General features: G+C 70.6%; 106 protein-coding genes, 1 tRNA gene and 4 pseudogenes (2 of these 111 running past the window's edge). 54 read left to right on the top strand and 57 right to left on the bottom strand.

Annotated elements, in window-relative coordinates; all coding sequences use genetic code 11:
* A protein-coding gene (locus CGL27_RS16345; RefSeq protein ID WP_119987775.1) for a glycoside hydrolase family 3 C-terminal domain-containing protein crosses the window boundary here: on the top strand, positions 1-2,134 show its 3' portion. Its footprint begins 407 nt before the window's first position; 2,134 of the gene's 2,541 nt are visible here — the last part of the coding sequence; its start codon lies off the left edge, out of view; the stop codon is at positions 2,132-2,134.
* A 295-nt stretch (positions 2,135-2,429) separates the two neighbouring features.
* Here the strand turns inward: CGL27_RS16345 and CGL27_RS16340 are convergent, their stop codons facing one another.
* A complete protein-coding gene (locus CGL27_RS16340) occupies positions 2,430-3,428 on the bottom strand; it encodes an SGNH/GDSL hydrolase family protein (RefSeq protein WP_205587706.1) in 999 nt (332 codons plus the stop codon).
* Positions 3,429-3,753: 325 nt separating this feature from the next.
* Here CGL27_RS16340 and CGL27_RS16335 point away from each other — a divergent pair, with 325 nt between their 5' ends.
* On the top strand, positions 3,754-4,248 hold the full coding sequence (locus CGL27_RS16335; RefSeq protein ID WP_078641205.1) for a DUF3145 domain-containing protein: 495 nt from the start codon (positions 3,754-3,756) through the stop codon (positions 4,246-4,248).
* A 60-nt stretch (positions 4,249-4,308) separates the two neighbouring features.
* A complete protein-coding gene (locus CGL27_RS16330; RefSeq protein WP_119987773.1) occupies positions 4,309-5,202 on the top strand; it encodes an NAD(P)-dependent oxidoreductase in 894 nt (297 codons plus the stop codon).
* 102 nt (positions 5,203-5,304) lie between these two features.
* Here the strand turns inward: CGL27_RS16330 and fabF are convergent, their stop codons facing one another.
* The 5 genes from fabF to CGL27_RS16305 all read right to left on the bottom strand — a co-directional run bounded on the left by fabF (position 5,305) and on the right by CGL27_RS16305 (position 10,254).
* Positions 5,305-6,570 carry a beta-ketoacyl-ACP synthase II gene (gene fabF, locus CGL27_RS16325; RefSeq protein WP_078641203.1) on the bottom strand — a complete coding sequence of 422 codons (1,266 nt, stop codon included), beginning with the start codon at positions 6,568-6,570 and terminating at the stop codon, positions 5,305-5,307.
* A 76-nt stretch (positions 6,571-6,646) separates the two neighbouring features.
* Positions 6,647-6,895, bottom strand: coding sequence for an acyl carrier protein (locus CGL27_RS16320; RefSeq protein WP_020871568.1), 249 nt, complete (start codon positions 6,893-6,895; stop codon positions 6,647-6,649).
* Between the two features lie 82 nt (positions 6,896-6,977).
* Positions 6,978-7,988 (bottom strand): ketoacyl-ACP synthase III, encoded by a 1,011-nt coding sequence (locus CGL27_RS16315; protein ID WP_119987770.1) that lies wholly within the window; start codon positions 7,986-7,988, stop codon positions 6,978-6,980.
* Positions 7,985-8,980: an ACP S-malonyltransferase gene (locus CGL27_RS16310; protein WP_119987767.1), complete on the bottom strand. Its 996-nt coding sequence runs from the start codon at positions 8,978-8,980 to the stop codon at positions 7,985-7,987. The genes CGL27_RS16315 and CGL27_RS16310 overlap by 4 nt, the downstream gene beginning before the upstream one ends.
* A gap of 89 nt (positions 8,981-9,069) precedes the next feature.
* Complete coding sequence (locus CGL27_RS16305) at positions 9,070-10,254, bottom strand: helix-turn-helix domain-containing protein (RefSeq protein ID WP_078641200.1); 1,185 nt, start codon at positions 10,252-10,254, stop codon at positions 9,070-9,072.
* Between the two features lie 109 nt (positions 10,255-10,363).
* On the opposite strand from CGL27_RS16305, the gene CGL27_RS16300 reads away from it, so the two are divergent.
* Complete coding sequence (locus tag CGL27_RS16300) at positions 10,364-11,032, top strand: pirin family protein (protein WP_205587925.1); 669 nt, start codon at positions 10,364-10,366, stop codon at positions 11,030-11,032.
* Positions 11,033-11,052: 20 nt separating this feature from the next.
* Here the strand turns inward: CGL27_RS16300 and CGL27_RS16295 are convergent, their stop codons facing one another.
* Positions 11,053-11,868: a serine hydrolase domain-containing protein gene (locus tag CGL27_RS16295; protein ID WP_119987765.1), complete on the bottom strand. Its 816-nt coding sequence runs from the start codon at positions 11,866-11,868 to the stop codon at positions 11,053-11,055.
* A gap of 148 nt (positions 11,869-12,016) precedes the next feature.
* Here CGL27_RS16295 and CGL27_RS16290 point away from each other — a divergent pair, with 148 nt between their 5' ends.
* Together CGL27_RS16290 and CGL27_RS16285 are read left to right on the top strand one after the other, a co-directional pair.
* A complete protein-coding gene (locus CGL27_RS16290; protein ID WP_119987762.1) occupies positions 12,017-12,478 on the top strand; it encodes a MerR family transcriptional regulator in 462 nt (153 codons plus the stop codon).
* Positions 12,475-13,518 carry an aldo/keto reductase gene (locus tag CGL27_RS16285; protein WP_119987759.1) on the top strand — a complete coding sequence of 348 codons (1,044 nt, stop codon included), beginning with the start codon at positions 12,475-12,477 and terminating at the stop codon, positions 13,516-13,518. The genes CGL27_RS16290 and CGL27_RS16285 overlap by 4 nt, the downstream gene beginning before the upstream one ends.
* Here the strand turns inward: CGL27_RS16285 and CGL27_RS50060 are convergent.
* The 7 genes from CGL27_RS50060 to CGL27_RS16255 form a co-directional block, all read right to left on the bottom strand.
* Positions 13,479-13,763, bottom strand: coding sequence for a hypothetical protein (locus CGL27_RS50060; protein ID WP_162952990.1), 285 nt, complete (start codon positions 13,761-13,763; stop codon positions 13,479-13,481). The genes CGL27_RS16285 and CGL27_RS50060 overlap by 40 nt on opposite strands.
* A gap of 32 nt (positions 13,764-13,795) precedes the next feature.
* A complete protein-coding gene (locus tag CGL27_RS16280) occupies positions 13,796-15,007 on the bottom strand; it encodes an alpha/beta hydrolase (protein WP_119987757.1) in 1,212 nt (403 codons plus the stop codon).
* Positions 15,008-15,132: 125 nt separating this feature from the next.
* Complete coding sequence (locus CGL27_RS16275; RefSeq protein ID WP_078641194.1) at positions 15,133-15,810, bottom strand: response regulator transcription factor; 678 nt, start codon at positions 15,808-15,810, stop codon at positions 15,133-15,135.
* Positions 15,807-17,183 carry a sensor histidine kinase gene (locus tag CGL27_RS16270; RefSeq protein ID WP_119987754.1) on the bottom strand — a complete coding sequence of 459 codons (1,377 nt, stop codon included), beginning with the start codon at positions 17,181-17,183 and terminating at the stop codon, positions 15,807-15,809. Before CGL27_RS16270 ends, CGL27_RS16275 begins: the two co-directional genes overlap by 4 nt.
* A complete protein-coding gene (locus CGL27_RS16265) occupies positions 17,184-18,212 on the bottom strand; it encodes a DUF4429 domain-containing protein (RefSeq protein WP_119987751.1) in 1,029 nt (342 codons plus the stop codon).
* An 85-nt stretch (positions 18,213-18,297) separates the two neighbouring features.
* Positions 18,298-19,503 (bottom strand): alpha/beta hydrolase, encoded by a 1,206-nt coding sequence (locus CGL27_RS16260; protein WP_119987748.1) that lies wholly within the window; start codon positions 19,501-19,503, stop codon positions 18,298-18,300.
* 100 nt (positions 19,504-19,603) lie between these two features.
* Positions 19,604-20,269, bottom strand: coding sequence for a TetR family transcriptional regulator (locus CGL27_RS16255; protein WP_119987745.1), 666 nt, complete (start codon positions 20,267-20,269; stop codon positions 19,604-19,606).
* Positions 20,270-20,397: 128 nt separating this feature from the next.
* Between CGL27_RS16255 and CGL27_RS16250 the strand changes: the two genes are divergently transcribed.
* Both CGL27_RS16250 and CGL27_RS16245 read left to right on the top strand, forming a co-directional pair.
* On the top strand, positions 20,398-21,999 hold the full coding sequence (locus CGL27_RS16250; protein ID WP_119987743.1) for an MFS transporter: 1,602 nt from the start codon (positions 20,398-20,400) through the stop codon (positions 21,997-21,999).
* Positions 22,000-22,117: 118 nt separating this feature from the next.
* Positions 22,118-22,516, top strand: coding sequence for a peptidase inhibitor family I36 protein (locus tag CGL27_RS16245; RefSeq protein WP_119987740.1), 399 nt, complete (start codon positions 22,118-22,120; stop codon positions 22,514-22,516).
* Between the two features lie 730 nt (positions 22,517-23,246).
* On the opposite strand, the gene aceE is transcribed toward CGL27_RS16245, so the two are convergent.
* Positions 23,247-25,976, bottom strand: a complete 2,730-nt coding sequence (gene aceE / locus CGL27_RS16240) for a pyruvate dehydrogenase (acetyl-transferring), homodimeric type (RefSeq protein ID WP_119987737.1) — start codon at positions 25,974-25,976, stop codon at positions 23,247-23,249.
* A gap of 473 nt (positions 25,977-26,449) precedes the next feature.
* Between aceE and CGL27_RS16230 the strand changes: the two genes are divergently transcribed.
* The 6 genes from CGL27_RS16230 to CGL27_RS16205 all read left to right on the top strand — a co-directional run bounded on the left by CGL27_RS16230 (position 26,450) and on the right by CGL27_RS16205 (position 31,084).
* Entirely contained in the window at positions 26,450-26,890 is a 441-nt protein-coding gene (locus tag CGL27_RS16230; RefSeq protein ID WP_014060347.1) for a DUF3052 domain-containing protein, read from the top strand.
* Positions 26,891-27,019: 129 nt separating this feature from the next.
* Positions 27,020-27,478, top strand: coding sequence for a peroxiredoxin (locus tag CGL27_RS16225; protein WP_119987734.1), 459 nt, complete (start codon positions 27,020-27,022; stop codon positions 27,476-27,478).
* A 100-nt stretch (positions 27,479-27,578) separates the two neighbouring features.
* Positions 27,579-28,154, top strand: coding sequence for a TerD family protein (locus CGL27_RS16220; RefSeq protein WP_009718272.1), 576 nt, complete (start codon positions 27,579-27,581; stop codon positions 28,152-28,154).
* Positions 28,155-28,336: 182 nt separating this feature from the next.
* Positions 28,337-28,912: a TerD family protein gene (locus CGL27_RS16215; RefSeq protein WP_078641185.1), complete on the top strand. Its 576-nt coding sequence runs from the start codon at positions 28,337-28,339 to the stop codon at positions 28,910-28,912.
* Between the two features lie 52 nt (positions 28,913-28,964).
* Entirely contained in the window at positions 28,965-30,152 is a 1,188-nt protein-coding gene (locus tag CGL27_RS16210; RefSeq protein WP_119987731.1) for a DUF475 domain-containing protein, read from the top strand.
* 203 nt (positions 30,153-30,355) lie between these two features.
* Positions 30,356-31,084: a Tellurium resistance gene (locus CGL27_RS16205; RefSeq protein WP_078647393.1), complete on the top strand. Its 729-nt coding sequence runs from the start codon at positions 30,356-30,358 to the stop codon at positions 31,082-31,084.
* Positions 31,085-31,172: 88 nt separating this feature from the next.
* Here CGL27_RS16205 and CGL27_RS16200 read toward each other — a convergent pair whose 3' ends face one another.
* The gene (locus tag CGL27_RS16200; protein ID WP_119987728.1) at positions 31,173-32,387 is read right to left on the bottom strand and encodes a TerD family protein; all 1,215 of its coding nucleotides are present in this window, start codon (positions 32,385-32,387) and stop codon (positions 31,173-31,175) included.
* A gap of 234 nt (positions 32,388-32,621) precedes the next feature.
* Between CGL27_RS16200 and CGL27_RS16195 the strand changes: the two genes are divergently transcribed.
* The 4 genes from CGL27_RS16195 to CGL27_RS16180 all read left to right on the top strand — a co-directional run bounded on the left by CGL27_RS16195 (position 32,622) and on the right by CGL27_RS16180 (position 38,868).
* Entirely contained in the window at positions 32,622-33,809 is a 1,188-nt protein-coding gene (locus CGL27_RS16195; protein ID WP_119987727.1) for an HpcH/HpaI aldolase/citrate lyase family protein, read from the top strand.
* A 475-nt stretch (positions 33,810-34,284) separates the two neighbouring features.
* On the top strand, positions 34,285-37,212 hold the full coding sequence (locus CGL27_RS16190; protein WP_240450982.1) for a phosphoribosyltransferase: 2,928 nt from the start codon (positions 34,285-34,287) through the stop codon (positions 37,210-37,212).
* Positions 37,209-38,069, top strand: coding sequence for an HAD family hydrolase (locus CGL27_RS16185; protein ID WP_119987721.1), 861 nt, complete (start codon positions 37,209-37,211; stop codon positions 38,067-38,069). Before CGL27_RS16190 ends, CGL27_RS16185 begins: the two co-directional genes overlap by 4 nt.
* A gap of 136 nt (positions 38,070-38,205) precedes the next feature.
* Positions 38,206-38,868: a class I SAM-dependent methyltransferase gene (locus CGL27_RS16180; protein WP_119987719.1), complete on the top strand. Its 663-nt coding sequence runs from the start codon at positions 38,206-38,208 to the stop codon at positions 38,866-38,868.
* A gap of 138 nt (positions 38,869-39,006) precedes the next feature.
* Here the strand turns inward: CGL27_RS16180 and CGL27_RS16175 are convergent, their stop codons facing one another.
* From CGL27_RS16175 to CGL27_RS16165, 3 genes and pseudogenes are all read right to left on the bottom strand, one after another.
* Positions 39,007-39,882, bottom strand: a complete 876-nt coding sequence (locus CGL27_RS16175; protein WP_119987716.1) for a DUF4383 domain-containing protein — start codon at positions 39,880-39,882, stop codon at positions 39,007-39,009.
* Positions 39,883-40,115: 233 nt separating this feature from the next.
* On the bottom strand, positions 40,116-40,346 hold the full coding sequence (locus CGL27_RS16170) for a zinc ribbon domain-containing protein (RefSeq protein WP_078641178.1): 231 nt from the start codon (positions 40,344-40,346) through the stop codon (positions 40,116-40,118).
* 64 nt (positions 40,347-40,410) lie between these two features.
* Positions 40,411-41,708 (bottom strand): annotated as a pseudogene (locus tag CGL27_RS16165) (hypothetical protein).
* 286 nt (positions 41,709-41,994) lie between these two features.
* Between CGL27_RS16165 and CGL27_RS16160 the strand changes: the two are divergent.
* Positions 41,995-42,066, top strand: a tRNA-Val gene (locus CGL27_RS16160).
* A 60-nt stretch (positions 42,067-42,126) separates the two neighbouring features.
* Here CGL27_RS16160 and CGL27_RS16155 read toward each other — a convergent pair.
* From CGL27_RS16155 to CGL27_RS16145, 3 genes are all read right to left on the bottom strand, one after another.
* The gene (locus tag CGL27_RS16155; protein WP_119987713.1) at positions 42,127-42,774 is read right to left on the bottom strand and encodes a hypothetical protein; all 648 of its coding nucleotides are present in this window, start codon (positions 42,772-42,774) and stop codon (positions 42,127-42,129) included.
* Between the two features lie 13 nt (positions 42,775-42,787).
* Positions 42,788-44,257, bottom strand: a complete 1,470-nt coding sequence (locus tag CGL27_RS16150; RefSeq protein WP_119987712.1) for an alpha/beta hydrolase — start codon at positions 44,255-44,257, stop codon at positions 42,788-42,790.
* A gap of 198 nt (positions 44,258-44,455) precedes the next feature.
* Positions 44,456-44,737 carry a hypothetical protein gene (locus tag CGL27_RS16145; protein ID WP_119987709.1) on the bottom strand — a complete coding sequence of 94 codons (282 nt, stop codon included), beginning with the start codon at positions 44,735-44,737 and terminating at the stop codon, positions 44,456-44,458.
* Between the two features lie 189 nt (positions 44,738-44,926).
* On the opposite strand from CGL27_RS16145, the gene CGL27_RS16140 reads away from it, so the two are divergent.
* A complete protein-coding gene (locus CGL27_RS16140; RefSeq protein WP_078641173.1) occupies positions 44,927-46,108 on the top strand; it encodes a histidine kinase in 1,182 nt (393 codons plus the stop codon).
* Complete coding sequence (locus CGL27_RS16135) at positions 46,109-46,786, top strand: response regulator transcription factor (protein WP_119987706.1); 678 nt, start codon at positions 46,109-46,111, stop codon at positions 46,784-46,786.
* A gap of 52 nt (positions 46,787-46,838) precedes the next feature.
* On the opposite strand, the gene CGL27_RS16130 is transcribed toward CGL27_RS16135, so the two are convergent.
* Both CGL27_RS16130 and CGL27_RS50055 read right to left on the bottom strand, forming a co-directional pair.
* Positions 46,839-47,639 carry a hypothetical protein gene (locus tag CGL27_RS16130; RefSeq protein ID WP_119987704.1) on the bottom strand — a complete coding sequence of 267 codons (801 nt, stop codon included), beginning with the start codon at positions 47,637-47,639 and terminating at the stop codon, positions 46,839-46,841.
* 255 nt (positions 47,640-47,894) lie between these two features.
* Positions 47,895-48,023, bottom strand: coding sequence for a lasso RiPP family leader peptide-containing protein (locus tag CGL27_RS50055; RefSeq protein ID WP_161561472.1), 129 nt, complete (start codon positions 48,021-48,023; stop codon positions 47,895-47,897).
* 202 nt (positions 48,024-48,225) lie between these two features.
* Between CGL27_RS50055 and CGL27_RS16120 the strand changes: the two genes are divergently transcribed.
* The 3 genes from CGL27_RS16120 (at position 48,226) to CGL27_RS16110 (ending at position 50,819) form a co-directional block, all read left to right on the top strand.
* Complete coding sequence (locus CGL27_RS16120) at positions 48,226-49,593, top strand: hypothetical protein (RefSeq protein ID WP_119987698.1); 1,368 nt, start codon at positions 48,226-48,228, stop codon at positions 49,591-49,593.
* A 32-nt stretch (positions 49,594-49,625) separates the two neighbouring features.
* Positions 49,626-49,841, top strand: coding sequence for a cold shock domain-containing protein (locus tag CGL27_RS50050; protein ID WP_162952798.1), 216 nt, complete (start codon positions 49,626-49,628; stop codon positions 49,839-49,841).
* Positions 49,842-50,453: 612 nt separating this feature from the next.
* Entirely contained in the window at positions 50,454-50,819 is a 366-nt protein-coding gene (locus CGL27_RS16110) for a VOC family protein (protein WP_240450515.1), read from the top strand.
* 96 nt (positions 50,820-50,915) lie between these two features.
* Here CGL27_RS16110 and CGL27_RS16105 read toward each other — a convergent pair.
* Positions 50,916-52,305 (bottom strand): annotated as a pseudogene (locus CGL27_RS16105) (IS1380 family transposase).
* Between the two features lie 332 nt (positions 52,306-52,637).
* Here CGL27_RS16105 and CGL27_RS16100 point away from each other — a divergent pair.
* From CGL27_RS16100 to CGL27_RS16080, 5 genes and pseudogenes are all read left to right on the top strand, one after another.
* Positions 52,638-53,459 carry an SDR family oxidoreductase gene (locus CGL27_RS16100; protein ID WP_119987691.1) on the top strand — a complete coding sequence of 274 codons (822 nt, stop codon included), beginning with the start codon at positions 52,638-52,640 and terminating at the stop codon, positions 53,457-53,459.
* Positions 53,460-53,500: 41 nt separating this feature from the next.
* On the top strand, positions 53,501-54,385 hold the full coding sequence (locus CGL27_RS16095; protein ID WP_205587924.1) for a helix-turn-helix transcriptional regulator: 885 nt from the start codon (positions 53,501-53,503) through the stop codon (positions 54,383-54,385).
* A gap of 279 nt (positions 54,386-54,664) precedes the next feature.
* A pseudogene (locus CGL27_RS52010) lies at positions 54,665-54,754 on the top strand (VOC family protein); the annotation flags it as partial.
* An 85-nt stretch (positions 54,755-54,839) separates the two neighbouring features.
* Complete coding sequence (locus CGL27_RS16085; RefSeq protein ID WP_119987685.1) at positions 54,840-55,064, top strand: cold-shock protein; 225 nt, start codon at positions 54,840-54,842, stop codon at positions 55,062-55,064.
* 221 nt (positions 55,065-55,285) lie between these two features.
* Complete coding sequence (locus CGL27_RS16080) at positions 55,286-56,257, top strand: SDR family NAD(P)-dependent oxidoreductase (protein ID WP_119987682.1); 972 nt, start codon at positions 55,286-55,288, stop codon at positions 56,255-56,257.
* Between the two features lie 18 nt (positions 56,258-56,275).
* Here CGL27_RS16080 and CGL27_RS16075 read toward each other — a convergent pair whose 3' ends face one another.
* Positions 56,276-56,830: a TetR/AcrR family transcriptional regulator gene (locus CGL27_RS16075; protein WP_078641168.1), complete on the bottom strand. Its 555-nt coding sequence runs from the start codon at positions 56,828-56,830 to the stop codon at positions 56,276-56,278.
* Positions 56,831-56,942: 112 nt separating this feature from the next.
* Here CGL27_RS16075 and CGL27_RS16070 point away from each other — a divergent pair, with 112 nt between their 5' ends.
* Positions 56,943-57,956 (top strand): NADP-dependent oxidoreductase, encoded by a 1,014-nt coding sequence (locus CGL27_RS16070; protein WP_205587705.1) that lies wholly within the window; start codon positions 56,943-56,945, stop codon positions 57,954-57,956.
* A gap of 76 nt (positions 57,957-58,032) precedes the next feature.
* Complete coding sequence (locus CGL27_RS16065) at positions 58,033-58,251, top strand: hypothetical protein (RefSeq protein ID WP_240450514.1); 219 nt, start codon at positions 58,033-58,035, stop codon at positions 58,249-58,251.
* A gap of 23 nt (positions 58,252-58,274) precedes the next feature.
* Here CGL27_RS16065 and CGL27_RS16060 read toward each other — a convergent pair whose 3' ends face one another.
* The gene (locus CGL27_RS16060) at positions 58,275-59,195 is read right to left on the bottom strand and encodes an alpha/beta hydrolase (protein WP_078641166.1); all 921 of its coding nucleotides are present in this window, start codon (positions 59,193-59,195) and stop codon (positions 58,275-58,277) included.
* Between the two features lie 102 nt (positions 59,196-59,297).
* On the opposite strand from CGL27_RS16060, the gene CGL27_RS16055 reads away from it, so the two are divergent.
* Both CGL27_RS16055 and CGL27_RS16050 read left to right on the top strand, forming a co-directional pair.
* Positions 59,298-59,714, top strand: coding sequence for a MarR family transcriptional regulator (locus CGL27_RS16055; RefSeq protein WP_119987675.1), 417 nt, complete (start codon positions 59,298-59,300; stop codon positions 59,712-59,714).
* A 152-nt stretch (positions 59,715-59,866) separates the two neighbouring features.
* Complete coding sequence (locus CGL27_RS16050; RefSeq protein WP_078641164.1) at positions 59,867-60,346, top strand: MarR family winged helix-turn-helix transcriptional regulator; 480 nt, start codon at positions 59,867-59,869, stop codon at positions 60,344-60,346.
* A gap of 66 nt (positions 60,347-60,412) precedes the next feature.
* Here the strand turns inward: CGL27_RS16050 and CGL27_RS16045 are convergent, their stop codons facing one another.
* Entirely contained in the window at positions 60,413-61,063 is a 651-nt protein-coding gene (locus CGL27_RS16045) for an NAD(P)H-dependent oxidoreductase (RefSeq protein ID WP_119987672.1), read from the bottom strand.
* 162 nt (positions 61,064-61,225) lie between these two features.
* Here CGL27_RS16045 and CGL27_RS16040 point away from each other — a divergent pair, with 162 nt between their 5' ends.
* The gene (locus tag CGL27_RS16040) at positions 61,226-61,894 is read left to right on the top strand and encodes a nitroreductase (RefSeq protein ID WP_119987669.1); all 669 of its coding nucleotides are present in this window, start codon (positions 61,226-61,228) and stop codon (positions 61,892-61,894) included.
* Positions 61,895-61,973: 79 nt separating this feature from the next.
* Here the strand turns inward: CGL27_RS16040 and CGL27_RS16035 are convergent, their stop codons facing one another.
* A complete protein-coding gene (locus tag CGL27_RS16035; protein ID WP_078647391.1) occupies positions 61,974-62,450 on the bottom strand; it encodes an Rrf2 family transcriptional regulator in 477 nt (158 codons plus the stop codon).
* Between the two features lie 151 nt (positions 62,451-62,601).
* Between CGL27_RS16035 and CGL27_RS16030 the strand changes: the two genes are divergently transcribed.
* Complete coding sequence (locus CGL27_RS16030) at positions 62,602-63,330, top strand: NAD(P)H-binding protein (RefSeq protein WP_078641161.1); 729 nt, start codon at positions 62,602-62,604, stop codon at positions 63,328-63,330.
* Between the two features lie 197 nt (positions 63,331-63,527).
* Here the strand turns inward: CGL27_RS16030 and CGL27_RS16025 are convergent, their stop codons facing one another.
* The gene (locus tag CGL27_RS16025; RefSeq protein ID WP_119987667.1) at positions 63,528-64,331 is read right to left on the bottom strand and encodes an SDR family NAD(P)-dependent oxidoreductase; all 804 of its coding nucleotides are present in this window, start codon (positions 64,329-64,331) and stop codon (positions 63,528-63,530) included.
* Between the two features lie 129 nt (positions 64,332-64,460).
* On the opposite strand from CGL27_RS16025, the gene CGL27_RS16020 reads away from it, so the two are divergent.
* On the top strand, positions 64,461-65,369 hold the full coding sequence (locus tag CGL27_RS16020; protein WP_078647390.1) for a LysR family transcriptional regulator: 909 nt from the start codon (positions 64,461-64,463) through the stop codon (positions 65,367-65,369).
* Between the two features lie 255 nt (positions 65,370-65,624).
* On the opposite strand, the gene CGL27_RS16015 is transcribed toward CGL27_RS16020, so the two are convergent.
* Positions 65,625-66,431, bottom strand: a complete 807-nt coding sequence (locus tag CGL27_RS16015) for a restriction endonuclease (RefSeq protein WP_346345731.1) — start codon at positions 66,429-66,431, stop codon at positions 65,625-65,627.
* Between the two features lie 251 nt (positions 66,432-66,682).
* Between CGL27_RS16015 and CGL27_RS16010 the strand changes: the two genes are divergently transcribed.
* Together CGL27_RS16010 and CGL27_RS16005 are read left to right on the top strand one after the other, a co-directional pair.
* Complete coding sequence (locus tag CGL27_RS16010; RefSeq protein WP_119987664.1) at positions 66,683-67,345, top strand: ATP-dependent Clp protease proteolytic subunit; 663 nt, start codon at positions 66,683-66,685, stop codon at positions 67,343-67,345.
* A gap of 1 nt (position 67,346) precedes the next feature.
* A complete protein-coding gene (locus CGL27_RS16005) occupies positions 67,347-67,952 on the top strand; it encodes an ATP-dependent Clp protease proteolytic subunit (RefSeq protein ID WP_078641158.1) in 606 nt (201 codons plus the stop codon).
* 63 nt (positions 67,953-68,015) lie between these two features.
* Here the strand turns inward: CGL27_RS16005 and CGL27_RS16000 are convergent, their stop codons facing one another.
* The 3 genes from CGL27_RS16000 to CGL27_RS15990 all read right to left on the bottom strand — a co-directional run bounded on the left by CGL27_RS16000 (position 68,016) and on the right by CGL27_RS15990 (position 70,618).
* On the bottom strand, positions 68,016-68,609 hold the full coding sequence (locus CGL27_RS16000; RefSeq protein ID WP_119987661.1) for a helix-turn-helix transcriptional regulator: 594 nt from the start codon (positions 68,607-68,609) through the stop codon (positions 68,016-68,018).
* 241 nt (positions 68,610-68,850) lie between these two features.
* On the bottom strand, positions 68,851-69,486 hold the full coding sequence (locus tag CGL27_RS15995; RefSeq protein WP_078641156.1) for a histidine phosphatase family protein: 636 nt from the start codon (positions 69,484-69,486) through the stop codon (positions 68,851-68,853).
* A 124-nt stretch (positions 69,487-69,610) separates the two neighbouring features.
* Positions 69,611-70,618: an MASE1 domain-containing protein gene (locus CGL27_RS15990; RefSeq protein ID WP_119987659.1), complete on the bottom strand. Its 1,008-nt coding sequence runs from the start codon at positions 70,616-70,618 to the stop codon at positions 69,611-69,613.
* An 8-nt stretch (positions 70,619-70,626) separates the two neighbouring features.
* Between CGL27_RS15990 and CGL27_RS50045 the strand changes: the two genes are divergently transcribed.
* From CGL27_RS50045 to CGL27_RS15980, 3 genes are all read left to right on the top strand, one after another.
* Entirely contained in the window at positions 70,627-70,839 is a 213-nt protein-coding gene (locus tag CGL27_RS50045; RefSeq protein WP_162952989.1) for a hypothetical protein, read from the top strand.
* Between the two features lie 278 nt (positions 70,840-71,117).
* Positions 71,118-73,262, top strand: coding sequence for an RICIN domain-containing protein (locus CGL27_RS15985; protein WP_119994411.1), 2,145 nt, complete (start codon positions 71,118-71,120; stop codon positions 73,260-73,262).
* 169 nt (positions 73,263-73,431) lie between these two features.
* On the top strand, positions 73,432-74,214 hold the full coding sequence (locus CGL27_RS15980) for an alpha/beta hydrolase (RefSeq protein ID WP_119987656.1): 783 nt from the start codon (positions 73,432-73,434) through the stop codon (positions 74,212-74,214).
* Here the strand turns inward: CGL27_RS15980 and CGL27_RS15975 are convergent.
* The 6 genes from CGL27_RS15975 to CGL27_RS15950 all read right to left on the bottom strand — a co-directional run bounded on the left by CGL27_RS15975 (position 74,198) and on the right by CGL27_RS15950 (position 81,153).
* Positions 74,198-74,896, bottom strand: a complete 699-nt coding sequence (locus CGL27_RS15975) for a lytic transglycosylase domain-containing protein (RefSeq protein WP_078641153.1) — start codon at positions 74,894-74,896, stop codon at positions 74,198-74,200. The genes CGL27_RS15980 and CGL27_RS15975 overlap by 17 nt on opposite strands.
* Before the next feature lie 84 nt (positions 74,897-74,980).
* A complete protein-coding gene (locus tag CGL27_RS15970) occupies positions 74,981-75,670 on the bottom strand; it encodes a VTT domain-containing protein (protein WP_119987653.1) in 690 nt (229 codons plus the stop codon).
* A gap of 217 nt (positions 75,671-75,887) precedes the next feature.
* The gene (locus CGL27_RS15965) at positions 75,888-76,370 is read right to left on the bottom strand and encodes a DoxX family protein (RefSeq protein WP_014060283.1); all 483 of its coding nucleotides are present in this window, start codon (positions 76,368-76,370) and stop codon (positions 75,888-75,890) included.
* A gap of 138 nt (positions 76,371-76,508) precedes the next feature.
* The gene (locus CGL27_RS15960) at positions 76,509-78,482 is read right to left on the bottom strand and encodes an FAD/NAD(P)-binding protein (protein ID WP_119987651.1); all 1,974 of its coding nucleotides are present in this window, start codon (positions 78,480-78,482) and stop codon (positions 76,509-76,511) included.
* Positions 78,483-78,629: 147 nt separating this feature from the next.
* Positions 78,630-80,366, bottom strand: coding sequence for an alkaline phosphatase D family protein (locus CGL27_RS15955; RefSeq protein WP_119987648.1), 1,737 nt, complete (start codon positions 80,364-80,366; stop codon positions 78,630-78,632).
* A gap of 118 nt (positions 80,367-80,484) precedes the next feature.
* Positions 80,485-81,153: an HNH endonuclease family protein gene (locus tag CGL27_RS15950; RefSeq protein ID WP_203348427.1), complete on the bottom strand. Its 669-nt coding sequence runs from the start codon at positions 81,151-81,153 to the stop codon at positions 80,485-80,487.
* A 692-nt stretch (positions 81,154-81,845) separates the two neighbouring features.
* Here CGL27_RS15950 and CGL27_RS52005 point away from each other — a divergent pair.
* Positions 81,846-81,938: pseudogene (locus CGL27_RS52005) on the top strand (ABC transporter permease); the annotation flags it as partial.
* Positions 81,939-82,229: 291 nt separating this feature from the next.
* Positions 82,230-82,811 (top strand): TMEM165/GDT1 family protein, encoded by a 582-nt coding sequence (locus CGL27_RS15945; RefSeq protein WP_078641147.1) that lies wholly within the window; start codon positions 82,230-82,232, stop codon positions 82,809-82,811.
* Between the two features lie 605 nt (positions 82,812-83,416).
* Here CGL27_RS15945 and CGL27_RS15940 read toward each other — a convergent pair.
* Both CGL27_RS15940 and CGL27_RS15935 read right to left on the bottom strand, forming a co-directional pair.
* Positions 83,417-84,067: an HAD-IA family hydrolase gene (locus tag CGL27_RS15940; RefSeq protein WP_119987645.1), complete on the bottom strand. Its 651-nt coding sequence runs from the start codon at positions 84,065-84,067 to the stop codon at positions 83,417-83,419.
* A 154-nt stretch (positions 84,068-84,221) separates the two neighbouring features.
* On the bottom strand, positions 84,222-85,265 hold the full coding sequence (locus tag CGL27_RS15935) for a peptidoglycan-binding domain-containing protein (protein ID WP_119987641.1): 1,044 nt from the start codon (positions 85,263-85,265) through the stop codon (positions 84,222-84,224).
* Between the two features lie 162 nt (positions 85,266-85,427).
* Between CGL27_RS15935 and CGL27_RS15930 the strand changes: the two genes are divergently transcribed.
* Positions 85,428-87,521 (top strand): MDR family MFS transporter, encoded by a 2,094-nt coding sequence (locus CGL27_RS15930; RefSeq protein ID WP_205587704.1) that lies wholly within the window; start codon positions 85,428-85,430, stop codon positions 87,519-87,521.
* A 10-nt stretch (positions 87,522-87,531) separates the two neighbouring features.
* On the opposite strand, the gene CGL27_RS15925 is transcribed toward CGL27_RS15930, so the two are convergent.
* On the bottom strand, positions 87,532-88,107 hold the full coding sequence (locus CGL27_RS15925) for a GNAT family N-acetyltransferase (protein ID WP_119987638.1): 576 nt from the start codon (positions 88,105-88,107) through the stop codon (positions 87,532-87,534).
* 126 nt (positions 88,108-88,233) lie between these two features.
* Here CGL27_RS15925 and CGL27_RS15920 point away from each other — a divergent pair, with 126 nt between their 5' ends.
* The 3 genes from CGL27_RS15920 to CGL27_RS15910 all read left to right on the top strand — a co-directional run bounded on the left by CGL27_RS15920 (position 88,234) and on the right by CGL27_RS15910 (position 90,859).
* Positions 88,234-88,968, top strand: coding sequence for a hypothetical protein (locus CGL27_RS15920; protein ID WP_078641143.1), 735 nt, complete (start codon positions 88,234-88,236; stop codon positions 88,966-88,968).
* Positions 88,965-89,519 (top strand): hypothetical protein, encoded by a 555-nt coding sequence (locus tag CGL27_RS15915; protein ID WP_240450513.1) that lies wholly within the window; start codon positions 88,965-88,967, stop codon positions 89,517-89,519. Before CGL27_RS15920 ends, CGL27_RS15915 begins: the two co-directional genes overlap by 4 nt.
* Before the next feature lie 194 nt (positions 89,520-89,713).
* Positions 89,714-90,859 (top strand): serine hydrolase domain-containing protein, encoded by a 1,146-nt coding sequence (locus tag CGL27_RS15910; RefSeq protein WP_119987633.1) that lies wholly within the window; start codon positions 89,714-89,716, stop codon positions 90,857-90,859.
* A 269-nt stretch (positions 90,860-91,128) separates the two neighbouring features.
* On the opposite strand, the gene CGL27_RS15905 is transcribed toward CGL27_RS15910, so the two are convergent.
* The 6 genes from CGL27_RS15905 to CGL27_RS15880 all read right to left on the bottom strand — a co-directional run bounded on the left by CGL27_RS15905 (position 91,129) and on the right by CGL27_RS15880 (position 97,021).
* On the bottom strand, positions 91,129-92,361 hold the full coding sequence (locus CGL27_RS15905) for an FAD-dependent oxidoreductase (protein ID WP_205587703.1): 1,233 nt from the start codon (positions 92,359-92,361) through the stop codon (positions 91,129-91,131).
* A complete protein-coding gene (locus CGL27_RS15900) occupies positions 92,358-92,555 on the bottom strand; it encodes a ferredoxin (RefSeq protein WP_119987630.1) in 198 nt (65 codons plus the stop codon). Before CGL27_RS15900 ends, CGL27_RS15905 begins: the two co-directional genes overlap by 4 nt.
* 23 nt (positions 92,556-92,578) lie before the next feature.
* Positions 92,579-93,823 carry a cytochrome P450 gene (locus CGL27_RS15895; protein ID WP_119987628.1) on the bottom strand — a complete coding sequence of 415 codons (1,245 nt, stop codon included), beginning with the start codon at positions 93,821-93,823 and terminating at the stop codon, positions 92,579-92,581.
* Positions 93,824-93,945: 122 nt separating this feature from the next.
* A complete protein-coding gene (locus CGL27_RS15890; RefSeq protein ID WP_119987625.1) occupies positions 93,946-94,683 on the bottom strand; it encodes a HAMP domain-containing sensor histidine kinase in 738 nt (245 codons plus the stop codon).
* 2 nt (positions 94,684-94,685) lie between these two features.
* Complete coding sequence (locus CGL27_RS15885) at positions 94,686-95,420, bottom strand: response regulator transcription factor (RefSeq protein WP_119987622.1); 735 nt, start codon at positions 95,418-95,420, stop codon at positions 94,686-94,688.
* Between the two features lie 185 nt (positions 95,421-95,605).
* Positions 95,606-97,021 carry an acyltransferase gene (locus tag CGL27_RS15880; RefSeq protein WP_162952988.1) on the bottom strand — a complete coding sequence of 472 codons (1,416 nt, stop codon included), beginning with the start codon at positions 97,019-97,021 and terminating at the stop codon, positions 95,606-95,608.
* A gap of 471 nt (positions 97,022-97,492) precedes the next feature.
* Between CGL27_RS15880 and CGL27_RS15875 the strand changes: the two genes are divergently transcribed.
* On the top strand, positions 97,493-98,791 hold the full coding sequence (locus CGL27_RS15875; RefSeq protein WP_119987617.1) for a phosphatase PAP2 family protein: 1,299 nt from the start codon (positions 97,493-97,495) through the stop codon (positions 98,789-98,791).
* Between the two features lie 134 nt (positions 98,792-98,925).
* Here CGL27_RS15875 and CGL27_RS15870 read toward each other — a convergent pair whose 3' ends face one another.
* The gene (locus CGL27_RS15870) at positions 98,926-99,411 is read right to left on the bottom strand and encodes a hypothetical protein (protein ID WP_119987614.1); all 486 of its coding nucleotides are present in this window, start codon (positions 99,409-99,411) and stop codon (positions 98,926-98,928) included.
* A gap of 69 nt (positions 99,412-99,480) precedes the next feature.
* Positions 99,481-100,314, bottom strand: coding sequence for a helix-turn-helix transcriptional regulator (locus tag CGL27_RS15865; protein WP_078641133.1), 834 nt, complete (start codon positions 100,312-100,314; stop codon positions 99,481-99,483).
* Positions 100,315-100,431: 117 nt separating this feature from the next.
* Here CGL27_RS15865 and CGL27_RS15860 point away from each other — a divergent pair, with 117 nt between their 5' ends.
* Positions 100,432-101,496, top strand: coding sequence for an aldo/keto reductase (locus tag CGL27_RS15860; RefSeq protein ID WP_119987611.1), 1,065 nt, complete (start codon positions 100,432-100,434; stop codon positions 101,494-101,496).
* Between the two features lie 45 nt (positions 101,497-101,541).
* Here CGL27_RS15860 and CGL27_RS15855 read toward each other — a convergent pair whose 3' ends face one another.
* The 3 genes from CGL27_RS15855 to CGL27_RS15845 all read right to left on the bottom strand — a co-directional run bounded on the left by CGL27_RS15855 (position 101,542) and on the right by CGL27_RS15845 (position 104,101).
* Positions 101,542-102,738, bottom strand: a complete 1,197-nt coding sequence (locus CGL27_RS15855) for a helix-turn-helix transcriptional regulator (RefSeq protein WP_119987608.1) — start codon at positions 102,736-102,738, stop codon at positions 101,542-101,544.
* Positions 102,739-103,315: 577 nt separating this feature from the next.
* Entirely contained in the window at positions 103,316-103,642 is a 327-nt protein-coding gene (locus CGL27_RS15850) for an antibiotic biosynthesis monooxygenase (protein ID WP_078641130.1), read from the bottom strand.
* A gap of 48 nt (positions 103,643-103,690) precedes the next feature.
* Positions 103,691-104,101 carry a DUF2000 domain-containing protein gene (locus tag CGL27_RS15845; protein ID WP_119987605.1) on the bottom strand — a complete coding sequence of 137 codons (411 nt, stop codon included), beginning with the start codon at positions 104,099-104,101 and terminating at the stop codon, positions 103,691-103,693.
* Positions 104,102-104,266: 165 nt separating this feature from the next.
* Here CGL27_RS15845 and CGL27_RS15840 point away from each other — a divergent pair, with 165 nt between their 5' ends.
* The 3 genes from CGL27_RS15840 (at position 104,267) to CGL27_RS15830 (ending at position 108,170) form a co-directional block, all read left to right on the top strand.
* A complete protein-coding gene (locus tag CGL27_RS15840) occupies positions 104,267-105,082 on the top strand; it encodes an AraC family transcriptional regulator (RefSeq protein ID WP_119987603.1) in 816 nt (271 codons plus the stop codon).
* A gap of 272 nt (positions 105,083-105,354) precedes the next feature.
* Entirely contained in the window at positions 105,355-107,439 is a 2,085-nt protein-coding gene (locus tag CGL27_RS15835) for a bifunctional glycosyltransferase 87/phosphatase PAP2 family protein (protein ID WP_119987600.1), read from the top strand.
* Between the two features lie 98 nt (positions 107,440-107,537).
* Positions 107,538-108,170 (top strand): superoxide dismutase family protein, encoded by a 633-nt coding sequence (locus tag CGL27_RS15830; protein WP_119987597.1) that lies wholly within the window; start codon positions 107,538-107,540, stop codon positions 108,168-108,170.
* 43 nt (positions 108,171-108,213) lie between these two features.
* On the opposite strand, the gene CGL27_RS15825 is transcribed toward CGL27_RS15830, so the two are convergent.
* Both CGL27_RS15825 and CGL27_RS15820 read right to left on the bottom strand, forming a co-directional pair.
* A complete protein-coding gene (locus CGL27_RS15825) occupies positions 108,214-108,813 on the bottom strand; it encodes an HD domain-containing protein (protein WP_119994408.1) in 600 nt (199 codons plus the stop codon).
* 58 nt (positions 108,814-108,871) lie between these two features.
* Complete coding sequence (locus tag CGL27_RS15820; RefSeq protein ID WP_119987594.1) at positions 108,872-110,104, bottom strand: cytochrome P450; 1,233 nt, start codon at positions 110,102-110,104, stop codon at positions 108,872-108,874.
* A 262-nt stretch (positions 110,105-110,366) separates the two neighbouring features.
* On the opposite strand from CGL27_RS15820, the gene CGL27_RS15815 reads away from it, so the two are divergent.
* The gene (locus tag CGL27_RS15815; protein WP_119987592.1) at positions 110,367-111,536 is read left to right on the top strand and encodes a steroid 3-ketoacyl-CoA thiolase; all 1,170 of its coding nucleotides are present in this window, start codon (positions 110,367-110,369) and stop codon (positions 111,534-111,536) included.
* 213 nt (positions 111,537-111,749) lie between these two features.
* Positions 111,750-111,950 carry an SCO3870 family protein gene (locus CGL27_RS15805; RefSeq protein ID WP_119987586.1) on the top strand — a complete coding sequence of 67 codons (201 nt, stop codon included), beginning with the start codon at positions 111,750-111,752 and terminating at the stop codon, positions 111,948-111,950.
* A 56-nt stretch (positions 111,951-112,006) separates the two neighbouring features.
* Here the strand turns inward: CGL27_RS15805 and CGL27_RS15800 are convergent, their stop codons facing one another.
* On the bottom strand, positions 112,007-112,159 hold the final stretch of the coding sequence (locus CGL27_RS15800; protein WP_119994407.1) for an ECF transporter S component. The gene runs 702 nt beyond the window's last position; 153 of the gene's 855 nt are visible here — the last part of the coding sequence; its start codon lies off the right edge, out of view — the gene reads right to left on this strand; it ends in the stop codon at positions 112,007-112,009.

Below are 112,159 nucleotides of genomic sequence, written 5' to 3'. Positions count from 1 at the left end.
CGGCACCGGCTATGTGACGGGTGTGCAGGACGGCGGAGTGGGCACCACCGTCAAGCACTTCGTGGCCAACGACGCGGAGACCGAGCGCTTCACCGTCGACAACGAGGTCGGTGCGCGGGCGCTGCGGGAGCTGTATCTCGCGCCTTTCGAAGCCATCGTCAAGAACGCCCGCCCCTGGGGCATCATGGCCGCCTACAACGGGGTCAACGGCTCGACCATGACCGAGCACCGCGAGCTGCAGCAGGGGGTGCTGCGCGAGGAGTGGGGCTTCGACGGCTTCATCGTCTCCGACTGGCTGGCGGCCCGCGACACCGTGCGCGGGCTCAAGGGCGGGCTCGATGTCGCGATGCCCGGCCCGCGGACCGTCTACGGCGAGGCGCTGGCCGCCGCGGTGCGCGACGGCCGGGTGACCGAGGCGGAGCTGGACGAGGCGGTGCGGCGGCTGCTCACCCTGGCGGCCCGGGTCGGCGTCCTGGACGGCGCGGCCCCGGCCGTCGCCCCCGCCGACCGGCCCGGCCCGATCGACGGGGACGCGCTGGCCCGCGAGATCGCCCGGCGGTCCTTCGTGCTGCTGCGGAACGAGGGCGCGGGCGGCCGGGGCGCGGTGCTGCCCCTGACCGCCGGCGCCCCCGGCGGGGTGCGGTCGCTGGCCCTGATCGGTGCGGCGGCGCGCGACGCCCGGGTGCTGGGCGGCGGCTCGGCGGTGGTCTTCCCCGACCATGTGGTCTCACCGCTCGACGGACTGCGGGCCGCCCTGCCGCCGGACGTCCAGTTCAGCTACGCCGTGGGCGCCGACCCCACCGACGAACTCACCCCCGCCGCCCAGGGGTTCGAGCTGCGCGCCGTGGTCCGGGCCGCCGACGGGCGGGTGCTCGGCGAATCCCGGCTGCCCGGCGGACAGGTGCAGTGGATCAGCGACTTCCCCGAGGGCGTGAGCTACGAGGAGCTGCACACCGTCGAGACCGTCGGCACCTTCACCCCGCGCGAAAGCGGTGCGCACTCCTTCGGCACCAGGGGGCTGGGCGGCCTCCGGCTGGTCGTGGACGGAAAGGTGCTCTTCGAGGGGGAGCAGCTCCCGCCGGACGTCGACGACCCCTTCGAGGCGTTCATGGGCTCACCGGTGCCCCGGGGCCAGGTGGAGCTCACGGCGGGCGCACCGGTGGAGGTCAGCCTCACCTGTGCGGTGGCCCGCCCCGAGGAGGCCCTTCTCGACGCCGTCAGCTTCGGCCTGCTGCACCGGGCGCCGGAGCGGGACGCCGAGGAGCTGCTCCAGGAGGCCGTCGCCGCGGCCTCGGCGGCCGAGGTGGCCGTGGTGGTGGTCGCCACCACCGAGAGGGTCGAGAGCGAGGGGTTCGACCGCGGGCATCTGCGGCTGCCGGGCCGTCAGGACGAGCTGGTGCGGCGGGTCGCCGCCACCGGCACCCCCACCGTGGTGGTGGTCAACGCGGGCTCGCCCGTCGAGATGGCCTGGCGGGAGGAGGTCGCCGCGGTGCTGCTGAGCTGGTTCCCGGGCCAGGAGGCGGGCGCCGCGCTCGCCGATGTCCTGCTGGGCACGGAGGAGCCCGGCGGACGGCTGCCCACGACCTGGCCCGAGCGGCTCGAGGACGCCCCGGTCAGCGCGGTGACGCCGAGCGAGGGCCGACTGGTCTACGACGAGGGCGTGTTCATCGGCTACCGCGCGTGGGAGCGGCGGGAGGGGATCGCTCCGGCGTACTGGTTCGGGCATGGCCTCGGATACACCGACTGGGCCTACGAGGCGATGGACTTCACCCCCGTGGAGGGCGATGGCGAGGCGCTGGGCACGGTGACCGTGCGGGTCCGCAACACGGGCGCCAGGGCAGGCCGTGAGGTCGTGCAGCTCTACCTCACCGTGCCGGAGAACGACGTCGAGAACGGCACCCAGGACGATGCCGGGGACCGCCCGGTCCGGAGCCTCGCGGGCTTCGCCTCGGTCACGGCGGGCCCGGGGGAGACGGCGGAGGTGTCCATCCCCCTGCCCCGCCGGGCGGCGGAGATCTGGGACGGGACAAAGGGCGCCTGGCGGCTGATCCCGGGCACCTACACGGCAGAAGCAGGCCGCAGCGTAGCCGACCGCCGCCTATGGGCCCCGGTCCCGGTGCGGACGACGGCCTGAGCCCGCCGGGCGCGTGCCGCCCCTGCGGCCCGGGGGCCGCGTGGGGCGTGCACCCGCCTGCGTCACCCGCCCCGGTGGGGCCACACCACGCCTGGGGCGGTGGGGCCCACCCGTGGTTGATGTGGGTCCGTGCCCCGGCCGCTGGGGCTACCCCTGCCCGGCGTGCGGCGAGGCTGCTCGCGTCCGCCGGCCAGTCCACCTCGCCCGGCCCGGTGGGGCGCCCCCTCACCCGGTCGGGCAGACCGCCCGCGCCCGGCTCCCGGCCCCTGGCCGGGAGCCGGGCTGCGGCTCGGGGTCAGGACGTGGGGGCGGTGATGCGGCGGTAGGCCATTTCGGCGAGTTGCTGCTGGCCTGCCTTGCTGGGGTGGAACCAGTCCCACTTGCTCAGCTGGGACGTGGTGAAGCGGTATTCGTGCACCGCCGGGTCGTACCGGCACAGCACATCGCGCCCACAGACGTCCTTCAGCACCTTGTTGTACTCCGTCACCCGGTCCGCCACCCGCTGCCGGCGGTCGTTGGAGGCGGCGTCCAGGTGCTCGGAGTTCTTCAGCATCGACGGGCAGATGCCCAGCTTCCAGATCTGCCTGCCGAAGACGTTCTTCCGCCCCTCCGACCACAGCCGCTTCAGATCCGGCACGCTGGCCACATACACCTGGGTCTTCGGCAGGTCACGGCGGAGCCGGGTGAGCGCCGAGGTGAAGGTGGAGCGGAACTGCTCGGTGGCGGTCATCTCGTCGACCGAATCCCGGCAGGCGTCATTGGCGCCGATCATCACGGTGATCAGCTTCGGCTTACGGGCCGCGGCCGCCTCGATCTGGCCGGGGAGGTCGGCCACGACCGCGCCGGTCTTGGCGAAGTTCCAGCTGTGGGTGCCCGAGCGGGCGGTGGTGGCGGGCAGCAGCCGCTGGGCGAGGCTCTCCACATCGGTGCCCGTGGACCAGGACACCTCGGGGCAGTCGGAGAGCACCGAACAGGCGTCGAAGCCGCGGGTGATGGAGTCGCCCAGGGAGGCGATCGAGCTCGGCCGCGTGTTCCAGACGATGGTCCGCTTGGCGCCGGGGGTCTTCCCGGCGCGGGTCGGACCGTGCCGGGAAGGGTCGTCCGAGCTGCCGAAGCAGCCCGCCGAGCTCAGCACGGCGGCGGTGGTGAACAGCACCACGCCGGCGCGCCCGGCAGTGCGCCCGGCCGTGCGGCGGCCAGTGCGCGAAGTGGTGCGCGGGGTCGGGCGCACGACCGTACGCGTGGTCGAGGAAGCGGCCGCCGATCGCTTCCGGCGTGTCGCGCTGACCCGCATGGCTGTTCCCCCTCCGGCTGTTGGGTGATATCTATCCGGACCGACGGTACGTCACTCCTCCGGCTGGCTCGCACGGTACGTTTTTCTTGTGTCCGATGGGCGTCGTCCCGGCGACATGGCGCGCTATGCGGTATCAACACATTACGCCCCGTCACATCCTGTCCACTTTCTAGAGAATTCTGCACGATAAATTTCACTGAAGGTGACGTCGAGACTGGTGTGGGAGTGATCACTAGGGCAGAATGTGATCCGATGTCCCGGGCGGGACCGGTACGGGCGCGAGGCCGCTGGGGAAGGCGCACCTCGAACCGCACAGGAGGCACCGGTGACGACACGTGGAGTTCTGTATGTGCACTCCGCTCCGCGCGCGCTGTGCCCGCACGTCGAATGGGCCATCGCGGGCGTCCTCGGCGTGCGTGTCACCCTCGACTGGATCAAGCAACCCGCGGCGAACGGCACCTGGCGGGCCGAGTTCTCCTGGCAGGGTGAGGTCGGCACGGCCTCCAAAATGGCGTCCGCCCTCCGCGGCTGGCATCTGCTGCGGTTCGAGGTGACCGCCGAGCCCTGCGCCACCGCCGAGGGCGAGCGCTACAGCTCCACCCCCGAGCTGGGCATCTTCCACGCCGTCACCGGAATGCACGGCGACATCCTGATCCCCGAGGACCGGCTGCGCGCCGCCCTCGCCCGCTCCATCCGCGGCGAGAGCGACCTGGAGGCGGAGATCGCCAAGCTGCTCGGCAAGCCCTGGGACGACGAGCTGGAGCCGTTCCGCTACGCGGGTGAGGGCGCCCCCGTCCGCTGGCTGCACCAGGTGGTCTGAGCGCCTGACGCGCCGCCACTCCTTTGTCCTGGAGTGCGCTTCAGGTCTTAGCGTGGCGGCATGACCGAACAACTCCCGGCAACGTCCGTCGCGGTCCTCGGCACCGGCATCATGGGCTCCGGCATGGCCCGCAACCTCGCCCGCTCCGGGCTCGACGTCCGTGCGTGGAACCGCACCCGGTCCAAGGCCGAGCCGCTCGGCCAGGACGGCGTACGCGTCACCGACACCCCGGCCGAGGCCGTGGACGGCGCCGATGTCGTCCTGACGATCCTCTACGACGGCGCCGCGGCCCTCGAGACGATGCGGCAGGCCGCCTCCGCGCTGCGCCCCGGGGCCGTATGGGCCCAGGCCACCACGGCGGGGCTGGAGGCGATGGAATCGCTCGCCGCGTTCGCCCGTGAGAAGGATCTCGTCCTCATCGACTCGCCCGTCCTCGGCACCAAGCAGCCCGCGGAGAGCGGACAGCTTCTGGTGCTGGCCGCCGGCCCTCGCCCCGTCCGCCCGGTCGTCCGGCCGGTCTTCGACGCGATCGGCAGCCGTACGGTGTGGGTCGGCGACAGCGCGGAGGGGGCCGCCGCCACCCGGCTCAAGCTGGTGCTCAACAGCTGGGTCCTCAATGTCACCCACGCCACCGCCGAGGCGGCCGCCCTCGCCAAGGGGCTGGGCGTGGACTTTCAGGGTTTCCTGGACGGGGTGGAGGGCGGACCGCTGGACAACGGCTATATGCGGGTCAAATCGGCCCAGCTTTTCCGGGGCGACCTCGCGCCCAGCTTCGCGACCAAGACCGCCGAGAAGGACGCCCGGCTGATCGTGGAGGCCGGGGAGCGCGTCGGAGTGCGGCTGGACCTGGCGGCGGCGGGCCTGGAGCGGTTCCGCCGCGCCATCGAGGCGGGCCACGGCGACGAGGACATGGTGGCCTCGTACTTCGCCAGCTTCGACGGCGAGGCCCCCTGAGGGACGGGCGGCCTGGACACACCGATGGCCCGCCCCCGGCCGGAGCCGGAGGCGGGCCACCCCCACGTATCAGCGCGTCAGCGCGTCAGACCATGCGGCGCGTCAGACCGTGCGGAAGGCCAGCACCACATTGTGGCCGCCGAAGCCGAACGAGTCGTTCAGCGCGACGATCGGGCCGTCGGCCGGAAGCGCCCGCGCCTCGCCGGTCACGACGTCCGCGTCCGCCTCCGGGTCCGGGGAGACGAGGTTGATCGTCGGCGGGGCCAGCCGGTGGTACAGCGCGAGCACGCTGGCCACCGTCTCCACACCGCCCGCGCCACCGAGCAGATGGCCCGTCATGGACTTGGTCGCGGAGACCGCCATATGGTCCACATCGTCGCCGAACACCTTGCGCAGTGCCTTGATCTCCGCCAGGTCGCCCTGCGGGGTCGAGGTCGCGTGCGCGTTGACGTGCGCGACCTCGGCACCGTTGATGCCGGTGTTCTCCACCAGGTTCTGCAGCGCGTTCCCGATGCCATTGCCGGACGGCTCCGGCTGGGTGATGTGGTGGGCGTCGGCCGAGATGCCCTGGCCGATGGCCTGCGCGTACACCCGGGCGCCGCGCGCGGCGGCGTGCTCCGCCGACTCCAGGACGATGGCGCCCGAGCCCTCGCCCATCACGAAGCCGTTGCGGTCGGCGTCGAACGGGCGCGAGGCGCCCTGCGGGTCGTCGTTGTTCTTGGACATCGCCATCATGTTGCCGAAGGCGACCATGGGCAATGGGTGGATGGACGCCTCGGTGCCGCCCGCGACCACCACATCGGCGCGGCCGGTGCGGATCATCTCGATGGCGTAGCCGATGGCCTCGGCGCCGGACGCGCACGCGCTCACCGGGGTGTGCGCGCCCGCGCGGGCGTTGAGGTCGATGCTGACGTTCGCCGCCGGGCTGTTGGGCATCAGCATCGGCACGGTGTGCGGGGAGACCTTGCGGACGCCCTTCTCGCGCAGCACGTCGTACTGGTCGAGCAGGGTGGTCACGCCGCCGATGCCGGAGGCCACGACCACGCCGAGCCGGTCGGGGTCGATCGAGGAGTCCTCGCCCGCCTTGGCGGTGAAGCCCGCGTCCGCCCATGCCTCACGGGCCGCGATCAGCGCGAACTGCGCCGACCGGTCGAGCTTGCGGGCCTGCGGACGCGGAATGACCGTGCCCGGCTCCACCGCGATCTTCGCGGCGATGCGGACCGGCAACTCGGCCGCCCATTCCTCCTCCAGGAGGCGGACGCCGGACCGGCCGGCCAGCAGGGCCTCCCAGGTCGACGGGGCGTCGCCACCCAGCGGCGTCGTGGCACCAACACCGGTGACGACCACGGTGCGATTGGTCGAGTTCACAGGAATTCCTACTCCACGTGTAGAAGGTGCTGGACCTGCCACCGCATGGGCGGCGACGACCGGCCTTGATACGGGCTCAGCCCTGGTGCTTGAGGATGTAGTCGACGGCGTCGCCGACGGTCTTGAGGTTCTTGACGTCGTCGTCCGGGATCTTCACGTCGAAGCGCTCCTCGGCGGCGACGACCACCTCGACCATGGACAGCGAGTCGACGTCCAGGTCGTCGGTGAAGGACTTGTCCAGCAGGACGTCCTCGGTCGGGATACCGGCGATCTCGTTGACGATCTCGGCGAGACCCTCGAGGATCTCTTCCTGAGTGGCGGCCATTGCGGCGCTCCTTCTTCGGTGTGTTGCGGTGGTGGCGCAGCGTCCGACTTCTGCCGAGCTGCGTGGATATGGACTATGGAGCCTAAGGAAGGGTAACGACCGTCGCTGCGTAGACGAGACCCGCTCCGAATCCGATGACGAGCGCGGTGTCGCCGCTCTTCGCCTGCCCCGTCGCCAACAGCCGCTCCATGGCGAGCGGAATGGAGGCGGCCGAGGTGTTGCCGGTGGTCTCCACATCACGGGCGACCGTGACGTGCTCCGGCAGCTTGAGGGTTTTGATCATCGAGTCGATGATCCGCATATTGGCCTGGTGGGGGATGAACGCGTCGAGGTCGTCCGGGGCGACCCCGGCCTCGTCCAGAGCCTGCTGGGCGACCTTCGCCATCTCGTAGACGGCCCAGCGGAAGACCGCCTGGCCCTCCTGACGCAGTGCCGGATAGCGCACATCGGCGGCGTCCTGGTCGCGGTAGACGTCCCAGGGCAGCGTCTGGGTGATGGTGTCGGACTTGTCGCCCTCCGAGCCCCAGACGGTGGGGCCGATCGCGGGCTCCTTGGAGGGGCCGACCACCACGGCGCCGGCGCCGTCGCCGAACAGGAAGGCCGTCGCGCGGTCCTCCAGATCGGTCAGGTCCGAAAGCCGCTCGACCCCGATGACCAGCACATGCTCCGCGGTGCCGTCGGTGATCATGCCCTTGGCGAGGGTCAGCCCGTAGCCGAAGCCGGCACAGCCCGCCGAGATGTCGAACGCGGCCGGCTTGCCGGTGCCCAGCAGATGCGCGATCTCGGTCGCGACCGCCGGGGTCTGCTTGAAGTGCGAGACCGTCGAGACGATCACGGCGCCGATCTGTTCCGGGCTCAGGCCGGCGTCGGCGATGGCCTTGCCGCCCGCCTCCACGGACATGGCGGCGACCGTCTCATCCGGACCGGCCCAGTGCCGGGTGGCGATGCCCGAGCGGGAGCGGATCCACTCGTCGGAGGAGTCGATGTGCTTGAGGATCTCCTCGTTCGGCACCACCCGGGTCGGACGGTAGCCACCGACGCCGAGAATTCGCGCGTACGGGGCGCCCTTACTGGGCTTGATCTTCGCGGTCATGCTTCTCGGAGCTCCTCTTCGGCCGGTGTGGCGACGGCGGGAATGGCGTGCTCCTCGATCAGCGCACGGGCCGCGTCGAGATCGTCCGGAGTCTTCAGCGCCAGGTTGGTGACGCCCGGCAGGGCACGCTTGGCGAGGCCGGTGAGCGTGCCGCCCGGGGCCACCTCGATCAGCGCGGTGACGCCCAGCTCCTGGAAGGTCTCCATGCACAGGTCCCAGCGCACCGGGTTGGACACCTGGGCGACCATTCGCTCGATCACCCCGGCCCCGGACGTCACGACCCCGCCGTCACGGTTGGAGACGTAAGCGGTGCGCGGATCGGCCACCGGAACGCCCGCGACCAGGGCCTCGAGGGCGGCGACCGCCGGGGCCATATGGTCGGTGTGGAACGCGCCGGCCACCTTGAGCGGTACGACGCGGCGCACCCCCTCGGGCTTGTCCTCGGCCAGCGCCGCCAGCTGCTCGGCGGTGCCCGCGGCCACGATCTGCCCGGCGCCGTTGACGTTCGCCGGGGTCAGTCCGTGCTTGTCGAGGTGGGCGACGACATCGTCCTGCTCACCACCCAGTATGGCGGCCATTCCGGTCTCGGTGCGGCTCGCGGCCTCCGCCATGGCGAGCCCGCGCCGGCGGACCAGCACCATGGCCGCCTCGTCGGTGAGGACACCGGCGGCCACGGCCGCGGTGATCTCGCCGACGCTGTGGCCCGCGACCGCGCCGATACGGCTCGGCAGCCCCGCGGGACCGGTCGCGCCCTCGATGCCCTCGCCGAACAGCGCGTGGGCGGAGACCAGACCGGCGGCCACCAGCAGCGGCTGGGCCACCGCGGTATCGCGGATCTCCTCCTCGTCGGCCTTGGTGCCGTAGTGGATGAGGTCCAGCCCGGACACGGCCGACCACCACGTCAGACGTTCGGTGACGCCGGGCAGGTCGAGCCAGGGGGTGAGGAAGCCGGGCTTTTGAGCGCCCTGGCCGGGAGCGACGAGTACGAGCACTCTCACACTCTCTCTTGTGGATGGTCCGACTCGCCCGTGAGGACAAGGACGAAGAACCGTCAGGGGAATTGTGGAGGTCCAACAAACGGTCAGGACAATATGTTCGCGTCGGCGAGACGGCCCAGGATCAGGGCTATGCGCAGAGTAAACGCCGACCTGACGTCGGAAGGTGACCATCCGGTGACGTCCGTCACACGTCGTAGCCGGTAGCGGACGGTGTTCGGGTGAACGAAGAGCATCCGGGCCGCCCCCTCCAGACTGCTCGCCTGTTCGAGGTACACACTCAGTGTCTCGAGCAGTGCCGAACCGGCTTCCTCCAGCGGTCTGTAGATCTCCTCCACCAACTGCTCACGGGCAGCGGGGTCCCCGGCCATCGCGCGCTCGGGCAGCAGATCGTCGGCGATCACCGGACGGGGCGCGTCCGGCCAGGCCGTGCACGCCTTCAGCCCGGCCGCCGCCGCCCCCGCCGAGCGGGTCGCGGCCAGCAGGTCGGAGACCACCGGACCGGCCACCACCGGGCCGGGGGCGTACGGCCCGATCAGTGCCTTCGCCGTCTGCAGCGGATTGTCCGAGCCGCCCGCTACCACCACCAGCCGGTCGCCCAGCACCCCGGTGAGGACCTGCAGCTTGGCGTGGCGGGCGGCCCGGCGGATCGCCTCGACGGTCAGCTCGCTGTCCCCGTCGGGGGCGGTGCCCAGCACCACGCACACATGCTCGGGGGAGTTCCAGCCGAGCGCCGCGGCGCGGGACAGCGCCCCCTCGTCCGCCTCCCCGGACAGCACCGCGTTGACCACCAGCGACTCCAGCCGGGCGTCCCAGGCGCCGCGCGCCTCGGCGGCCTGCGCGTACACCTGGGCGGTGGCGAAGGCGATCTCCCGCGCGTACACCAGCAGCGCCTCGCGCAGCACCGACTCATCGCCCGGGGCCGCCACGTCGTCGATCGCCGACTCCATGACCTCGATGGTCGTGCGGACCATCTCCACGGTCTGCCGCAGCGTGATCGCCCGGGTCAGCTCGCGCGGGGCGGTGCCGAACACATCGGTGCTGATCGCCTGGGGCGCCTCGGGGTGGCGAAACCATTCGGTGAAGGCCGCGATGCCCGCCTGTGCCACCAGCCCGATCCAGGAGCGGTTCTCGGGCGGCATCGCGCGGTACCACGGCAGCTGCTCGTCCATGCGCGCGATGGCGTTGGCGGCGAGTTTCCCGGAGGACTTCTCCAGGCGGCGCAGGGTGGCACTGTGCGGATGCGGGGTGTTCGAGGCTGGTTCAGGCACGAGGACAAGACTGCCTTATCGGGTGGTGAGCGCTGGGGGCGGGAGGCTACGCGGGGGTAGGGGCGGGGCCGGGGCGGACGGGTCGGGGCGCACTACCGTGGACCGGGTGATGTGGATACAGCGGTCCGGTGCACGGTATCCGGGTGGGGAGGGCGCGGGCATCGAGACGCGCCACGCCTTTTCCTTCTCTGGGTACTACGACCCCGGCAACGTGCGGTTCGGGTCCCTCGTCGCCTGCAACGAGGAGCGGCTCGCCCCCGGTGCGGGCTTCGCCGAGCATCCGCACCGCGATCTGGAGATCGTCACCTGGGTCGTCGAGGGCGGGCTCACCCACGAGGACTCCACCGGCGCGCGGACCGTGGTGCGCCCCGGCGATGTGCAGCGGCTCAGCGCCGGAAGCGGAGTGCGTCACACCGAGCGCAACGCGGGCGCGGAACCCCTCACCTTTGTCCAGATGTGGCTGGTGCCGGGCTCGGGTGCCGCGACGGACCCCGGGTACGAGGTGGTGCGCGGCATCGCCGACGGCACCCCGTACGCACTGGAGCGCACCGAGGCGGTGCTGCATGTGCGTCGGCTGGCGGACGGCGAGCGCACCGCGCTGCCGGACGCGCCGTGGGTGTACGTGCACGCGGTGCGCGGCGCGGCGCGGCTCGAGGGGGAGACCCTCGGGCCCGGCGACGCGGCGCGGATCTCCGGGGCGGAGGGTCTGGAGGCGCGCGCCGAGGGCCCCGCCGAGCTGCTGATCTGGGAGATGCACGCGGAGCCGGTCTATGGCTGAGGGGCTTATGGCCGAGGGGTCTATGCGGCCAGCTCGGCCAGGATCGCGTCGGTGAGCGGCGGCCAGACCTCGACCGCCCAGGGGCCGAAGGCCCGGTCGGTCAGGGTGACGCAGGCGGCGCGGGCGTCCGGGTCGACCCACAGGAACGTCCCGGACTGGCCGAAATGCCCGAAGGTGCGGGGCGAGGAGGAGGCGCCGGTCCAGTGCGGCGACTTGCCGTCGCGTATCTCGAAGCCGAGCCCCCAGTCGTTGGGCCGCTGATGGCCGTAGCCGGGCAGCACACCCGTGAGACCCGGGTGGATCACGGAGGTGGCCTCGGCCAGCGTCTCGGCCGCCAGCAGCCGCGGGGCCTGCAGCTCCGCCGCGAAGCGCACCAGGTCGTCCACGGTCGAGACGCCGTCCTTGGCGGGCGAGCCGGTCAGCTCGGTGGCGGTCATGCCGAGCGGCTCCAGCACCGCCTGGCGCAGATACTCCGGGAACGGGATGTCCGTGGCCTTGGCGATGTGATCGCCCAGCACCTCGAACCCGGCGTTGGAGTAGAGCCGGCGGTTGCCGGGCGCGGCGACCGAGCGGTGCTCGTCGAAGGCGAGCCCGGAGGTGTGCGCCAGCAGATGGCGCACCGTGGAGCCCTCGGGCCCGGCCGGTTCGTCCAGCTCCATCGCGCCCTCCTCGACGGCGAGCAGCGCGGCGTAGGCGGCGAGCGGCTTGGTGACCGAGGCGAGGGGGAAACGATGGCCGGTCGGGCCGTACGATCCGGCCAGGGTGCCGTCCGCGCGTACGACGGCCGCCGCCGCCGTCGGGACCGGCCAGTTCTCGATCATCCGCAGGCTCTCCATGTCACAGAGCCTAGTGGCGGGCGCCGCGCGGACTCACGGCACCCAAGGTTCCGCCAAATCTTCGCTTGCTTGGAGTGCACTCCAAGTCAATAGCGTTGAAGACGTCGATGAGGTGTGCGGATCGGCGACCTGCGAGAGGTGAATCGGCATGACCCTGATGGAGAGCGCCCCGGTGAAGGTGCGCACCTGCGCGGGGAGGGGCGGGCACCCCCGGCCCAGCGGGCAGGACCGCTACACGATCAGTGAGGTGGTCGCCCACACCGGGCTGACGGCGCACACCCTGCGCTGGTACGAGCGGATCGGGCTGATGCCGCATGTGGACCGTACGCACACCGGCCAGCGTCGCTTCACCAACCGCGACCTGGACTGGCTCGACCTCGTCGGCAAGCTGCGGCTGACCGGGATGCCGGTCGCGGACATGGTCCGCTACGCCGAGCTGGTGCGCGAGGGCGAGCACACCTTCGCCGAGCGTGAGGAGCTGCTGACCACGCACCGCGCGAATGTGCGGGAGCGGATCGCCGAGCTGCAGAGCACGCTCGAAGTCCTCGACTTCAAGATCGATGTCTACGCTGACGCCCGGCGGGCGTCGGAGAGGTTTGACCCGGTATGAGCAACAGCACCAACGAGACCATCGCGACCGTCGGCCTGGGGGCCGGCGGACCGGAGGTCGGCGTCCAGGGCCTGGGCTGCATGGGCATGAGCTGGGGCTACGGACCGACCCAGGACGAGGCGGAGGCGCGGGCCACGCTGGAGCGGGCCCTGGAGCTGGGCGTCACGCTCTTCGACACCGCCGATGTCTACGGCTTCGGGCGGAACGAGGAGTTCATCTCCCCCTTCGTCCGGGCCCACCGCGACCGGATCACCCTGGCCACCAAGTTCGCCATCGAGCGCGACGAGAGCGATCCGTTCGGCAGCCAGCGAATCCGCAACGACCGCCCGTACATCCGCCAGGCCATCGAGGGCAGTCTGCGCCGGCTGGCGGTCGACCATGTCGATCTGTACTACATGCACCGGCGCAACCCCGAGGTGCCGCTGGAGGAGAGCGTCGGCGCCATGGCCGAGCTGGTGGCCGAGGGGAAGGTCAAGCACCTCGGGCTGAGCGAGGTCACGGCCAAGGAGCTGCGCGCGGCGCACGCGGTGCATCCGATCGCGGCGGTGCAGTCGGAGTGGTCGCTGTTCAGCCGCGATGTGGAGGGCGGCGGAGCGAACAGCGTCGCGGCCACCGCCGCCGAACTTGGCGTCGCCCTCGTCCCGTACTCGCCGCTCGGCCGCGGCTTCCTCACCGGCTCCTTCGTCCAGGCCGAGCAGGAGCTGAGCGAGGGCGACTTCCGCCGCCTGCAGCCCCGCTTCACCGGCGACAACGCGGCCACCAACGCCGCGCTGCTGGAGCCGATCCGCAAGATCGCCGAGGCGCGCGGCGCCACGCTCGCCCAGATCGCGCTGGCCTGGGTGCAGCAGCGGGCCCAGGTCTACGGGCTCGCCGTGGTGCCGATCCCCGGCACCCGCACCCGCGCCCGGATCGAGCAGAACACCGGCGCGACCCGGATCGAGCTGAGCGCGGACGAGCTGGCCGCGCTGGAGCCGATCGCGGGACAGGTGGCGGGCGCCCGCTACGCCGATATGAGCGCGACGAGCGCGGGCCGGGAGTAGCGGGCGGCGTCGGGCCGCGGCGGGGCGGCAGCCGGTGCGCGGTGCTGCCGGTGCGCCGGGCAGCCCCTGGACTTGTGCGGAGCGAAGGGGCGGCGGGCCGGGTGCGGCGTACCGCGCATGGTGCTGCCGGGTGCCGGGTGCCGGGTGCGGCCGGTCAGACGCTCCAGGTAGGCGGCCGGGGCGCGGCGGGGCGCCCGCCGGGAGGCGATGGCGGGCGCCAGGGCGCGACGGGTGGCCGACGGCACCCGGCACCGCCCGGTGCCGGGCGGGACGGCGGTCAGATGAGACCTTGGCGGCAGTCCGGCCCCGTGCCCGGACTGCCGTCGTCCTCCTCCGCGCATCGCACATCGTCGAAGTTCCCGAGCGCGATCCGCGAGAAGTTGCGCAGCGAGTCGGTCCCCGGCGCGAAGTAGCCGGTGTGGCCCTGGGCGCTTTCGGAGGAGACCACCCGGGCGCCGAAGGACGGATCGGTCGGGTCGTCGCCGTGGCCCAGGCCCAGGAAGTCATAGCCGGTCACCCGCCGGATCCAGTCGGTGCGGTCCCGCGCCGCCCAGACCCGGGCCCCGGTGCGCAAGGCCCCGGCGCTGTCCGCGCGCATCCCCGGGCTGCCCAGCACCACCAGGTCGGCGACGCGGGCGCGGTCCATCGCGGAGGCGGCCAGCCCGCAGACCACCGAGCCGTAGCTGTGGCAGAAGACGGCGGGCGGGGCGTCGGCGGTCGCCGCGGTGGTCACGGCGAGCCCCGCGAGGAACCGGTCCAGGCGGGGCGCGCCCGCCTTGGCCAGCCGGCTGGTGGCGGCGTCCGGGCCCAGCCCGACCGGGGTCGTGTAGCCGACCCAGGCGATGACGGCGGTCGGGGTGGCGGGCGCGTCCTTCGCCATCTGCGCCCGCAGCGACCGCGCCATCCCGGCCGGGGCGCCGTACGGATCGCCCGTGCGGTCGAAGGCGTTCAGATCGATGTCCGAGCCCGGCACGATCACGGCCGTGCGCCGGGCCGTCGCCAAGTCCCCGTACACCTCCGCCACTTGGCCGCGCCCGCGCGGATCGAAGGCGAGGATCCGGCGGCCCGGTGCGAGCAGCGCCGCGTACCGCTCGGCGAGCGGGCTCCCGGCGTCGGCCTTCCGCTCCCTGTGCCAGGCGGCCCGGATCGCCCGGGAGTTGGCCTCGTACCGCAGGCTCAGCGGCGCGCCGTCCAGATTGCCCACCACCTCGGCATGCCGGATGACCAGCGCCTTCCGTTGGACGTCGGTGAGCCGGCCGAAGAACCGGGCGATCTCGGCGGGCGAGGTGGTGGCCGGATCGGGCAGTTCGCGCCCGGCCCCGCCCAGCGAATGGTCCGACAGCCATGCGGCGGTGCCGGGCGGCGGGCCGGTGATGGCCTGCTCCTCGTGGGCCACGGTCCAGCCGGCCGTCCCCGCCATGACGGTGATGGTGAGCGCCGCGGTGATCAGGCGTCGCGCGTAGTGCCTGGTGCGTACCGTCTGGGACATGGCCGGGGCTTCCCTCTTCCGTCGGTGACGGAGGAGAAGGTAGGGAGCCGTCGGGTGGCGGTACGTCACCCCCCGGTGCCAAGTGGGATGTCATACCCCAGTAGGGGGTCGCGGCCCGGCCGGGGCTACTGACCCGGTGTCACCAGGCCCGATTCGTAAGCGAAGATCACCGCCTGGGCGCGGTCGCGCAGCCCCAGCTTGGCCAGCACCCGGCCGATATGCGTCTTCACCGTCTGCTCCGCGAGCACCAGCGACTCGGCGATCTCCTGGTTGGACAGGCCCCGCGCGATCAGCTCCAGCACCTCGGTCTCACGCGGCGTCAGCCCGCTGCGCCGCGCGGACGGGCCGTCGCGGCGCGGGGCGGGGCGCTGGCGGGCGAAGTCGGCGATCAGCCGGCGGGTGACGGACGGGGCGAGCAGCGCCTCGCCCGCCGCCACCACCCGCACCGCGGAGATCAGATCGGCCGGTGGGGCGTCCTTGAGCAGAAAGCCGCTGGCCCCGGCGCGCAGCGCCTCGTAGACGTAGTCGTCCACATCGAAGGTGGTGAGCATCAGGACCTTGGGCCGGTGGATGACCCCGCGCGGCGGGTCCAGCAGTTGCCGCGCCGCCTCGAGCCCGTCCATCTCGGGCATCCGGACGTCCATCAGCACCACATCGGGGTGGGCACGACGGCTGACCTCCACGCCCTCCCGCCCGTCGGGCGCCTCGCCGACGACGTCGATATCGCTCTGCGCGGCGAGCAGGGCGGCGAACCCGGCCCGCACCATCGCCTGGTCGTCGACGATGATCACCTTGATGGTCATGAAGGGTCCGTCTCTTCGAGGTCTACCAGAGGGAGCCGGGCCGCCACGCGGAAGCCGCCGTCGGGGAGCGGGCCGGTGTCGAGCATGCCGCCGACGAGCCGTACGCGCTCGACCATGCCGACGAGGCCATGGCCGGTGCCGCTGGTCTCCAGGGGCTTGGTGGGCGCGCTGACCGGCGGGCCGTTGACCACCAGCAGGGTCAGCGCCGAGCGGTCGTCGGCCGCCGAGATGGCCACCCGGGTGGCGGCGCCCGGCGCGTGCCGCACCACATTGGCCAGCGCCTCCTGCACGATGCGGTACGCGGACAGCCCCACGGCCTGCGGCAGCGGTTCGAGCTCGGCCACCTCGTCCGCGATGGTCAGCGTGGTCGGTATGCCGGCCCGTACCGTCGCCTCGACCAGTTGCGGCACCTGCCGCAGCCCCGGCTGCGGCGCCCGCTCACCGCGGGTCTCCTCGCTGCGCAACACGCCCAGCAGCCGCCGCATTTCGGCGAGGGACTCCCGGGCGGTGGCGGCGATGGTGGAGAACTCCCGCTCCGCCTCGGACGGCAGACCGCCGATCCGGTACGGGGCACTGTCGGCCTGCACGGTGATCACGGACATGTGGTGGGCGACCACGTCGTGCAGCTCGCGGGCGATCCGGGTGCGCTCCTCCAGCAGGGTGCGATGGGCCCGTTCGGCCTCGCTGATCGTCTCCTGCTCGGCCAGCCGCCGCTGGGCGTCGCCGCGCTCCCGCAGCGCCCCGGCGACCAGCAGCACCACTCCGCCGAGCACGAACAGCACCACATTGCTGCCGTTGCTCTTGTCCGGGAAGGCCATGCCGAGCGACAGTCCGGCGGTGCCGGTGACCAGCCACACCGCCACCAGGGTGCGGCGCGGTTCGCGCAGCGCCAGGGCGAGCAGCAGGAAGAGATAGCCGATGATGGGGCCCGGCAGCCAGGGCCACACCCGGTTCTCCAGGTGCTCGGCGGTGCCGAGCACCACCAGGGCGCAGACGATGTCGGCGAGGAAGACGATCCACCACGCCTGCAGGGGACGGGTGACGGACAGCAGCAGCGGGGTGCTCTGGACGATGCCGATCAGCGTGGCCACGCCGCCGCCCACCCCGTAGTCGTTGGACAGGACTTGGGCGGAGGTGGGGACGAGGATCGTGGTGAGGATCATCGCCACGCCGTACGGCACCCGGCGCAGCCAGCGCCGGGGCGACCGGGCGAACAGCGGTGTCGCCGGATAGCTGGGGGTGACCAGGGCCCGGGCGAGGGCGCCCGCCTGCCGCCGGGCGGCCTTGGGCAGGCTCTCGTGCGCGGTGGAGGAGGCGGCGGTGGACGCCGGGCCGGCGGCCGCGCCGGCCGGTGCGGAGGAGGGACCGGACACTTACAGCTCCGCCAGCAGCTCGGCCTTCTTCGCGCTGAACTCGTCGTCGGTCAGCAGCCCGGCTGTGTGCAGCTCGCCCAGATGACGGATGCGCTCGGCGATGTCGGCGGGGTCGCGGCGCGGGGCCCCGGCCCGGTTCGAGGACGGGGCGCCCTCGGCCCACGGCACCGGGGAGGAGGCCCGTATCGCCTCCAGGACGGCCGCGGCGAACGGCAGCGACTGGTGGACGAGGCCGTAGCCCATCCCGAACACCACGGCCGCCGGGTCCTGGTCGGGGCGGCCGGCGGGCTCGTCCTCGGCGGAGCGCCGCAGCAGCCGCAGATAGCCGTGGCCACCGCCCTTGGGGGCGGCTTTGCCGGTGCCGTTCCTGGCCGTGCCGTCCTTGGCGGAGGCGCCCTTGGCCGAAGCGCCCTTGGCCGAAGCACCCTTGGCGGAGGCGCCCTTGGCGGAGCCCTCCTTGGGGGCGGTGCCCGCCGAGCCCCGGCTCTCCGGGGACCGCCACTCCACACCGGTCAGCTCGTCGATCCGGAACCGCTGGTCCCCGACCTTCCACTTCTCCGAGGAGGCGCCGGTCCAGAACCAGCGGAAGGAGATCGCCTTGCCGTCGAAGGACGCCTTGCCGTCGTACGCCTTGAAGGACAGCGGCGCCGGGGGCACGGTCACCAGATGCGCCTCGGCGGGGACGTCCGCGTCCGGGCAGAGGGACTCGCGTATCCGCTCGGCGTAGTAGTCCGCGAGCGTCTCCCGCTCGGCGGGCAGCACCAGGCGGTACGGGTCGTACGCCTCCTTGAGCTGGCCGCCCGCGGCGTCCATCAGGGGGTCGGCGCCTGGTCTGGGCACGGCGCGCAGCACCACCGTTCCCCGTTTGCCGACAGCGAGCTCCACTCCGGACAGCGCCTCGAAGGGGATGCGGCGTTCGCCGAGCGCCTGGAGCAGCTTCGGCGTGCGGATCCCCCGTTCGAAGCGGATGAGCATGGAGTCGGTGTCGAACTCCCAGACGGTCTGAAAACCGGCCAGCACATCACCCATGCGGCTCATCGTATGCGGCGGCGGCCCGCCCGTCCCCCTTTGAAGCTACGCGCGTCACTAGAGTTTCCGGTGTTTGCGCCGGGCGTCAGCGTAGCCCCGCGGTGCAGTCGTCGCCGTCGCCGCAGCTCACGGACTGGACAGCGCCGATTCCCACCCGCGCGAAGTTGTCCAGGCTGGTCGTGCCCGGTTCGAAGTATCCGGCGTGTCCATCCGCCCCGTCCGCGGACAGCAGCCGGGCGCCGAAGCCCGAGGAGACCGGGTCCGCGCCATGGCCGAGCCCGCCGACCTCCAGATGCGGAATGTCCCCGATCCAGTCGCCGGAGTCCCGCATCGCCCACACCCGGGCACTGGTCCCCAGGTCGGAGACGTGGTCGGCGCGCATTCCGGGGCTGCCGGCCACCGCGATATCGGTGACCTTGGGCGGCAGATCGCGGGCGGCGACCCCGCACACCACCGAGCCGTAGCTGTGGCACATCAGCGAGACCCGGGAGAGCGCGGGCAGCGCGTCGACCAGCGCGCGCAGCCGCACCGCGCCCTGGGCGGCCAGCTTGCCGGTGGCCGCGTCCATGCCGATCCCGGCGGGGGAGGTGTAGTCGGCCCAGGCGATGACGGCGGTCTTGGTGTCCGGGGCGTCGGCCCGCTCGTTCTCGTAGAGCGCGTGGGCCATCCCGACCGTGGCGGTGTACGGGCGCCCGGACTTCTGGAAGGTCAGGATGTCGGTGTCCACACCCGGCACCACGATCGAGACCCGGTTGGCGTGGGCGAGGTCGCCGAAGACCTCGGCCGCCCGTCCGGCGCCCGACGGATCGAAGGAGAGGATCTGCCGCCCCGCGCCCAGCAGGTCCTGGTAGCGGTTCATCCGGCGGGTCGCGTCCGAGCGGCCCATCGGGGTGAGCCGGGCGTCGTGCATCCGCTTGCGCGCATCGGCGCGCGCCTGGGTCAGGGCGACGCGGTTGGCCCGGAACCGCAGGTCCACCGGCGCGCCGTTGAGATTGCCCACGGCCAGCGGATAGCGCCGCACCAGGCGGTCGGTCTGGGCCTTGGTGAGCGAGTCGAACCAGCGGCCGAGGGCGCGCGGCGAACCGTACGGATCGGGCAGCGCGCGGCCGCCGAGCGATCCGTGGCGCCAGGCGCTGATCGACGCGGAGAGCGCGTCCGGAGCTCCTCTGTGGCTCCGTACGGCCGTCCACCCGGTGGTGGCGAGGAGAACGAACACCACCGCCAGCGCGAGCAGGGCGCGCCAAGCGGTGGAACCGGGGGAGGGGGAGCCGAGCTCCGAGAAGGAAGTCACCGCGGCACACCCTAGGAGAAGCGTGGTGCCAGGTGCCAAATGCCGTGATTCATCTCACGTTTGACAGGGGGAATTCTTGGGAGCTATGTCGGAATTGATGCTATTTATCCCATTGCCCGGCGAGGGTGGGACCCACGTAATCAAGATGGAACGCGGTGAGGTCTCGCAAAGTGACCATGCTGTCCTCCTCGCCCTCGCCCCACAGCTTCCCGGACACCCGGATCACTCCGCTGAACATCGCGACCACCAGCCGCGGCCGCGGGTCGGCGTCGATGTCCAGCCCCTCGCGGCGGGCGATCTCGCTCGCCAGCCGCTCCTCCATCTCGGCGGTGCGGCGCAGATGCACGGCGAGCAGGCTCGGCGTCGACTCGATCACCCGGTACATCCGCATATGCAGCTCGGGCGGCACCATCTGCTCGATCGCGCCCCCGATGCTCCCCCAGGCGTCGAGTACCGCGCTGCGCAGCGCCGCCAGCGGCGCCTCGTCCGCGGGGCGCCCGCACAGGGCGGCGAAGAAGTGGCGCTCGGCCGACTCCTGGCTGGCGAAGGCGACCTCCTCCTTGTTGGCGAAGTACCGGAAGAAGGTGCGCTGGGAGACCTCGACCGCCTCGGCGATCTCGTCGACCGTCGTGTGCTCGTATCCCTGACGGGTGAACAACTCCAGCGCGGAGCGCACCAGGGCGTTCCGCGTCCGCTGCTTCTTGCGCTCGCGCAGCCCGGGCGGTGGTGGCGTCTTCGGGTCCGCCACTGCCTCGTCCGTTGTCACCTATCGGCTCGCTTTCTGTCGGCTCGGGGGCCGCGTTGCGGCTGCTCAGGATACCTGTGACGAAAACGTCAGTTACCGGCGGATGAATCGGTTTGTCAATTGTCAGACGCTGACATTAGTGTCCGGTCATGACCTCTTCGACCACCGTCGCCGGTTCGGCGCCGGAACCTCCCATAACCGACGCCCCCAGGGGGCTTCGGGGTCATCCATGGCTGACGCTCCTCACCGTCGCCCTCGGCGTGACGATGGTCGCCCTCGACGGCACGATCGTCGCCATCGCCAACCCGGCCATCCAGAAGGACCTCGGCGCCTCGCTCGCCGATGTTCAGTGGATCACCAACGGCTATCTGCTGGCCCTCGCCGTCGCGCTGATCACGGCGGGCAAGCTGGGTGACCGCTTCGGCCACCGCCAGACCTTCCTGATCGGCGTCATCGGCTTCGCCATCTCCTCGGCCGCCATCGGCTTCTCCGGCGAGGTATCGCTCGTCGTGGTGTTCCGGGTGCTGCAGGGCCTGTGCGGCGCGCTGCTGATGCCCGCGGCGCTCGGACTGCTGCGCGCCACCTTCCCCGCCGAGAAGCTCAACATGGCGATCGGCATCTGGGGCGCGGTGATCGGCGCCTCCACCGCCGCCGGACCCATCGTCGGCGGACTGCTCGTCGAGCACGTCAACTGGCAGTCGGTCTTCTTCATCAACGCGCCCGTCGGCGTGCTGGCGCTGATCCTCGGCCTGCTGCTGCTGGTCGACCACCGCGCCGAGAAGGCCCCGCGCTCCTTCGACCTCCCTGGCATCGTGCTGCTGTCCGGTGCGATGTTCTGCCTCATCTGGGCGCTGATCAACGCCGCCGACTGGCACTGGACCGATCAGCGCACGCTGCTCTTCCTGGGCCTGTCGGTGGTCTGCTTCGTCGCCTTCGTCTTCTGGGAGAGCCGCACGCGGGAGCCGCTGCTGCCGCTCAGCATGTTCCGTTCGGTGGCGCTGAGCGCGGGCACCGTGCTGATGGTGCTGATGGCCTTCGGCTTCATGGGCGGGCTGTTCTTCGTCACCTTCTATCTGCAGAACGTGCACGGGCTGAGCCCCGTCGACAGCGGACTGCGGCTGCTGCCGCTCACCGCGATGATGATCGTCGCCTCGCCGCTGGCCGGTGCGCTGATCACCAAGTTCGGGCCGCGGATGCCGCTGGTGACCTCCATGGTGATCACCGCCGTCTCGATGTTCGGCCTCTCCCGGCTGGACGTGAACAGCGGCGGCCTCGAGATGTCCATCTGGTTCGCCCTGCTGGGCCTCGGCCTCGGCCCGGTGATGGTCGGCGCCACCGAGGTCATCGTCGGCAACGCCCCAATCCAGCACGCCGGTGTCGCCGGCGGCCTCCAGCAGGCCGCGATGCAGGTCGGCGGCAGCCTCGGTACGGCTGTCCTGGGCGCGGTCATGGCGGGCAGGGTGGACAACACGCTGCCGCAGAAGTGGGCCGACGCCGGATTGCCGCCGATGCCCGAGGGCGCGGAGTCCAAGGCGTCGGACGCCGTCGAGGTCGGCATCGCCCCGGTCGCCAAGGGCACTCCGCCGGAGATCGCGGGGAAGATCACGGCCGTCGCACATGACACCTTCGTGTCAGGGATGGGCCTCGCCTTCACCCTGGCCGCTGTCGTCTCGGTGGTCGCGGCCCTGGTCGCGAGCTTCACCAAGCGCGGCGAGAACGCGGAGGCGGCCGGCGGGAGCGTCCACATCTGACCCCTCGCGGTCAACCCCCTATCAGGGTGGACCTTGATCGACCCCATGGTGGCGAACGGGAGCCGGCGGACAGGCTGGCTCCCGTTCTGTTCTTTCCACACGGGGAGCGAAAGCGTTTATGCGCAAGATCACTACGGCCGCCGCCGTCTCGGCTCTGGCCCTCACCGCCACTCTCGCCGCCACCCTCGCCCCGGCCGCGACGGCCGCGACGGCCCGGGCCGCCGGTGCGCCACCGCGCCTGGGGAACTGCGCCGCCGGTCAGCTCTGCCTGTGGCGGAGCGGCGGCTTCACGGGGGCGCGCCAGACCCATGAACTGGCCGGTGTCGACATCGAAAGCTGTGTCCCCCTGCCGTCCGGCACGACCGCGGCCTCGCTGGCGAACCGGACGGGCCGTCCGGTGACGGCGTATCAGAGCGGCGAGTGCGCCGAGACGGCCGAATTCCGCACCTACCCCACGGGCTCCTGGGCCCCCGAAACCCCGTACCAGGTACGGGCCTTCAAAATCTGGGAACGCTGACCTGGCAGGGGCCCGCACCGGATCCCGGGCCCGGAGCCTGAATGTTCCCCTACCCGCCCCTTCCCGAACCGGGGACTCCGCCCCTGGACCCCCGGGGGCCCTGCGGGCGTGTGCTCACGCGCCTTTCGGACGGTGGGGGGCGGTCCGGCCGCCGTCCGTTGGGGCGGCTGCGATCGGGTGCGGCTCCGCTGCCCCGGGGCCTCGCCTGACGCTGGTGCGGTTGTTGTCCCAGCGCGGCGGCCGGGGGCCGGTCGGGCGACCGTGGTCGGTCCGGGGGCTGGGTGTTCCCCCTACCCGCCCCTTCCCGAACTGGACCCCGGGTGCCGTTCGGGCGTGTGCTCACGCGCCTTTCGGTTTCGGACGGCGGTGGGTGGTCCGGCCGCCGTCCGTGGGGCGGCCACCCCGGTGCGGGCTCCGCCGCCCGCGGGGTCCGGCCGGAGTGCCAGGCCGGGCTCCGGGGGGCGAGGTCCGGGGCGGAGCCGCTGGGTCCGGGGGTGCGGGGCGGAGCCCCTGACCCGGGTGGGGTACGGGCCCCCGCGCTCAACCGCCCTGTCCGCCCGGGCGGAGCCCAGGGCGGACAGGGGCACCGGGGCACACGAAAACGCGGGGGCGGGCTGGGAAACCAGCTCGCCCCCGCGTCGGGGTCACTGCTGTCGCAGACGGGTTGCGCGTGAGGGTCGCTGCCGTCGTGGACGGCTACCGCGTCACGGCTCCCCGCCGTCGCAGACGGCTACGCGTCGCCGCCCGCCGGGCCCGGGTCCGCTGCGGACACGTCCAGGAGCTGGTAGCGGTCGATCGCCTGCTTCAGGGCCGAGCGGTCGATCTTGCCGTCACGGGCCAGCTCCGTCAGCACACCGAGCACGATCGACTCGGCGTCGATGTGGAAGAAGCGCCGCGCGGCGCCACGCGTGTCGGCGAAGCCGAAGCCGTCCGCGCCCAGCGACTGGTACGTGCCGGGCACCCAGCGCGCGATCTGGTCGGGAACCGCACGCATCCAGTCGGAGACGGCCACCTTCGGGCCTTCCGCGTCCGCCAGCTTCCGGGTGACGTACGGGACGCGCTGCTCCTCCTCCGGGTGGAGCAGGTTGTGCTCCTCCGTCTCGACGGCGTCCCGGCGCAGCTCGTTCCAGGACGTGGCCGACCAGACGTCCGCCTTGACGTTCCAGTCCTCGGCCAGGATGCGCTGGGCCTCGATGGCCCACGGCACCGCGACACCGGAGGCGAGGATCTGCGCCGGGATGGCGCCCTTCTCGCCCTGCCGGTAGCGGTAGAGGCCCTTGAGGATGCCCTCGCGGTCCACGTTCTCCGGCTCGGCCGGGTGCTGGATCGGCTCGTTGTAGACGGTGAGGTAGTAGAAGACGTCCTCACTGTTCTCGCCGTACATCCGGCGCAGACCGTCCTGGACGATATGGGCGATCTCGAAGCCGTACGCCGGGTCGTACGCGACGACCGCCGGGTTGGTCGAGGCCAGCAGCTGGGAGTGGCCGTCCGCGTGCTGCAGACCCTCGCCGGTCAGGGTCGTACGACCGGCGGTCGCGCCCAGGACGAATCCGCGCGCCAGCTGGTCGGCCATCTGCCAGAACTGGTCACCGGTGCGCTGGAAGCCGAACATCGAGTAGAAGACGTAGACCGGGATCAGCGGCTCGCCATGCGTGGCGTACGCGGAGCCCGCCGCGATCAGCGAGGCCGTACAGCCCGCCTCGGAGATGCCGTCGTGCAGCATCTGCCCGGTCGGCGACTCCTTGTAGGCCAGCAGCAGCTCACGGTCGACCGACTCGTAGGTCTGGCCCAGCGGGGAGTAGATCTTCGCCGAGGGGAAGAGCGAGTCCATGCCGAAGGTGCGGTACTCGTCGGGCGCGATCGGCACGAACCGCTTGCCGATCTCCTTGTCCCGCATCAGGTCCTTCAGCAGTCGCACGAACGCCATGGTGGTGGCGATCTGCTGCTGGCCGGTGCCCTTCTTGAGCGTGGCGTAGGTCTTGTCGCCCGGAAGCTGCAGCGGTTTGGCGCGCACGACACGGGTCGGCGCGTAGCCGCCCAGCGCCTTGCGGCGGTCGTGCATGTACTGGATCTCCTCCGAGTCCCGGCCCGGGTGGTAGTACGGCGGCAGGCCGGACTCCAGCTCCTGGTCCGGGATCGGCAGGTGCAGCCGGTCGCGGAAGCGCTTGAGGTCGTCGACCGTCAGCTTCTTCATCTGGTGGGTCGCGTTGCGGCCCTCGAAGTTCGGGCCGAGTGTCCAGCCCTTGACGGTCTGCGCCAGGATCACCGTCGGCTGGCCCTTGTGGGCCTTGGCCGCCGCATACGCCGCGTAGATCTTCTTGTGGTCGTGACCGCCGCGGCCCAGGTGCAGGATCTGGTCGTCGGTCATGCCCTCGACCATCTTGCGCAGCCGCTGGTCGTCGCCGAAGAAGTGGTCCCGGATGTAGCCACCGGTCTCGGTCGCGTACGTCTGGAACTGACCGTCCGGGGTGGTGTTCAGCTTGTTGACCAGGATCCCGTCCCGGTCCTGCGCCAGCAGCGGGTCCCAGGTGCGGTCCCACACCAGCTTGATCACATTCCAGCCGGCGCCGCGGAACTGCGACTCCAGCTCCTGGATGATCTTGCCGTTGCCGCGCACCGGGCCGTCGAGCCGCTGCAGGTTGCAGTTGACCACGAAGGTCAGGTTGTCCAGGCCCTCACGCGCGGCCAGGGAGAGCTGGCCGAGCGACTCCGGCTCGTCCATCTCGCCGTCGCCCAGGAACGCCCAGACGTGGGAGTTGGAGGTGTCGGCGACGCCGCGCGCCTCCATATAGCGGTTCATCCGCGCCTGGAAGATCGCGCCGAGCGGGCCCAGGCCCATGGAGACCGTGGGGAACTCCCAGAAGTCCGGCATCGACCGCGGGTGCGGATAGCTGGACAGCGCGTGACCGAGCTTGGACTTCTCCTGACGGAACCCGTCCAGATGGTCCTCGGTCAGGCGGTCCAGCAGGAAGGCCCGGGCGTAGATGCCAGGAGAGGCATGGCCCTGGAAGAAGATCTGGTCGCCACTGTCGTGGTCCTTGCCGCGGAAGAAGTGGTTGAAGCCCACGTCGTACAGCGAGGCGGACGAGGCGAAGGTGGCGATGTGGCCACCGACCCCGATCCCCGGACGCTGCGCCCGGGAGACCATCACCGCCGCGTTCCAGCGGGTCGCGTTGAGGACCTTGCGCTCGATCTCCTCGTTGCCGGGGAAGAACGGCTCGCTCTTGGTGGCGATGGTGTTGACGTAGTCCGTGCTGCGCATCTCGGGCACGGCGACACGCTTCTCGCGGGCGCGCTCGATCAGGCGAAGCATCAGGTAGCGGGCACGTTCCCGGCCTCGCTCATCGACGGCTGCGTCGAGCGAGTCGAGCCATTCCTGGGTCTCTTCGGGATCGAAGTCCGGGACCTGGCTGGGAAGGCCGCCAATGATGATCGGGTTGCGATCGGATCCGGAAGCCACGCTATTCCTTCGCTTTTCGGTCGTGCTGTGCACGCACATGGATTCGTGCTCTGCTGCTGTAGCGCCGTTGTCCATCGTGTACCTCGGGTACGGGATACGTCACCTCTACCGAGTGGTAACCATCACCAGGTGAGACGGGCGCTCCGGCGGCCGTTCGGCGTGCGACGGCCGAATCGCAACCTTACGCCCACGACCGGGGTCGTCTGCGTACGGCCGTTCGGCGCCGGGGCGGCGTAAGGTGGCTAGACACACACGTAAGCCGGACATCCTCGGGCAATCCGGTCGGCCGCGCGCCGTTGCGTGTCGTTCCTCCATGATGGGAGTTGCGGCGACACGTCAACGTTTGGGCGGGATCGCTGGCCGGGTACTTGCGCGATCCGCCCGGCCCGTGTGGACTACGCCCAAAGCCCTCGCGTACGCGCGCGGGGCCCCACAGACTCGAAGAGTGAATGCAAGATGACAGGAGGCAATCCGTGAGCGCGACCGCGGACCACGCGGAGGAGCGGACCAACCCTGCCGCGAGGCTGGGTTTTCAGCCCGAACAGGTGGTCCAGGAGATCGGCTACGACGACGATGTCGACCAGGAGCTCCGCGAGTCCATCGAGGAGATCACCGGCCAGGAGCTCGTCGACGAGGAGTACGACGATGTGGCCGATGCCGTTGTGCTGTGGTTCCGAGAGGACGACGGCGATCTGACGGACGCGCTGGTGGACGCCATCCAGATGATCGACGACGGCGCACCGGTCTGGCTGCTGACGCCCAAGACCGGCCGTGACGGCTATGTCGAGCCGAGCGACATCAATGAGGCCGCGACCACCGCGGGCCTGTCCCAGACCAAGAGCTTCAACGCGGGCAAGGACTGGACGGGCAGCCGTCTGGTCACGCCGAAGGCCGCTCGCAGCGGCAAGCGCTGAGGCTTGGCGGATCCACACCTCAGAGCCCCCCTCCGTTCCCTTTCGGAGGGGGGCTCTGCACGTAGGGTGGACGCGCACCACATGATCATTCGAACGTGATCTTTCGAACGTGAGCGAAGGGATGTCCCCATGGCGATAGAGGTCGGTGCGAAGGCCCCCGACTTTCAGCTGAAGAACCAGCACGGGGAGTCGGTCAAGCTGTCCGACTTCCGGGGCGAGAAGAACGTCGTGCTCCTCTTCTACCCGTTCGCCTTCACCGGCGTCTGCACCGGCGAGCTGTGCGCGCTCCGCGACGAGCTGCCGACGTTCGTCAACGACGAGGTCCAGCTGCTGGCGGTCTCCAATGACTCGCCCTTCAGCCTGCGGGTCTTCGCCGAGCAGGAGGGGCTGGAGTACCCCCTGCTGTCGGACTTCTGGCCGCACGGCGAGACCAGCCGCGCCTACGGCGTCTTCGACGAGGACAAGGGCTGCGCGGTGCGCGGCACCTTCGTAATCGACAAGGAGGGCGTGGTGCGCTGGACGATCGTCAACGGCCTGCCCGACGCGCGGGACCTGAACGACTACGTCAAGGCCCTCGAAACCCTGTAGCAGCTGGGAACCGCTCACTAGGATCGACGCGTTGATCCTGATGGGAAACCTTTGATGAAGGGGCACGCAGTGCTCCTGACGAACCTTTTTGGGAGGACTCGTGGGAGTCAGCCTCAGCAAGGGCGGCAATGTCTCGCTGACCAAGGAAGCCCCGAACCTGACCGCGGTCGTCGTGGGTCTGGGCTGGGACGCCCGCACCACCACGGGCACGGACTTCGACCTCGACGCCAGCGCCCTGCTGACCAACGCCGAGGGCAAGGTCGGCAACGACCAGAACTTCGTCTTCTTCAACAACCTCAAGAGCCCTGACGGCTCCGTCGAGCACACCGGTGACAACATCACCGGTGAGGGCGAGGGCGACGACGAGCAGATCAAGGTGAACCTGGCGGGCGTCCCCGCCGATGTCGCCAAGATCGTCTTTCCGGTCTCGATCTACGACGCCGAGACCCGGCAGCAGAGCTTCGGCCAGGTGCGCAACGCCTTCATCCGCGTGGTGAACCAGGCCGACGGCAATGAGCTGGCCCGCTACGACCTCTCCGAGGACGCCTCGACCGAGACCGCCATGGTCTTCGGCGAGCTGTACCGGAACGGGGCGGAGTGGAAGTTCCGCGCCATCGGCCAGGGGTACGCCTCGGGTCTGCGCGGTATCGCGCAGGACTTCGGCGTCAACGTCTGAGCGAGCCGTCGAGGGCCGTCGAGGGCCGTCACAGGCCGTCCAAGGCTGTTCAGCGGCCCGTACGAGGCCGTATTCGGCCTCCGCGCGAGGCCATTCCGGCGCCGCACCCCCGCGCCCCAGCGGCAGGGGGTGCGGCGCCGGACGCGCATCACCCACGCACCACCCGGGGAGGAATCAGCATCATGGGCGTCACACTCGCCAAGGGGGGCAATGTCTCCCTCTCCAAAGCCGCTCCGAATCTCACACACGTGCTCATCGGCCTGGGCTGGGACGCGCGCTCCACCACCGGAGCGCCGTTCGACCTGGACGCCAGCGCGCTGCTGTGCCAGTCGGGGCGGGTGCTCGGCGATGAGTACTTCATCTTCTACAACAACCTCAAGAGCCCCGAGGGCTCCGTCGAGCACACCGGCGACAACCTCACCGGTGAGGGCGAGGGCGACGACGAGTCCCTGCTGATCGATCTGGTCAAGGTCCCGGCCGAGGTCGACAAGATCGTCTTCCCGGTCTCGATCCATGACGCCGATGCCAGGCGCCAGACGTTCGGGCAGGTCAGCAACGCCTTCATTCGGGTGGTGAACCAGGCGGACGGCCAGGAGCTGGCCCGCTACGACCTCTCCGAGGACGCCTCCGGCGAGACCGCGATGATTTTTGGCGAGGTCTATCGCTATGGGGGCGAGTGGAAGTTCAGGGCCGTGGGGCAGGGGTACGCGTCGGGTCTGCGTGGCATCGCTCTAGACTTCGGAGTCAACGTTTCGTAAAGCCGCGTAATAGTGCGCGGGGGAGACCTTACGACGAAGGATTGGGTAGGCAGTGCTCCTCAAAACCTTTGGTTGGTCGTTCGCCGTCACGGTGATCGGTCTGGCCCTGGCCGGCGTCCTCTGGGGGTGGAAGGGGCTCGCGATCGTCGGGATCCTCTCGATCCTGGAGATCTCGCTCTCATTCGACAACGCGGTCATCAACGCGGGCATTCTGCGCAAGATGAACGCCTTCTGGCAGAAGATCTTCCTGACGGTCGGCATTCTGATCGCCGTCTTCGGCATGCGTCTGGTCTTCCCGGTGATCATCGTCGCCATCACGGCGAAGCTGAGTCCCATCGAGGCCGTCGATCTCGCGATCAACGACAAGGACAAGTACGAGCACCTGGTCACGGCGGCGCATCCGGCGATCGCCGCCTTCGGCGGGATCTTCCTGCTGATGATCTTCCTCGACTTCATCTTCGAGGAGCGGGACATCAGGTGGCTGGGATGGCTGGAGAAGCCGCTCGCCAAGCTGGGCCGGCTGGACACGTTCTCGGTCGTCGTCGCCCTCGTCGTGCTGCTGGTCTCCGCCACCACCGTGGCCACCGACGTGGCCCACGGCGGCGGTGACAAGAGCGCCACCGTCCTACTGGCAGGCGTCGCCGGTCTGGTCACCTACTTGATCGTCGGCGGCATCTCCAGCTACTTCGAGGACAAGCTCGAAGAGGAGGAAGACGACGAGGCCGACGAGGCCAAGGGCGCGGACGAGAGCGGCGAGGAGACGAAGAGCGCCGCGAACGCCCAGCTCAACGGCAGCGGCGGCCGTGGCTCCAGCGGCGCCACCGTGGTCGGCCTCGCCGGTAAGGCCGCGTTCTTCCTGTTCCTCTACCTCGAGGTCATCGACGCGTCCTTCTCCTTCGACGGGGTCATCGGCGCCTTCGCGATCACCAACGACATCTTCGAGATGGCGCTGGGTCTGGGCATCGGCGCCATGTACATCCGGTCGCTGACCGTCTACCTGGTCCGCAGGGGCACCCTGGACGACTACGTCTACCTGGAGCACGGGGCGCACTACGCGATCGGCGCGCTCGCCGTCATCCTGCTGGTCACGATCAAGTACGAGATCAACGAGGTCATCACCGGCCTGGTGGGCGTGGTGCTGATCGCCGCCTCGTACTGGTCCTCGGTCGTGCGCAACCGCCGGGAGGCGGCCGAGGGCGAGGGCTCGGAGACCAAGGCGGAAGTCACCTCCGGAGTCTGAGTCCGGAGTCCGGGTCCGGAGTCCGAGCGCGGAGTCCGAGCCCGACCGAAGTCACCTCCGGAGTCCGACCTCCGGGAGTGTGACGCGGCGGTGTTTGAGGAACGCTCTGAGCGGGGCGGCCGAGGTCTTCCGACCTCCCGGCCGCCCCGCGGCAGTTGATCGGCTCTGAGGCAGCGGAGCCACGAAGGGTGGGGGTGCGCACCATGGCGTTCTGGAGCAACTGGGGACGGTCCGCGTGGCGTGAGTTCGAGAGCGGCGACGCGTCCGGTGTGGTCGAGCTGACCAAGCGGCAATCGACGATCTCGCTGACCAAGCAGGGGGCCGCCAGCGGCAATCTGCGGATCAATCTCTCCTGGCAGATGCGCACCTCGGACTTCAACAGCAGGGCGGGGCGCGGCTCGCTGCGCCACCCCCTGCGGATGTTCAAGCCCGAGCCGGTGCAGGCGCAGGGGCCCGCGATGGTCAATGTCGACCTCGACCTCGCGGTGATGTACGAGCTGAAGAGCGGCTCCAAGGGTGTGGTGCAGCCGCTCGGCGAGTTCTTCGGCAATCTCAACGAGGCGCCGTACATCAAGCTCAGCGGGGACGACCGGTTCGGCTCCGGGTCCGGCGAGACGGTCTACGTCAACATGGACCACAAGGACGACATCAAGCGACTGCTCGTCTTCGTCTACATCTACGACGGCACCCCCGCCTTCGACCGTACCCACGGCCTGGTCACGCTCTATCCGAGCAATGGGCCGCGGGTGGAGATCGCGCTCGACGAGCGGGCCCCGCAGGCCCGCTCCTGCGCCGTCGTGCTGATCGAGAACGTCAAGGGCGAGATGATGGTCCGCCGCGAGGTGAAGTACGTCTACGGCTTCCAGGCGGAGCTGGACCGGCTGTACGGCTGGGGCCTCCAGTGGGGCCGGGGCTACAAGTCCAAGGTTTGACCGGCCGCCCGCGGTGCGGCCGGGTCACGATGTGACCCGCCCGTCCCGCGGCCCCGCCCCAGCCGTTCCGGAGCTATCCGTTCCGGAGCTATCTGTTCTGGAACTGCGGCCCCTGCGGCGGCAGGACGAAATGCGGGTCCGGCACCTGGACGGGAATCGGCAGCGGGGGCGGCGCCACCGGCCCCGTCGGCTGCACCTGCTGCGGATAGCCGTACGCGGGCGGCTGCGGATAGCCGTACGTCGAGTACGTCGGCTGCTGGGGCGGATAGCCGTAGCCGGGCTGCGCCGGGGGCTGGCCGGGCGGCTGCGGATACCCCGCGGCCGGGGCCTGCGACGGCGGGGGCGGGGCCTGCGGCGGCACATAGCCGAAGCCGCTGTCGCCATGCGCCGTGGGGGGCCGCATGGGCTGGGTACGGTGCGGATCCCAGGGGTCGGGCGACGCCGCGTGCGGATAGCCGTACGCCGGGGACGGGGAGTGGGGCCGGGTCGGCGCATCGGACGACGACGGGGGCGGCGTGCCGGGGGCCGCTGGGGGTGCGTGAGTGGCGGCGGCCGGGGCCGCCGCGGGTGTCGCGGTGGCCGAGGGCTCGGGGGCGTCCAGAGGCTCGGGGGCGGCGGCCAGAGGCTCCGGAGCGGCAGCGGTCAGCGGCTCGGGGGCGGGGGTGGCCGGGGGCTCCGGAATGGCGCCGCCTTCCGGCCCGGCCGGGGCCGCGGCTACGTCGCCGTCCGAGCCGCCCGCGGCCTCGCCGTCCTCCACCGAGATCCCGTACTGCGTGGCCAGCCCGACCAGCCCCGTCTCATAGCCCTGCCCCAGGGCCCGGAACTTCCAGGTGTCGCCGCGCCGGTAGAGCTCACCGCAGATCAGCGCGGCCTCCTTGCCGGTCTCCGGCAGCACCGCGAAGATCGCGATCGGCTCGGCGTCCGCCTCGCGCGGCGCACCGGACGAGGCGTCGTAGAGCAGCAGGCTCAGATCCCTCACCTGTCCGAAGGTGCCGCCGTCGGCGGACGCCGCGAGCACCACCCGGCGCACCGCGGGCTCCAGCCCGGAGAACTCGGCCTCGATGGTGTCCGTCAGCGCGCCCTGGTTCGGCTTCTTGGGGAGATGCCAGACCAGCCCCGAGGGGTGGTTCGGCTGGTTGTAGAAGACGAAGTCCTCGTCCGAGCGCACCCGGTCGTCCGCGTCCAGCAGCAGCGCCGAGGCGTCCACGTCGGGTACGTCCGTGCCGGGGGTCCAGCGCAACACCGCGCGTATGGCCGTGGCCTCCAGCGGGATGTTCGATCCCTTCAGCATCGCCTGCGTCATGGCGGCAATCCTGCCTTCCCAGTGGGTCCTGGGACAACGCAGGGTGCGGGGCGGGTGGCGGCGGGGAGGTGGTACGGGGCGGCAGGGCGGGTATGCCGGACACCATGCGGACGCACATGGGTTACGTGATTTTCACGCCCTTGGGGAACTTTTGACCCAGGGCCGCACGTACGATTATCGGCCAACCGCGGGTCAGCGTGGCCGAGGCGGCGTACCGGCAGTACGGGGAGTTAGATGCGGCATTTCGGACATCTGACGGATGAGGTGCGGGCGAACGTCTTTCATCAGGAGCCCGGTGAATTCAGCGTGGACTCGCCCGCCCGGACGCTGGCCGTCGCGCTCGGCGCGACCCTGTACTGCCCGGCGACCCGGCCCAAGCTCGCCGAGGACATCGTCAAACAGGCAGGTCGCGGCGTGGTGTCCATGGTCCTGTGCCTGGAGGACTCCATCGACGACGCCGAGGTGCCGGGGGCGGAGGAGAACCTCATACGGCAGTTCGCGGAGCTGTCCGGGCTCGGCCCCGGCACCCCGCTGCCGCTGCTCTTCATCCGGGTCCGCACCCCCGAGCAGATCGTCGATCTTCTCACCCGGTTCGGAGTGGGTGTGCGGCTGCTGTCCGGATTCGTACTGCCGAAATTCACCGAGGAGCGCGGCGGGGCCTTCCTCGAGGCGCTGATGTCGGCCGAAAACGCCCAGGTGACCGAGGCGTTGGGCGGACGGCAGCTCTTCGCGATGCCGGTTCTCGAATCGCCTGAGCTGATGCACCGCGAGACGCGCACCGACACCCTGAGCGGCATCAGCCGGATTGTCGACAAGTACCGCGAGCGGGTGCTGGCGCTGCGCCTCGGGGTCACCGATCTGTGCTCGGCGTACGGGCTGCGCAGGGCGCCGGACATGACCGCGTACGACGTCCAGCTCATCGCGTCCGTGATCGCGGACGTGGTGAACATGCTGGGCCGGGCCGACGGCACGGGCTTCACGATCACCGGACCGGTCTGGGAGTACTTCAAACCCCATGAGCGGATGTTCAAACCGCAACTGCGGATCAGCCCCTTCAGCAGCGGTCGCGCCGAATCCCTGCGCACCGCGCTGATCGAGCACCACATGGACGGGCTGCTGCGCGAGATCGAACTGGACCGGGCCAACGGTCTGCAGGGCAAGACCTGCATCCACCCCACCCATGTGGCCCCCGTGCACGCGCTGTCCGTCGTCAGCCACGAGGAGTTCAGCGACGCAGTGGACATCCTGGAGCCCCAGCGCTGCGGGGGCGGTGTGGTGCGTTCCTCGTACACCAACAAAATGAACGAGGTGAAGCCGCACCGGGCATGGGCCGAGCGGACCCTGCGGCGCGCGGAGGTCTTCGGGGTGGCCCGGGAGGATGTGAGCTTCGTGGAACTGCTGGCGGCAAGCCTGCGGACGTAGAGCGAACCGGGCCCGGGACGGGCCCCGGACGAGCGACGATGGAAACGAGGCGCAGGGCGGCGTGAGCGTGGGCAACGTGTGGTCGGGACAGTGGGTCGCGGACCGGCTGGGAGTACGGCTGGACGGCGGCTGGGGCGCCGAGGTGCGCCGGGACGGTGAGGGGTCCCGGGGGAGCGAGGTGCGCCGGGACGGCGAGGAGTCCCGGGGCGGCGAGGTGCGCCGGGACGGCGAGGCGCTCCGCGAGGGCGAGGCGCCCCGCGACGGCGGCGGCCGGGGCGGCGACGGTCGGGACGGCGAGGGCGCCAGCGGTCAGGGTGGCGAGGGCGCCAGCGGCGGGGGCGGCGTCAGCGGCCGGGGCGATGGCGGTCAGGGCGGCGACGGCGTTAGCGGCCGGAACGGTGCTGGCGGTCAGGGCGGCAAGGGCGTCAGCAGCGTGGGCGGCGTCCGCGGTCAGGGCGGCGAGTGTGTCAGCGGCGTGGGCGGCGTCAGCGGTCGGGGCGGCGACGGCGGCGCCGAGCTGCGTGAGCTGCTGGGGCTCGCCCTGCGGCGCAACCCCAAGCGGGCGCATCTGCTGGTCTCCAACGTGCTCGGCAAGCATGTCCCGCAGCGCCCCGCCATCGTCCACGACGCGGGCGTGCGGCTCGGCCGCCGGGTGCGGGAGCTGCTGGGCGACGAGGCGGCGGCGCGCGCGGTGGTGCTCGGGTACGCGGAGACCGCCACCGGCCTCGGCCACAGCGTCGCCGACGGGCTGGCCCTCGCCCCGTACCTCCACTCCACCCGCCGCCCGGTCCCGGGCGTCGCCACGGTGGGCGGCTTCGAGGAGGAGCACAGCCACGCCACCTCCCATCTGCTGCTCCCCGAGGACCCCGGGCTCTTGGCCTCGACGGGCCCCCTGGTCCTCGTGGACGACGAGTTCTCCACGGGCCGTACGGTCCTGAACACCATCGCCGCTCTCCACCGCCGCTTCCCCCGCGACCACTACGTGGTGGTGGCGCTGGTGGACATGCGCTCGCCCGAGGACCGCGCCCGCCTGGACGCCTTCGCGGCAGACCTCGGCGCCCGCGTCGACCTGGTCGCCGCCGCGGCCGGAGCGGTGCACCTCCCGGACGACGTCCTGGAGCGCGGAGCGAAGCTGGTGGCCGCACACGAGGAGGCCGCCCCGGACCACGAGGCCGCGCCCGCCCCCACAGCACCCCCGGCAGGTGCCGCCCCCACAGCATCCCCGGCAGGTGCCGCCTCCACGGTGCCCTCGGCAGGCGCCGCCCCCGACGCGGGTCCGGCCGTCGTCCGCGTAGACCTCGGCTGGCCCGAAGCGCTCCCGGACGGCGGTCGCCACGGCTTCACCCCCGCCCACCGCGTCCGCCTGGAAGCGGCCCTCCCCACCATGGCCACCCGCCTGGCGAACGCGCTGGCGGAAGCGCCGAACCTCGCGAACGCGCTGCCGAAGGCGCCGGACGACCCGACCCCGCCCGCCGGGGACCACTCGACCCCGCCCGCCGACGGCACCCCCGCGGCTCCCGGGGGATACGCCGCACCTGACCACCCGGCCCCGTCCGGCGGCGGCGCCCCCGCGTCCCCCGGAGGCCACACAGCGCCGGACGCGCCCGCCGACGACATCGCGGCGCCCGCCGACAACCCCGCCGCGGCCCCGCGCCGGACCGCGCCAGCCCCGGGCGCCCCGGCCGCCCCGCCCGCCCCGGGCGGCGGTGGCGCTGGTGCCACCGATCGGCCCCGGCCGCCCCGCCCCTCCTCCCGCCGCGTTCTGGTCCTCGGGTTCGAGGAGCTGATGTACGCGCCGCTGCGTATCGCGAAGGCGCTCGACGACGTCCTCGACGGCGTCGAGGTGCGGTATTCGACGACCACGCGCTCACCCGTGCTCGCCGTCGACGACCCCGGATACGCCATCCGGACCCGGCTGACCTTCCCCGCGCACGACGAGCCCGCCGACGGCCCCGGGCCGCGCTACGCCTACAACGTGGCGCCCGGTGCCGATCCGGACCGCCGCTTCGACGCCGTCGTCGCCGTCGTCGACTCGACCGCCGACACGCCCGCACTGCACGCCCCCGGCGGGCTGCTCGCCGCGCTGAGCACGCACACGGACCGGCTGGTCCTGGCCGTCGTGCCGTCGTATCGCCCCCAGAACCCACCCACCCCCCGCACCGTCCCCGAACGACAGGCTCCGCCCATGCACCAACCGTCGTACGAGCCCCTGCGCGGACCGGACTTCTCGTCCTACGCGCCCGAAGAGGTCGGCTGGCTGCTCCAGGACTTCTCCCACGTCACCCTTGAGGCGCCCACCGAGGAGCGGGAGGAGGCGATCCAGAGCGGGGGCGCGCACTACGCCGAGTCGCTGCCCGTGGAGTACCAGCCGAACGAGCGCTACCAGGACCTTTTCCGGGCCGCCCTCGACGCCTCCGCCGCCCGGATCGCCCGCGCCGTCGGCGCGGTCACCGAGACCGTGCTCGCCGAGCGCTCCCCGCGTCCCGTCCTCGTCTCGCTCGCCCGCGCCGGCACCCCCGTCGGGGTGCTGATGCGCCGCTGGGCGCACCACGCCCATGGGCTCGACCTCCCGCACTACGCGGTCTCCATCGTGCGCGGCCGCGGTATCGACACCGCCGCGCTGCGCTGGCTGGCGGACCACCACGACCCCTCCGACGTCGTCTTCGTCGACGGCTGGACCGGTAAGGGCGCCATCACCCGCGAGCTGTCGGACGCCCTCGCCCCGTACCCGGACTTCGATCCGCGGATCGCGGTCCTCGCCGATCCCGGCCGCTGTGTGGACACCTACGGCACCCGGGACGACTTCCTCGTCCCCTCCGCGTGCCTCAACTCGACCGTCTCCGGGCTGATATCGCGCACCGTGCTCCGCGCCGACCTGGTCGGCCCGAACGACTTCCACGGCGCGAAGTACTACCGCGAACTCGCCGGCTCCGATGCCTCCGGATACTTCCTCGACACCGTCTCGGGCCGCTTCGCGGAGGTCGCCGAGGCCGCCATGGCCGACGCCAGGCAGCTCGCGGCCACCGACCGCAGCCCCACCTGGGAGGGGTGGGCCGCGGTCGAGCGGATCAGCCAGGAGTACGGCATCCACGACGTCAACCTCGTCAAGCCGGGCGTCGGCGAGACCACCCGGGTGCTGCTGCGCCGCGTCCCGTGGAAGATCCTCGCCCAGCGCGGCGCGGGCGCCGACCTGGACCATGTGCGGCTGCTCGCCGAGCAGCGCGGCGTGCCGGTCGAGGAGATCGACGGGCTTCCGTACACCTGCGTCGGGCTGATCCACCCGCGCTACACCCGGGGCGCCACCGGGGCCGACGGAAAAACGGTAACCACAGCAGGCACCACAGACGAGGCGAACACGGCGGGCATCGCCAACAGAGACGAAAGAACGGTGGCCGCACGATGAGCGTCCTGGTGGCAAGCGATCTCGACCGCACCCTGATCTACTCCGCGGCCGCGCTCGGCCTCGACATGCCGGACGCCGAGGCCCCGCGGCTGCTGTGCGTCGAGACGTACGAGGGCCGACCGCTGTCGTACATGACCGAGACCGCCGCCGGGCTGCTCGCCGAACTGGTCCGCACCTCCGTCTTCGTCCCCACGACCACCCGCACTATCGAGCAGTACCGCCGCATCCGCCTCCCCGGCCCCGCCTCCCGCTTCGCGATCTGCGCCAACGGCGGCCAGCTGCTGGTGAACGGCGAGCCCGACGCCGACTGGAACCAGCGGGTCCGTACCACCCTCGGCGACCAGTGCGCCCCCCTGGAGGAGGTGCGCGCCCACCTCAGCGCCACCGCCGACCCCGCCTGGCTGCTCAAGGAGCGGGTGGCCGAGGAGCTGTTCGCCTATCTCGTGGTCGAGCGGGAGCTGCTGCCCCAGGGGTACGTCAAGGAGCTCACGCAGTGGGCCGAGCCGCGCGGCTGGACGGTCTCCCTGCAGGGCCGCAAGATCTACGCGGTGCCCAAGCCGCTCACCAAGAGCGCGGCCGTCGCCGAGATCAGGAACCGCACCGGAGCGGACGAGGTGCTCGCCGCGGGCGATTCGCTGCTCGACGCCGATCTACTGCTCGCGGCCGACCGCGCCTGGCGCCCCGGCCACGGCGAACTGGCCGACGCCGGCTGGACGGCACCCCAGGTGACCGTGGTCGAGGAGACGGGCGTCGCGGCGGGCGAGGCCATCGTCCGCGCCCTGGGCGAACGCTCATCCGTCACCTGGGCGCGCGCCCGCAGCCAGGTCATCCGCGCCGTCTCCCGCGGCCGGGACTGATCCGCCCTCCCAACACCCGCGCAGGGCCCCTTCGGAACCTCTCGCGCTGTCGTGACGTCGGGTTACAGTCACCAAGTCACCACAGTCGGCATGTGCGACATCGTCCGGGAAGCCGAGCAGACCGAAGGGGGCCGCGATGGCCGAGAGCAAGAGCACACCGATCACGGCCGAGCTGTACGAGTACGTCCTGCGGCACAATCCGCCGCTCGACCCCGTGCTGCGCGAGCTGGTCGAGGTCACCCACCGCAGCCTCCCCCAGCAGGCCGGGATGCAGTCCGCCGAGGAGCAGGCCCCGCTGCTGGCCTTCCTGGTCCGGCTGACCGGCGCCCGCCATATCGTCGAGGTCGGCACCTTCACCGGCTTCTCCGCGCTGGCCATGGCCCAGGCGCTGCCCGCCGACGGCAGGCTGATCGCCTGCGATGTGTCGGAGGAGTGGACGGCGTACGGGCGGAAGGCGTGGGCCAAGGCCGGTGTCGAGGCCCGCATCGACCTGCGGATCGCGCCCGCGCTGGACACTCTGCGCGCGATGCCCGCCGAGCCCCATATCGACCTCGCCTATCTCGACGCGGACAAGCCGAACTACATCCCGTACTGGGAGGAGCTGGTCCCGCGGATGAACCCCGGCGGTCTGATCGTCGCGGACAACGTGTTCTACCACGGGGCCGTCACGGCCTCGGCGCCGTCGACCGCGGGCGCCGCGATCCAGGCGTTCAACGATCATGTGGCGGCGGACGTCCGGATGGAGGCGGTCATGCTCACCGTCGCCGACGGCCTGACGCTCGCGCGCCGACTCGGCTGAGGCGGCCGGGCCGACCGCGTTACGGAGGTCGAGCCGACCGCGTTACGAGGGCCGGGCCGAACCGCGTCACGAGGGCCGGGCCGAACCGCGTCACGAGGGCCGGGCCGAACCGCGTCACGAGGGCCGGGCCGAACCGCGTCACCGAGAGCGGGGGCGCCGCAAGAACCTGGCCCAGCGGTGGCTCCCGGGCTTGTCGGTGGGCTCGGCGCCACCGGGCTGATCCAGCTTGCCCCACTTACCGGGCGGCTGACCGCGCCGTTCACCCGACTCCTCGGCAGGCCCACGGCGCTCCGCGGACTCACGGCCTCCCTCTGCCCCCGCATCGGCCGTAAGAGGCCCGCCCGGGGCGCCCGGCCCGCCCGGGGCTTCAGGCGTGAGCGGGGTGCCCGGCGGGGCGGCCGTACCGGTCTGTTCGGCGGCACGCCCGCGCGCGGCGATCAGCTCCCGGGCGTGGACGGCCTCGCGTTCGGCCTGCTCGGGGTGGCGGGTCACCCAGTACGGATTGTCATGCGGCAGCCCGCCGCTGACCCGTCCGTACATGCCGAACCACATCAGCAGCAGCCCCACCACAAAGCTGAACAGCACGTTCTGCATCCGGAACGCCAGGAAGTTGAACGTGGTCTCCAACACCGCCAGATTGACGAACCCGCTCAGCAGGAAGAGGATCCCGAGCACCAGGTTGAGCGTCGAGGCGAAGTTGCCGCCGATGACCATGCCGACGAACAGCAGCAGCCCGATGACGATGGAGAGCACGCTCAGCGCGCCGTTGGTGTTCAGCCCGGCGACCGTGTCACCGCCGATGTCGAAGAAGCCGACCTGGTCGATCAGGCCCAGGATGCCGAAGGCGACGAGCACCAGCCCCATGAGCCCGGCGCCGACGCGATAGAACTTGCTGAGCCGGTGATCGATCGGCAGATGCTCATCGAGCGAGGTGTGCGCGCCGATCCGCTCCGGGAAGTGCCGTGCGACTCCGGCGGGGTGAGGACCGATGGGGGAGGGGCGGCCCATAGCCATCTCCGGCCTCCTTCTGCTGGCGCCGGACCTCGGCTTCGCTCTCTGCGCGGTCGAGGCGGTACCCGCGGACGCCACGCCACCGTCGCGTACACGACGTACGCGCGCACATCAGGGTGCGTCGCGTACGTCCGGAGGCGCGGCACGGATACGTACCTCCCAGGATCCGCCCCCGCCCCCGTCGGCTCAACCGCAGCTCGGCACCAGCTCCCCCGCAGCTCAACACCGGCTCACCCTCAGCCGCAGCAGCCGCCCCCGCAGCAGCCGCCCCCGCCACCGCCGCCGGACGGGGGCCGGGCCGAGGAGGCGGAGGAGGACGAGGCGCCGGTGACGGCCACGGTGGACAGCAGCTTCACCGTGTCGCCGTGCCCGTCCGGGCAGGACGCGGGAGCGGAGGACTCGGCCATGGGCCGGTTCAGCTCAAAGGTGGTGCCGCAGGCGCGGCAGCGGTACTCATAGCGAGGCATGGCAGGAGCATAACCACCGAACCGCAGGTCGCCCCCGAAACTACAGGGCCCCTGACGCACGGGCTCAGTGCACGCTGCCCCGCTCCTCCCGAATCCCCTGGACGACCCGGGCGGCGGTCTGCCGTACGGCCTCCGTCTCGGAGAGGAAGTGCCACCAGTCCGGATGCCGCCCCTCCAGCCCCGCGATGGCCCGCTCCAGGCGCTCCACGGCGTCGTCCAGCGGGCGTGCGTGGCGCGGATCGGGCGTGGAGCGCCCGGCCATGGCCAGCCGCTGCGCGTCGCGGATCGCGAACCGGGTGCGCTCGATCTCCTTCTGCTGGTCGAACGACACCTCGTCCAGCCGCCGCAGCCGGTCCCCGGCCGCCGAGACGGCCTCGTCCGTGCTGTTCAGCAGCGCCCTTACGGTGGCCAGCAACGCGGTGGCGTCCGGCCAGCGCTGCTCCTCGCGCGCCGCCTGCGCCTCCTTGAGCTTCTCCTCGGCCTGCGCCACATCCCGCGCCGCCTGCGCGGGGACCGACTGCAGATCCTGCCAGCAGGCGGCGCTGTAGCGGCGGCGCAGCTCGCTGAGGACGGGCTCGACCCCGGCGGCCCGCGTGGTGATCGCCTGGGCGCGGGTGCGCAGCGACACCAGCCGCTTGTCGATCTCCGCAGACCGCTCCGGCAGCCGCTCGGCCTCCCCGCGCACCGCCTCCGCCCTGCGCAGCACATCATCGGCGCGCCGCAGGGTCTCCTGCACACCGTGCTGCCCGGCCCCCTGGTTGAGCTTGGTCAACTCGGGCGACAGCGCCGCCAGCCGGGCCGCCAGGTCGTCCGCCCGCAGCCCCGACGCACGCACCGCGTCCAGCGCGTTACTCGCCGCGAGCAGCGCCTGCCGCGCCCGCTCCACCGCCGGCGCCAGCCGCGCCAGCCGCGTCTCGGCCTGCTCCAGCAGCGGCCCCAGCCCCTGCGCGAACCGGTCCAGATCCCCCTTGGTGCGCTCCAGCGCATCCTTCGCCCTGGTCAGATCGGTGCGGGCCCGGGAGGCCGTCGCCGAGTCCAGATCGTCCCGGTCCAGATCATGCGCGTCCACCGCCGTGATGTAGTCCCGGCTGACCTGGTCGATCCGCTGCCCCAGCGCCGAGAAGTCGGCCGCGGTCCGGCGCGCGGCGGGCGAATCGTCCACGGCGGTGATCGTCTCGATGGAGATGCGCAGATCCCGCTGCGCCGTGTCCAGCTCATAGAACGCCGCCGCCGCGGCGTCCTTGGCCGCCTGCGCCTCGGCCCGCTGACTCTCCCCCCGCCCCCGAACCACCGCCGCCCCCCGCTCCCACCAGCGAACGAAAGCGCCCCCACCACCGCCAACAACGGCACCGGCAGCAACATCAGCCCCAGCACGGAGGGACGGCCCGAACGACGCACCCGGGCCGCCGGACGCGCAGACTCCCGCGATGGACGCGCAGACTCTGCAGATGTCGCCGCCACTACCCGCTCCCGATGGATCGCCCAGGTCCGAATGTCATTCTCCCACCCGACACAGACGAGCACAGCGCTCGGTTCGGTTCACGATCTGCGGACTTCTCTCGCCCGAGCCCCGGATACGGGCTCCTCCCCGGCCGTCTTCACGATTGCGGCACCACCCCGGGGACCCTGTAGGCTGACACCTCCCCCAGGGCGCATAGCTCAGCGGTAGAGCGCTGCCCTTACAAGGCAGATGTCGGCGGTTCGAACCCGTCTGCGCCCACAGTGATGGACCCGCGACGAAGCCCTGTACCGAGATCGGTACGGGGCTTTGCTCACCGCCTCATCCCGCCCCGCCGTCGAGCAGCCAGTGGTAGCGCAGGCGCAGCGCCCGCTCGGTGCTGGCCGCCACGGTGCAGAACCCGAGTGCGACGTTGCCCCAGGCCGGTAGATCGATGGGCGAGGTGAAGGTTCCGACGTACTGGGCGACGCCCTCTGGCGCCCGGGTGACCTGTTCGGCGAGCTGCAGGATCAGCATCACCAGGCCGATGGCGAGCACGGTCAGCGAGAGGAGACCGATCCAGCCGCTCAGTGCGGGGTGCGATCGGTCGAGGCGGGCGCGGCGGCCTTCGGCGGAGTGGGGGTCCGGGATGAGCTGGTGCTCGGCCCGCTCGGCGGTGACGTAGTGGCAGCGCTTGAGCCCGAAGGTGCTCGCCCTTACTTCGACGGTGCCGCCCTGGACGGGGAAGACGGCGGGGACTTTGGACTCGGCGTGATGCCTGCCATCGAGGTACAGGTGGGCTATGGCCTTCTCGGACGACTGATGCCTGACGTCGACGGCGTAGACCGTCTGCCGACCGTCGTCGTTCATCAGCCGAAGATAGAACAGTGCCCGGGAAAGCATCTGCCACCAGCGGAAACGCTTTAGCGCTCGCCCGTCCCCGGGCTTGACCCGCTGGACAGTCCGACGATGCCGCAAGTCCTTGAACATGCCTCGGCCCCCGTTACTTGCCCGGCTCCGCCGCGCAGGCGAGGTCCCGCGCCGGGCGCTGTCCGGTGGTCAGGAAGGCCGTCACCGAATCGTTCGCGCACGTGTTGGGGCCGAACGGATAGACACCGTGCCCGCCTTGGTCGGCCGTCACCATCGTGGCCCGCTTCCCGAACGCCCGCCGCAGCTTCCGGGCGCCGGCCAGCGGTGTCCCCGGGTCGCGCTCGTTCTGCACCATGAGCACGTTCGACGGGCCCCGGTCACCGATGCGCACCGGCGGCTCGACCCGCTTGTCCGGCCAGAACGCGCACGGTCCGATACCGGCCGAGGAGCCGCCCAGCATCGGATGCCTCAGCCGGTCGACGGCGACATTCCGCTGGTACTCCCGGACCGTTTCCGGCCAGCGATTGTCGCCGCATATCACCGAGAAACGGGCGGACATGAAGTTCTCCATGTTCGCCAACGGCGGGTTGGGCGGCGTCGGCCGGTCCGTGTCGAGCGCCTGCCAGGTCTTGGCCAGCTGGGGCATGTTCGCATCGCTGTAGAGGGAGTCGAAGGTGATCCCGCGGAACAACGTCCCGTCGTAGCCCTGGACCGGTTTCGCCTCCAACCGCTTTGCGAGATCGAAGAATTTGGCGGTCACCTGCTCCGGTGTGGTGCCCAGACCGTACTCGGGGTGCGCGGCCACGAACGCCGCGAAGTCCGGGAACCGGTCCTCCAGTCCACGGGCGAACAACCGCATGGCCGTGACGTCGTAACCGCCGGGGCCCAGGTTGCTGTCGAGCACGATCCGGTCGCTGCGCCCCGGGAACATCGTCGTGTACACCGCACCGAGGTAGGTGCCGTAGGAGGCGCCGAGGTACGAGAGCTTCGGCTCGCCCAGCGCCGCGCGGATCCGGTCCATGTCGCGCGCGGTGTTCGCGGTGGTGATGTACGGGTGCATCCACGCCGTCCGGGAGGTGGCGCACTGCTCGGCGATGGTCCGCGCGTTCCCCGCCTCCCGCGCGACCTCGGCCGCGGTGTGCGCGTACGGCGGGAGGTTGCCGCGTTTCTGTTGTTCCGGTGTCAGATCGCAGGTCACCGGCGTGCTGCGGCCAACCCCGCGCGGGTCGAAGCCGATCACGTCGTAGGAGTCCAGCACCTTCCGCGGCAGCCCTGAGGCGGCAAGAACGGCCGGGTAGCCCAGTCCCGTGATGCCGGGACCGCCTGGGCTGGTCAGCAGTACGCCGCGGCGCTGCGACGGTTTCTCGCTCGCCAGCCGGGAGATCGCGATCTTGATCTGCCGGCCGTCCGGATCCCGGTAGTCCAGCGGGACTTCGAGCGTCGCGCACTCGAGACGGGAGGAGGCGGCCTTCTCCGAGCACGGGCTCCACCGCACGGTGTCCGGCGTCGCCGCTGCCACCGATACTTCCGGCATCGCGGTCGCCGCCATTGCGGTTGCCACCACCGCGGTGGTGGCGAGGGCGAGGGGCAGGGTTCGACGCATGTGAAGGTCCTCCTGAAGGGTGCATGGGGTGCATGGGGTGAAAGGGGTGCACAGGGCGCATGGGGCACGCGGGACGCAGAGCGCACGGGGGGCGCCGGAACGGGCGGGCCCGGTACGGCCCCGCCGCCGGCCGTTCATGTGGACCGGCACGTCGATCCAGGCGGGGTTGCGGCGGCGGGCCCGTCGTCCCGGATGCCGTCAGCCCTTTCCTCTGCCGCGGACTCCGCCGGAATTACCGGCCCGGCCCCGCCCGGTGTTCGGCCTCTGGCGGGTGTGTGCCCAGCCACCGGCCACCATTCCGACGAGCGCGATGAATCCGAGGAGGATCAGTCGGCCGGTACGGTCGCCAGGGACCCAGTCGACGATGCCCCACAGCAGCTCGGAGTCCTGGTCGAGCAATCCGCGGATCACCGTTTGGGCGGCCAGGGCTGTGATCACCAACCCGACCGCCTCAAGGGCCACATAGCCACCCTTGCGCATCGCGTTTCTCCGTCTCGTGTCCGGTTGTCTCGGCACGTGAACGAGTCTGTTCGCGCGGCGCGGCCGGCACATCGGCCCGGCGGCTCGCATCGCCTTCGACCAAGGACGAGGCGGTGATTCGACTCTGGTCGAGGTCGCCCCCACCCCTGGTCTGATTCACCGGCCGCGCGGTCTCGCGATAATGACCAGGTGAACACGGACGTCGCGCCACGGCTCGGGTGGTGGCAGCAGACCTGGCGGCTGGCAGCGGCAGCGGCAGCGGGCATACCGATCTGGCTCTCCGTGGGTGTGGTGCTGCGGGGGCAGACGGGCGAAACGGGCTCGTGGTTCCTCATCGGTGATCCGCTGGTGGCTCTCGGCTGCCTGACGGCGCTTGTATGGCGGCGGCGGTTCCCGCTCGCCGTCGCCATGACGGTCGTGATCGCCTCGACCGCGTCGGCGCTCGCCACCGGCGCCGCGTTTCTGGCGCTGGTTTCGCTCTCGACTCGTCGCCGTCCGGTGGAGAGCGGGGTCGTCGGGCTGGCCTTCGTGACCGCGGCACAGTTCACCGGCGGGCTCTACCCGGTCCAGCGCACGTCCGACTCGTGGTGGCTCGAACTCACCTCCCCGGCGCTGATCGCGGGCATCGCGGTGGCCGTGGGCATGGCCATCGGCGCGCGCCGCGTCGAAGTGCGGTCCCTGCGGGATCGGGCGGAGAGCGCGGAACGGGAGCAGAGCGCACGGGCGGCGCAGGCACGCGCCCTGGAACGGAACCGGATCGCCCGCGAGATGCACGACGTGCTCGCGCACCGGATCTCCCTGGTCGCCATGCAGGCCGGAGTGCTGGGCCACCGCGGCGACCTCACCGCCGAGGAGAACCGCGTGCTGGTCCGCGGCATCGCCGACGGCTCCCACCAAGCACTGGAAGAACTACGGGATGTCCTCGGTGTGCTCCGGGCCGACCCGGGCCGCCCGGAACCGCCACAACCCTCCCTCGACCGAATCCCCGACCTGGTGGCCGACGCCCGCACCTCGGGACTGGACGTCACGTTCACCACCACCGTGACGGGAGTTCCGTCCGACGTCGTCGGACGAACCTGCTACCGGATCGTCCAAGAAGGCTTGACGAACGCCGCCAAACACGCCCCCGGCGCCTCCGTACGTATCGCCGTCGAAGGAACAGCGGGCGACACACTCCACGTCAGCGTGCACAACTCCGCAGCCACCAGGGCGACCGCACAACCACCGGCATCGGGATTCGGGCTGCTCGGTCTCACCGAACGCATCGACCTCGCCGGCGGAAAGCTCAACCACCACCGCACACCCGACAACGGGTACCTCCTCACCGCACAACTACCTTGGCCGAACCCCACCCACGAAAAGAGAACATGAGTGGACAGCGAGCGGGAGCCGGTGCGTGTCGTCATCGTCGACGACGAACAACTGGTGCGCATGGCACTGCGCCTCGTCATCGACGGCGAACCGGATCTGACCGTCGTCGCGGAGGTGGCCGACGGGGACGCGGCGATCGCCGTGGTGGACGAGCAGCGGCCGGACGTCGTGCTGATGGACGTGCGGATGCCCGGCCGTGACGGCCTCAGCACGACCCGGGAACTCCTCACCCGACCGGTGCCGCCGCGGGTGCTCATGCTGACCACCTTCGACTCCGACGATCTCGTGCTCGGCGCACTGCGCGCCGGTGCACTCGGGTTCGTCCTCAAGGACACCCCACCGCCGCAGATCCTCGACGCGGTACGGACCGTCGCGGACGGCAACCCCGTGCTGTCTCCGGCGGCCACGGCACGGGTGATCGCCGCAGCCACCGGCCCGCAGTCCACTCACGCGCGCGACTCATCCCGCGAAGCCGCACGGAAACAGCTCTCGGCCCTGACGGAACGAGAACGCGAAACCGCTCGGGCCATCGCGGACGGACTGGCCAACCCGGAGATCGCCCAGCGGCTGCACATCAGCGTGGCGACCGTCAAGGCCCACACAAGCAGCCTGTTCGCCAAGCTGACGGTCGAGAACCGGGTACAGATCGCACTCCTGGTCCGCGACGCGGAGGAATGATCCTGCGACAAGCGTCTATCGAAGGTGCTGCCAGGAGCCTGGCCGAAGCAGGTCAGGGACCAGCACACGTCTCGGGCGCACCGGCGAGCCGCAAGTCCCAGCCGACCGGACCTTGCCCGTCCTCACGTCGGGCCAGGAGCGGGGGATGGACCTCGGGGGCAGGGCGCCCCGCTGACTCCCACTCGGCGAGCCAGGCGCGCAGGACTGTCAGAGACGGTGAGTCGCGATGGTCAGCGACGATCACGCCGTCCTGCTGAATCACCGCCGCGGTGGCGGGAGTCGAGTGTCCGGGCGCCCACAGGTCCGGCCGTAGGCCGGCCATGGTCAGATACGGGTTGCCCTCAGCCCGTACCCGCGGGGCGGCATCGGGAAGGTTCAACGGTTGGTAGTTGACCGGCTCGTAGCGGACGGTGTTCGCCCCGTCGGGCGTGACCAGCAGCAGATGGCCGGTCGGTACGCGGCTCACTGCGCGGAACAGGCTCCGTTGCCCTAAGACGTCCGGCTGCGCCAGGGCCAGGTGAGCGGCGAGAACGGCTGGATCGAACGGTGCCCCATCCAGCGCGGCCAGCGCCGCGGCCGACGTTGACCACCACGTTCCTGTGGCCTCTGCCCGCCAGTACACCGGGTGCTGCCCGGCGAGATCGCCGATCACGGCCAGGGATTCGCCGCTGCGCGCGATCGTGAGATAGGAGCCGGGCCAGCAGGTCAGCGCGTTCCAGTCGCTCGCCCGCACGGTCGTCAGCGCCTGGCGCAGCTGTTGGTCGTCGGCTCCGCAATCACCGATGACTGCCAGTGCCAGCGGGCCGGAGCCTGCCGATCGGACGTGGCCGGTGGGCCAGCCAACGGTCCACACCGCGTCCAGTCCCAGTACGGGCCTTCTGCTCCTCGGTAGCCGATCGTGTCGGCTCGCTCCGTACCATCCTGCGCTCCACCGCATCAGCCGCCTGCTCTCGTCGCTATCGCTCTTGCTGGTCGAAACGGAGCGGGCACCGGGCTGTTGGCGGCCGTGCCCCAACACGGACCTCATCGAAACCCCGGCGCCCGTTCACGTCCGGAGCCCGGGGCCGGGCCGCGGCGCACACCCGCCCGGCCCCAGGCAGCCGATGGATCAGGCGTTCTTGTACTGGGTGTCGTCGGCGGTGTCGAAGTTGTTCGTGCCCAACGTCACCTCGACGACGTCACCGGCGTCCAGGACGATCGGAGCGGTGTACACGGGAGCGGTGGACTGTGTGTTCATGATTTCTGCCTCCATGGTGTTCCGTCCCTCGTACCCGGGATGGGCGCGTCGTGGACGTCGTACCTGGCCAGGCGGCCGAGGACGGGGGAGCCGCTTGTTCCCCGGCCGCATGGCCCTGACGGATAGTCAACGCGGGCCGTGACGGCAGCGGTACGGTGTTGGGCAGGCAAAGCGGTATATCGGGTATACGGGGCAGGTACTCATGACCAAGCGGACGCCGAATCACCGGCTGAGGAACCTCGTCGCCGAGGCCGGGCTGACGTACGAGGCCCTGGCCAAGGAGGTGCGCGCAGTGGCCGCCGAGTGCGGGACGGCGTTGCGAACCAACAAGTCGACCATCAAGCACTGGATCAGTGGCGCCGTCCCCGCAGGCGACACCGGCCGCTATCTCGCCGTAGCGCTCTCCCGCCGGCTCGGCCGCCTGCTGACCCTCCAGGATCTGGGCGTCGCGACACACGAAGAGGAGGATGACAGCCTCGGGCTGTCCCTCGGCGAGGATCCGCTGGACGCCCTGCTGCCGATGTGGAGGCACGAATTGGACCGGCGCCGCTTCCTCAGCACGTCCGCCTACTCGGTCGCCGCTGCCGGCCTGCCGCTGTCGTACGTCCGAGAGATCGCCGACCGCACCGCGGCCGCCCGCGCCGGCCGGACCATCGGCATGGGTGAAGTCGCCGCGGTCCGCGACATGGTGCGGCTCTTCTCCGAGATGGACGAACGCCACGGCGGGCAGCACGGCCGCAGCGCCCTGGTCCAATACCTGCGCGACGACGTCGCCCCGCTGTGCCGAGGCCGCTTCCATAGCGACGAGATTCGCCGGCACATGCTCTCCGCCGCCGGCCGGGGGGTCCATCTGCTCGGCTGGAAGTCCTACGACGCAGGACAGCAGGGCCTGGCCCAGCGCTACTACCTGCAGTCCTACGCGCTCGCCGTCGAGTCCGGCATTCCCGGGCACGACGGGTTCGTGATGCGCACGATGGCCATGCAAGGGCTCAAGCTGCACCGGCCCGAGCACTGCCAGGCCCTCGCCGAGACCGGGCTCAGCCGGGCCAAGGGCAAGGTGGACGTGCAGACCGAATCCCTCTTCCGCGTCGTGCACGCCCACACCCTGGCCAAGTCCCGGCAGCGGCGAGCGGCGGTCGCCGAGGCCGAGCGGGCGCGCACGCTCCTGGCCGCGGACTGCGGGGACGAGGTGCCGTTCTGGGCTCTTGCCTGGGGTCCGCCTGCGGCGTCCGTCTACTCGCGCAATGCGAAGGTCTACGAGACGTTGGGCGATCGGAAGACGGCGGCGGAGCAGTACGCGCGGGCCGCCGTGTCTCGCCCGGCAGGCTATGCGCGAATCGTCGCCCTCGATTTGGTGGCGAGCGCTGAGATGCAGCTCAAGAGCGGCAGCATCGAGCAGGCGTGTGCCACCTGGAACAGGGCGATGGACCATATGGACGGGGTGCGGTCCGTCCGCACCCGCAAGGCCGTGAAGCGTATGCGCAGCGACCTCGCTCGCTTCCGGGCCCGAGGTGCCCGCTGTGCGGCTGAGTTGGATGAGCGGGCTGGCGAGTTCCTCACCGCGACGTGATCGCCATCAGAGGGAGGTCCGACCAGCGGCTTATGACCCCGCGTGGACGGCGCCGACAGACTCGTCGAACTCCAGCCGACGCGGAGCACGCCAAGCTCGGCGGCCGGGGCGTGCTCGACTCGCTCGAGACGCCGGGCGGTTGCTTCGGCCACTTCTCCGACATCCAGGTGACCGGCGTCCGCACGCTGTCGCCCGGACAGCGGGTGGATCTCGAGTGGGAAGCCCCTGGCTTCCAACAGGACGGGTAGGACTACCGCGCGGTGACCATCGTGCCTCGGCCTACCTGACATCCACGGCTGACATCAAGGACGGCATACGGTCGCGGCCCTCAGCAGCACGCGGTGACCACGCACCCTCCACCGCGGCCTGCAGCGGCATCCCGTTGATCGAACTCCCCAAGCCGTGCTCACTTTGTCTGCCGCTTTACCCCGGTGCACGCAACCAGCCTTCGGCCGTCCTCTGTGAGGAAGAGCATGAAGACCCATGAGCCATCGGGGCTGTTGACCTGGCCGAGGCGAACGGGCTGATCGTGCTCACCGAGGAGCTGCACGGTGCGCTCAAGTCCCACGGTTTCCTGACCGGTCCCGCGGGTGCGTCGAAGGCGGCGGTCGTAGACGTGAGTGAGCGGGCGCGCGCACATCGCCTCAGCCCAGACTACGTATCCGCCTCCATGAACCAGAGCGGCACGGGCGCCGGCCGTTGCCTCGTCCTCGCCCGCAAGCAATTGAATGAGCAAGCTGCGCTCCACGTTCACCCCCTACGGCGTGTATCGAAAATGCTGCCAGGAGCCTGAGCTAAGTGGGCGAAGATTGAGCGCGACTCGGTGGCGTGCGGCGTGGAGATCAGGAAGGCTCGCGCGCATGGTCTCGGTAGTGCAGAACGTGGCGATTGACTGTGCGGATGCCTATGAGCTGGCTCGGTTCTGGAGCAGTGTGACAGGCCGTCCGCTGCATCCGGAGGACGGACCGGGGGACCGGGAGACTCAGGTGCTGCTGGCGGAGGGCCCAGTGCTGCACTTCAACCAGGTGCCCGAGGCTAAGACGATCAAGAACCGGGTTCATCTGTGTTTGCGCCCTGAGACCTCGCGCGATCAGGAGGTGGACCGGCTGCTGGGCCTCGGCGCCACCTTTATCGCCGACCACCGGAATCCCGATGGTTCAGCCCGGATCCACCGGCTTGATTCCCGGTTGATCGTTTCGGGGTCGTGCAGGCCGTGCTGGGGCTGAGTTGCGGATTCGGGCATGGGGTGGCCGCTGGTCTGCCCAGCTCTTCCACTCTGTCCACAGGTCTCGGGCCCTTTCGGGCAGGTCGGTCAGGGAGCGTCAGAGGGCCGGCGGTGCATGCACCGTGCTGAACAGCTGGGTGAAGTCCTCGCTCCAGGGCCAGCGCTCGGGCAGGTGCAGGGTGAGGCGGCGGGCGGAGCGGGCCAGGCGGGCGGGCACGTTGATCAGGCGGTCACGGATGGTGGCGGTGGTCGCCCTGGCATGGAACGCGGAGGCCAGGGTGCCGGCGGCGCGGGTCAGGTTGTGTGCCAGCGCCGCCAGGGCGAGCCACGCGGCATTGGCCTGGAAATGACCGGACGGCGCGTGGGCGAAGCCGCTGTTCTTGACATCGGCGATCACCTGCTCGACGACAGCGTGCCGGCGGTGATCACGCTCGGCATCCCTCAAGGCGAGCGGGGAGTCGGTGAACGCGGCGTGGTAGCGCCAGGTGTCGAAGAGCGTGCCCTGCCCGGCGGAGACGGTACCGGCGCTCAGGCGCTTGACGCGGCGCGCGATCAGTCGGGCGGTGACCTGCTGTTTCTTCGGCTTGGAAGTGAAAGCGGTGTAGAGGATCTCGGCTATCTCGGCGTCGGAGATCCAGCACTGGCCCTCTTCGTCCCAGACCGCTTGGGGATATTTGATCGGTGTCCAGGCGTCCTCGTCGATGCGGGCGATGGTGGCTTTGACGGAGGCGTTCATCCGCATGGTGATGGAGAAGCGGGCACCCAGGGCCCGGCAGGCGTTGATGACGTCGGCGCCGTAGAACGCGGAGTCCGCCCGCAGCACCAGCAGGCCGCTGGCGCCGCAGGCGCGTGCGGTGCGGATGGTCTCAGCGACGAACGCTGCCGCCCCGCGCGCGGAGTTCGAGGGTCCCTTGCGCAGCCTGGTGGCGGCGATCACGGGGGCGGACAGGGGTGTGGAGACGACGCCGAGCAGTGCATTCAGGCCCTTGACCTTGCTGTATCCGTAGCCAGCGCCCTGTTTGGCGTAGCCGTGGGTGCGGCGGATGGTGTCGTCGATGTCCACGTATGCGGCCTGGTCCGCGCCGGGCAGCAGCGGGGTGTGACGGGCCAGTTCGTGCAGGAACCGGCGGGCCACGGCGTGCAGTTGCTTCACGTGCCCGTGGGTGAAGGAGCGCAGGAACGACCCCAGCGTGGACGGGGCCCGCACTCCGGAGAACAGGCGGCCCATCGCGCCGTGCCGCAGCCGGTCCATGTCGTCGATGCTGTCGGCGCCCGCGGCCATGCCGCCCACCAACGACATCAGTTTCGCCGCTGGGAAGGCGCCGGTGCCGTCCTTCGAGGCGGGCAGCCGGACGTGCTCGCCGGCCAGCTTGGGCAGACCGCACCGCTCGGCCAGCCGCACCACCGGCTCCAGCCCGCCGTACGCGATCAGGTTCGGGTCATCGAACGCGGATGAGACCCGCCGCCGCGGCATGGGAAGATTGCATCTCGGAAGTGCCTCGATCGTGCCTGATGTGGTCCTAGAAAAACCCATCATCGCAGGTCGCAAGGCACTTCTTCGTTTCTGGGTGAACCATCCACCGGCATCAAGCCGGGGTGATCCGGACTCAGCGCACCAGGAAAGGGGGTTCTGACAGTACCTGTATCACCAGGGTCTCCCAGATGTGCACAACGCCTGTCAACCTGGCGTGAGTCGAAAGCACCGACAGCACTCCATGGACACGCACTGCAGCTTTACCTCCATCAGCTCAATTCAGCTGCTGCCCCGAATGCGTGACCGTGTCGGCGCATTCTGACACGACAGAAGGAACGGATACCAATGACGGACAACCAATTCACCACTCACGCGGAACTTTTCGATCTGAGTGGGAAGTACGCACTTGTCACTGGCGGCACCAAGGGCATTGGGATGATGATTGCGCGCGGCCTTCTCCAGGCGGGCGCCCGCGTCGTCATCAGCTCACGTAATGCGGACACGTGCGCGGAGGCACAGCAGCTGCTATCCGAATTCGGCGACGTCCAAGCAATTCCCGCCGACCTGTCCAGGCACGACGAGTGCCAGCGCCTCGCTGATCTCGTCATGGCCGACTCGGAACGCCTGGACATCCTCGTCAACAACGCGGGAGCGATGCGTAGCGAGCCGCTGGAGACGTTCCCGGACGAGGCCTGGGATGCAGTGCTCGACCTCAACCTCAAGTCGCCGTTCTGGCTGGTGCAGGCACTGCTTCCCGCACTTCGCAGGGCGGGAACCGCCGATGATCCGGCACGGATCATCAACATCGGCAGTATCGCCGCCATCCACGTCGCCCAGGCGCCCACCTACTCGTACGCCAGCAGCAAAGCGGCTCTCCATCAGCTCACCAGAGTGCTTGCCCGGGAGCTGGGTCCACAGCACGTCACGGTGAACGCGGTAGCACCGGGAGTCTTCCCGTCGCAGATGATGGGGGCCACGCTCGATGCCATCGGCGACAAGATCGCGGCGGCGGCCCCACTGCGCCGGCTCGGCCGCGACGACGACATGGCGGGTGCCGCCGTGTTTCTCGCCAGCCGGGCTGGGTCCTACCTCACGGGCGCCATCATCCCGGTAGATGGCGGCACCGCGACGACTGCAACGGGTACTCCCCCCGTCATGGGCCACTGACTAGTACGGCTGAACGGGCCTATGGTAGGGGGATGGCCACGATGGATCCACGCACCGAGATCCGGGAGTTTCTCAGCTCGCGTCGCGCCCGCATCGCACCCGAGCAGGCGGGCCTGCCCGCTTACGGCGGCAACCGCCGGGTCAAAGGTCTGCGCCGCGAGGAGGTCGCGCTGCTCGCGGGGGTATCGGTCGACTACTACGTGCGCATGGAGCGCGGCAGCCTCGCCGGTGCCTCCGACGGAGTGCTCGACGCGTTGGCCTCTGCCCTGCAACTCGACGAGGCCGAGCGCGACCACCTGTTCCACCTCGCGCGCCAATCGAGGGCGCCCCGCAGTCCACGCCGGCGCAGGCCTGCCGTGGCGGTGCGCTCGACGCTGCAGCAGGTGCTCGACGCGATCTCCGGTGCGCCGGCCTGGATCGGTAACGGCCGTTATGACGTGCTCGCCATGAATCAACTCGCTCGCGCGCTGTATTCACCGGTGCTGGCCGATTCGCGACGGCCCGCGAACACAGCGCGGTTCGTCTATCTGAAGCCCGAGGCGGCCAGAGATTTTTTTGTCGATTACGACCAAGTCGCCGGTGCCGTGGCTGCGAAGCTGCGCATGGAAGCCGGCCGCAATCCGCACGACGAGGAGCTGATCGCCCTGGTCGGCGAACTGTCAACGTGCAGTGAGCTATTTCGGCAGCGGTGGGCATCTCAGGACGTGCGGCTGCACCGGTCCGGCCGTAAGCGTATGCACCATCCGGCCGTGGGCCAGCTCGACTTGGACGTCGAGTCCCTGGAACTGCCCGCCGAACCCGGCCTGCACCTCAACATCTACACCGCACCCGCGGGCACACCGACCGCTGACAATTTGGCGCTCTTGGCGTCGTGGGCGGCCACCCAACAGACGCTGGCGACCGAGCTCGAAGCACACAACGGATAGTCCAACCCCTTCAGCCGTACTAGGATCCGTTTCCCCGACCAGCGCGGGCAGACCGCACCGCTCGGCCAGCCGCACCACCGGCTCCAGCCCGCCGTACGCGATCAGGTTCGGGTCATCGAACGCGGATGAGACCCGCCGCCGCGGCATGGGAAGATTGCATCTCGGAAGTGCCTTGTCGATCGTGCCTGATGTGGTCCTAGAAAAACCCATCATCGCAGGTCGCAAGGCACTTCTTCGTTTCTGGGTGAACCATCCACCGGCATCAAGCCGGTGGATCCGGGCTCAGGCTGGGCAATCCTTGCTGATCCCGAAGGCAACGAATTCTGCGTTCTGCGCAGCGAGTCCGACCGAGCGGCCATGAATTCCTGACCCTCATGCGCCGCCCTGGTCGGTTCAAGGCCGCCGGTACGGGCTTGAGTTCCCCGGGCCCGAGCGGAAGCCGTAGGGTTCCCCCATGGTGACTGCGACTGTCCGCGAGTGGAGCGATGAGGAAGGCTGGGGGGTGCTCGACTCGCCCGAGACGCCGGGCGGTTGCTTCGGCCTCTTCTCCGACATCCAGGCGACCGGTTTCCGCACGCTGTCGCCCGGACAGCGGGTGGACCTCGAGTGGGAAGCCCCCGGTTTCAAACAGGACGGGTACGACTACCGCGCGGTGAGCATCGTGCCTCGATCCGTCTGACCTCCACAGCGCCGTCGTGGTCACTTCGGGCTGACGCCGAGCGTTGATGGGCTACGGCCGGAAGAGCTTCGGAAGGGCTTCAGCGCAGCCTGCCGGAGGCGAAGCCGTGGGGGCGCGATTCGCCCGTCCGGTCGGGGCCGCTTCCTTGTTCGCGGCCCGTCCGGACCACCGCCGCGGGCCGCGCTTGACTTCGAGCGCACTCGAATCCGTAGCGTGCCGCCATGAGCGACAGCACCACACCCCAGCACACGATCGGTTCGGGTTTCGGCGCCCGGAGCACCGCCGACGACGTCCTCGCGGGCATCGACCTCACCGGTCGGCTCGCCCTGGTCACGGGCGGCTACTCGGGCATCGGCGTCGAGACCACGCGCGCGCTGACGAAGGCCGGCGCCCGTGTCGTGGTCCCGGCCCGCCGGGTCGGTGCGGCACAGGAGGGCCTGGCCGGGATCGACGGTGTCGAGGTGGACGAACTGGACCTCGGCGACCTGGACAGCGTGCGCGGCTTCGCCGAGCGGTTCCTCGCCTCGGGCCGGACCCTGGACATCGTCATCGACAGCGCGGGAATCATGGCCTGCCCCGAGACCCGGGTCGGGCCGGGCTGGGAGGCCCAGTTCGCCACCAACCACCTCGGCCACTTCGCCCTCGTCAACCGACTGTGGCCCGCGATCGAGCCGGGCGGGGCCCGCGTCGTCTCGGTCTCCTCCACCGGCCACCATGCCTCCCCCGTCCGCTGGGACGACGTCCACTGGCGCCACGGCTACGACAAGTGGGAGGCGTACGGCCAGGCCAAGACGGCGAACGCGGTGTTCGCCGTGCAGCTCGACCGCCTCGGCCGGGAGCGGGGTGTGCGGGCCTTCTCGCTGCACCCCGGTGGCATCCTCACTCCCCTTCAGCGGCATCTGCCGAAGCAGGAGATGGTGGAGCGGGGCTGGATCGACGCGGACGGCAACCTGCTCCACCCCGAGGCGTTCAAGACACCGGAGCAGGGTGCGGCCACGCAGGTGTGGGCGGCGACCTCCCCCCGGCTGAACGGCATGGGCGGCGTCTACCTGGAGGACTGCGACATCGCCGAGCCCGCCCCGGCGGACGGCTCCCGGGTCGGCGTCAAGGAGTGGGCCACGGACCCGGAGCAGGCCGCCCGCCTGTGGGCGCTGTCCGCCGAGCTGACCGGCGTGGACGCGTTCGCCGCCTGAGAGGTGTGCGATCCGGCGTCACACCGCTCGATCCGTCAGGATCGCGCTCACCACCACCCCGAAGAGGTGCTCGGCGCGCGCCTCGAGCCCGGGCTGGTCGCCGAGCCAGGCGAGTGATGAGGCCAGGGCGAAGAGGTCGGCGCCGTCGATGTCGGTCCGCGCCACGCCCGCGCCCTGGGCTCGGGTGAGGAGCCGGGTGCCGGCCGCGCGCATGGTGACGCAGGAGGTGTGGAGCGCGGACTCGGGGTCCTCGATCGCTTTCACCATCGCCGTCACCACGCCGCGGTAGTTCTTCGTGCACGCGACGAAGTCGCGCAGCCACAACATCACCGCGTCCTGAGGCGAGCTCGTGGTCTCGACCTCGGCCGCCCGCGCCGTCAGCTCGTCGAAGCTCGTGCGGAGCAGGGCCTCGAGCAGCGCCTCCCGGGTCGGGAAGTGACGCAACAGCGTCGCCAGCCCGACCCCGGCCCGGCGGGCGATGTCGCGCATCGACGCGTCGACGCCCTGCTCGGTGATGACGGCGCCGGCGACGGCCAGCAGACGGTCATGGTTGGCCTGGGCATCCGCCCTCATCTGCCCTCCCTTGAATATCCGGATCACTGACCCGTATAATCGGATCACTGGTCCGGAAAAACGGATCTGTGGTTCACTTAGTTTACCCCGCGGGGAGACGCAGGAGAGAGCTGTGCCCACACAGACCATGAAGGCGATCCGGCTGCACGAGTTCGGCGGCCCCCAGGTGCTGCGTCACGAGGAGGTGCCCGTTCCCGAACCGGGGCCGGGCGAGGTGCTCGTCCGCGTGCGCGCGGTCGGCATCAACCCTCCTGACTGGTACGCCCGCGAGGGAATGCCCGACGTACCGGCCGAGCTGAAGCCCTCGATGGATCTCCCCCTGATCCCGGGGACCGACGTCTCGGGCGTCGTGGAAGCCGTCGCCGCCGACGTCGACGGCTTCGCGGCCGGAGACGAGGTGCTCGGCCTGCTGCGCTTTCCCACCGCGCTCCAGGCCGGCGCCTACGCCGAGTACGTCACCGCGCCGGCGTCCGACTTCGCCCGCAAGCCGGCCGGCGTCGACCATGTGCACGCCGCCGCCCTGGCCATGTCGGGGCTGACCGCGTGGCAGTTCCTGATCGAGCTCGGGCATGACCATCCCTCGCCGTTCCAGGCGGCCCAGCACCGCCCGATGGCGCTCGACAGGGAGAAGACCGTGCTCGTCAACGGCGCCGCCGGTGGCGTGGGGCACCTCGCTCTCCAGCTCGCCAAGTGGAAGGGGGCCCGCGTCGTCGCCGTGGCCTCCGGCGCCCACGAGACGTTCCTGCGCGAGCTCGGCGCCGACGAGTTCATCGACTACACCAAGGAGCGGCCCGAGGATGTCGCCCGTGACGTCGATCTCGTCCTGGACACTGTCGGGGGTCCCGACAGCAGGCGCTTCCTGCGCACCCTCAAGCGCGGCGGATCCCTCTACCCGGTGTACTTCGGCGAGTTCGACGACGAGGAGAACGCGAAGCTGGGCGTCACGGTCACGGCCGCCCAGGTCCGCTCGAACGGCGCGCAGCTCGCCGAGATCGGGCGCCTGCTCGCGGACGGCACGATCCGCGTGGCGATCGACAGCACCTTCCCGCTCGAGGACGCCCGGGCGGCGCACGAGCGAGCTGCCCAGGGACACCTCCAGGGCAAGATCGTGCTGACGGTCGCATGAGCGCGAAGGCCGCCCCCGGCTGAAGGCCGCCCCCGGCTGGGGAAGCGCCCACCTCGCCGCGATCCGCCCGGGGAAAGTGGCCCTCGGCCCGGCCGGCCGGCGCAACCTGGCCAACGCCGTCTTCCACAGCGCGGACGCCGACACGGCGCTGGTGCACGCCTACCTCATGCTCACGTCGAACGCGGGCGGGGGCGGGGGCGTGGTCGCGACCGGCTTCTACACGGTCGGGCTCGAACGCGCCGGGGGCGAGCGGCGGATCGCCGAGCTGTTCCTCGGCACGGACAACGCCTGGTAGGAAGGGCGACCCCAGGCCAACGGCTACAGATACTCGCCGTAGAAGGCGGTCAGACGTTCAATTGCCTGGTCGACGTATCGGGGCTCGTCGTACATCTCGTAGTGTCCGGCGCCTTCGACGATGAGCAGATCGATGGGGTTGGGGGCCAACTTCCACAGTTTCATGCCTGCCTCGTACTGGCCGGTGTTCCCCTGGCGCCCTGCGACGATCACCTGGAGCGGTTGGGTGAGCAGCTGGTCGACGAGGTGGAAGGCGTCGTAGCCGAGCAGCAGCGAGTCGCTGCGGCGAAGGCGACGGTTGGTCGAGTGCTCGTTGCCGCCTCTTGGCGTTCGGTAGTACGTGATCGCCTGAGTGGTGTCGATGTCGGTGAATCCGGCCGCCGCCGCGTCCTCGAGGGTGTCCGGCAGCCAGTTGACCCGTTCGAGGTCTTGCCCGATGACCTCTCGCGTCCGCGCCGCGGCAAGGTCATCGAGTGTTGCGGCGGGGCCGTTGGGGGAGAAGCCGGGCCCGCGCCAGGACTCGCCCATGTTGCCGGCGACGACCGTGGCGATCGCCTTGATGCGGTGATCGGTGCGAGCGGTGTGCACGGCGTAGCCGCCACCGGCGCAGATGCCGAGCGCGCCGATCCGCTGTGGATCGATGCCGGGGATGGTGCTCAGTTCGTCGATCGCGTAGGAGATGTCTTCGCCGCGACGATAAGGATCCTCGAGGTCACGAGGCTGCCCACCGCTTTGTCCTTGATGGGAAGGGTCGAATGTGAGGGCGGCGAAGCCGTTCTCGGCGAGTCGGGACGCGTAGTTCGCACCTATCTGCTCCTTGACGCTGCTCCCTGGCGTGGAGAGCACGACCGCGGCCTGAGGTTCCGCGGCGTCGAAGCCCTCCGGGAGGTAGAGATCGGCGGCGAGATCGATGGCGCCGCGAGGGATGGAGATGTGCTGTGGCATGAGGGGTCAGCGCCTTCCGCGTAGAATCCTTCGGAGCTGTTCGGTTTCCAGCTAGTTCCAAACCGAACTAGCTCAAGGCCGTACCATATCTCAAGGAATGCCATGCCGACGGATGACGCTGCTGAGCTGTGGAAGTTGAACCAACGACTTCTGACCAGGGTCATGAACGCTGCCGCCCCGCAGCTCGAAGAGCTGGGGCTGGAGACGAAGGAGTTCTTCGTTCTCGACGAGGTGGACGCATGCAAGTACCCAGCCGAGCTCACCCGGAAGCTGATGCTTCCGAAGGCGAGCATCACGACGTACTTGCGGAACCTCGTTGACCGCGGGCTGGTGCGCAGAGAGATCGACGAGAGCGACTTGCGCCGCCATCGCCTCACGACAACTCCCGAGGGGCGGCGAGTGCGCGCCAAGGCCCTCGAAGCTCTGGCCTCGGAGTTCTCGACGATGATGGCGCGGCTCGACGAACGAGACCAGTCTGAACTGCGTCGGATGCTGCTGAGGCTCCTCGAGACCGAATAGGGCATGGAGGTGGGCCGCTGGTGAGCCCCTCTCCGGCTCGAAGGCCAGCCGCGGGGAGGGGGTGGCGTCAACGATCGCCGCGAAAGCCTGCTCGCCGGATTTGGTTTCAAGTGAAACCGTATCGACCGGATGAATGGCTGTAATGTGGCCTCATGACCGCCGATGTTCCTCACCACTCCACCGCCTCACGTGCGACCGGCCGCGCCGGGGATGCCTCGCCCTTCGCTCTCGGGCTGCTGCTGCGCCGGGCGCACTGGCGGGCGGCTGGGGTGATGGGGGAGGCGCTTCGGCCGCTCGGCATTGAGTTGCGGCATTTTGCCGTGCTGATCGTGCTGGTCGACTGCGGGCCCACGGTGCAGCGGGACCTGGCGGCGGCGACGGGGTCGGACAAGGCGGGGATCATGCGGGTCGTGGACGACCTGGAGCGCAAGGGGCTGGTCGTACGGAAGGCCGTTCCGGGGGATCGGCGGGTGCGGGCGGTGGAGATCACGCCTCAGGGTGTCGAGCTTTTCGACGCGGCCCATGTGGCGGCGGAGCCGCTGGCTGAGCGGCTGGTCGCCGAGCTGGGGCCCGGCGAGCCCGAGCGGCTGACGGATCTGCTGAACCGGTTCGCCTATCCGGCGGAGGGTTAGGCCGACGAGGACGCCGTGTGACCTCCTGGGGCTCGGTGTCACGCGGCGTCCATCGTCCGGCGCGGGCTATGCGGCGACGCGCTTCGCGAGGTCCATGGCCTTGGTGGCCGCGTCCTCGAAGGCACGCTCGCGGGATGTCTCGTAGAGCGGGACCAGGTCGGACATGGCCGGGTTGCGGGGGGCCATGGTGAGCTCCGGGACGATGAAGTCGAGGTCCAGGCCGAGGGTGCGCTTGAGGACGGCCTCCAGGTAGTTCTGCACGAAGTCGAAGCCCTCGCGCGGGGTGCCCGGTGCGTAGGAGCCGCCGCGGCTGGCGACGACGACGGCCGGCGTGCCCTCGGCGGAGGGGGACTCGCCCGCGGTGCGGCCGAGCAGGAGCACGTTGTCCAGCCATGCCTTGAGGGTCGAGGGGATCGAGAAGTTGTGCATGGGGGCGCCGATCAGGACGGCGTCCGCCTGCTCCAGCTCCTCCATGAGCTTCTCGCGCACGGCGAACGCCACGGACTGCTCCGGGGTGCGCTCGGCCGGGGCGGTGTAACCGGCGGACCAGGCGGTGGCGGTCATATACGGGACGGGGTTGGCGGCGAGGTCGCGGTAGATCACCGTGCCCTCCGGGTGCTGCTCCTCCCATGCCTTGCGGAAGGCGGCCGCGACCGAACGGGACGAGGACGCCTCGCCCGGAAGCACGGACGAGTCGATGTGCAGCAGCGTGACCATGAACTTTCTCCAAGAGTGACGCCCGGGGCGGGGAGCCCTGGGCAGGGCTGAGCGTTGACGCTCGACGATAGTCAAATGCGAGATAGTATTGAATGATACTGTCGTGAGTGTAGCTGAGATGGGTGCGTCGCGTCGTATCGAGCAGATGGGAGACAGGCGATCTTGGACGTCTACGAGGCGGTCACGAGTCGACGGGCAGTGCGCGGGTTCACCGACCAGCCTGTCCCGAGAGAGGCGCTGGAGCGTGTGCTGTCCGCAGCGGCTTGGGCGCCGTCCGGATCGAACATTCAGCCGTGGCACGTCTACGTGCTGACCGGCGGGCCGCTCGCCGAGCTCAAAAAGCGGGCCGGCGAGCGCCTGGCCGCGGGCGACCCCTGGGACGAGGCGGAGTACGCGCAGTACCCGCCCGCGTTGAAGTCCCCGTACAGCGAGCGCCGATCCGCCTTCGGTGAGCAGCGCTACGGGGCGCTCGGTGTCGCGCGCGAGGACCTGGAGGCGCGCCAGCGGGCCGCTTCCGGGAACTGGCAGTGTTTCGGCGCGCCCGCCGCCCTGTTCTGCTACATCGACCGCGACCTGGGCCCGGCCCAGTGGTCCGACGTCGGCATGTATCTGCAGACCGTCATGCTGCTGCTTCGCGCCGAGGGGCTGCACAGTTGCCCGCAGATGGCATGGGCGAAGTTCCGCGAGAGCGTCGCGGAGATCGTTTCGCCTCCGGAGGAGCTCATGCTCTTCTGCGGCATGTCGATCGGGTACGAGGACGTCACGGAGAACACCGGCCGTACGGGGCGGGCGCCGCTCGACGAGACGGTCAGGTTCATCGACGGCTATTGAGGGTCTGCAGGGGGTGAGGGGTCCTCGGGGGCCACAGGGTCTCGGGGTCCTCGGGGGCCTCAGGGCCGCGGTGCGGTCCTCAGTCTTGCGGCGTCGTCAGCCACGCGCCGACGCGCGTCATCGCCGAGGGGCCCGAGGTCTCGGCGACGTCCTGCGCCAGATCGGCGATCGAGACGGCGCGCAGCGCTTCTCGCCAGGCCGCGTCCGCCGTGGACATCGCGCGGGCGATCGGGCACGGTGTGGTGCACGATTCGGCCGGGGTGGCCAGCGGGCCCCGCTGACGGATCTCCGTGCAGGTGAACGCCGCGGCGGGGCCGTCGACCGCTTCCACCACGTCGAGCACGGTGATCGAGGCGGGCTCCCGGGTGAGTACATAGCCGCCCGCCTTGCCCTGGACCGAGCGGACAAGCCCGGCCCGGGACAGCGCCTGTAGCTGTTTGGCCAGGTAGCTGGCCGAGACGTCGTGGAACTCCGCCAGCTTGGTCGCGGGGACGGGCTCCTCGACGGACGTGAGCACGACGCAGCAGTGCAGGGCCCACTCGACTCCGCCGGACATCTTCACGCGACCACTGTAATCAGCCTGTCTACTCGGACAACTTGTGTCCGGGTATTTTCTCGGACAAGATGTGTCCGAGTTTGATGGATGCCGCGCTCATGCGGGTATCCATATGCCGTATTTCGGACGCAATCCTGACGAAGGGCATGTCATGAAGTTCGCAGTCATCGGCGGTACCGGGCTGATCGGGTCGCAGGTCGTCAAGAATCTGAACGCCGCCGGGCACGAGGCGGTACCGCACTCGCAGTCCACCGGAGTCGACGTCATCACCGGCCAGGGGCTGGACGAGGCGGTGGCGGGAGCCGACGTCGTCGTCAACCTGACCAACTCCCCGACCTTCGACGACGCGTCCCCGGCCTTCTTCCGGACCTCGATGGACAACCTGCTGGCCGCGGCCCAGCGGGGCGGCGTCGGCCACTTCGTCATCCTCTCGATCGTCGGCGTGGACCAGGTGCCGGAGCTGGACTACTACCGGGCCAAGACGCTCCAGGAGGAGATCCTCGCGGCCGGGCCGGTCCCGTACTCGATCGTCCGGGCGACGCAGTTCATGGAGTTCATGGACGACGTCATGACCTGGACCGCCGACGGTGACACCGTCCGGCTGCCCGCCACGCCGATCCAGCCGATCGCCGCCAAGGACGTGGCCGCCGCGGTGGCGGAGGTCGCCGCGGGCGCCCCGGTGCGTGGCATTCACAACATCGCGGGCCCCGAGGTCTTCTCCCTGGACGAGCTGGGCCGGATCACCCTGTCCCACAAGGGCGACGACCGGACCGTCGTCATCGACCCCACCGCCGGTATGTTCGCCGCCGTCAAGGGCGACGTTCTCACCGACAAGAGCGCCCACCTCGCCCCCACCCGCTACGCCGACTGGCTCTCCTGACGACGACCCGCTCGCGCCCGCTCGCGCCCGCTCAGGCGCGCGGACCGCGGACCGTAGACCGCGGACCGTAGGCCGTGGATCACAGGGCGCGCCGAGCCCTGGCCCGCCGTGGCGGGAGCGGACAAGACGCCGGCCCGTCCGGCGTCACCGCCCCGCCGGGCGGGGCCGGCGGGCCGAGCGCCGACGGGGGCTGCCGCTCAACCGAACGCCGCCAGGGAGACCGGCTGCCACTCCCGCCACGTCTTCAGGCGCTCCTCGTAGAGATCGGCGACATCGGTGAAGGACTTGCCGAGGAAGATCCTCAGCGGGGGCCGCTCCGCGTCGACGATCCGGAGGATCGCGTCGCGGGTCGCGCGCGGGTCGCCGACCTCGAAATCCACCGCGGTGGCCTCGTGGACTTCGGCGTAGTCCGGATGCCGCTCACTGTGCCGTGCCCCGCGCGCCAGCCAGTCGGTGGCATAGGGGCCGGGCTCGACGTTGGTGATATGGATGCCGAAGGCCGCCACTTCTTGTGCCAGGGACTCCGACAATCCCTCAAGGGCCCACTTGGAGGCGTGGTACGCGCCGATGCCGGGGAAGGCCCGTACGCCGCCCTCGCTGGTCACCTGCAGGATCCGTCCCGATCGCTGCGCCCGCATGACGGGCAGAACGGCCTGTGTGACCCACACCGCGCCCAGGAAGTTGGTCTCCATCTGGGCCCGGAGTTCGTCCTCGGTCAGCTCCTCGACCATGCCGAAATGCCCGTAGCCGGCGTTGTTCACCGCGATGTCCAGCGAACCGAAATGCGCATGGGTGCGCTGCACCGCCGCATGCACCGCGGCCCGGTCGGTGACGTCGAGCCGCAACGGCAGCACCGCATCCCCGTACCGCTCGACCAGGGGATTCAGGTGGCTGATATCCCGAGCCGTCGCCGCGACGTGATCGCCGCGTTCCAGCGCGGCGTCCGCCCACTCGCGGCCGAACCCCCTCGAGCTGCCCGTGATGAACCACGTCTTCGCCATGATGATCGGTGCTCCCTTTGGGATGGCTTGTCTGCTGTCGCTCTTCCATCGTGCGGCTGGTCAAGGCATTCCACCAGCGAAGGTCTGGCATAGGAGACATGTGGTTTTGGAATGTGTCAGGATGACGGCATGGCCGACCTGTCCCTCACCGGTCTCCGCGTCGTCCAGGCCGTGGTCGACACCGGATCGTTCACCGCCGCGGCCGACGCACTCGGATACACCCAGTCGGCGGTGTCCCGTCAGGTGGCGGCGATGGAAGCCGCCGCGGGCGCACCGCTGTTCGTCCGGGGCGCCCGCGGGGTGACGCCCTCACCCGCGGGGATGGCGCTCGCCCGCCGGGCCGCGACGGTCCTCAGCGAGATCGACGCCGTCAGCGCGGACCTCGCCGGGCTGACGGACCACGTCACCGGACGAGTCTCCATCGCGGCCTTCCCCTCGGCCGCCGCCGTGCTCGTCCCCAGGACACTGGCCCGGCTGCGCGACGACCACCCGGCACTGATCGTCGAGTTCGGCGAGGCATCCTCGCCCACGCAGCTTCGCCAACTCCGCGCCCACCGCATCGACGTCGCGGTGATCGGCGTGGGAGCGGACCTGCCCGGCTACGCATTCGAGGGGCTGCGCCGCGATCTGCTCCTCGACGGCGGTCTCCTGCTCGCCGTCCCCGCGGACCACCGGTTCGCCGGTCGCGGAACCATCCCGGTGACCGAGCTGAGGGACGAGCCCTGGATCGTCGGCAAGGGCCTCCGCGACGACCCCCAGTTCGGCGCCTGGCCCACCCTCGACCACCCGCGGATCGCCTATGCCGCCCGCGAATGGCCCACGCGACTCGGCCTTGTCGCCACCGGTCTCGGCATCGCCGTACTCCCCGAAGTGGCCGCCGCCGCGATCCCCGCCGGCGTCCGCACCGTCCGAGTCGACGACCCCGCCTGGCTCGGCCGGGCGGTGGTCGCCGTCACGGTCCGCGACCGCTCTCCCGAGGTGACGGCCACCGTGGAGGCGCTGCGCCACGAGGCCGCACAGCTTCGCGCGGCACGCTGACGCCGGGGTGCGACCGTGCGGGCACATGCCAGCGCCCCCGGGGTTGGCGCGGGGGCGCGAGCGGGCTCGACCGCAGCGAGAGGCCACACCTGGGGAGAGGGGGCTCGCGCTCGGCATGGGTCGAACCTGCTTGTGACGGTAGGCCCGTGATGCTGTGTGTGTCACGGGTCGCGCACAAGACCGCCCGTATGAGGTCCTGGCCCGCATGCCCCGCCGGACTGTGACCGGCATGGGCCGGTCGGTTGGGCCGGGCGCTTATCGAGGGCTGTTGTGGCCCGGGCCGGGTGGGCCGGGTTGGCCCTGCGCTCGCCGATCCGCCGCGGGGCGGGCGGCTGTGCCCCGACCGGCCCCGGGGCTTCGTGGGCGGCGGCCGTCGCCCGCCCCGTTGAGCGGGATCAGCGACTCCAGGGTGGAGCCCCGCACCCAGGCGCCGAGGAGGTTGCGGTGCATGGCGACGATCTCGTGCTTTACGGCGAGCCTCTCCGCGTCCCGTGTGAAGTCGCAGGTGGCGACGAACACCGCGACATCCGCGGCGTGTTCGGCCTTCGCGGTGCCGAGGAACTTCTGCATATCGCCGCTCGGCACGGTGCGATGGGGTGCGTAGTGCTTGCACTGGATCACCAGCCGGCGCCCGTCCGGCATCCGGCCGACGACGTCGGCGCCCAGGTCACCCGACTTCCCGGAGACGACGACCTGGGTGCAGCCGTCCCGGCGGCACAGCTCCGCGACGTACCGTTCGAACCGCTGCCAGGTCATGGCGTCCACCTCGGCCATGGACCGTTCACGCGCCGCGTTCTCCTCCTCGGTCTGCCAGACGCGGTGTTCCGCCACGGTGCGCAGATGCGTTCGCCGCAACCACCAGCCGATGCCGCCGAGCAGCCCCACGAGGACCAATCCGGCGACGTACGGCCACACCGTCTTCCAGGCCAGGGCCAGCGCGAGGACCAGCACCGCGCCGCCGCTCCAGGCCGTGCGGCGCAGCCGTGCCTTGGCCCGCCGTAACGCCGCTTTACGTCGCCGTTGCCGTAGCCCTCGTCGTGGCCCCTGTCGTCGTACGGCCATCGTGCCCCCCTGTCGGCTCGTTTCCCGGCAGTCTCGGGAATGGCGGGACGGCCCCGCAAGACCGCCTTATGGGCCGGACCGGGTCTGCCGTGGGCGAATCTGCTGCGGGCCGAGATTCCTTACCGCGCAAGCGAATTGGGGCGATGGTGAAAGGACCGCGGCGGTAAAGGACCGCGGCGGTGTGGGTCGCGGCGGTGTGGGTCGCGGTACTCACAGACGGTACTCACAGACGGCACTCACAGGGAGGTCCGATGGGAACATTCGGAGCATTCGCCACCGGCTGGGAGCCGGGATCGCATCCGCGAGCCGCGGAGGGGGAAACGGCTCCCACGCGGTTCGACGATCATCTCGCCTCGCAACTGCTGACACAGCGCATCGTCTTTCTCGGAACGCAGGTGGACGAGGTGTCCGCGAACCGGGTGTGCGCGCAGATGCTGCTGCTGTCGGCCGAGGACCCGCGGTCGGACATCAGCCTCTACATCAACAGCCCGGGCGGTTCGGTGACGGCGGGGCTGGCGATCTACGACACGATGCGGTTGATTCCGAACGACGTGTCCACGCTCACCATGGGATTCGCCGCGAGCATGGGGCAGTTTCTGCTCACCGTCGGAGCGACGGGAAAGCGCTACGCGCTGCCGAATTCCCGCATCATGATGCATCAGCCGTCCGCCGGTATCGGCGGGAGCACGGCCGATATCGCGATTCAGGCCGAGAACCTCGAATTCATGAAGCGGTCGATCGAGCGAATCACGGCGGATCACACCGGGCAGAGCGTGGAGACCATTTCGCGCGACGGAGACCGCGACCGGTGGTTCACGGCGGAGCAGGCGAAGGAGTACGGAATGGTCGACCGGGTCCTGGAGTCCCTCGCGGACGTACGGCCGGCCGGCGCACGGCGCAGGATGGGGATCTGACATGGGGCAGTACACGATTCCGACGGTCGTCGAGCGCACCACGCAGGGGGAGCGCGCGTACGACATCTACAGCCGGCTGCTGTCCGAGCGGATCATCTTCCTCGGCACGGAGATCGACGACGGCGTGGCCAACGTCGTCATCGCGCAACTGCTCCACCTCGAATCGTCGAGCTCGGAGCAGGAGATCGCGATCTACATCAACTCACCGGGCGGCTCGTTCACCTCGCTGATGGCGATCTACGACACGATGACGTTCGTGTCCGCGCCCATCTCGACGTTCTGCGTAGGGCAGGCGGCCTCGACCGCGGCGGTGCTGCTGGCCGGGGGAGACCCCGGGCGGCGGTTCGTGCTGGAGCACGCCCGGGTGCTGCTGGGGCAGCCGGTGAGCGGTGGCCAGCAGGGCACGGTCTCGGACCTCAGTCTGCAGGCCAAGGAGATGCTCCGGATCCGCTCGCAGGTCGAGGAGGTGCTCGCGCGCCACACGCCCCACGACGCCGCCACCCTCCGCGCCGACATGGACCGCGACAAGGTCTTCACGGCACGGGAGGCGGTGGAGTACGGGCTCGCCGACGAGGTGCTGAGCCGACGGGCGGGCAGGGGGTTCTGAGGGGCGGACAGTCGGTGTCCCGGAAGCGGGACGTCGGACGGGGGTGTCTCGGACGGCGGTGTCTCAGGCGGCGAGCCGTACCTCGCCCTGCCGCCCCGCGTTCCGGGACCCGCGGTCCGTGACGGATGCGGGGGACGCGACGGAGGTGGCCGACGTGACGGAGGTGGCAGAGGTGACGGACGTGAGGGACGCGACCGACACCACCGCACCGTCGCGCCGCCGCCGAGGGCCGGAGACGAGACGGATCAGCTCGCCCTGGGCCATGGCGAGGAGGTCGGCCAGGCTGATGCCGAGCGCGCGGGCCGCGGCCGCGAGGACCTCGGACGACGCCTCCTTGCGGCCCCGTTCGAGTTCGGAGAGGTACGGCATCGAGATCCGCGCCGCCTCGGCCACGTCCTTGAGCGTGCGCTGCTGGGCGAGCCGCTCGCGCCGCAGCACCCCTCCGACGAGATCCCGCAGCAGGGGCTCCTTCACCGGCTCCCGGCCGGGCTGCTCCCGCCCGACCGGGGCGCCCGGGACAGCCGGGGCGGCCGGAAGGGCAGGGCCCGCCGCGGGGGCTCCGGCGGCCCCGGCGGTGGCTCCCGCCTGGGGCGCCGGGTCCGCGGTGGCCGGACGCAGGGGAATGACGCGGGCTCGGTTCGACGCGTGGCTGCTCACCCCCTCAGGGTAGGAGCGTCGCGCCCGAGGGGAAGGGGACGGCGCTCTGCCCTTGGCGAAGCGCTCATACGTTCGAGTGTCTCCCTCGGTTCGCCGCGCCCCCGTTGTCAGTGCCCGGCTCTACCGTATGGCTGTCCTTATTCACGCTTGCTGGGCTGCTTGCGTACTCGGACACGGCGGTGGCCGGGCCCAACAGCGCGGGTCCGGCCCCCGGCGGAAGGCCAGGGGCCGGTTTCCCGGCTCAGGAAGTGATGCGCAGCTCCGGCGGATAGCCGGTCCAGCGCAGCGGTGCGGGCAGATGCGCCATGTCGTTGGAGAAGAGCACCGAGGGCGGTCGGCCGGGCGGGGGATAGCGGATGACCGTCAGCGCCGCGTTGCACTGGTTGAGGCCGAGCCAGCGCCACTTCGGGGCGTCGAGCGCGGCTCGGACCAGCCAGCCGATGAGGAAGTTATGGGTGACGACCAGCTCATGGCGGTCCTCGGGGCCGTCCACGGGCCCCGTGAAGCGCTCCTCGGCGGTGCGGGCCAGCAGCGGGCCGCGGGCGCGCTCATCGGGTGGAAAGCCATGGACGAAGTCGAGCAGGAAGTCGGCGGATTCGGCGGGCAGTTCGGCTCGGTGGGGCGTGTACGGCACATAGTCCCCGGCCGGTTCGCAGACATGGGCGGGTACGCCGTCGAGCCGGTCACCGATCAGCCGGGCGGTCTCGGCCGCCCGGGTCAGCGGGCCGTGGTGGACCGCCGACAGCGGAACGTCCCGGAGCCGCTCGCCGAGCAGCGCGGCCTGGCGGCGGCCGGTGGGGGTGAGCCCGCGTTCGTCCGGCGTGGCCTCGCCGTGGCGGGTCAGATAGAGATAGCGGGTGGCGTGGGTCGCGGTCATAGTCCCTGTCCGTCGAGAGTCGCTGGAAGGGACGGCCGGTACGGGGCGGCGGTTCCAGCCGGCCGGTACCACTGCCCGGCGCCACGCCCGGCGGCCGTTCCCGGCGGCACCGTCGGACGGCCCGCTATCGCCGGTCCGTGGACTTCCGGTCGCCTCTGGGCGGGCCGGGCTCGTCCGGGGCGAGGCGGAAGACCGCTTCGGCCAGTTGGGCGCAGACGTGTTCGATCTGGCGGCGGGTGGCGTTCCGTTCGGTGATGATCGCCGACAGCAGCAGGGCCGTCAGGGCCGTCGAGCCGTTGAACGCCTGGAGGGTGACCATCCGGGCCGGCAGCGAATGGTGGGAGAACGGACCGGTGCCCTCCGCCGTCGCGGCGATCGCGAGCACCGAGACGATGAGCGAGCACGGGGCGGCGCCCGCGAGTTGGAAGCGCAGGGCGGCCCAGATCAGGAAGGGGAAGACGAGGAAGAGCAGGCTGACCTCCGTCCGCGTGGCGACCAGGGTGACGGCCGCCGTGCCCAGCAGCAGGCGGTACGGGCTGACGCCACGGGGCAGCCGGGCACGGTGGAGCAGGCGGTGGAGCACCAGCAGCAGAGGGGTGATCACCAGCACGCCCATCGCGTCGCCCGTCCACCACACCGACCAGGCGGTCCAGAAGTCACCCACCGGGAGCGCGCCCGACAAGATGAGCGCGGCGGTCCCCACCGTGGCGCTGATCAGCATGCCCGCCAGGGCGCCGAGGAAGACCAAGGCCAGCGCGTCCCGCAGCCGGTCCAGGGCGGGCCGGAAGTCCACGCGGCGCAGCAGCAGATACGAGCAGATCGGGGCCAGGGTGTTGCCCACGACGATCGCGAGGACCGCCAGGGGCGACGGGCCGATGGGGGCGTTGACCGCGACGGCCCCGAGGGCGATGCCCGGCCAGGCCGTGGGGCCCAGCGTCAGCAGACAGGCCAGGGCGATTCCGGTCGGCGGCCACAGCGGGGTCACCTGATCGCGCACCAGCTCCTGCAGCAGTCCGATCCAGGCACCCGCGTAGTAGAGGGCGGCGACGGCCACGAGCCGCAGCGCCGTGGCACCGTGGCGCCGGAAACCGTTGTTCCGCCGGATCCCCGTATCGCGCGCCACAGCGGCCATCCCACTACGTGCGCCCCGGGCCGACGCGGCTGACACGCGGCCACCGGGTCGGGCTCGCCCATACGCAGCACGGCCTCGCCCGTACGCAGCACGGCCTCGCCCGTACGCAGCACGGCCTCGCCCGTACGCAGCACGGCCTCGCCCGTACGCAGCACGGCCTCGCCCGTACGCAGCACGGCCTCGCCCGTACACACCACGGCCCGCACAATTTCATGACTTGACTTAAGGCTCGTATTGACACCGGAATCCCATGGTCATACCGTCCTCAAAGCCGCGGTACAGACCAACCAACCAGCCGGTGACGAGGACTCGTTGGAACGCGCCGCGAGCGGCCTGTGACCGCACCGGGGCGCTCTTCCCCACCCCACGAGGAGAGGCTTCCGTGATGCGAGAACCGGCACGATTCGCGAGACGCTCCAGACCCCCAAGACCCTCAGGACCGCCAAGGCCCCTCAGATCCCGCAGATCCCCGAGAGTGGCTCTGCTGGCCGCCTTCGCCATGCTCACCGCGCTGTGCGGCACGCTGGCGACGGCGCCCGGGGCGAGCGCCAAGGCCGCGGCGGTGCCGACGGGCTGGGCCACCGCCGTCAACAAGGGCAGCGGCAAGTGTGTGGACGCGCGGGGCGCGGCGACGGCGAACGGCACCGCCGTCCAGCAGTACGCCTGCAACAACTCCGCCGCCCAGCTCTGGAAGTTCGAGGACACGGGCGACGGCTATGTCCGCGTCGACAACCGCAACGACGCCGCCCAGGCGTGGGATGTGACGGATGTGTCCACGGCCGACGGCGCCGCCGTCCAGCTATGGACCTACAGCGGCGGCGACAACCAGCTGTGGCGCGCCGTGGACGAGGGCGGCGGGGCGTATCACTTCGTCAACCGGCACAGCGGCAAATGCCTCGATGTGCCCAGCGCCTCCACCCAGGACGGTGTGCAGCTCGCGCAGTACACCTGCAACGGCAGCGCCGCCCAGTCCTTCCAGGTGGCCGCCGCGCCCGAGCAGCCGGGCGACGGACCCGACCTCGGCCCGAACGTCGCCGTCTTCGATCCGACGATGCCCGCGTCGGCCATTCAGAGCCGTCTGAACTCCATCTTCCAGCAGCAGGAGCGGAACCAGTTCGGCTCCAACCGCTATGCGGTGCTCTTCAAACCGGGCACGTACAGCGCCGACGTCAATGTGGGCTTCTACACGCAGGTGCTGGGCCTGGGGATGTCACCGGACGATGTGACCATCAACGGCGCGGTGCACGCCGAGGCCGACTGGTTCCAGGGGAACGCGACCCAGAACTTCTGGCGCGGCGCGGAGAACCTGTCGGTCAATCCCTCCTCGGGCACCGACCGATGGGCGGTGTCCCAGGCCGCGCCGTACCGCCGGATGCATGTCCGCGGTTCGCTGCAGCTCGATGACGGGGGCTGGTCGAGCGGCGGGTTCATGGCGGATACGAAGATCGACGGCCAGGTGCGCTCCGGTTCGCAGCAGCAGTGGCTCTCCCGGAACACCCAGTGGGGAAGCTGGTCCGGATCGAACTGGAACATGGTGTTCGTCGGGGCCCTCAACGCGCCCTCGGGGAACTTCCCGAGCCCGCCCTACACGGTGGTGAACCAGACCCCGACCGTCCGGGAGAAGCCCTTCCTCTACGTCGACCAGGCGGGCGCCTACCAGGTCTTCGTGCCCTCGCTGCGGTCGAATTCCCAGGGCACCACCTGGGCCGGTGGCGCTCCGGCGGGATCGTCGCTGCCCATCGACCAGTTCTTCATCGCAAAGCCGGGGGTCTCCGCGTCGGCCATCAACGCCGCGCTCGCCCAGGGCAAGCATCTGCTGTTCACCCCGGGGGTCTACCACCTCGGCGAGACCTTGAAGGTGACCCGGCCCGACACGGTCGTCCTCGGCCTCGGGCTCGCCACCCTCGTCCCCGACAACGGTGTGACCGCGATGTCGGTCGCCGATGTCGACGGGGTCAAGGTGGCGGGGCTGCTGTTCGACGCCGGTACGGTGAATTCCGCCGCCCTGATGGAGGTGGGACCGAGCGGCGCGAGCGGCAAGCACGCGGCGAACCCGACCTCCCTGCACGATGTGTTCTTCCGGGTCGGCGGGGCCGGGGTCGGCAAGGCGTCCAAGAGCCTGGTGGTCAACAGCTCGAACGTGATCGGCGACCATCTGTGGATCTGGCGGGCCGACCACGGTGACGGCGTCGGCTGGAACGCCAACACCGCCGCGAACGGTCTGACCGTGAACGGTGCCGACGTCACCATGTACGGCCTGTTCGTCGAGCACTATCAGCAGTACCAGACGATTTGGAACGGCAACGGCGGCCGGACCTACTTCTACCAGAACGAAATGCCCTACGACCCGCCCAACCAGGGTGCCTGGATGAACGGAGACACCCAGGGCTACGCGGCCTACAAGGTCGGGCCGAACGTCACCAGCCATGAGGCGTGGGGGCTGGGCAGCTACTGCTACTTCAACGTCGATCCCGGTGTCGTCGCGGCCCGCGCCTTCGAGGTCCCCGACACCCCGGGCGTCCGCTTCCACCACATGGTCACCGTGTCGCTCGGCGGCACCGGCACCATCAGCCACGTCATCAACAACACGGGCGGGCCGTCCAATTCCGGCAGCAATGTGGCGAACCTCGTGAACTACCCGTAGAACCCCGTGCCCCCACGGACGACCACGTGCCCGCGATACGGCCCCTCCACGGGTCGTATCGCGGGCACGCATATGCGCATCGGGCTTGCCCACCTCTGCGGGAGACGTCACCGTTGAGCCCCACGGGCACGCGCCGCGTCGCCCGTATTCGACTGGGACCGGAGGTGCCATGGGACCGATCGTTCCACCCCTCGTTCCACCGTATGAGACCGTCGGCGACGGGCCGCACCATGTGATGGCGGTGCACGGCTGGTTCTCGGACCGTGCCGCGTACGCCGCGATGCTGCCGCATGTCGACCGGCGCGGGTTCACCTATGTTCTGCCCGATCTGCGCGGCTACGGCGAGGCGCGCGACATCCCCGGCGCGTACACCACCGGCGAGGCCGGGAAGGATCTGCTCGCGCTCGCCGATCACCTCGGCTGGGAGCGGTTCTCGCTCGTCGGCCACTCGATGGGCGGGGCCGTCGTCCAGCGCGTCCTGGCGGAGGCCCCGCAGCGGGTCCGCCGGCTGGTCGGGGTCGCGCCGGTGCCGGCCAGTGGAGTGCCGATGGAGGGCGAGCAGTGGCAGCTTTTCGCGGCCGCCGCCGACCATCCGGAGAACCGACGGACCATCATCGACCTCACCACCGGCGGCCGTCACCCGGCCGCCTGGCTGGATCTGATGGTGCGCCACTCGCTGGAGCACAGCGAGCCCAAGGCGCTCCGCGCCTGGCTGGACTCGTGGGCGCTGGAGGACTTCCACGAGGACATAGCCGGTGCCCAGGTGCCGGTCCGGATCGTGGTCGGCGCCCACGACCCGGCGCTCACGGCGGAGGTGATGCGGCAGACCTGGCTGCGCTGGTACGTCAACGCCGAGCTGGTGGAGCTGGAGTATGCCGGGCACTATCCCGCCGATGAGACTCCACAGGAACTCGTGCGGGCGGTGGAGGACTTCATCACGGCCGACGCGTAGCCGACGGTGAGGCGCCGGAGGCGGTCGCGGACGGATCGGCGGAGGGCGAGGTGGAAGACGAGACGGACGGTGAGGCGGAGGCACTGCTGGTGTGCTTCGCCTCGCTCCGCTGGTACTTCTCCTCGCTCTCCTGGTACTTGGGCAGCAGATCCTTCAAGATCTTGTCGACATAGTCCTGCGTCTCGAGGATCTTCGGGATGCCGCGCGCCCGAAGCACCGCGTTCGGCCCCGCGTTGTAGGCCGCGAGCGCGAGCCGGGTCGCCCCGGACGTGGTCTTGCCGCCCGGGACCACCTTGACCACCTCGTACAGATGGCACATGTAGCGGGCCTGCGAGGGGATGGCGTCGCGGGGCTCCCAGATATTGGCCTTGCCGTCGCCGTCGCCGTCCTGGCCCCATTCCTTCCAGGTGACCGGGGAGAACTGCGAAATGCCCTGGGCGTGCCCGGAGTCCGCGTCCGGGCGCCAGCCGCTCTCCGCGTCGATCTGGGCGGCCAGCAGCGGCACGCTCAGCGGGGTGCAGGTGCGCACCGCCGACTCCACGACGGGGCGCCGGGCCTCGGGTACCACCGGAAGCTCCGGTTCCGAGGGTGCGGTGAGATGCCGTACGACGAGCACCGCGGCGACGACCAGTGCGAGCCCGGCGAGGAACGCCGCGACCAGCCCGGCGGCGCGGGTCAGCATGCCAGAGGCGGTACGGAAGGGGTACGCATGCAGGGACGGTAGCGGGTCTCGCGGGCCGATCCGTAATCGGTCGCCGACACGGCCCTATCGCGCCTGGTGGACTGGGGGCATGGGCTGCCCGGCGGGTGCCGCGGGGAGCGGACCGGCCGCGCCCGCGCCCGGACGCTTCATCACATACGCCGCGCCGGCGCCCGCCGCGAACAGCGCGAGCACCGAGACCGCCGTGCCCAGCCAGGTGGCGCCGAGCCACTGGCCGCCGACATAGCCGAGGGCCACGCTGTACGCCGCCCAGGCGAGCCCGGCCACCGCGGACCACGGCAGGAATTCCTTCACTCTCCGGTGGGCCGCGCCCGCGCTCAGGCTGACAACCGAGCGTCCCGCGGGCGCGAAGCGGGCTATCACCACGAGCGGGCCGCCGCCGCGCACCAGCGCGGTGCCCAACTTCTCCTGGGCGGAGGTGAGTCGGCGGGAGCGGGCGATGGCGCGGTCGAGCCGGTCGCTGCCGCGCCAGGCCAGCCGGTAGGCGACCATGTCCCCGAGGACGGAGGCGGTCGCGGCGCACAGGATCAGGCCGAACATGGCGGGGAAGTCGGCCGCGTCGGCCTGGCGCACCACGCCGACGGCGTCAACGGTGGTGCCGGCGGCCGCGGTGGCGGCGGTGATGACCAGAACTCCGCTGGGCAGAACGGGCAAGAAAACATCGAGCAGAACGGATGCCCCGATCACCGCATAGATCCATGGGGTGTTGGTCAGCGACCCCAGATGTTCCAACAACGTTCTACTCCCGATCCCGGTCCCCCCGCTGCGCATGTCGCCGGGAAGCGGCAGGCGTCAGCCTGTAACAGCCATACAGCGTACGCCTGTGACTGACGAGGATAACGGTAAGGGGTGTGATGATGTTGTTCGAATCACGCCATGCAGGGCGTTCGGCCCTGCATGGCGTGATCGGTCAGGTGGCACTGAATGTCATTCGAATGCGGAGAAGTGACGCCTATCCGACAGTCGACGGCTGGCGTTGCGTTTCGGGCGCCGCTTCGCTTGCGCGGGCCGAGCCGAATATTCGGTCCAGCGCCCAGGGGCCGGGGCCGGTGAAGACGAGCAGCAGCAGCGTCCAGCAGAACATCGCGGCGGGCTCGCCGCCGTTCTGAATGGGCCACAGCTTCTCGGGCTGGTGCTCATGGAAGTACGCGTAGGCCATCGAGCCCGAGGAGATGAACGCCGCGCTGCGGCTGCCGACGCCGAGCATCACGAGGGCGCCGCCGACGAGCTGGATCACCGCCGCGTACCAGCCCGGCCAGGTGCCGGCCTCGATGGTCTTGCCGGTGCCCATCATGCCGCCGAACCAGCCGAGCAGCGACGAGGCGCCGTGGCAGAAGAAGAGCAGTCCGACGACGATGCGGAAGAGGGAGAGAACGTATGGCCTGGCGCTGTCGAGCGCCTCGCCGAGGGTGCGGGGGGTGGGGGAAGAAGGCATGGGAGGGGAGCTCCTTGCTCCTGGGGACAGGGAACAGCGGAGTGCCAGGTTAGGTTCGCCTCACCTTTTGTTGCAAGTTCAAGTTTATGCCAATGTCAGTGCCCCGGGGCCCCTTCATAGCGCCCGAAAAGCCGCTCTTCAGAGCCTTGTCGCGCACATCGGGACACCTTCCTGCAGGGTCTGTCCCCTACGCGCCGCGCGCAGCGCCGCGCGTGCTACCGCGTCCGTGTCGCAGAGGGTGACGGAGTTCACGCCCGGCCGCGCCCCCGCGGCCGTCACCCAGTGGACCCCCTCGGTCGGCACCCCGATGGCGAACCGCCGCGGATGCGGGCGGCCGTGGGCGTCCACCACCCGGTAGGGGGCGGTGGTGACGTCGAGGCCGCCGGTCTCGTAGCCCTCCACCCGATGCGGACGGCCTTGCCCGGTCTCCAGCAGATGGATCAGCAACTCATCGGCGGTCCGGCGCACATCCGGCTCCGGCAGCCGTGCCTCGATCAGGGTCGTGGCCACCACCGGCGGACCCGGCACCTCCGCTGACCGCGCGGCGAAACCAGCCCCTTCGGCCCCCGTGTCCTGGCCTTCCAAGGTCACTTCGAGCCGTGGGCCGAGGACGTCCAGGACGCCCGCCTCGATCAGCGCGGCCATCTCCTCGATCCGGCGGCGCGGCGGGCCGATCGAGAGAAAGGCGTTGAGCGGGGTGTACCAGCGGTCCAGATGGGCCCGGCGGGACGCCCCCGTCAGCCCGCCGTGATCGACGATCTGCCGCAGCTCGTTGCGGAGGTCGCGCAGCACGTCGAGGGCCGCCTTGACCGGGCCCTCGACATTGCCCAGCCGGGCGTGCGCCACATCCTGGTGGGCGTACGTCAGCAGCCACCGCCGGAACTCGTCACGCCCCGTGAACCGGCGTCCGCGATACGGCTGGGAGACCGCGTCCCAGGACCAGCGCTCCGCGTTCGGTATGCCGTACTCCGTGAGCACGGCGGCCTCTTCGGGGCTGCCGTGCCCGGTGGCCAAAAAGTGACTCCTGAAACGTGCTGAGGTGAACGGGGCGGGGGCGCCGGGCTCGGTCCCGGAGGCTTCCGGGGCCTCCGGGGCACGGGTATCGGGTGCGCGGAGGGCCAGCAGCGTTTCGTAGTAGACCGTCTCGGCCTCCTTGGCGACCAGTGGCCATATCTCGGCGAGGAAGTCCGGTGGATCGCCGGAGTCCGCGCGCTTGCGGAAGTGGCCGAGCACATCGGGGGTCAGCAGCAGCGGGGTGTGCCGGCCGCACGGCCCCTTCGCGTTGTCGCCCCGCGCGTGGTACGGGATGCCGCGCCGCGACCCCGCGTACAGCCGTGGCTCGCGCCCCGAGGGCCGGTAGACCAGACCGCCGCGCGGATGCGGTGCGAACGTGCCGCCCCGGCCCGCCGTCAGCAGCGCCATATGGTCGAAGAAGTTGAGGCCGAGGCCGCGCAGCAGCACCGGTTCGCCCGGCGCGATGAGCGACAAGTCGACATCGGCGGGGTTGGCGGGCGGGTAGTAGCGCAGCCCGTGCCGCTCCGCGTGGGCCGCGTACCGCCGCTCCGTGGCGTCGGTGGCCGCCGGCAGATGGCCCTGCGCCAGGACGACCGCGCGCAGCCCCTCCAGACGGCTCCCGTCGTCCAGCGTCAGCACCTGCTCGCCGTCGGCCCGTTCCTCCAGCCGTACGGCGCGGGCCCGGTGCGTCCGGACGGTCACGTTCTCCGGCGCGCCCCGCACCGCCTCGCCGAACACCCACTCCAGATAGCGGCCGTAGAGCGCGCGGCTCGGATAGTCGTCCGGGCCGAGACCGGGTGCCAGACCGCGCGCCGCGACCCATTCATACAGGCTCGGCCCGGTCCGCACCGGTCCGCCGCATTCGACGCTGGCGTCGGTGAACAGGGTCACCTGCGAGGCCACGGTGTTCATCAGCAATTCGTGCGGCTGGGCGGTGCGCCACACCCGTCCCGCACCGGGCGGGGAGGGGTCCACCAGGTGCACCGTCAGCGGGATGCCGGGCGCCAGTTCCGGGGCCGAGGCGCACAGGCGCTCCAGCACGCTGGTGCCGCGCGGCCCGGCGCCGACGACGGCTATCGCGTGAGAGTCTCCGGCCAAGGTCGTGTCTCCCGGGGCAGATGTGACGCAGGATGCGCGCCCATCATGCCGCTCGCTCCACACGAATCGACGTGGTCTCCGGAACGTACAGCTCCGTTGTGGGCTGTATCACGTGACGTACGGCACGGAACGGTACCAAGGGACCGACTACCCGGCCCAGTCCGTCTCCAGCGCCGTCACCAGCCGGGCCTCGCCGCCCGAGGCGTCCGCCCGCGCCTGGTCCAGGCGCAGATGGGCACCACGGCCCTGGAGGGTCAGCGTCATGAGCTGGTTGCCGAACCAGGGCCCGCCCGTCTTGTGCCAGGTCAAGCGGGAGCCCGGCACCCGCCCATGGCGCCGGAAGAGCCGCCCCAGGGCGCGGCCCGCCGCGCTCCAGCCGAAGCGGAAGCCGAGCCGGATCGAGGCGTAGATGCTGTTGTGGACCGGAGAGCAGGTCAACTGCCGCACCTGGCTGCGGGGCGGCCGGGACGACCACCGTGACCAGTCCGGGGCGGCGATATAGGCGTGGTGCACATCGCCGGAGAGCACACTGATCGTGGCCGGTGCCCCCGGCGCGCCGCCCACCTCGGCGATGGTGTCGGTGAGCGCGTCGAAGGACTCGGGGAACGCCGCCCAGTGCTCCAGATCGCCGCGCTGCCGCAGATCCTCGGCGATCCGCGCCCAGCGCCCACCGCGTCCGCCGCCGCACACCGAGGCGTTCCACGCCTCCACGTCATGCACGAAATGCGGCAGCAGCCAGGGCAGCGAGGTGCCGAGCAGCAGATGGTCGTAGCCGCCGAAGGCCCCGGGCTGTTCCTGACCCGGGGCCCCGGACTCTTCATGACCGGGGCCCCCGGGCGCACCGCCCGCGCCGTCCATGGCCTGCTCACGCACCCAGGCGAACTCCTTCTCGCTCAGCATCGCCCGCCGGCCCTCCTCCAGCACCCGCGCCGCGCGGGTGTCGACCATCAGCAGCCGGGTGCGGCCGAAGTCGCGGCGGTAGCTCCAGCGGGTGTACGACGGATCGGCGTCGGCGCGGGTGGCGAACTCCCGCAGCGCCTCGGTGCCGTCGTCGGCCGTGCGCACCTGCGCGTAGAGCGGGTCGGCGGCCAGTTCGGTGGGGGAGAGGTTGCCCAGGTGCTGATGGACCCAGTAGGACATCAGACCGCTCAGTATCCGCTCCCGCCACCACGGGGTGGCGCGCATCCGGCGCTGCCATGCCTCGCTGGTGTTCCAGTCGTCGATGACGTCGTGGTCGTCGAAGATCATGCAGCTCGGGACGGTGGAGAGCAGCCAGCGCACCTCGGGGTCCAGCCAGGACTCGTAGTAGAGGCGGGTGTACTCCTCGTAGTCCGCGACCTGCTCGCCCGGCGGCTCGCTCAGATCGCGGCGGGTGGCCAGCCAGCGGCGGGTCTCGGCGGAGGTCTCGTCCGCGTACACCTGGTCGCCCAGCAGCACCAGCACATCGGGGCGCGGGCGCTCGGGGGCGCGGGCCAGCGCCTGCGCGAGGGTGTCGAGCGCGTCGGGCCCGATCGGGTCGTGCGAGGCGTCGGAGGGCGGCGCGGCCCACCGGCAGGAGCCGAAGGCCACGCGCACGGGCGCGTCCGTCCCCGGGGCGGGGGTGCGGATGGTGCTGTCGGGGAAGGGGGAGTCGGGCAGCGGCCAGACCTGCTCACCGTCGAGCAGCACCCGGTAGGCGGTCTCCGCGTCCGGCCGCAGCCCGGTGACCGGGATCAGGGCGTAGTGGTGTCCGGCGATCCGCCAGGTGCGGGCGGTGCCGCCCGCCCCGTCGGCACACCGCACCTCGGCCTCACAGGCCCGGTCGGCCTCGACCCAGACGGTCGCGCCGGTGCCGGTCTCCCAGTCGACCTGGCGCAGTAGTGGTCCCAGGCGCAGCCCGGCCATCCGGACCTCCTCCGTCGTTCTGTGATGTGCTCGTCATGCGTACGGTACGGAACGACGGAGAAGGTGCGGCGGTTCCACCCGGCGGTGTGCCGGTTGCCATGCCGGTCGGTATGCCGTCTCAGCAGCCGTTGAGGATGCCGCTGAGCGCGGACTTCTCGGCCGAGTCGAGGCTGAGGCCGTAGGTGTACTTCACCGAGACCCACATGCGGGCGTACATGCAGTGGTAAGCGGTCCGGGGCGGCAGCCACTCGCCGGGGTCCTGGTCGCTCTTGGACTGGTTGACGTTGTCCGTCACGGCGATGAGCTGGGAGTGCGTCAGGTCGTTGGCGAAAGCCTGGCGCTGGGCGGTGGTCCAGCTATTGGCACCGGACTTCCACGCCTCGGCGAGCGGGACCATGTGGTCGATGTCCACGTCGCTGGCGGCGGTCCAGGTCTCGCCGTCGTACTCGGAGTACCAGGAGCCGCTGGTGGCCTTGCAGCTGGAGTCGGTCTGGACGTTCCGGCCGTCGCGCTTGAGGACCTCCTCGCGGGTGTCACAGGAGCCGCTCTGGGTGATCCAGTGCGGGAACTTGTCGCGGCTGTAACCGTCGGTGGTGCCCTCGGTCTTGACGGTCAGCGAGGCGAGCTGGGTGCGGGCGGTGGCGGCGCTCGGCGGGGTGGGCGGGGAAGCCTGGGCGGTGGGCCCGCTCATGACGATCGTGCCCAGCAGGGCGACGAACCCGCCGAAGACGGAGGCGCGACGCGCGTAGACGCGACGGCGAGTGGGATGACGGAGCATGTCTGACATGCGAACTCCCTTGAGGGTGGGGGGTCGTTGGCCGCTGGTACCCGGCCATGCTTGCGACGCCGGGTTTCCGTGGGGTGGGCGCCAGGTAACAGGGTGACGACGCGGTCATGTCAACGCAAGGGGTTCCAGGGGTCGGTTGGGGCCACGTATGCGATCCGGCGCGGCCGTCACGCGCTCGTGAGGCGGCCACGAATCGCGTGCGCCCGCGCCCGCGTTGGCGGCATCGCCGCCGGTCAACGCCGCGCCCGGGGCGACACTCGCGGCTCCGCCGCCCGGCGCGCGCGTGGCGGCCCTTGTGGCCGCCTGCGAGCCGGGCGCGCGAACGGCGACGGCGCGACGGGCGGCCTGGGAGGCCGTGCCGCCTGCGGCGGGCTGCTCCCCTCCCCGCCCCTTCCCGCAGCATCGATATGCGGCTCCGCCGCGTGGTGGGGCTCCGCCCCAGCCCCCGGGCCGGGGTTCGGCCCAGACTTCGGACTGGGCTTCGCCCCTTCCCGTGGTGTCGATTCGCGGCTGCGCCGCGTCGCCGGGCTCTGCCCCGGAGCCCGGGGTCCAGGGGCGGAGCCCCTGCCACGCGGCGGAGCCCCTGCCACGCGGCGGAGCCGCAAATGCATGCTGCGGGAAGGGGCGGGGAGGGGGATATGCGGCTCCGCCGGACATCCGGGCGCGCTGTCGCCGGGGCTCGACCGGACCCTCGGCTTGTGGGGCTGGTCACACGTCCCGGTGCCCTCGTCGGCATGGCACGGGGCGGCGGTTCGCCCATGCGGGCAGGCGTGGTGCGGCTGTTCGGGCCGACGGCGGCGGTGGTGGTGGGGGCCGGGGCGGAGGTCCGGGGGTCGGGTGCGGCCCGGGGTCCCGTATCCTTGTCGGCAGCAGAAGGGGAGTAGCTCCTCGCCGGACCGTCGACATACTGCCCGCCCCTCGAGGTGCGGGCCGGCGCCCGGAGCGTACGAGACCACCGCGTGACGCGGCGGCCGTGCGCCAGCGAGACCTTCGGCCGCAGTGTCCGACGCTGCCGTGCCGAAGCGATCCCTCCCCGGGGCCCTTGGGTGCGGCCCGATCTACGAGGTATCCATTCCGTGTTCAGCATCACCGTCGCCGCCGTGGTCTTCGGCGTCGTCTTCCTCGCCGAACTTCCCGACAAGACCGCCCTGGCCGGGCTGATGCTCGGCACCCGCTACCGCGCCTCGTACGTCTTCGTCGGCGTGGCCGCGGCCTTCGCCCTCCACGTCGGGCTCGCCATCGCGGCGGGCAGTGTGCTCACCCTGCTGCCGCACCGGCTGCTGCAGGCGATCGTGGGGGTGCTCTTCCTCGGGGGAGCGGCCATGCTCCTCTTCAAGAAGGACGACGGGGAGGAGGAGGTCCGCAAGCCCGCCGACCAGAGTTTCTGGAAGGTGTCCGGGGCGGGCTTCATGCTGATCCTGGTCGCCGAGTTCGGCGATCTGACCCAGATCATGACCGCCAACCTCGCCGCCCGCTACGACGACCCGCTGTCGGTGGGCGTGGGCGCGGTGCTGGCGCTGTGGGCCGTCGCGGGGCTGGGCATCGTGGGCGGCCGCACCCTGATGCGGTACGTACCGCTCCGGCTGATCACCAAGGTCGCGGCCCTGGTGATGCTGGCGCTGGGCGGATTCAGCCTGTTCGAGGCCATCGCGGCCTGAGCGGGCCGCACGCCCGGGGGCCCGACTGGCGCGCCCGGGCACCCGGGGGCGCGCCCGGCTGTCCGAGGCGTGGCTCCTGGGGCGCCCGGGCGCGTGGGCGCGTGGGGTGGCGCGGTGCTGAGTCCGGAAGCCGGGCGCGTGGGGTGGCGCGGCGCTCAGTCCGGAAGCCGGGCGCGTGGGTCGAGGGTGCTCAGCCCGAGACGCCCGGCAGGTGTGGGGGCATGGGCCCGAGAATTCCGGGGGAGCGTGGGTGGCGGCGCTCAGCCCGAGAAGCCGGGGGCGTGAGGCGCGGTGCTCAGCCCGAGAAGTCGTGGGGAGCGGGGGTCGCGGCGCTCGGCCCGGGGAGCCCGAGAAGTCCGGGGAGTGCGGGGCGTGGGGCCCGGGAAATCCGGGGGAGCGTGGGTGGCGGCGCTCAGCCCGAGAAGCCGGGGGCGTGAGGCGCGGTGCTCAGCCCGAGAAGTCGTGGGGAGCGGGGGTCGCGGCGCTCGGCCCGGGGAGCCCGAGAAGCCCGGGGAGTGCGGGGCATGGGGCCCGGGAAATCCGGGGGAGCGCGTAGGGCGTGGCGCTCGGTCCGAGAAGCCGGGGAGCGTGTGGCGGCGCGGCGCTCAGGCCGCGATGTGCAGGCGCAGGGTGCCGTCGGGCAGTGCCTCGACGCGCACCTGCTCCAGGTCCCGCACATGGGCGTCCGGGGCGTGTGCCGCGGCGCGCGGTCCGACGCCGACGACCCGCATCCCGGCCGCCCGGCCCGCCGCGATGCCGACCTCCGAGTCCTCGAAGACGACACAGTCGGCGGGGGCGAAGCCCAGCTCGGCCGCGCCCTTGAGGAAGCCCTCCGGGTCCGGCTTGCTCGCGCCGACGCACTCCGCGGTGACCCGCACCTCCGGCATCGTGAGCCCGGCGGCGCCCATCCGCGCGCCGGCGAGCCCCTTGTCGGCGGAGGTCACCAGGGCGTGCGGAAGATCGGCCAGCGAGGCCATGAAGGCGGGCGCGCCGGGCACCGGCACGACGCCGTCGAGATCCGTGGTCTCCCACTCCAGCATCCGCTGGTTGTCGGCAAGGTTCTGCTCGACCGGCCGGTCGGGGAGGAGTACCGCCATCGTCGCGTGGCCCTGCCGCCCGTGGACGATCTGGAGCACGCTGTCCGCGTCCAGCCCCTGCTCGGCCGCCCACCGCCGCCAGCAGCGCTCGACGACGGCGTCGGAGTTGACCAGGGTGCCGTCCATGTCGAGGAGGAGTGCGCGGGCGGTGAGCGACATCGAGACTCCTGGGCGCGAGCGCGGAAAGAAACACAAGCGGCTCCGCCCGCCGGTCAGGGGAAACGGGCGGAACCACTTTGTTCCTTCACGATACAAAGCGTGGCCCATATGCGCCAGGGGGGGTCCCTCCATGGCTCGTCTCTGGGGCTCGTCTCTACGGCTCCTTGGTTCTGGATTCGAGGTCGCGGCGGGTGTTCTCGCCGTAGACACCGTCCGGATCACCCGTGATGTCGTGCTGGTCCTGGTAGCTGGAGACCACCCTCCGCACCCCGCCGTCGTAGTCTCCGTCCGCCACGCCGATGTAGAGCAGCAGCTGGGACAGCCGCTTCTGCAGCTCGGCCACCTCGGGCCCGCTGTCGCCCTCGCGCAGCGCGGGCGGGCCGGTGGGCCCGGGGGGATCGGACGGGGCGGACGTCGGACCGCCGGAGGCGGTCGGCCCGGGCTTCGTCGCCGAGTCGGTCGCGGAGTCCGACGCCGAAGAGCGGGCGGTGGCCGAGGGGCCGGTCTCGCTCGGGGACGCGCTCGCCCGTGCCGAGCCGGACGCGGACGGGCGGGGCGTGGCGCTCGACGACGGGGCGCCGGACGACGGGCTGTCCTCCGCGGTCGGCAGCTCCTCCTCGACCGGCGCGCTGGCGGTGCTGTCGGCCAGCGTGCGGTCGCTCGCGCCCCCGCCGCCGCCGTCCTTCTTGTGGTCACCGCCGAGCAGACCGGTGCCGACCGCCAGCGAACCGGCCACGGCCACGGCCGCCGCCCCCGCGAGCATGGCCGTCACGACCTTGCGCTTGCTCTTGCGGTGCCGGGCGGGGCCGGGTTCCTCCCCCGGTGCGACTCCGCCGGCCTCTCCGCCGGTGCCCCCGCCGGCCCCTCCGGCGGCACCCCCGGCGCCGCCGCCGCCCGTCTCGTCCCCGCCGGGTCTCTCCTCGACGCGGTCGATCACCCGCGTCTCGTCGGTGTCCCCCTTCTCCGCCTCCTCCCTCTCCGCCTTCTTCTTCTCCGCCTCCTCGAAGAGACGCAGATCACGCGGATCGGGCCCGTTCTGGCGCTCCTCCGAGAGCGTCACATAGGGGTGCGGATGGGTCTGGTCTTCGGTCTCGCCTGCCGCCGCGGTGGACGCGGCGGCGCGTTCGGCACACGTACAGCCGGGGCGCCCGTTGGCGCGCGCCGGTGCGAAGCAGTGCGGGCAGGATTCTGCCGTCACGGAACTTTCCCTCCCTGGAGTTCGCAGCGATTATGCGCATCCGATCCCCTTCCGCGCAGGTGTTCGCCCGCCGTGCGGACCGGCACGGCGGGCCGTAACAGGGCATAAAGGTGAGGATGGGGTGAGGATGAAGAGGGAACGGAGGAGCGAGGAGGAGTCGCCATGGCGCGGGACGGCGGCAGCCCGGCTCCGGCCCCAGGGGCCCCCGACGCCGTGGCCCTGGGCCCGGGAGCGGGCCGGCCGCGGCGCACGGTCCTGGTGGCCATCGGCGCGCTGCTGCTCGGCATGCTGCTCGCCGCGCTCGATCAGACGATCGTCTCCACCGCGCTGCCCACGATCGTCAGCGACCTCGGCGGCCTGGAGCATCTGTCCTGGGTCGTCACCGCGTATCTCCTCGCCTCGACCGCGGCCACCCCGCTGTGGGGCAAGCTCGGCGACCAGTACGGCCGCAAGAGGCTCTTCCAGACCGCGATCGTCATCTTCCTGATCGGCTCAGCGCTGTGCGGGCTCGCCGGGAACATGGCGGAACTCATCGCCTTCCGCGCGCTGCAGGGGCTGGGCGGCGGCGGCCTCATGGTCCTGTCGATGGCGATCGTCGGCGATATCGTCCCGCCCCGTGACCGTGGCCGCTACCAGGGCCTCTTCGGCGCCGTCTTCAGCGCCGCCAGTGTGCTGGGGCCGCTGCTGGGCGGGGTGTTCGTCGACCGTCTGAGCTGGCGCTGGGTCTTCTACATCAACCTGCCCATCGGCATCGTCGCCCTCCTCGTCGTCGCCTCCGTGCTGCAGATCCCGGTGCGCCGCACCTCGCACACCATCGACTACCTCGGCACCTTCCTGATCGCCGCGGTCGCCGCCGCCCTGGTGCTGATGACCTCTCTCGGCGGGGTCACCTACGGCTGGGGGTCCTGGCAGATCATCGGGCTCGCGGTGGTCGGCATGGCGCTGCTGGCGGCCTTCGTACAGGTGGAGTTCCGCGCGGCCGAGCCGGTGCTGCCGCTCACGCTCTTCCGCAGCCGCACCTTCACGCTCTGCGCGGTCATCGGCTTCATCGTCGGTTTCGCGATGTTCGGCAGCATGACCTATCTGCCGACCTTCCTCCAGATCGTGCAGGGCGTCTCACCGACCACCTCCGGCCTCCACCTCCTGCCGCTGGTCCTCGGCACGCTCGTCTCCTCCACCGTCTCCGGTCACCTGGTCAGCCGCACCGGCCGCTACAAGGTCTTCCCCGTCCTGGGCACCGCGATCACCGCCATCGGTCTGCTGCTCATGCACCAATTGCGGGAGTCCAGCGGGGTGGCCGAGATGAGTGCGTACTTCTTCGTCTTCGGCTGCGGCCTCGGCCTGGTCATCCAGGTGCTGGTGCTGATCGTGCAGAACTCCGTCAGCTATCAGGACCTGGGCGTCGCCACCTCCGGCGCGACCTTCTTCCGCTCGATCGGCGCCTCGTTCGGCGTCTCCGTCTTCGGCACGATCTTCGCCAACAACCTCGGCCCCCATATCGCCGACGCCCTCGCCGGACGACGCCTGCCACCCGGTATCACCCCCGGCGCCCTCACCTCCGATCCCCGCAGCCTTGGCCGGCTGTCCCCGGGGGACCGGGCGGCGGTGCGGCACGCGTTCTCCGTCTCCATCACCGACGTCTTCCTGTACGCGGTGCCGGTCGTGCTGCTCGCCTTCCTCCTCGCCTGGTACCTCCGGGAGGAGCCGCTGCGCGGCAGCGTCACCGCGCCCGACGGCAGCGAAATACTCGCCAGCAACCCCGTCCAACGCTCCTCGCACGAGGAATGCGCCCGGGCGCTGTCCCTGCTCGGCAGCCGGGAGGGCCGCCGGAAGATCTACGTCGACATCACCCGGCGCGCCGGCCTCGACCTCGGACCGGCCGCGAGCTGGATGCTGCTGCGCATCCAGCACTACGGCTCGGTCGAACCCGCGATGCTCGCCGAGCGCTCGCCCGTACCGCTGCGGGCCATCACCGAGGCGGCCCGGCAGATCGAGGAGCGCGGCCTCGGCCGCCGCTACGGACTGGACCTGATCCTCACGGACGACGGCCGCGAGGTCGCGACCAGGCTCTACCGGGCCCGCGAGGCGTCCCTCGCGGAACTCCTGGGCGACTGGTGGTCACCCGACCGCCCGACCGACCTGAGCGAGCTGGTGGACGAGCTGACGCACGAGCTGTGCGGCTCCGACGCGGAACAGCCGAGAGACGGAACGCCCCGCCCCGACCACCGCCGCCCACCGCCACCGCGAACGCCCTGACCTCGGGGCCTCAGCCCAGCTCCTTGGCCATCCAGACCTCGGCGTACGGCCCCTCCGTGAAGGCCGGGACCTCCCGGTACCCATGCCGCGCGTACAGCGCGCGGGCCTCGACCAGGTCGAGGCGGGTATCGAGCGCGATCCGCTCGGCGCCCAGTTCGCCCGCCGCCGTCTCGACCGCCGCGAGCAGCGCGGCGCCGCCGCCCAGCCCCCGCTTGGCGGGCCGTACGTACACCCGCTTCAGCTCCGCCGCACGCGTCAGCCCCGCCGTACGCTCGTCCATCAGCCGCACCCCCGCACATCCGGCGAGTTCGCCGTCGTGATGGGCCAGCAGGAAGACCCCCCGCGGCGGGGCGAGATCGTCGCTGGGCATCTCCGCGAGCGCCTGCTCGATCTCCTCCGGGGTCGAGTCCCGCTCCTCGTGGAGCTGGTAGTAGCGGTCGGCGACATCGACGAGGTATTCGCGCAGCAGCATGGCCGAGACCGGATCGCCGACGGGCCGCGTGGCGATCGTCCAGCCTCTCGTCGGCTCCGTCGCGGGGGAGGCCGAGGCGCGCGAACCGGCCTGGGCACGTGGCGTAGTCGTCATGGTCGGCATCCTGGCACCCACCATCGGCCTCACGCACCGCAGTTTGAGCGCCGAAGTCCGGGCTACCCGAATAGAGGAGCCCCCCGAACGCGAAGGGGGAAGCGAGCGGGAAGGCAGAAGCAGACCATGTCAACTGCTGCAATCAGCATCGTGGTTGTCGTCGCGGTCGTCCTCGCGGCCGCGCTCATCATCCGTGTCGTCCGTGCGGGCGCCAGCCGTAGGGAACGCGTTCTGCGACGCCGCTTCGGGCCCGAGTACGAACTGAACGTCGCCCAGCACGCGGGCGACACCAAGGCGGCGGAGCGGGAACTGGACGAACGGCTGCGGCTGTACGGCGATCTGAGGACCCAGCCCCTGCCCGGTGAGCTGCGCGAGCGGTATGTGGCCGAGTGGGCGGCCGTGCAGGAGATGTTCATCGAGTCTCCGGAACGCTCGGTGACCAGCGCCGATCGGCTGCTGGCCCGTCTCGCCCACGACCGTGGCTATCCGTCGGACCGTTACGAGGAGCAGGTGGCGGCGCTGTCCGTGCACCACTCCGAGCACGTCCAGGGCTACCGGCAGATCCATGACACGGCCGGTCTCGCCCGCGAGGGGCGCGCGGACACCGAGAAGCTGCGTGAGGCCGTGGTGCACGCCCGGCCGTTCTTCGAGGACCTGGTCAGGCCCCCGCACCACGGCGCCACGACCGGCGCCACGACCGGCCCCGAGACCGCGCGGCAGCCCTACGGCGAGCGGCGGAGCGGGAGCGGACTGCGCCGGTGGCTGCCCGGGACCGGGACCGGGGCTGGTACCGGATCCGGAACCAGGGCCGGGACGGGCCATACGCGGTTCGGTCACACCAGGAAGGGCGGCGCGTGGTGACGGATCCGACCGACCCGGCGGAGCACGACGGCCGGCGGCGCCATGCATTGGAGAAGCATGAAGTGGCGCCGCTGTCCCAGGGGGTGGCCAACAGGGACAACAGGGAAGCGGCGGATCCGATGACGTCCTGGCACTCGCCGATGCCGTCGAACGGATCGCGGCCGTCGAACGGAACGAAGCCGACGACACAGCAGCCGCCCGGGTCGTCCGCGTCGTCCGCGTCGTCCGGACCGTCCGTGTCGCCCGCCGAGCAGCCGAAGACCCCGAACGGCCCCAGCTTTCCCGTCCTGCCGACAAGCGAGCACGACATGCTGGCCCAGCGGCTGCGGTACGCGGTCAGCGGCTTCGTGGACTCCCCACGCGGCGCCGTCGAGGAGGCCGATGCCCTGCTCGCGGAGGTGGCCACCCGGCTCGCCGATCTCCTGGCCGAGCGCCGCGGCACGCTCCGTGCCGCCTGGCACGAGGATGACGTGGTCATCTCGGAGACGGAAGAGCTGCGCCTGGCGATGCGGGGCTACCGCAATGTGCTGGAGCGCCTCATCAGCATCTGACTGCCGAACACCGTCAACAACAACACCACCACTAAACCCCCTTGGCCGCCGCCCGGATCCCCTCCGGGCGGCGGCCATACCTCATGCCGCCGACCAGGTCGTAAATCGGTCGTACTGGGGGCGGGCCACGGCCTACCGTGGCGCGGTTGTGATCAGGCAGGGCCAGGCAGAGGGCCGTGAAGGGGCGGGGCGCGATGGAGCGGTACAGCGGGTGGGCCGATGAGGGGTTCGGCGGTGTCGCCGAGGTGTTCGCCCGGAACTTCGAGGAGTTTCCCGAGCTCGGGGCGGCGGTCACCGTCTTCGCCGGTGGACGCAAGGTCGTGGAGCTGTGGGGCGGGGTCGCGGACCAGGGGAGCGGGCGGGCGTGGGAGAGGGACACCGCCGTGCCGGTGTTCTCGTGCGCCAAGGGCGTCGTGAGCGTCTGCGCCCACCTCCTCGCCCAGGAGGGACGGCTGGACCTCGATGCCCCGGTGAGCCGGTACTGGCCGGAGTTCGGCCGGTACGGCAAGGAGGCCATCACCTGCCGGATGGTCCTCGGGCACCGGGCGGGGGTCCCCGTGCTCGACCGGGTGCTGACGTTCGAGGAGATCGCCGACTGGGCGCCGGTGATCCGCGCCATCGAGGGGCAGACGCCGCTGTGGGAGCCGGGAGCGTCGTACGAGTACCACGGCCATGTCTTCGGCTTCCTCATCGGTGAGGTCATCCGGCGGATCACCGGCCACACCCCGGGCGCGTACTTCCGTCAGGCCGTGGGGGATCCGCTGGGGCTGCGGGCCTGGATCGGGCTGCCGACGGCGGAGCTGGACGGGCGGGCCCGGCTGGTCGAGGCCGAGGGACGGCCCGGGATGCCGGGGCCCGAACATCTGCTGACCCGCATCGTGACCATGAACGGCGCGCTGGTCTTCCCCGGCCTCGACGAGCCGCACGGCTGGAACGACCCGGCGCTGCTCGGCATGGAGCTGCCCGGCGCGGGCGCCACCGCGTCCGCGAGCGGGCTCGCCGGGCTGTACGCGGCGGCCGTGACCGGTATCGAGGGCCATCGGCGGCTGCTCAGCCCCGAGACCGTGACGGACGCGGTCCGCGAGATCTCGTCCGGCAAGGGATGGCTGGGCTTCGACATGGGAGCGCGCTGGGGCTCGGGCTTTCTGCTCGACTCGCCGTCCTTCCGGCCGATGCTGGGGGAGCGCAGCTTCGGCAATGACGGGGCGGGCGGTCAGTTCGCCTTCGGCGACGACGAGTTCGGCGTGGGCTTCGCCTATGTGGCCAACCGCATGATCGGCCACGGCGACGCCCGCGCCACTCGCCTCGTCGCCGCCGTGCGGGAGTGTTTGGGCGGCTGATCGGCCCCCGCCCCCGCCCCTTCCCGAGTCGGGCTACGGCCTGCGGCCGGGGCCGTCGGGTCGCGGGTCGTAGTGGCGCCGCAGGGGCGCGGCCTGCGGCTGGTTGCCGGGGCCACGGCCCGCAGCCGGGCCGCCGGGCCACGGCCTGCCCTGAGCCGCTGAGCCACGGCCTGCACTGGGCCGTTGGGCTACGACTGCGGCCGGGCCGCCGGGGCGCGTACGGTACCCGCGCCGCCGGGGCCACGGCCCGCAGCCGCGGCCGAGGGGCGTTACGCCCCCTCCGGCACCAGCTCCCCCACCGCGTCCCGCCACGCGGCCCGTGTCGCGACCGCCTGGCGCCAGGTGCGGATCGCCTTCGGGGGCATCCCGACGGCCAGCACACCGGCCACCCGGTCCCCGGAGCGGTAGACGGCCAGGAACTTCCGCTCCTCCAGGGCGCCCTCCACGATCGCGACCTCCTCGTGGCCGCGCAGATGGCCATGGGCCTGGATCCGGAGGTCGTACTGGTCCGACCAGAAGTACGGCACCGGCGCGAACGGCCGCCGCTCGTCCGGGCGGAGGAGGTTGCGGGCCACGGCCATGCCCTGTTCGGTGGCGTTGGTCCGGTGCTCGATGCGCATCGCCGTACCGAACAGCGGGTTGTGCCAGCGGGCCACATCCCCCGCGCCGTAGACGTCCGGCGCGGCGGCGCTGTACTCATCGCACTCCAGGCCGTCGCCCAGGGTGAGGCCACTGCCCTCCAGCCAGCCGGTGTTGGGCACCGAGCCGATCGCGACCAGCACCTCATCGGCCTCGACGAGGGTGCCGTCCGCCAGCCGCACCCCGCCGTCGGCCACCTCGGCCACCATGACGCCGGTGCGCAGATCGACGCCGTGGTCGTGGTGGGCCTGGGCGAGCACCCGGCCGACCCGTTCGCCGACCGCCGGGGCCAGCGGCACCGGCGCCGGTTCCAGCAGCGTCACCTCCGTACCGAGCCCCCGGGCGACGGCGGCGGCCTCGGCGCCGAGGAACCCGGCGCCGACCACCGCCAGCCGCCGACCCGGGCCCAGCCGGTCCCGCAGGGCCAGGGCGTCGTCCAGGGTGCGCAGCACATGCGCGCGCTCCCCGCGTTCGCCGGTGCCGTCCCCGTCCCCCGCCCCGTTGCCGTCCCCGCCGCCGGGCAGTCGGCGCGGGCGGACGCCGGTGGCGATGACCAGGCCCTCGTACGGCACCCGCTCCCCGTCGGCCAGCGCGACCGTACGGCCCGCGAGGTCGAGGCCGGTCGCGGCGACCCCGAGGCGCAGATCGAGGCCGAGCGCGTCCAGATCGGCGGGCGCGCGCAGCGGCACCCGGTCGGGCTCCCACTGCCCGCCGAGGATCTGCTTGGACAGCGGTGGCCGGTCGTACGGGTGGTACGGCTCATCGCCGATGAGCGTGATCGTGCCCTCGTACCCCTCCCGCCGCAGCGTCTCCGCCGCCGCCAGACCGGCGGCGGATCCACCGACGACCACCACCTGCTTCACTTGCCGATCACCCGTATCGCCGCCGCCGGGCAGACCACCGCGGACTCGCGCACATCGGCGTGGAGTTCGGGCGCGGGCTGCTCGTCCAGCAGGATCACGATGCCGTCCTCCTCCCGCTGGTCGAACACGTCGGGCGCGATCATCACGCACTGACCCGACGCCACACACTTGGGAACATCGACTTCCACACGCATGGTGACTCCCTTGCCTCCGCTGCTCATGACGCCCAGGTGACGGGCAGTTCGTAGACGCCGTAGACCAAACCGTCGTCCTTGAACGGTAGTTGGTCGATCCCGGTCGCCAGCCGCAGAGTGGGGATACGGCGGTAGAGCGTGCCGTAGACCACCTGCAGCTCCATCCGGGCCAGCGGCTGGCCCAGGCACTGGTGGACGCCGAAGCCGAACGCCATGTGGCGGCGGGCGTCGCGGCCGATGTCCAGCCGCTCGGGCTCGGGGAAGACCTCCGCGTCCCAGTTGCCGGTGCCGGTGTAGACGATGATCCCGTCCCCGGCGCGGATGGTCTCGCCGCCGATCTCGATGTCCTCCAGCGCGACCCGGCGCCGGCCGTTGTGCACGATCGTCAGATAGCGCAGCAGCTCCTCGACGGCCTTGGCGACCGCCTTCGGGTCGTCGGTCTCCCGCAGGACGGCGAGCTGGTCGGGGTTCTCCAGCAGGGCCACGGTGCCGAGGGCGATCATGTTGGCGGTGGTCTCATGGCCGGCGATCAGCAGCAGCACGCCCATGTTGGCGGCCTCGCGCTGGGTCAGCTCACCGGCCCTGACCCGGGCGGCCAGCTCGGAGAGCATGTCGTCGGCGGGGGCGGCGAGTTTGGCGCTGACCAGGTCGTCCAGATAGTCGGTCAGCGCCTTGTCGGCGCCGACCACCTCCTCGACCGAGGAGTGCCGGTTGATCAAGAGCGAGCTGTTGCGCTGGAAGAAGTCGTGGTCCTCGTACGGCACTCCGAGCAGCCGGCAGATCACCAGCGACGGCAGCGGCAGCGCGAACGCGCGCACCAGGTCGACCGGGGTCGGCCCGGCCAGCATGGAGTCGATCAGATCGTCGGTGATCTTCTGGATTTCGGGCCGCATCGCCTCGACCCGCTTGATGGCGAACGGTCCGGTGACCATCCGGCGGATCCGGGCGTGCTCGGGGTCGTCCATGGCGATGAAGGAGCGCCGCCGCCCGGCGTTCTCACGGAAGCCGGCGCTCGGGTGCGGAAAGCCGGGCAGCGTGGCATCGGAGCTGACCCGCGGGTCGCCGAGCAGGGCGCGCTGGTCGGCGTACCGGGTCACCAGCCAGGGGGCGCTGCCGTCCCACAGCCGTACCCGCGTGACCGGCTGTTCGGTGTGCAGCGCCCGTGTGGTCGGGGGCGGGTCGAAGGGGCAGCCGGTCGCCCGCGGCATCGGGAACTCCGGAAGCGGCTCTTCCGCCTCGGCCTTGGTCTCTGCCAGCGTCTCGGTCATGTCTCTCCTCGGGTGGGGGATTCCGATGGGAGCGGAGCGTGAACCTTCGCGTCAGGGGGGACGTGAACCTTCGCGTTACGGGGACGATGACCAGCGAACCCGCTCGACCTGACGCCCTCCGGTCAGTTTCCTGACGAAACGCTGACTGTGGGCAAGGTCACAGTGACCGTGGTGCCGAGGTCCGGTGCGCTGCGCACGCTCACCTCGCCGCCGTGCCGCTCGACCACCCGCCGCACGATGGAGAGGCCGAGGCCGCCGCCCAGCTCGATCCGGCCGTCCGCGGAGCGGGGGGAGGTGAGCCGGGCGATGTCGCGCGGGCTCATACCCGGCCCCTGGTCGCTGACCGACAGCTCGACGTGCTGCTGCCCACCGGACCCGGCCACCGGGCCGCGCACCGCCACGGTCACCGGGGACCCGGCGGGGGTGTGCCGCAGCGCGTTGCCCAGCAGATTGCGGATGGCGTGCCGCAGCATGCGGTTGTCGGCGACGAGGGTCGCCCGGCCGGAGTTCTCGCGGGCGATGGGGCGTTCGGGGTCGAGCAGCCCCAGATCCGCCACCGCCTCGTCGGCCACGTCCCGCAGATCCACCGGCTCCGTGTCCAGCGGCCGTACCCAGGAGGTGTCCGCGCGCGGAGACACCTGCTGGACCGCCTCGTGCATATGGTCGGCCTCGTCCTGGATCCGGCGCAGGGCGCGCACCATCAGCTCGGGGTCGTCGCTGAGCCCCTGCAGCGGGAGTTCGGCCCAGCCGCGGATGGTGGTCAGGGAGGTGCGCAGCTCGTGCAGGATCACCTCCAGCCGCTGCTGGCGCTCGTACGCGTCCTCCTCAGGGCGCCGGCCGTCCCCGTGGTGCTCATTCATGTTCATGCGGAAGCGAGCCGGCCGAGCCAGTAGCCGAAGCCACGGCGGGTGTGGATCAGGGCGGGCCCGGTCTCGTCGACCTTGTGGCGGAGCCGGGAGACCAGCTTCTCGATGGCGTTGTCCCCGTAGCGCCCGTGGTCCGCCATCCACAGATGTTCGCCGATCTGTTCCTTGGACAGCACCTGCCCCGCGTTGACCAGCAGATAGCGCAGCAGCCGGAACTCGGCGGGGGTCAGCTCCAGTGCCCGCCGACCGCGTCGCGCCTGACGGGTCGTATCGTCCAGCAGCAGATCCGCGTAGCGCGGCGGCGGCTCCTCCCGCCGCCGGGTGCGGGTGCGCAGCAGGGCCTGCACCCGGGCCAGCACCTCGGCGATCCGGAACGGCTTGGTCACGTAGTCGTTCCCGCCGATGCCGAGGCCGGTGACCAGCGAGTCCAGCGAGTCGCGGGCGGTGAGGAAGAGCACGGGCGGATGGTTCTCGTCGGCCGCGACCAGGCGGCGGCACACCGTGAAGCCGTCCAGATCGGGCAGCATCACATCGAGGATCACCAGGTCGGGTCGCTCCCGGCCGACCCGATCGAGCGCCTCTCCGCCGGTGGCCGCGGTGCCGACCCGGTAACCGGCCAGCTCGAGGGTGGTCGAGAGCAGCTCGGCGATTCTCGACTCATCGTCGACGACCAGGATGTGCTGCCCGCTGCCACGGGCGGGCGCTGGTTTCTCGCTGACACTCCCGTACACGCCATGACACTACGTGAACCGACCGTTCCGGGGCACGGGGCCCTGACCGCGACCGATGAGATCCGGACAGGGCGGACAGGGTGGACAGGGCGGGGCGCATACGGGCCGTGTGGGGCTCATGCGGGCCGTGGGGGCGCCGGCCCCCACGGCCCAGGGTCTTCCGCTTTCCTCGGCTTTCGGTTTCGTCACCCTCCGGCTTTGGGCGATCCGAAAGTCAGCGCGGATGCCTCGTCGGAATCCGCGTAACAGTGGAACCGGTCGGTCCAGGACTGTTCCTGAAGGGTCTGGACCAATGCACGGGGCACTGCCATATGCACATCGCGGCCACCGGGCTCGTCCGCCGGAGTCGGCGCTATGAGTACGGTCCAGGGAGTGGGAAGCGCCGGGACGTCGTACCAGAAGGGCGTGTCCGCTCCGAAGTCGAGGCTGTAGAAGGGGAGCTTCGACCAGTTGTTGATCACGATGGTGTTCTCGAACTTGTCGAGCGTCATGGTGGGCAGGACGCGCTTGAGGCGTCCCGCCTCGTATTCGGCACAGAGGAACGCCGTTTCCTGGCGGATTTTCTCCTCCGTGTTCTCGGCATAGCCCGCGCGGACCGCCGTGGCGATCTCGCCGAGAGGGCGGGAGCGCAGTTCGGCCGCGGGCATCCCGGGCCGGGTGTTGGTGACGGTGTTGCCCCAGTAGCCGTCCGGTACGGCCCCGCCGCCGAAAGCACGGAAGTCGGCGAGGAGGCCCAGCCTTTCCTCGCTCGTGTCGGGGCGGTCCCGCAATGCGCTGAGCACTTTCCAGAGATGGGCGGTCAGCGCGTCATTGGTCGACACCCATCGCTCCGTGCCCGCGAGGTCGGCCATCGCGGCGTCCTTCATGGTGGCCAGTTCGGCGGCGGTGAAGCGGGTGGTCACCATCGTCGTCACCTTGGCGACGGCGCTCAGCAGGATACGGGCCACATAGGCGGACTTCCGGCCGCGCTTGGTGACCGTGAAGTGGTCGTTGTCCGGCCGGGCGTCATCCGCGACCGGCGCCGCGAGGGCGTCGATGATGCCGCGGTCGTGGCCGGGTGTGGGGTACCCGAGCCCTCGATGCTCCTTCGACCAGCCCTCCATGAACCGCATATAGGCGGATCCATCGGCCACGGCGTGGTTCATGTTGACACCGAGAACGGAGCCGCCGCCTTTCATATGGGTGAGCTTCACCGTGAATAGCGGTGTGTCGGCGTCGACCACCTGAAGCGGGTTGACCTGACTCAGATAGCGATTGATGCCCTTTTTCGCCGTGTGGTGAGGCCCGTGATCCGGCATGGACTGGGATGCGTATGTCTCGATGAAGCGCACACCGGCGTCGTCGCAGAGCACGCTGAGACGGCCGTCGGGATCCTTCTTCATGCGGCCTGAAACCATCGGGAAGTTGAGCAGTGTTCTGCTTAGGGAGGCGCGAAGTGCTTCGCCGTCGAGCGTCTCGCGGTAGAAAAAGGTACGTGGGGTGTAGACCAGCCCGATGAGCATGTCGTAGACGCTCAAACGTATGCGGTCACCGCTCGCCTCTCCGGCGCGCACGGTGATCGATCGTTTGGTGTCGCTCTCGGTGGCAGTGGGGGATGCCATCATTCGCGCACGTTCTTTCGTTCTGTCCGAATGTGTTTCTGGGTCGGTGTATTGACCCTACCTCCGGGGCGAGGGCTGTCTCATTGGGGAGAACTTGTTTCAGGCATTTTTAAAAAACGGGCGAGCGCGGTCGGCTCACGGAGGTGCCCGCCGACCCCGAGGGGGTCCCGCGGTCGGCCGGGGCCCCGCGGCCCGCTGGGGTTACGAGGCCCGGTTGGGGCTGCGAGGCCCGACTGGGGGGCTACGGCGCTGCGACGGCACTCTTCCGTATCGCTCCGTTAGCATGATCGGACCTTACGACGAGAACCCCCATCGTCCGCCCTTCGCCGGAAAACGGCGCTATCCGGTACGAAGGGTGACCAATGCCCAACATCTAGCAAATCGGCCAAAGCATTGATACCTATAGCATCGCGGGTGATGTCCCGGATAAGCCGCAGGACCACGTTCGTCACGTGGCGTCGACCACGGGTGATGCTGTACGCCGCGGCGGGTGTGGTGGCCCTCGGGTTCTTCATCGCGCTGGAGATCGCCGCGCGTCGCTACGGCCTGCCGGGGCCGGTCACCAATCAGGTGCAAGAGGTGATACTGCCCCCCAAGTCGGGCTTCCTGCTGTATTCCGGTATGGGCTTGATGATGTTGGTGCTCACCTGGCGGGAGCGGCTCATCGCGGCCGGTGCCGCGATCGGCATCGACGTCGTCTTCTTGTTGGTGCGGTGGGCGGTCGGCGCAAAGCTGACCGACGGCCACCCCTTCGGCAACGGCGCGTTGTGGGTGATGCTGGGCTGCGTGGTCATCGCGGTCACGCGCCGCACCGGCCGGGAACGCGCCCTGCTGCTCAAGGGCGTCGGGCTGGGCCTGCTGCTGGTGGCCGGCCGCAAGACCGGCGATACCTGGCTGCTCATCACGGCGAAGACCCGCCCGGCGGTGCTCGACCCGTACCTGGCAACCGCCGATCACGCGCTGGGCAACCCGTCGTGGCTGGCAGGCCGGATTGTCGCGGCCATGGGGCCGATCGGTGCCCATGTTCTCGACTTCGTCTACGCTCAGCTTCCGGTGGCCGCGGTCATCGTCTCGGTTTATCAACTGCGCAACGTGGCGGTCGAGCGCCGCTTCCCGGGCCACCATCTGGTGCGCACCTTTCTGGCCATCGGCCTCCTCGGGCCGGCCATCTACATGATCTTCCCGGTGGTCGGACCGATCTTCGCCTACGGCACCGGCGCCTTCGGTACCGGCGGCGAGCTGTGGGCGACGGCCAACCTGTGGCCGCACACGCTGCCGCCCATCAGCGCCCCGCACTCGATACCGTTCGACGAGATCACGCCACGCAACTGCATGCCCAGCCTGCATACGGCGTGGGCCACCGCGATCTTCATCCATTCCCGCCAGGGCCCGCGAATCCTGCGGTTCGCGGGAACGTTCTGGCTGATCGCGACGCTCGGCGCGACGCTGGGATTCGGCTACCACTACGGCGTGGATCTCATCGCGGGCGTGGTGTTCAGCCTCACGATCGAGACCGTGCTGCGCGCGCTCGCACGTGGCTGGGACCGGTCAGCGATCCTACTGGTCGCCCACGGCACGACGGTCTTCGCCGCGCTCCTGGTCTCCTATCGCTATCTGCCGATGGAGATGGCCAGACATCCGTGGCTGTTCGGACCGCTTCTCCTGCTGGCCATGGCCTCGGTGATCCACGGCTACGTACGGACCACCAGGCTGTGGGACCCGAAGGCCGCACCGGCGCTGCAACCGGAACCGCAGCCCGAGCTGGTGTGATTCCAGCCTGCTGGCCTCATCCGACGGCGGCGCCGAGCAGTGGTTCGGCGTTGTGGTCCGCGGTCACGCCGTCCGGTTGAGCCAGCTCGTTTCTTCAGGGGTGCGCGAAGCGCGGGCGTTGGTGAGGAGCGGGGTCAGCGGCCCGCATGACGTGGGGGAAGGTATCGGTTGACCAGTTCCGCCGCCGTTTGCGCGTCATCGATCGTGATGACAAAGCGGGTTCCGCGGGTGAGTTCAAGCCAGAGCGCGTCGCCCGCCCGGAGCGAGACCGCCCGCACGCCCGGCTTCCACCGGTAGCCCCAGCCGCCGATCTCCATGGGGCGGGTCCGGCGTGCCGTGGCACCCGCGATCCGGTCCATCGCGATGTTCTGCCGCAGGAAGGGGACGAGAGCTGAGGCCACCGTGACGCCCCGTGGCGAAACGGTGACCTTGATGGCCCCCGTGACGAGGAACGCGGCCGCCGCGAGCAGCAGGCCCAGGCTGACGGACCGGTGTCTCTCGTCGACGACGGCGAAGACGATCAGTCCCAGAGCCAGGATCGCGCCGACGGCGAGCATCCAACCGCTGGACTGGGACCTGCTCCAGACCGCTCGCGTGCTGTCGTCATCATGCGGATTCATCGACGCCTCCGTGAGAGTGTGCGACCCACGGCAACGATCGCAGCGTCGACGGCCAAGGCCAAGGTGATGTCACCGTGCGCACAACCGGTCCAATGCCGACTGGCTCTCATCGTCTGCGGGGCGGAAGATCACCAATCGCTGATCCGGATCTTGAAGCGGTATGAGCACTTCGAAATCCACTGCGATCACACCGACGTCAGGATGCCGCATCACCTTGTGCCCGCGGCCGTTGACCTGGATGTCCCGCTCGGCCCACAATCGCGCGAATTCCTCGTCGTGAGTGATGAATTCGGCGATGCGGTCGGTCAACGCCCGATCCTCCGGATGCGCGGCCCACGCGGCGCGCAGATGGGCGACCCCATCTCGCACGACGCGTTCCCGATCGACGTAGAACTCGCGTATCTCCGGATGCATCAGGCACAGCCACATCGAATTGCGCTGTGACGGAGGCAGGGTGTCGAAATCCAGTAGGAGCCTCGTCATTTCGCGGTTCCAGGCCAGGATGTCGTAGCGGTGGTTCATCAGCATGGCCGGGAGCGGCGACAAGTCGGCGACCAGATGGGCCAGCGGCGGCGCCGCGGTGGTGGCGGGCTTGTCGGTGTTGCGGGGGCGCTGCTGGGCCAGGTTGAAGAGGTAGGCGCGTTCGACGGGGGCCAGGTGCAACGCCCGGGCCAGCGCCTCCACCACGTCCGCTGAGGGCCGCAGTCCGCGCCCCTGTTCCAGCCGGACGATGTAGTCGACGCTGACCCCGGCCAGTTCGGCGACCTCTTCGCGGCGCAGTCCCGGGGTCCGCCGGGCCTGCCGACGCGACGGCAGACCGAGATCGCGCGGGTCCAGCCGCTCGCGCCGGGCCCGCAGGAACGCGGCCAGCTCCTGTGTTGTGTCCACGGTGTGGGTCGTCATATGCGTTCCAACAGCCAGGGTGGGACTGGCGTTCCCAGGAACCTCTTTCCCTTACCTCCGGCTCGCGGCGGTCACAGCCTTGTTCTCGACAACGGATCACGAGCACAGGAGGACACGATGTCGCTCACCCTCGACACCTACCGGCTGCTGGGCCGCTCCGGGCTGCGGGTCTCACCGCTGGCGCTGGGCGCGGCGACCTTCGGCACCGAGTCGGGCTGGGGAGCCGAGCAGGACGAGGCGCGCAAGCTGTTCGACCGCTACGTCGAGCGAGGCGGCAACTTCATCGACACCGCCAACACCTACAGCAATGGCAGTTCCGAGCGCATGCTGGGCGAATTCACCCGCGACAACCGCGAAAGCCTGGTGCTGGCGACGAAATACACGACGCTGCGCCGGCCCGGCGACCCGAATTCCGCGGGCAGTCACCGCAAGAGCCTGCTCGCCTCGGTAGAAGCTAGTCTGCGACAGCTCAATACGGACTACATCGATCTGCTCTACCTGCACGTATGGGATTTCACGACACCGGTCGAGGAGATTCTGCGCGGCATGGACGATCTGGTCCGGCAGGGCAAGATCTTGTACGTGGCGATCTGCAACGCCCCGGCCTGGCAGGTTTCGCGCATGCAGGCGATCGCCGACCTGCGCGGCTGGTCGCCGCTGGTCGCGCTCCAGATCGAATACAACCTGATCGAGCGTACCGGGGAACGTGACCTGATCCCCATGGCACGCGAGATGGGGCTGGGTGTGCTCCCGTATTCACCCCTGGCCGGCGGGGTGCTCACCGGCAAGTACAGCCGCGACGACCTGACCGCGACGAACGTCGCATCCGACGACGGCACCCGTAGGAGCTTCAACCTCGCCTTGGGCACGCTCACCGAACGTAACCTCGCCATCGCCGATGTCGTGAAGGAGGTCGCCACGGAGCTGGGCGTCACACCCGCCCAGGTCGGGCTGGCCTGGACCCTGCGGAATCCGAGCGTGACGGCACCGATCATCGGCGCCCGCACCCCCGCCCAGTTGGAGGACAATCTGGGCGCCCTGGAGGTCGACTTCACCGCCGCCCAACTGGCCCGTCTCGACGAGGCCAGCGCGATTGAACTCGGCTTCCCGCACGACATGCTCGCCAGTGATCACATCCGCAACGTGACCGCAGGTGACCTGAAGATCGAAACCCGCCGCTGATACCCGATCGTCCCGAGGGCGGCACCAGTGCCGCCCTCGGGACGATCACAGCGTGAATGGATCCTCGTCGAGCTTTTCTGTCAGGTGCTCAAGAGTGTCCGTAAGGCTTGTCGGCGCACCGTTCAGCCTTTCGCGCTGCTTGGCGACGTGGCCGATGAGGCGAAGGGTCCGTCCCGAGGAGATTCCGGGTGCGGCAGTGACCAGGGATCTGATGACGTCTTCCGCGTCGCGCCAGGCACTGACGTCCAGTAGGCATTGTGCGAGCCGTGCCACCCGCTCGCTTGAGTAGCCGGTCGTGACGTCACGCCCTGGTTGTACGGATTGCAGTAGTAGCTCGATAGCGTTCTCTACTTCACCGGCGATCTGAAGTGTGTGACCCCACTGGCGGTCGATTTCCCCGCTGGTCACCCACCATGTCCAGTCCGGTTCACCGACGTCGTTACCGTCTTCGATGAGTGACCGGGCGCGTTGGAGCGACTCCATGGCATCCGACGTACGTCCCGTGCCGACCAGCCCCTTCGCTTCACGGATGCGGAACATCGCCTCCACGCGTGGGGACAGCCGCCTTCCGTTGAGCACCGACCGGGCGATGGACAGCGCCTCTTGGTTCCGTCCGCGCCATTCACTTTGCATCGCCATGTTCTGTAGCGTCAGCAATTCGATGGAGCGATCCCCGGAGAGTTTCGCGAGGAATAGCGCCTCATAGTTGAAGCGCTGTGCGGAGTCGTCTCTTTCCGCGTCCCAGAGAGCCCATCCGGCGACTTCCGCGAGTTCCGCAGCCGCCGACTGAATGTCGCGCTCGTACCGAGGGTCGTAGTCTCCGACTCCGAGCCGCCGATGCACGACCTTGAACGCGCGGCCTGCGGGCTCTGCGATCGATACTCCGCTGAGTTCGTTGTCCAGGACGACCAGCCGACGGGAAGTCTCCCGGATGGCGTGTACGAAGTCAGCTCCACGTGCCTCGTTGAGTCTGAGTATCCGATCAGTGATGGCCGGTGATTCAGCAGCTTCGGGCGAAACTGGCGGCGGTGCTACTCGTGCCGCGATTGCGGCAAGTTCCCCGTCTGTCTCGAGCAGGGTGTCCAGCGCCGTGACGAGTTGCGTCGACGGCTGCTGTTTCCCGCAGAGCACGCGGGACAGATAGGCGTGGTCGTAATTCAGGTGGCGGGCGACCGCCCGAACACTCATGTCCCGGTCGCGAAGCATGTCGCGGACCCTCTGGCTGAACTCCCCGCTGCCCATGGTGACCAGGGTACGGCCGTCACCGCGCAGTCACCATACGATCACCAACCGCGACCGCACATTCACGGTTGTCTTGAGCGTACGCAAGGACCCCCGCGACCGTGCGACCGGCCCGGGGGCATGGCCATCGCTAACAGGAGCGACAACGTGTCGGACACTAGCCCAGCCACCCCACCCGCGAACACGCCCAACGACGACTGCGATGTGTGCGGGGCGCTGTTACGACAGCAAGCCGAAGCAAGGCGTAACGGGGATCAGAAGTGGGCGACCACGTGTCTCATCGAACTCCAGCGGCACCACAACGGCCCGCTGCACAGCGAGGCGGCCCGGTGAAGGGCCGCGCGATGATGACGCTGCGCGTTTCGCGGGACAGCGGGAAAACCTACGGGCCGACGCGCGTGATCAGGTCCACCGACCCCCTGATGCCGCTGGAGACCTCGATTTGGCCGCCGTGCCAGTGCCCCCGATGCGTATCGGCGCACCTGACCATCCGTCGGTCGTACTGACGGGTGCGACACGAAACCGCCAGCCCTCTGGCCAGGGCCAGGGGGCTGACGATGTTCGTAAGGGGCCCGTCTCAGCCTTGTTTGGGCGCGGCCTGCTGGACGACCTCGAAGGACCACAGGGTGGAGCCGGCCGCGGCGGGCTTCTGCTTCGGGGCGTCTTCGCCGCCGTGCTGGTGGGCCGCCTTCATGGGGCCCTCCATCCACGCCTGGAAGTCCTCCTCGCTGCGCCAGCGCGTATAGACGAGGTACTGGTCGGTCCCCTCGACCGGGCGCAGCAGCTCGAACCACTCGAAACCGTCGGAGCCCTCCACGGCTCCGGCGCGTGACGCGAAGCGCTTCTCCAGCACCTCGCGCTGTTCCTCCGGCACGGTCAGCACATTGATCTTGACTACGCTCATGGCCCCATCTTGCCGTAGCCGATGTCGCGCGTCGGCGGTGCCTCACCCTCAGCCGTGCAGCTTCAGGCCCTTGGTCACCTTGTCCACCTGGCCGCGCGGTCCGTGGACCGCGAGGCCGACCAGGTTCAGCGCGTCGGCGTCGATGGCGCGGACCGCCGCGCGGTTGTCGTCCTCGTTGTTGGTGCCGAAGAGCTCCTCCGTGTAGAGGGCCGTCGGCAGGTCGCGGGAGAGGGCGCGGGCGTGGGTGCGGGTGAGGGCGGGGGCGTCGGCGGCGTAGACGAGGACCGGTTCGCGGAACATCGGGAGGTAGACGTTGCCCGAGGCGTCCTCGTACGGCTTGCCGACGATCTCGTCCGTGGCGTGCGCCAGGCCGCTGGAGAGGAACGCGGTCACGTTCAGCTTCTGCCAGTCGGCGAGGTCGGTGCGGACGATGACGGCGATCTTGGTGTCGAAACGCATGGACGGCAGTCTCGCCACCGTTCCGGCCTGGGGTCTTGAACGCTGGTGCGGGGGTGGTACGCGGCATGGCGGCACAATGGGGGCGTGGGTGTGGCAGGAGAAGGAGAGCGGGGGCCCGCGGACTGGGCCCGGTACTGGCGTGATCCCGACCGGGCCGTGGAGGCCATGCACGCCCACTTCTTCAGCCATCGCTTCCATCCCCACAGCCATGACGCCTACTCCTTCGCCGTCACCGAGATCGGCGCCCAGCGCTTCCGGTGCCGGGGTGCGCTGCGGACCAGCGGGGCGGGGATGGTGATGGTCTTCAATCCAGACGATCCGCATGACGGGGAGGCGGCCGCCGAGCTCGGCTACAAGTACCGCATCGTCCACATGGGTCCCGATGTGATGGGGAATGTTCTCGCCGATGTGGCCGACAGCGCCGCCGACCGGGCGGCGTTGCCGCTGTTCGACCGGCCGGTGGTCTCCGATCCCGTACTCGTCCCCGCCCTGCTGCGACTGCATACCGCCCTGGTCGGTGGCGCCGGTCCACTCGTGCGGGACGAGCGGCTGACGGCGGCCGTGGGCGCGTTGGTACGGCGCGGGGCCACCGGGCCGCTGCGCGCCCGGGAACTGCCGGGCGGGAGCGGTGAGCAGGCTCGGGCCGCGCGGCGGGCCCGGGCGCTGCTGGAGGAGGCGTACCTGGAGGAGATCCCGGCGGCGCGGCTCGCGGAGGCCGCCGGGTGCAGCCGCTTCGCGCTCTACCGGGCGTTCCGCTCCGCCTACGGGATGGCGCCGAGCGACTTCCAGCGGCAGCTCCGGCTGCGCCGGGCGCGCGGGCTGCTGGTGACGGGCCGTAGCGCGGCCGAGGCCGCGGCCCAGGCGGGGTTCGCCGACCAGAGCCACTTCCACCGGTGGTTCGTGCGGTGCTTCGGTGTGACGCCGGGAACATTTCAGCGCGCCGCGGGTCCCGATTCGCGGCGCACCCCGCAGCCCTGGTGAAATTGGGCCGGACCGTACGGACTCACGCGGAGCGCAAGCACCCCGCCAAAGCCTGACATCTTTCGGACAACCTCGGACGACGGTCAGGTGAAGTGGGAGTGTTCGGCGTCTGAGTAGTGGGCTCAGTAGGGTCTCCAGACATCCAGGACAGGTGAAAAGGGCGAGTGGGGGAGCGGCAGGGCGTGGCGAACGTGGAGCGGAGCGGACTGGGGAGAACCCCGGACACGGGGCCGGGCCCCGGTGCCGTCGGGGCGCGGACGTCACGGACCAGAATGGGGCTCGCGGCCCTGTGGCTCCTGGCCGGTGTGCTGGCGGTCCGTCAGGCGGCGGCGGTGCTGCGGCTGCCCCCCGATGAGCGGCTGACCGACCTGGAGACCTGGATCGGCGAAGAGGGTGTGCTGCATGTCAGGGGGTCGCTGTACGACGGGGACTCCTTCACCGGCACCCCGTTCTCCGGGCTCGTCCTCAAGCCCCTGACCCGGGCCGCCGAACAGAGCCTCGGGGTCGCCTGGACCTTCGGCACCCTGCTGCTGGTCGTGGTCCTCGGGCTGGTCGTGGCCCGGTCGCTGCCCGGCCCGGTCTCCCGCCGCACCTCGCTGATCGCCGCACCGCTGGCCATCAGCCTGCTGGTGCTCTCGCTTCCGGTGCGCAACACCTTCACCCTCGGCCAGACCAGCATCATCCCGGTGCTCCTGGTCGTCCTCAGCCTGCTGCCCAGAACCTCCGGGCGGCAGGCCGGTGTGCTCATCGGGGTGGCCGCGGCGCTGCAGCCCGCGCTGCTGCTGTTCGCCGTCGTGCTGTGGCTCATCGGACGGCGCCGGGCCGCGGCGCTGGCGGGCGCCACGTTCGCCGGGTGCACCGCGCTCGCCTGGGCGGCCATGCCGCACGACTCGTGGACGTACTGGGGCCACCACATCGGCGGCGCCGGGCTCGGCGCGCCCGCCGACAGCCTGGCCAACCAGTCGCTGCACGGGCTGCTGCTGCGCATCGGCCTCGAGGGCCCGGTCGAGCTGGCGCTGCTGGCCGTGCTCGCGGTCGCCGTCACGGTGATCGGCCTGCGGCGCGCGGTGCACTACGCGAAGGACGGGCAGCTACTGCTCGCCGCCGCCATCACCGGCAGCGTCGCGCTCGCGGTCTCGCCCACCTCCTGGCAGCACCAGCAGCTATGGATCCTGCTGGCCGTGGTCGGCCGGGTGGGGCGGCGCGCCTCCGACCGGCTGGTGTGGCCGGTTCTGGTGGTGCTGACGATGTCGCTCAGCCGCACCGCGCTGCTGCCCGACATCGAGACCCTCGGACATATCGGCTATAATGCGCCGCTTCTCGCCGCGCTCGTCGCCGCCTGTGTGGTGCCGTTCCACTCCCGCACCTCGCCGCATTGGGACGACCCCGAGCCGACGCCGGTCGCCGACCCGGCCAAGAGCCGCTTCGCCTGGGTGCCGCTGCTGCGCTTCCTCAAGCGGCCGCTGTCCCGCCCGAACCTGATGCTCGAGCTGATGCTGATCCGCGTCGGCTACTTCGCCTACTCCTGGATCCGCGCCCACGCCCCGGACGAGCGCAGCGTGGCCGAGGGCCACGGGGACCAGGTGCTCACCCTCGAGGGCTGGCTGCACATCGACATCGAGCACTGGTTCAACGCCATCGTGGCCGACACCGGATGGCTCAAAGACTTCATGAACTGGTACTACAGCACCTTCCACTTCCTGATCCCGCTGTCCCTGCTGGCCTGGCTGTATCTGCGCCGCCCGGCGACCTACCGCTGGGCCCGTACGCCGCTGGCCTTCGCCACGATGCTCGCCCTGGTCGGCTTCTGGCTCTACCCGCTGGCCCCGCCGCGGCTGATGGGGCTCGGGTACGTGGACACCGCGCACGGCCCGCAGGATCTGAACAACCCGGACTTCGGCGCGCTCACCAAGCTGTCCAACCAGTACGCGGCCATGCCGTCGCTGCACGTGGGGTGGTCGCTGTGGTGCGGGGTGGTCATCGCGATCGTGGCGCCGTACGTATGGGCGAAGGTGCTCGGCATCCTGTACCCGCTGCTGACGACGGCGGTCATCGTGGGCACCGCCAACCACTATGTGCTGGACGCGGTCGGCGGCGCGGCCATCGTCTCGGCCGGATTCGGGCTGCAGTACGTGCTGCTCGGTGTGGGCAAGCGCCCGCGCGAGGAGGCGCCACCGCTGTCGGCGTCGATGGGCGCCGCGCTCGCCCGGGCCAGAGGGCTGGTACCGGGGCTGGTGCGGCAGCGTAGCGGTGGGCACGACGACGCCGAGCCGGTCGACGCCGAGCCCGCCGATGCCGGGGCTGAGCCCCCAAAAGAGGGACGGGCTCGCGTTGAGCGGCATGACCAGCGGGTCTAGCGTGGTGAGAAGGGGGCGGAAAGGCGTGAAAGCGCGTTAAACGGGGGGATCCGGGAATCGAGACGGGGAGCGGGGACCCCGACCGAGGAGGAACAACGATGTCCCTGGTGAAGGCAGTAACCGCGGCGGTCGCGATGGGCGCTTCGATGGCCATAGCGACCCCCGCAGCCGCCGCGCCGCCGCACCCCTTCGTCATCGTCCACGACAGTTTCCAGCCGGCGTCGCAGGCGAAGACCGCCAGTGCGGTGACGTACGACAAGTCGCTGGTGCCGACGTCCGCGTCGGTGTTCATCGCGGAGGCGCGGCTGAGCGGCAAGGGCATGAAGAACCACCACGAAGGTGGGGAGAATCACGGCCACTACCCGATGCACAAGGGCACGTTCGTGTTCATCAGCGTGCGTGGCCTCGCGGCCGACCACCACTTCGGGATCCATGTCCATACGAAGCCGTGTGGCACCAAGCCCGACTCGTCGGGGCCGCACTACCAGAACAAGAAGGATCCCAAGCAGCCCTCGACCAACCCGAAGTACGCCAACCCGCACAACGAGGTGTGGCTGGATGTGGCCACCAACGGAGCCGGTAAGGGCTGGGCCAAGTCCTGGGTGAAGTGGAACTTCAGGGCCGGTGAGGCCCGTTCCGTGGTGATCCACCAGCATGCGACGGGCACCGCGTCGGGCAAGGCAGGGCAGGCGGGCGCCCGGGTGGCGTGCGTCAACGTGCCGTTCAAGTAGCGGCGTCCGGGGGCGCCTCGGGATTCCGGAGGGCGGGCGGGCCTCACGGCGGTAGCAGCCCGCCCTCCACCGAGGTGTTCCTGATCTCCTCGTACAGCGCGCGCAGCGTCTCGCTCACGGCGACCCGTGGCAGATGCAGCCCGTCCAGCGCCTCGGCGTCCACGGGAGCGTGGCTGTCGGTGGCCATATCGCCCCAGCCCTGGCCGGTCAGGCAGCGCATCAGGGTGGGGTTGAGCCGGTCCACCCCGCGCACCAGACACGCCTCGGGCGTACGGCCCTCCTCGTACTCCCGCCACAGCGCAGGCAGTTCGGTGCCGAGCGGGGCGGGGAGCGAGGCGAAGCGCGGGGGCTCACCGCCCCCGGCGCCCCGCTCCACCGCGTCCATCTCGACGAGGTCGTGCATCAGGCACAGCTTGAGCATCTTGGTGAGGTCGAGCCGCTGCCCGGCCTCGCGTTCGAACTCGCCGTGCAGTATCCAGGTCACCATCGCCAGATGCCAGGAGTGCTCCGCGACGCTTTCCTTGCGTTCCGGGGTGGCGTTGTTGGCGCGCTCGATCTCACGAAGGCGGGCGGTCAGGGCTATGAAGTCGAAAAGTCTTCGCCGATCGCCGGCCGCGCCGTGCGGACCGTACATCTCGCTCATGGCGGTCAGTGTGCCCGCGTCCGGGAGGTTGTGGGACTCCTGGCACGGCACGAACAGCTTACGTATACGTCACCCTCAGCTCCTTGATCCCGTTCAGCCAGGCCGAACGCAGCCGCCGGGGCTCACCCGCGAGCCGGATGTCCGGGAGGGTGTCCGCGATGGCCTGGAAGATCAGCCGGATCTCCAGCTCCGCCAGGCTCTTGCCGAGGCAGAAGTGCGGTCCGCCACCGCCGAAGCCCAGATGGGGGTTGGGGTCGCGGGTGATGTCGAAGTCCTCGGGGCGGTCGAAGACCTCGGGGTCGTTGTTGGCGGAGGAGTAGAAGACACCGACCCGCGCGCCCGCCTCGATGTGCTGTCCGCCCAGTTCGGTGTCCTGGGTGGTGGTGCGCTGGAAGGACATCACGGGGGTGGCCCAGCGCACGATCTCGTCGGCGGCGGTGGCGGGGTGCTCGGCCTTGAACAGCTCCCACTGGTCGGGGTGGGTGAGGAAGGCGTGCATCCCGTGGCTGATGGCGTTGCGGGTGGTCTCGTTGCCGGCGACGGCGAGCAGCAGTACGAAGAAGCCGAACTCGTCCGAGCCCAGATTGCCCTCGTCCTCGGCGGCCACCAGCCGGCTGACGATGTCCTTGGCCGGGCACGCCTTGCGGTCGGCGGCGAGGTTCATGGCGTACGAGATCAGCTCCATGGCCGACTCGGCGCCGATCTCCTCGGTGATGGCCAGTTCCGGATCGTCGTAGGCGACCATCTTGTTGGACCAGTCGAAGATCTTGGATCGGTCCTGCTGGGGGACGCCGATCAGCTCGGCGATCGCCTGCAGCGGCAGTTCGCAGGCGACATCGGTGACGAAGTCCCCGCTGCCGCTCTCCCGGGCCCCTGCCACGATGCGTTCCGCGCGGTCGCGCAGGGCGTCCTCGAGGGCGCGGATGGCGCGCGGGGTGAAGCCGCGCTGGACGATCTGGCGGACCCGGGTGTGCTCGGGCGGGTCCATATTGAGCATGATCAGCTTCTGGACGTCGATCTGGTCCCGCTGGATGTGCTCGTTGAAGCGGATGATCGCGGTGTTGGCGTGGGAGGAGAAGATCTCCGGCCGGGTGGAGACCTCCTTGACATCGGCATGGCGGGTGACGGCCCAGTAGCCGTCGTCGCCGAAGCCGGCGATGCCGTGGGGCTGGGGGATCCAGCACACCGGGGCGGTCTGCCGCAGCCGGGCGAGCTCCGGGAGTGGCACCCGATGCTGATGGAGGTCGGGGTCGGTGAGGTCAAAGCCTTCGGGGAGCGCTGGACAGGACATGGCCACTCCAGAGATCTGACTGGGAGATCTGACGGCCTATCAGAAGTGTCCGCAACGTAGTAACGGGTTCTACAAGTCGCAAGAGAGAACGCGGCCATTGTTTCGGGGGATTGGTGCCGCTCCTGGTCCGCTCAACCCCTGCACAACCCTTGCGCCGCCGGGCCGGGCCTCAGCAGACTGAGCCGAAGAACTAGAACGCGTACTAGTTCTGGCGCGGGCGCTGCCGGGAGCCCCGCGGATGCGATGAGAGGACGAGACAGCCATGGCCGCGGAACCCGTCATCGTCGAAGCCGTACGCACCCCCATTGGCAAGCGCGGAGGCGCGCTCGCCAACCTCCACCCCACCTATCTGCTCGGCGAGACCTACCGCGAACTCCTCGCCCGTACCGGCATTCAGCCCGACTGCGTCGAGCAGATCGTCGGCGGTACGGTCACCCATGCGGGGGAGCAGTCGATGAACCCCGCCCGCACCGCCTGGCTGACGATGGGCCTGCCGTACGAGACCGCGGCGACGACGGTGGACTGCCAGTGCGGCTCGTCGCAGCAAGCCAACCATATGGTGGCCAACATGATCGCCACCGGTGTCATCGACATCGGCATCGGCTGCGGGGTCGAGGCCATGTCGCGGGTGCCGCTGGGCAGCGGCTCCAAACACGGCCCGGGCAAACCGTTCCCGGAGGAGTGGAACGTGGATCTGCCCAACCAGTTCCAGGCCGCCGAGCGGATCGCCCGCCACCGCGGCCTGACCCGGGAGAACGTGGACGCCCTCGGGCTGATCTCCCAGGAGCGGGCGGCGCGGGCCTGGGCGGAGGAGCGGTTCAAGCGCGAGACGTTCGCGGTGCAGGTGCCCACGACGGAGGAGGAACAGACGGCCGGAGAGGGCATGTGGCGGGCCGTCGACCGGGACGAGGGGCTGCGCGACACCAGCATGGAGGCGCTGAGCGGGCTCAAGCCCATCATGCCGAACGCCGTGCACACCGCGGGCAACTCCTCCCAGATCTCCGACGGCGCGTGCGCGGTGCTCTGGGCCTCCAAACGGATGGCCCGGGCACTGAAGCTGCGCCCGCGCGCCCGCATCGTGGCCCAGGCCCTGGTCGGCACCGATCCGCACTTCCATCTGGACGGGCCGATCGACGCGACGAAGGCGGTGCTGGGCAAGGCCGGGATGACGCTGAAGGACATCGATCTGGTCGAGATCAACGAGGCGTTCGCCTCGGTGGTGCTGTCCTGGGCGCGGGTCTTCGAACAGGACCTGGCGAAGGTGAACGTGAACGGCGGCGCGATTGCCCTGGGGCATCCCGTGGGGGCCACGGGAGCACGCCTGATCACGACGGCGCTGCATGAACTGGAGCGCGCGGACAAGGAATTCGCGCTGATCACGATGTGTGCGGGCGGGGCGCTGGCTACGGGGACGATTATTCAGCGGTTGTAGGGGCTGTCGCCGGGCCACTCGGACCCCCTGAATCGCGCACAGCGATCCGCCCGCAGGCAGCGATCACATGGGTCACCTCGACGCGGCTATTGCCCGAGCCACCACGGGAGTTGGTGCTTGGGTCGACCCTCCGCCACCGCTTACGGCAGGTGACATGGCAATGCATGTAATCTCGGTATTGATCAATTGTCTCGTGGCTTGGAGGAAGCACTGATGAGGAAGGCTCCATTCGCCGCCACCGCCGGCGCTACCGCGGCGCTTGGGACTGCGCTTGGTTCGCTCGCGCTTCAGCTGCGCGCAGACGGCTACGAGCAGTACGTCGAATCCGTGGCCAACTTCAGCGTCGTGATGTACGTCACCGCGGCTCTGATTGTGGTGACCTGGTTCCGAGCCGCTCGGTCGAGCTCGAACTGAGTTCTTCGCAAGGTCTTGCCGTACAGCAGCCGCTCGGGGTGCGGCAGGACCTGCCCCTAGGGGGCGTCAGAAGGGGCCGAGGTCTCGACGGCCGCCGGGGCCTCGAAGGTGGTTGGGGCTTCGAAGGTGATGGGGGCCTCGAAGGCCGCGCGGCGGGTTGCTCGGCGCAGGGCCTTGAGGATGGCGCCGCCGAGGGTCAGGGTGAGCAC

The organism is Streptomyces sp. 11-1-2 (assembly GCF_003595545.1).
In the GTDB taxonomy this organism is placed as follows: domain Bacteria; phylum Actinomycetota; class Actinomycetes; order Streptomycetales; family Streptomycetaceae; genus Streptomyces; species Streptomyces hygroscopicus_B.
The sequence above is the reverse complement of the archived record's forward strand: the minus strand, read 5'-3'. Positions and strand labels throughout refer to the sequence as shown.

Bases quoted from the DNA above. Each gene is read 5' to 3' on its own strand.
- CGL27_RS16340 (WP_205587706.1), bottom strand. From the start codon at position 3,428: ATGCGGGTCAGCGCGACACGCCGGAAGCGATCGGCGGCCGCTTCCTCG.
- CGL27_RS16330 (WP_119987773.1), top strand. From the start codon at position 4,309: ATGACCGAACAACTCCCGGCAACGTCCGTCGCGGTCCTCGGCACCGGC.
- CGL27_RS16320 (WP_020871568.1), bottom strand. From the start codon at position 6,895: ATGGCCGCCACTCAGGAAGAGATCCTCGAGGGTCTCGCCGAGATCGTC.
- CGL27_RS16315 (WP_119987770.1), bottom strand. From the start codon at position 7,988: ATGACCGCGAAGATCAAGCCCAGTAAGGGCGCCCCGTACGCGCGAATT.
- CGL27_RS16300 (WP_205587925.1), top strand. From the start codon at position 10,364: ATGTGGATACAGCGGTCCGGTGCACGGTATCCGGGTGGGGAGGGCGCG.
- CGL27_RS16295 (WP_119987765.1), bottom strand. From the start codon at position 11,868: ATGGAGAGCCTGCGGATGATCGAGAACTGGCCGGTCCCGACGGCGGCG.
- CGL27_RS16290 (WP_119987762.1), top strand. From the start codon at position 12,017: ATGACCCTGATGGAGAGCGCCCCGGTGAAGGTGCGCACCTGCGCGGGG.
- CGL27_RS16285 (WP_119987759.1), top strand. From the start codon at position 12,475: ATGAGCAACAGCACCAACGAGACCATCGCGACCGTCGGCCTGGGGGCC.
- CGL27_RS16280 (WP_119987757.1), bottom strand. From the start codon at position 15,007: ATGTCCCAGACGGTACGCACCAGGCACTACGCGCGACGCCTGATCACC.
- CGL27_RS16275 (WP_078641194.1), bottom strand. From the start codon at position 15,810: ATGACCATCAAGGTGATCATCGTCGACGACCAGGCGATGGTGCGGGCC.
- CGL27_RS16265 (WP_119987751.1), bottom strand. From the start codon at position 18,212: ATGGGTGATGTGCTGGCCGGTTTTCAGACCGTCTGGGAGTTCGACACC.
- CGL27_RS16250 (WP_119987743.1), top strand. From the start codon at position 20,398: ATGACCTCTTCGACCACCGTCGCCGGTTCGGCGCCGGAACCTCCCATA.
- CGL27_RS16245 (WP_119987740.1), top strand. From the start codon at position 22,118: ATGCGCAAGATCACTACGGCCGCCGCCGTCTCGGCTCTGGCCCTCACC.
- CGL27_RS16225 (WP_119987734.1), top strand. From the start codon at position 27,020: ATGGCGATAGAGGTCGGTGCGAAGGCCCCCGACTTTCAGCTGAAGAAC.
- CGL27_RS16215 (WP_078641185.1), top strand. From the start codon at position 28,337: ATGGGCGTCACACTCGCCAAGGGGGGCAATGTCTCCCTCTCCAAAGCC.
- CGL27_RS16205 (WP_078647393.1), top strand. From the start codon at position 30,356: ATGGCGTTCTGGAGCAACTGGGGACGGTCCGCGTGGCGTGAGTTCGAG.
- CGL27_RS16200 (WP_119987728.1), bottom strand. From the start codon at position 32,387: ATGACGCAGGCGATGCTGAAGGGATCGAACATCCCGCTGGAGGCCACG.
- CGL27_RS16195 (WP_119987727.1), top strand. From the start codon at position 32,622: ATGCGGCATTTCGGACATCTGACGGATGAGGTGCGGGCGAACGTCTTT.
- CGL27_RS16185 (WP_119987721.1), top strand. From the start codon at position 37,209: ATGAGCGTCCTGGTGGCAAGCGATCTCGACCGCACCCTGATCTACTCC.
- CGL27_RS16180 (WP_119987719.1), top strand. From the start codon at position 38,206: ATGGCCGAGAGCAAGAGCACACCGATCACGGCCGAGCTGTACGAGTAC.
- CGL27_RS16175 (WP_119987716.1), bottom strand. From the start codon at position 39,882: ATGGCTATGGGCCGCCCCTCCCCCATCGGTCCTCACCCCGCCGGAGTC.
- CGL27_RS16170 (WP_078641178.1), bottom strand. From the start codon at position 40,346: ATGCCTCGCTATGAGTACCGCTGCCGCGCCTGCGGCACCACCTTTGAG.
- CGL27_RS16155 (WP_119987713.1), bottom strand. From the start codon at position 42,774: ATGTTCAAGGACTTGCGGCATCGTCGGACTGTCCAGCGGGTCAAGCCC.
- CGL27_RS16150 (WP_119987712.1), bottom strand. From the start codon at position 44,257: ATGCGTCGAACCCTGCCCCTCGCCCTCGCCACCACCGCGGTGGTGGCA.
- CGL27_RS16145 (WP_119987709.1), bottom strand. From the start codon at position 44,737: ATGCGCAAGGGTGGCTATGTGGCCCTTGAGGCGGTCGGGTTGGTGATC.
- CGL27_RS50055 (WP_161561472.1), bottom strand. From the start codon at position 48,023: ATGAACACACAGTCCACCGCTCCCGTGTACACCGCTCCGATCGTCCTG.
- CGL27_RS16120 (WP_119987698.1), top strand. From the start codon at position 48,226: ATGACCAAGCGGACGCCGAATCACCGGCTGAGGAACCTCGTCGCCGAG.
- CGL27_RS50050 (WP_162952798.1), top strand. From the start codon at position 49,626: ATGACCCCGCGTGGACGGCGCCGACAGACTCGTCGAACTCCAGCCGAC.
- CGL27_RS16110 (WP_240450515.1), top strand. From the start codon at position 50,454: ATGGTCTCGGTAGTGCAGAACGTGGCGATTGACTGTGCGGATGCCTAT.
- CGL27_RS16100 (WP_119987691.1), top strand. From the start codon at position 52,638: ATGACGGACAACCAATTCACCACTCACGCGGAACTTTTCGATCTGAGT.
- CGL27_RS16095 (WP_205587924.1), top strand. From the start codon at position 53,501: ATGGATCCACGCACCGAGATCCGGGAGTTTCTCAGCTCGCGTCGCGCC.
- CGL27_RS16085 (WP_119987685.1), top strand. From the start codon at position 54,840: ATGGTGACTGCGACTGTCCGCGAGTGGAGCGATGAGGAAGGCTGGGGG.
- CGL27_RS16080 (WP_119987682.1), top strand. From the start codon at position 55,286: ATGAGCGACAGCACCACACCCCAGCACACGATCGGTTCGGGTTTCGGC.
- CGL27_RS16075 (WP_078641168.1), bottom strand. From the start codon at position 56,830: ATGAGGGCGGATGCCCAGGCCAACCATGACCGTCTGCTGGCCGTCGCC.
- CGL27_RS16060 (WP_078641166.1), bottom strand. From the start codon at position 59,195: ATGCCACAGCACATCTCCATCCCTCGCGGCGCCATCGATCTCGCCGCC.
- CGL27_RS16055 (WP_119987675.1), top strand. From the start codon at position 59,298: ATGCCGACGGATGACGCTGCTGAGCTGTGGAAGTTGAACCAACGACTT.
- CGL27_RS16050 (WP_078641164.1), top strand. From the start codon at position 59,867: ATGACCGCCGATGTTCCTCACCACTCCACCGCCTCACGTGCGACCGGC.
- CGL27_RS16045 (WP_119987672.1), bottom strand. From the start codon at position 61,063: ATGGTCACGCTGCTGCACATCGACTCGTCCGTGCTTCCGGGCGAGGCG.
- CGL27_RS16035 (WP_078647391.1), bottom strand. From the start codon at position 62,450: ATGTCCGGCGGAGTCGAGTGGGCCCTGCACTGCTGCGTCGTGCTCACG.
- CGL27_RS16030 (WP_078641161.1), top strand. From the start codon at position 62,602: ATGAAGTTCGCAGTCATCGGCGGTACCGGGCTGATCGGGTCGCAGGTC.
- CGL27_RS16025 (WP_119987667.1), bottom strand. From the start codon at position 64,331: ATGGCGAAGACGTGGTTCATCACGGGCAGCTCGAGGGGGTTCGGCCGC.
- CGL27_RS16020 (WP_078647390.1), top strand. From the start codon at position 64,461: ATGGCCGACCTGTCCCTCACCGGTCTCCGCGTCGTCCAGGCCGTGGTC.
- CGL27_RS16015 (WP_346345731.1), bottom strand. From the start codon at position 66,431: ATGGCCGTACGACGACAGGGGCCACGACGAGGGCTACGGCAACGGCGA.
- CGL27_RS16010 (WP_119987664.1), top strand. From the start codon at position 66,683: ATGGGAACATTCGGAGCATTCGCCACCGGCTGGGAGCCGGGATCGCAT.
- CGL27_RS16005 (WP_078641158.1), top strand. From the start codon at position 67,347: ATGGGGCAGTACACGATTCCGACGGTCGTCGAGCGCACCACGCAGGGG.
- CGL27_RS15995 (WP_078641156.1), bottom strand. From the start codon at position 69,486: ATGACCGCGACCCACGCCACCCGCTATCTCTATCTGACCCGCCACGGC.
- CGL27_RS15990 (WP_119987659.1), bottom strand. From the start codon at position 70,618: ATGGCCGCTGTGGCGCGCGATACGGGGATCCGGCGGAACAACGGTTTC.
- CGL27_RS15985 (WP_119994411.1), top strand. From the start codon at position 71,118: ATGCTCACCGCGCTGTGCGGCACGCTGGCGACGGCGCCCGGGGCGAGC.
- CGL27_RS15980 (WP_119987656.1), top strand. From the start codon at position 73,432: ATGGGACCGATCGTTCCACCCCTCGTTCCACCGTATGAGACCGTCGGC.
- CGL27_RS15975 (WP_078641153.1), bottom strand. From the start codon at position 74,896: ATGCTGACCCGCGCCGCCGGGCTGGTCGCGGCGTTCCTCGCCGGGCTC.
- CGL27_RS15965 (WP_014060283.1), bottom strand. From the start codon at position 76,370: ATGCCTTCTTCCCCCACCCCCCGCACCCTCGGCGAGGCGCTCGACAGC.
- CGL27_RS15955 (WP_119987648.1), bottom strand. From the start codon at position 80,366: ATGGCCGGGCTGCGCCTGGGACCACTACTGCGCCAGGTCGACTGGGAG.
- CGL27_RS15950 (WP_203348427.1), bottom strand. From the start codon at position 81,153: ATGTCAGACATGCTCCGTCATCCCACTCGCCGTCGCGTCTACGCGCGT.
- CGL27_RS15940 (WP_119987645.1), bottom strand. From the start codon at position 84,067: ATGTCGCTCACCGCCCGCGCACTCCTCCTCGACATGGACGGCACCCTG.
- CGL27_RS15930 (WP_205587704.1), top strand. From the start codon at position 85,428: ATGGCGCGGGACGGCGGCAGCCCGGCTCCGGCCCCAGGGGCCCCCGAC.
- CGL27_RS15925 (WP_119987638.1), bottom strand. From the start codon at position 88,107: ATGACGACTACGCCACGTGCCCAGGCCGGTTCGCGCGCCTCGGCCTCC.
- CGL27_RS15920 (WP_078641143.1), top strand. From the start codon at position 88,234: ATGTCAACTGCTGCAATCAGCATCGTGGTTGTCGTCGCGGTCGTCCTC.
- CGL27_RS15910 (WP_119987633.1), top strand. From the start codon at position 89,714: ATGGAGCGGTACAGCGGGTGGGCCGATGAGGGGTTCGGCGGTGTCGCC.
- CGL27_RS15900 (WP_119987630.1), bottom strand. From the start codon at position 92,555: ATGCGTGTGGAAGTCGATGTTCCCAAGTGTGTGGCGTCGGGTCAGTGC.
- CGL27_RS15895 (WP_119987628.1), bottom strand. From the start codon at position 93,823: ATGACCGAGACGCTGGCAGAGACCAAGGCCGAGGCGGAAGAGCCGCTT.
- CGL27_RS15890 (WP_119987625.1), bottom strand. From the start codon at position 94,683: ATGAATGAGCACCACGGGGACGGCCGGCGCCCTGAGGAGGACGCGTAC.
- CGL27_RS15880 (WP_162952988.1), bottom strand. From the start codon at position 97,021: ATGGCATCCCCCACTGCCACCGAGAGCGACACCAAACGATCGATCACC.
- CGL27_RS15875 (WP_119987617.1), top strand. From the start codon at position 97,493: ATGCTGTACGCCGCGGCGGGTGTGGTGGCCCTCGGGTTCTTCATCGCG.
- CGL27_RS15870 (WP_119987614.1), bottom strand. From the start codon at position 99,411: ATGAATCCGCATGATGACGACAGCACGCGAGCGGTCTGGAGCAGGTCC.
- CGL27_RS15865 (WP_078641133.1), bottom strand. From the start codon at position 100,314: ATGACGACCCACACCGTGGACACAACACAGGAGCTGGCCGCGTTCCTG.
- CGL27_RS15860 (WP_119987611.1), top strand. From the start codon at position 100,432: ATGTCGCTCACCCTCGACACCTACCGGCTGCTGGGCCGCTCCGGGCTG.
- CGL27_RS15855 (WP_119987608.1), bottom strand. From the start codon at position 102,738: ATGGGCAGCGGGGAGTTCAGCCAGAGGGTCCGCGACATGCTTCGCGAC.
- CGL27_RS15850 (WP_078641130.1), bottom strand. From the start codon at position 103,642: ATGAGCGTAGTCAAGATCAATGTGCTGACCGTGCCGGAGGAACAGCGC.
- CGL27_RS15845 (WP_119987605.1), bottom strand. From the start codon at position 104,101: ATGCGTTTCGACACCAAGATCGCCGTCATCGTCCGCACCGACCTCGCC.
- CGL27_RS15840 (WP_119987603.1), top strand. From the start codon at position 104,267: ATGCACGCCCACTTCTTCAGCCATCGCTTCCATCCCCACAGCCATGAC.
- CGL27_RS15835 (WP_119987600.1), top strand. From the start codon at position 105,355: ATGGGGCTCGCGGCCCTGTGGCTCCTGGCCGGTGTGCTGGCGGTCCGT.
- CGL27_RS15830 (WP_119987597.1), top strand. From the start codon at position 107,538: ATGTCCCTGGTGAAGGCAGTAACCGCGGCGGTCGCGATGGGCGCTTCG.
- CGL27_RS15825 (WP_119994408.1), bottom strand. From the start codon at position 108,813: ATGAGCGAGATGTACGGTCCGCACGGCGCGGCCGGCGATCGGCGAAGA.
- CGL27_RS15820 (WP_119987594.1), bottom strand. From the start codon at position 110,104: ATGTCCTGTCCAGCGCTCCCCGAAGGCTTTGACCTCACCGACCCCGAC.
- CGL27_RS15815 (WP_119987592.1), top strand. From the start codon at position 110,367: ATGGCCGCGGAACCCGTCATCGTCGAAGCCGTACGCACCCCCATTGGC.
- CGL27_RS15805 (WP_119987586.1), top strand. From the start codon at position 111,750: ATGAGGAAGGCTCCATTCGCCGCCACCGCCGGCGCTACCGCGGCGCTT.